We start from the raw sequence: 115,343 nt of genomic DNA, 5'->3' as shown, positions 1-115,343 counted from the left end.
GAAGAGATCGCCGTCCGTGAAGTGCTCGACCATGAATCCGTCGGGGTCGCGCCAGTAGTCGAAGATCTGGCTGCCCTGGATGTGTCGGCCGATGCCCCAGGACCGGCGGTAGCCCCGGTCGAGCAGGTATTCGCCTCCCGCGGCGAGGCCGTCGAGGTCGGCGACCTGATACGCCGAATGCACATAGCGGTTGGCCGGGCCGAGAACCATCGCGAGGGTGTGATGGTCGGTGGGCGTGGCGCCGCGGTCGCAGCGGATGAAGCTCATGATCGGACCCCCGGCCCGTTGCCCCGGGTAGTAGAGGAAGTCGCTGACGATCAGTCCGAGGTGCTCGAGGTACCAGTTGAGCGTTTCGAGGTACGTCGTCGTCTGGAGCACGACGTGCCCGAGTCGTTGCACGGTGGCCGGCGCGCGGGGCGGGCGCTGAGGGGCGTTCACCCGCCCGCCGTCGTGTCCGAAATTCAGGGGGAGCGGGGCCTGGTCGGACAACGCCGGCAACTCGAACGTGTCGGACACGACCCGCACTCCCAGAGCGCTGGGATCGGTGAGATCGACCGTGATCCCGCCCAGACTCTCGGGAAGGGGCACGACCGCACCCCCGACCGCGTCCGCCAGTCGCAGCACGTCGGTCGCGTCGGCCGCCCGGAAGGCGGGACCGACGAACCGCGACCGTGGACTTCGGCGGATGAGCACGCAGGGCGATCCGGGGTCCGTCCCGCGCAACTGCAGTTCGTGTGCGGTGCGAAGGGCCGTCGCAAAACCGAAGGCATGGGCGAACGCCTCCGCCCGATCGAGGTTGGGCTTTTCGAACTCCAGCCATGCGAGGTCATGGACCTTGATGATCGGCTCGGCGGCCCGCCCGCGGTGTTCGCCCGCCAGTGCGCCCTGCTGACTGTGCAGACCGGCATGCGGGTCGTGGTGGGCAGTCATTGACCACTCCCTTCAGATTATGAGGATATCGTCACTCACGCGGATATCGTCAGTCAAGAGATTTTGAGGAATTCGTCAATATTGATGACACGCGGTAGGGTGGGGCCAGCTCGGGCGGAGTAGGAGATGGGCACGCAGGCATGGCCGAGCGGATCACCGATGCACGAACCGCCTGGACCGGCGTAAGGCGCGTCCCCACGCCGCACTTGTATGCGCACTGTCGGTTACACCGTTCACGTCGACGCCGACTACTTCGACGACGCCAGGAGAATGGTGGACCGCATCCGAGTGGCGGACCGAGCGTGGCCCGCAGCCGCAGCCGCAGCCGCAGCCGCGCTCACCGCACGCCGGACCGTCAGGGGCGGGCGCGTTGTCGACGGGATACTAATGGCTGGAATGGGATTGGTGCAGCGGTTGCTCGGACAAGGCAGATTCGAACCGATTCGCGTGGTGACCGAAGTGACTGGCGCGGCCGGCGAGACGAATCGGGAAGAGATTCCCGTAGGGCAGGTTGTCGCGCTCCTGCGGGAGCGTGTGTACGGCGCGATGACGTGTTTGGCGACGCTCGCCGTCCTCGTCCCCTATACGGCTCCCGAGACGAGCCCCTGGGCTCGGGTCCTCGATGTCGCGGTGGCCACCGGCGGGCTCTGGGTAGCGAGCCTGCTGGCCGACTGGGTAGCACATCTCGGCGCGTTCCACAGTGCTCCGCGCGGACGGGCGGCGCTGCGGATGCTGCAGGCCTCCGGCCAGATTGTGGAGACCGCGGTCTTGCCCCTGCTGGTATTGGTCGCAGCCGCCGTCGGACTACTGAGCACATCCACAGCGATGTGGATCGCGATGTGGATCCTCGTTGTCGAACTCGGCGTCATTGCTCTGCTTGCCGTGCGAATGGCCCACTTACGGTGGTGGCAACAGCTGTTCACCATCACGGGTTTGGTCGGTGTGGGCGTACTTGTGGTCGGCATCAAGATCCTCGCCCATTAGGTCAGGCCGTGTGGCTGCTGCTTGCCGACTGGAGCAGCTGCCAAGTGTGAGGAATTCGTCAATATTGATGACACGCGGGTAGGGTAGGGCGAGGTCAGACGGATCAGGAGAAGGGCACCCAGGCATGACCGAGCAGATCACCGATGCACCGAACCGTCTGGAACGGCGCAAGGCGCGCACCCGCGCCGCACTCGTACGCGCAGCCCAGTCCTTCATGGCGGCGGGGAAACTGACCGCCCCGATTCTCGAGATCACCCAGGCCGCTGATGTCGGAATGGGGTCGTTCTACAACCACTTTCAGACGAAGGAGGAGCTCTTCCACGCCGCCGTGGAGGAGGCCCTCGACCGCCACGGCGCGATACTCGACGAACTGACCGCCGATCTGGACGACCCTGCCCAGGTCTTTGCGCAGAGCTTCCGACTGACCGGACGCCTGCATCGCCGAAATCCCGAACTGAGCAAAGTTCTGCTCCGCGACGGGCCGAGTCTGGTCAGCTCGGACAAAGGCCTGGCGCCGAGAGCTCGCCGCGACATCGAGGCCGCTGCCCGTGCGGGCCGGTTCAGCGTGCGCGACCCCGAACTGGCCCTGACAATCACGGCGGGGGCCGCACTGTGCCTCGGGCAACTGCTGCACGACCACCCCGAACGTGACGACGCGGAGGACACCGACCAAGTCACCGAGGACCTGTTGCGGATGTTCGGCCTCCCGGCCGACGAAGCCCACGAAATCTGCCGACGCCCCTTACCCGACGCCGACGATCAACCCCACGGCGCAACCGCCACATAGCGTGTCCGGATGTGGCACAGGTTTCGCCGAGGATCGGGCTCCATGAACCGACGGTGCCGGCGTGGTGGCGCGACGGTATGCGCATGATTGGGCGCTCTTCGTCGACTGGTGCGACGCCTGCGAGCACTGCGCGCTGCCCGCGCACCCGTCGGTGCTGGCGGAATTCCTCGCCGACCACCCCGCGGCGGACGGTACCCAACGTCGGCGCATCACCGCGATCAATGCCGTTCACACCGACGCCCAGTTCCTGGCGCCGGGCCGCGCCGAGATGGTCCGCCAACTCTCACTGTGGGGCCGAATATCCCAATCACGTTGTTCGACGTGACAGTCGTGGCGTTCGTGGTGGATGGCCTTGCCGCCGACTTTCAGGTGGGGTGGCGTGCGATCCGGTTCGTGCGGCTGCAGCCTTGTACACGAGCATCCCGGTGATCCCGTATTGTGCGGTCCCTGCCGAATCGTGTTGACATTCACGAACCTGGTCCTCCGGCGGCAGGTCTACGGTCGCCTGTGGCGATTACCTTGACAGGCGAGTGCTCGGGGCCGGCGTGGCCGGCCACCGCTGTCTGGCACCTTTTCCAGGGTTGAACCCTTTCTCGGCAATCAGCGCATTGGGTTCTCCAAAATCGTTGATCTGGTTCGTATTCGGGTGCCGAACCGGGGTTCTCCGTCGGGTGGTGGGGGCGGTCGGGATGCCACGCTGGACGCCCTCGTTATCGGGCGGAGCTCAGGTGCGGGGCGTCGGCGGTGGCCGGTGCCGGCTGCGGGGGCGCGAGGGGTCGTTGCGCGCCGCGGCGAGCTCGGTTGGTGTGTCTTTTGCGGTCGTTTTCGGTCATGCCGCCCCAGATTCCGTACTGTTCGCCCGCCGTCAGGGCGTACTCGCGGCACTGGGTGAGTACGGGGCAGTCCTGGCAGATCTGCCGGGCCCGTGATTCGCGGTGACCTCGGGCGGTACCGCGTTCGTTGTCGGGGGAGAAGAACATGGACGGTTCGAGACCGCGGCACGCGGCGCTGTCCCACCATCCTTCGGGTCCGCTGGTGACCTGGTGGGTCGGCGTGGGTGGGGTCCCTGCGCGGAGCAATGCGGTTCCTTTCGTTCCCGAACGCGGGGACCTGTGGGGCAGATCCGGACGCAGGAAACTGATTTCTGTGTTGTCGATGTGTCGGGGGTATCGGGTTGCGTCGGTCGAGTGTCCAATCCTCGGCGGTAACGGTGTCGGTGTGGCCTTCGATCGGGGTGATGCCCGTGTCATGGCTCCCGCCCCGGGGGCCTTGGCTCTTGTGCTGTACGTATGCGACATTCCCCTGCCGGCCACCCGGGAGGGATGGAGGATGATCACCCGATGGAAGCTGCTGTGCCCACCGTGAGGGTCGTGACGTTCGATCAGTTCGAGGACAGCTTTCCGGTGGTGGCCGCTTGCGGTGTCGGCAGGGATGACTTTCGCCGCTTCGGCGAGGTTGTCGCCAGGAATATTTGCGATCTGCCCTTCGCCGCCGCGGCGATTCGCCAGTACATCATCGATTGTACGGACCTGCCGCTCACCAAGGGCTTACGGGCGAGCAGCGGATTGTTCAGCGAGCTCGGTCCCCGTACGCGAGTCGAGCCGATCCTCGGGTGACTGGCAAGCTGTCCGCCGCTCGACCGGATGCTCGCGACCGAAACCCAGTCTGCGGCACGACCGAGCGCGTGGCCGCGATGGTTCGGACCGTATCGGCCGGCACTTGCCCCTCAGCGGTGATGTGTGGCCTCGGTCGGAATTCCTGCAATCCGCAGGTCAGAACCATTGCGGAGGGCGTATCGTAGTAGATGCGGATCAAGGAAAAAGATTGGTAATGATCACACCCTTGTGAAGCAGAGATTAGGCCGAGGGTGCGAAGTCACGCCCCCGGCCCGACCGCTGTTTCGGGGGTTTTACAGCGGCGCGAACGGGCGAGCACCCAGGAACACCCGGTGGCTGAGCGCCGGGCGGACTGGTCCACTGCGTGAGGAGCACGGCGGAGCGAAGCGATCTGCTCGGACGGGGGCTGCCGGCCCCCACCTCACGCACCGAAGTGAGCGCAGCCCCTGGTAGCGCCCGCCGTGTACCCAGAGGCGGGTGCCGATCAGCTCCGCTCGAGGGGATGCCGGTACAAGGTGGTGCGCCCGACACCGAGGATCTCGGCGATCTCGCCCAGTTGCATCCCGGTCTCGCGCATACGCAATGAAACTACAGGTGTGCTGTTCGATCGATACGCCATCCCGAAGCCGACGTGACCCGGGTCCCGGCGGCGTGACCTGCCGGGACCGTGTCCGGTGGAGAGGTCAGGTCGTGGTGGTCTGGTCGGGTGAGTCGCTGGGCTCGATGACCTTGGCTTCCTCACGTGCCCCGGGGGTGATTTCGATGCGGCGCGGCTTGGCCCTTTCTGCCACGGGGAGGGTGACCGTCAGCACCCCGTTCTCGTAGGTGGCGGCGATGTGGTCGGCGTCGATGTCCTGGCCGAGGGCCAGCTGACGCAGGTAGCTGCCGGTGAAGCGCTCGGAGGTCAGCCACTGCACGTCGTGTTCGGTGCGTTCGCTGCGTTGGGCTTTCACGGTGAGGATGCCGCCGTCGACGCTGACGTCGACCGAGCCGGGGTCCACGCCCGGGAGGTCGGCGTGGAGGACGTAGTGATCGCCGGAGCGGTAGAGGTCCATCGGCATGAACCGTGGGGCCCGGGCGGATCCGGCCGACGTGCCGAGCAGCTGCTCGGTGAGTCTGTCGATGTCACGGAATGGGTCGGGATGAAGCACAGCAACCACCTCCTACATGTTGGTGGCCGCACCTCGCCATCGCGACGGGTGTCGGCTGGCTGCGCTCCTTCTAGTTTTGCACTGCACCTGTGCGGGCGCCAGGTGCGCTCGACGCCCGGTTCCGGCGGATGCAAGGATTTCCGACCGAGGCCGCAAGTGTTTCGTGGACAGGTGCTGCCCGCTGCGTTCAGGCCACCGATAACCACGGCCCAGACCCCGCCGGGTGCGGGCCGGGAGGGCTGGGGTTTCGTCGTCCACCACCACTTTCCCCTGGTGCCAGCGAGAACAACCCGGCCGCGCCGGTCGGGTGATCGTGGCTCTGCGGCGGAGCAGACTTTCGCCGTGCTGCTCCGTGTGCGGGGTTGGATACACTACTGACATGCAGCGGGTTTCTCTCGAGGCCTTGGCTCGTCAGCAGCTGAAACAGGCGGCCACCGCGGGTGGTGGTCACACCGCCGACACCGTCTACGGCGGGCATGAGAAAGTGTTGCGGCAGACGGTGATCGGCATGATTGAGGGCGCGGTCCTCGGGGAGCATTCGAACCCGGGTGAGGCGACGGTGCAGGTCTTGTCCGGTCGGGTCAGGCTCTCGACCGGCGATCTGTCGTGGGAGGGGAGGGCGGGTGATCTGCTCATCGTTCCCGACGCACGGCACAGCCTCGAAGCGTTGGTGGACTCGGCGGTCCTGTTGACGGTCGCGAAGCTGTCGTGACCCCACCCCAGCAGCCCGGGTTGCAGGCCGGCCCCGGCGCATCGCTTCCGGTGCCGCCCGACGATGCGGGCCGCGACATCACCTCATGCGTCGAGAGCAGGCGCGATGCCGGGCAGGTGCTCGCCTCCGCCGCGGTTCCCAGCGCCGCACACCCTCGTCTGTGCTGGGATGTGCTCAGCCGGCGCAGTCCAGGCAGATCATCTGTCCACCGGCCGTGTCGACGAGGCGGCTGCGGTGATGGACGAGGAAACAACTGGTGCAGGTGAATTCGTCCGCCTTCTTGGGTATCACCCGGACCGTGAATTCCTCGCCGGACAGGTCGGCCCCGGGCAGCTCGAATGACTCCGCGGTGTCCGTCTCCTCGACGTCGGCGACGGCCGACTGCGATTCGTTCCTTCCGGCCTTCAGCTGGTCGAGCGAGTTCTCGGATGGCTCGTCGTCGGTGTTGGTCACTCTGGGTGCGTCGTAGTCGGTGGCCATGACCCTCCCTCTCGTCGGGCGTCTTCCCCGGAGCCGCCCCGCGATCGCGGAGGTCGATTGCATGTCAACGCTCCGCCGCCGTGTTTTGTGCCCGTAACCGGTCACATGGGGGCACATCGTCACATTCGGTCCTGGGCCGGGTCCGAATACTGCTCGCGATCGATGACGGAGCCGGACCCTGGGGTTCCGCATACACACGTCGGGCGGGCGCCCCTGACCCAAAGGGGGACCCGCCCGCGGGCACTGACCACTCGGTTACCAGGCGTGCATGGTTGCGCGGTGAAATGTGGCCTCGGCGTCAGGAGACATTTCCCGCCTGACGCAAGCCCACCGTGCTGAGCCCACTGTGGGGGCTTTGCTTTGCGTGGGTGCCTACAGCTCGTGCTGGGCGCCACAACCGAGAGGTGGAATCTTCTCTTCCGGTTCGACCTTGGTCTGTCGTGGATCCGTACCTCCGGTCTACGCCGCATCTCCAGTTAAAGCAACAGTAAAATACGGTCGGTCATCGCGCGACCTCGCGATTGAGCACATCACCGCCGACCTCACCCTGATCAAGCACCACTCCCAGGTAGATGCGGCCTACGTACTTCGACTCGGTCGCCGCCCTCGACAACAGGACGACGCTGCGCGACCACTGGGAGGCCGGACTCGGTCGCCGACGATTAGGTAGGAATACCGTCCTCGCTCACTCACGTCTCACCTGGACGTAACCTACGGTTGCGTAACCTGCGCTAGCGTAAATTCATGGCGATTTCGGATGTCACGGAGTACGCCCACCTGACCGGGGCGGATGTCGAGGCGCTGTGCGTCGAGTTCGACGCGATCCGGCGCGATATCGAAGCCTCGCGTGGCGAGCGTGATGCCCGGTACATCCGCACCGCGATCCGGCTGCAGCGGTCCCTCGAAATCGGCGGTCGCGCGGTCTTGTTCGCGAGCCTGTTCCCGCCGGCCTGGCTTGCCGGCACGACGATGCTCGGCACCGCCAAGATCGTCGAGAACATGGAGCTCGGCCACAACGTCCTGCACGGTCAGTGGGATTGGATGAACGATCCGGAGATCCACTCGTCGACGTGGGAGTGGGATCTCGCCGGCCTGTCGGCGCATTGGAAGCAGACCCACAACCACATCCATCACAAGTACACCAACGTGCTCGGGATGGACGACGACGTGGGCTACGGCCTGTTGCGGGTCGCCCGTGATCAGCGGTGGACGCCGTTGAGCGTCGGCAATCCGGTCTACAACCTGCTGTTGCAGCTGTTCTTCGAGTACGGGGTGGCCCTCCAGCACTTGGAGCTGGGCAGGGTGGCCAGGGGAGGTGTCGATCGTGTCGAGTTCGCGCGCCGATGCCGTGAGGTGGCCGGGAAGGTCGGTAAGCAGATCGCCAAGGACTATGTTCTCTACCCGGCGCTGACCGGCCCGGCGTTCCTGCCCACGTTGACCGCGAACCTGACGGCGAACATGATCCGCAACGTCTGGACCAACATGGTCATCTTCTGCGGGCATTTCCCCGACGGCGCGGAGAAGTTCACCGAGGCCGAGCTGGAGGACGAAACGCGGGGGCAGTGGTACCTGCGGCAGATGCTCGGCAGCGCGAATTTTCAGGCGGGGCCGGTGATGGAATTCATGAGCGGCAACCTCTGCTACCAGATCGAGCATCACCTGTTCCCCGATCTGCCGAGCAACCGGTTGCGCGAGATTTCCGTGCGCGTGCGTGCGCTGTGCAAGAGGTACGACCTGCCCTACACGACCGGCTCGCTGCCGGTGCAGTACCTGAAGTCGTGGCGCACCATCGCCAAGCTGGCGTTGCCGAACAAGTTCCTGCAGGCGACCGCCGACGACGCGCCCGAGACCGCGTCGGAACGCAGGTTCACCGATCCGAGGCCACAGTTCGACCCGGTCACGGGCAGACGCCGTGGGCTGTCGACAGCACTTCGCGATCGCGGGGGACTCTGACATCGCCCCCGGGCGGGACCCGAACACCGGCGCCTGCGCCGATCCGTTCGAGAATCTCGGCGCGGCAAGGCCCACCACGCTGTGCATCGGCCTGTGAGGGTGGCACGACCAGTCAGCAGTTGCGCGGAGCCGGCTCGCCGCGGGCGTCGAGACAGTTCGGTGCGGCCGGAACGTCGAGCACCGCGGTGGTCAGAGGATCCGGGTTTCGGGAACAAGTCCGGATCCTGGCGTGCTCATCTCCGTGGTCACCTTTTTTTGCGTATCTCACCTGCGATCCTCGCCAGAAGATCTTGCTGGAACGGCGGTAGCCTGCGCGGCTCTGAGCAACGGAGTATCCAACGAACCACCCGGCGAGGCGATCCGCCGCAGATGCGGCGTCAGCGGGAGTGCGCCTGGACGGCGACGCGGTGTGAGCGGCACCGGTGATCACGATGATCGGGGATTGCGGCGCCGTATAGTCGAAGTGTCGGAGATACTTCGTACGCGGGCAATCGGGTCGCGTCGTCGACTGGACAGTACCTGGCCGGTTCCCGGCCAAGGCGGGAGCGTCACATATGACGCACAGCAACCTTCGCACCATCACGAACCATCTCCCCATCCCCATCGGCATCGGCGTCGGCACGGCTCGGGCCGCCTCGCGTCGCGGGCCGCGGCGGCCGCACCGCGCCTCCCCGCCGCGCGACCGTATCGCGCACGAATCCGGCACAGGAGAAATCCGTTGACTGCGGGAGAGGGAACACGGCCGGAGCCGCGACAGCACGTTCTCGACCCCGTCAGGGGCGATGACAGGGCAGCCGCGGACGAAGCCGACGCCAAAATAACAGCGGCGCAGAGCGATCGGCGGCGCGAACACGATGCGGCCGAGCAGGAGGCGACGCGAGGAGCGGAGAAGGGCCGTCTCGCCGCTGAGGAACGCGCGCGTGCGCGCGTGCACGACGCCGAAAAGAAACGCCGTGTCGAGGACCTGCGCACGGCCGGGGACGTCGTCGACGCTCGAGACGACGACGCGCGCGCCCAGCAGAGGGCCCGAATGCTCGACGATGCCGCCGATACGGTGCGGTCGGAGGTCGAGAACGACCGTGGACGTCGCGCGGTGAACCTGTCCTCGCTCCGAACGGTACTGCGGGTGCAGTACGCCGTGGTCCGGCTGCCGCTCGCGGTGATCGACCGGCGAGTGGTGCAGCGGTGGGGCGCGCAGGCTCCGGTGCGGCGCGCCTACGAACGGGCGCTCGGCGGACTCGACGGCGTCGTCGGCGCGCTCCTCGGTGACCATGACCTGATCGCTCGCGGTCATCGGATTCGCCGGCACGCCGACATGCTGACTCGTGCGGCAGTGCTCGGCGACAGGGCCAAACGCATCCGGGCCGATGCCGCAGAGCAGCTCCCCGACCGGCTCGACGAGGCCGCCCGACACACGGCGGCGGTCCGGCACGCGACCGACGCGGCGGTGACGGAGGCCGAGAACACCGCGGTCGAGGAGACGATGCGGGCCGGTGACCGCGCCGGCGCGCAGCTGGCGCGGCGCAAGGACCGGGCCGATCGCACCGCGGACGCCCGAATCCGGGCCGCGGAGGCGGATCTGGACGCGATCCATCGCGAGAGCGACCGGACATAGGTCCGCCGCGTCCGAGTCATCGAGTCCAGGTTCGCTATCGCGGACGGGAGGACCTGGGTGCGCGATGGAAGGGTCCAACGGCGAGACTCGCACCCCTATCGGAGGTATTTCGTTCGCTGGCTGTCCATGGTCGCGTCGTCCCTGGTCTGACATATCCGGCCGATTTCGCGGCCGGGACAGGAGCGGCCGCCCATGCCGCAGCAGGCAGCATCCCGCGATCGTCCCCGACACCAGATATCAGATATCAGCCGAACACGCGCAGCGGCCGAGGGGTGAAACCGAAAGATCGGTGTGCCGGCTCTATCGACGGTGTCTGGTCGCCCCGCACCCGCACCCTCGGCGAGGAACTTCCGGAGTTACTGGCAGTGTTGACGGTTCGGCTCGGCCCCAACGGTCGGGCCGTCTACGACCCCGCGGGGCCGGGCCGCGGTGCCCGGGCGGTGGGTCGCCGCGGTGCCCGGGCGGTCGGTCGCCGCGGGGTACCCGGGTCCGGCTCGACGCCTGCCTCTCCGAGCTGTTCCACACGATGCATGTCCTCGGTGCCGACGGCAGCAGGATCGTCCTGCAGGTGACACCACCGGGCGTCGCTGTCGGCTCCGAGCAAGTCGGGTCTGACGGCGCCCGGGAGTGCACCGGACCGCTCGGCGAAATCCGTCGACCGATAGGTGCGTGGGTGGCGCGCTCGCTCGTGCGGGAGCACGGTCGCGATTCGTCCGCAGGCGCCACCGGGTGGGGTACCCCCTGCGCGTAGCATGAGGTTGTCGGAGGAATTTTCGCACACGACCGTCCACGATCGTGTCACCGCCGGTAATGACAGTGGCCGCCACGCGGGCACGGCGGGAGCGTCCTCATGACGCTACAACACGACCGAACCCTCCCCGAGCCACCGATGCACGTGATGATGCGGCAGCCGACTGAGCGGCGGCAGGAGCGTTGACGATGAAACACGAGACGAACCCCACCTACTCCGGGCGCGGCCTGGGCCTGTTCCACCCGACCTCCGACGGCGCGCAACCCTTCGACGAGCCCACCCGGACCCCGCGACTGCTGCTCCGCGCGCGCGAGGACCATTCGGCCGGCGTGGACGGGGCGTGGTGGCCACGAACCACCAACCTGACCACCGAACTTCACGACCTGATCAGTGTGCTCGCCGATCGGGTGGGCACCACCGAGCAAGTCAGCTTCGACTGGAACTCGATGAGCGTCTCGCAACGGGGCATCGACCGTCCCGACGGGGTGCGCGTGTCCGGGCCCCTGCCGGACCAGCCACCGGACATCATGTACGTCTTCGGTACCGACGGTCGGCGGTGGGAGCTGCTGGTCATCGCACCCATGACGGACGCCGACGGCGCCTTCGACACGATGCAGAAGGCGGTGGGCGTCGACCCGCGGTAGCCCCAACCGTATGCCGACCATCACGATGCAGGTGCGACGGCCAGGAGCCGAATTGCGTTGCCTCACACTGCCAGCCCAGCGCGAGGGTGAGTTCCAGCATCGGTCGTGGGTCGTCGAGACGCTCATCCGGTATCGGACGGTCGGATCGACCCCGCCAGATCAAACGAGAACCCACACAGCAGGCGAGGACGATGGCTCGGTGCTGGATCGACGGGTGGGGGCGGCTGGGGTTCGCCGACGGGGCGAGGCGGATGTACGTCACCGACCAGACCGATGATCGAGTATCACCGCTGAGGGGCAAGTGCCGGCCGACACGGCGCTGCACCTGTCTGCGAGACTTGTGGCCTCGGTCGGAAATCCTGCAATCCGCAGGTCAGAACCATTGCGGAGGGCACCGTCAACTTGAGTGATAGTCGCAGTGGTGCAGTCGGTTTGGGTTCGTCTTAACCCGGAAATTGTTGGCTGGGTGTGTTGTTCAGGCAGCGGTGGCGGTCGCGGTGATTTCGTTCCACACAGCAAAGCGGGCGGTCATCTCGCGTCGCCAGTCGGATGCCGACAACATGTGCCGCCGCAGCTGGAAGTGCCCCGTGATGCCGGAGAACGCGGATAGGAACCGTTGTGCCTGCCCAGGTGAGGCGAATCGCTTCATCCGGCGCTCCTGTTGTCGCGTGGGCTGATGTGAGTTCTCGGCCCGATTATTCAGATACTTCGACCGGCGATGCTCAACCGATGCCAGCATCTCGCGTTGCGCCACTTGGTAGCTGGCCAGCTTGTCGGTCACGAGCACCCTCGGCACGTATCGCAGACCCTTGAGCAGTTTGCGGAAGAACCGCTTGGCGGCCGTGGCGTTTCGACGCGACTGGACGAGAATGTCGAGCACCACGCCGTCCTGGTCGACCGCACGCCGCAAATACCTCTGCTCGCCGTTGATCGGGATGAACACTTCATCGAGGTGCCACTTGTCGCCAGGGCGGGGCCGGCGGCGGCGCAGCTCATTGGCATAGGACTGGCCGAACTTCGCGCACCACTGCCGGATCGTCTCGTGCGAGACCACGACGCCGCGTTCGAACATCAGTTCCTGCACGTCACGCAGACTCGACGTGAAGCGGTGATACAGCCACACGCTGTGGCTGATGATCTCCTTCGGGTAGCGGAAGCCCTTGTACGACGAATCTGCGCTGGTCACGGTCACCCATCCTCCCAGCGGTCACCCGCACAGCCAAGTTGACGATGCCCTCGGCGACGCCGCCCACCCCACCTCCCCCTACGCAGGGTACGGCGCCGGGATTGCCATCGAAGACGGCTACTTCCTCGGTAAGGCACTCGAAGGACGCGACCTGTCCGATCCCCAGTCCCTCCGCGAGGGACTCGCCGTCTACGACGACCAGCGCGTCGCCTACACCAACAAGGTCACGTCCTTCGCCCGCTTCCTTGGGCGAATGTTCCACAACGCACCCAAGCCCGTCCGCAAGGTGCGGGACTTCTTCCTCGACCACACCAAGATCCCGGACAAACAAATCAGCAAGGGATACACCGAAGACGCCCAGAAACTCCTGCGCGCCATCCTCGATGCCGACACCTCGGTCGCCAAGAACGCCGCCGTCACGCCGCTTCCCACGACACCCACACGGCGAACAACGACCTCCAAACCCTGAAGTCGTCGGGCACCACCTCGACAAGATGGACCTACTGCCACGGTCTGCTGGACCGGCGCTCGGCACCCGTCACGTGTCACCGGGGGGGCGACAACACCGCCACGATCGGCAGCTCAACAATGCCCGTCCTCGCCTCGAATTCATGAGACAGGGACGGGCTCTGCTGCCGTCGTGTTTGCCTCTTCAACGTCGGCCGAAACGGTCCGCCCTTGCGCCGGTCATCTCGGCTCACTGGACAACGATCGGCTTCAGCGCCGGCTTCGTCGTGTGCAGGGGCTCCCTCATCGATTCTCGTCCACGTAGGTCGATCGCCCTGCGGTGGCTTACAGGACTCAGCTGGAGGCGCAAACCCAACCATATCTGGTGACTTGCGCACTGAAATCGAACGAGTTCATCGCGGCCTATGACCGAGAATCCTGGAACTCGCGCGCTTTTGAAGGTCGGCGACAAAGTCAAGGTTCATGCCGAGGCGACCTCGGTGTTTACGATTGTGAGCATTGACGGCGACGACGCGCTGATCGAGTCGATTGCCAGTACGCCGGGGACGTACCCGTTCCACTGCAAGCTCGACCGCCTCGTGCCGGTCGAGTCCTGACAACAGCCCAAAATGCGCCCTGAACTGCTCAGGTGACACGTCCCCCTTTCGGGGACGATCCTCAGCGGTGCCGGGCGGTGACCGGACGCGGATCTGGACGCGCAGGCCACGGCGCGGGATCGATGTCGGCTCGACGCGAGGTCCTGCAGCAGCCGTCTCGAATACGGCACCGCGAATATCCCTACGGCGCTTGGGTGGTGACCTCGGTCTGTCCCTGGGCACCCGGTCGCCGGCGATCAGGACGCATTGCCTCTACGACGTTCATGATGGTTGGGTTGTGACGGCCGGGGCCGGCCTGCGTGGGTCGCCACGTCACCGCGGGTTGTGTCATGCTGGGGGCACAGAGTCGACGTCGGGGGACAACATGACTGTTCATGCATTGGTGCGATCCACAGGCAGACACGGCTGGACGTTGCGATGCGATCTGTGTGAGCACACCTTCGCTGCGGCCGTTGACGGTCGGCCCGAGGCGGTGGCCTTCGCCCGTACCAATGGGTGGATCGTCGGCGAGCGCACGTTGTGCCCGATGTGCGCGGTCACCGACACCGCCCGCCGCACCGCCTGACCCGCCGATCCACAGCCCCGACCCGGGACCGGTGGGCGGGTGCCCGGCTGTGAGGATGAACTCGAACAGTGTCGTCTTACCGAAGGGAAACAGGTGTGATGGGGGAGCTGGCCGGAGCGAGCAAGGTACACGTGATGGTGTCGTACTGGTGGAGCCGCGGCGACGGTCTCGCCAACCATCAACTCGGCCAGGTCCTCACCCGCGCAGCAGGTGTGGATGAGGTCGACATCACCGATCCACAGTCCATCGACCGCGCCTTGCGGATCGCGGTCGCCGATCCCACGGTGCTGGCCGAGCTGGACCAGTGGTGGCAGATGGTCGAAACCCGCCGGGCCGGCAACAACACGCGCAACCCGGGACTGGGTCTGGAGCAGTCGATTCGGTACCTCACCGACCGGCTCGACACCGGCACCGTCACACCGGAGGCGCTCGGCGAATGCCGCCGGCAGGTCGCCGCGGTCGATCAGACGATCACCAGCGCCAAGGACCTTCCCGAACTCGTCCACCCGGACGCTCAGATGCTCGATCTCCTCGCCCGCTACCTGGAGGCCCGCTCCCGCGTTCTGGCCCTGGCGTGACCCCACCCCGGGTGAGCGGGCGCCGACACCGGCCACCGGGGTGCGCGAACCTCGGCCGAAGGAGGACGCCGAAACCCGGTATTGCCGGTAATGCCGGTCATGCCTGCATTGTCGGCGGTGATGTCGGTTCGGTGATCGGCCGGGGACGTGTCGTTACCACTGGTCACAGCACATGGGGGGCGGTGGCTTTAGAGGTTCCAGAGTTGGAGCATCGCGGCCCGCAGGCTGGGGGAGGCGATGCGGTGATCGACTCGCAGCCGGGCACCCGGGTGCCCGGCATCGGCGAGGATCTGCTCGGCGACCGGCACCGGGATCGGGTCCAGGTCCGTGCGGCTGCGCAGGAGGTGCCCGATGGCACCGGGGGAGCGGGGGATCGCGATCGCCTCGGAATCGACCACTGCGGGGGGATAGAGCCACTGGTGGTCCGCGGTGACGAAGACCAGCACGTCACCGCGGCGCAGGCGGCTGTCGGTCTTGTCGTGGTGGAACCATTCGAGCTGGTACTTCGCTGCCGGCCCGGCAGGTGCGCGGCGGTGGCGAGCCTGGGCGGCCCAGGCGTGGTGTTCGGTCGGACCGGGTTGATATTCGATGATGTGCCGCAGAAACATTCGGGTGATCTGTGCGGGCAGGAAGCCGGGGTCGGCCTGTCCGCGGCCGCTCACCCCGGGGATCGGCACCGCCCGCCCGATCTGCCACTGCGCGACGGCGTTGTCGAGGAACACCTGATCGACCTCGGTGACCTCCTCGATGCCGTCGATGAACCCCCTGACCGAGGCAACAAGGTCCGGGTCGTCGGTGATGACCACACCCTCGACGGCGATGGTGGAGCTGTGTGAGGCATTGGCGGAGCCGATGACCGCCCACCGCTCGGTGGCGATGACATTGGCGTGCAGGTCCGGCGACGACAGCACCCGCACCCCCGCGTCCCGGTAATACGCGAGCGCCACCGGAGAGGTCAGGTGTGCGCGCACCGCGGCGCGGGAGGCGTTGACGACGAGGACGTCACCGCCGCGCAGCGGCAGCAGGGTGGGCGCGTCCTGGCCCAGGTGGGCGATCGCAGCGCGGCGGGACCCGCGGGTGCGGATGGCCCGGGTGATGTGCGGCCACGGGCTCGGCCCGTGGAAGGTGGTCCCCATATCCGAAAACGGTAGCGGGTGCGCACACCCGGCCGGGGTGGATCCGCCGATCGCGGCCGCACGGTCGACACCCCGGATCAGGCCGCTGCGCTGCGACGATGACACGTCCCCTTTCCCGCGCGCGACCGCACCGCGCAGTTCCGCTCCGGGTGCGAGGCCGGTGCCGTCACGGCCGACGGCCGTCGTGCGGCTTCGGCTCGGCCGCCCGGTACCACGCGTGCGCGCCGAGGCCGGCGACGAGAAACGCCCACATCGCCAACACCGGCGAATCGGTAGCGGTCGCCGCATGTGCGATCGATACCGCGGCGGTCGGCGACATGACGAGTTGCGTCTCTGGTGACAGCACTCGATCTTCTCCAGCGCACGGATACTCCCCCTTCGACCTCTTCTGGACATGTCGTCTTCGCAAACCCTGGCACCGGCGACAGGCCGGCACTACACACCCCACTTGCACAACACAATGTCACGTTGTAAAGGAAGTGTCACCGACAGCGAGGGGAGATGCACATGTCCAACACCGCAATCGTCGAGGGGGCCGCCGAACTGGACGCCGCGCGCGCTCGCTACCGCGCATCGATCGGAGGCGATTCGCACTCCGAATTCGTCGCCGCAAAGGTCGCCCTGGTCGAATTGGGAACCGGCCGCAAGGTCTCCGAGGAGGAGATCGACTACCTGTAACCCGGCAGCGTGCGAGGCCCCGTCATTTCACTTGATGGGGGCCTCCTTCGTGCGGCACTGCGGCCGCGGGAGTGTCGATGCCGCACGGGCGCGGTCGATCTCGATGGCTCGCGACGAACTCGTGCTCTTCCCGATTTGGAACATGACAATGCGCCATTGTCAGGTGATGATGGAAGTGAGAGTCCGACGAGGGGGCGCCGTGACGTACGACCCTACCGATGACCAAACCTGCCGGCCGCGCTGGAACAGATCGACAAGGCCAACACCCGACTGGCGCGCAACACCGGTCGAAGGCAGACCCTGATCGACTCCGTTCGCAACGGGACTGATAGGCGGCTGCGCCTGAAAAGGGCCCTCACACCGGGCGACGACTGCTCTTTTCGATGCAGATCCCGAGGGACAGGAGTTGCTCCACTCGACTGGGGTGTCCGATGAGCTGGATGCCGAGCGGCATGCGCTGCCCGTCGAGACGGCCGGGGACCGTCAGGGCTGGGAGGCCTAGTAGTTGCCACGGTCGGCTCAATATGGGTGACCCGGTGGCGGACAGACCCTCGGGTGCTGCGCCGGGGGCGGCGGGGCCGATGATGGCGTCGACGTCGGCGAGCAACGCAAGTACTTCAGCTTGTGCCCGTACGGAAATTGCGAGAGCGTCGCGATAGTCGTCGTCAGCGATGTTGCGGCCGAGCGCCAGGAGATCGTTGAGTGGTGCGCTCAGTTGTGTGGGGTGCTGGCCTTCGAGGGCCAGCGCTCGGGAGGCCTCGTATGCCATGACGGTGCCGTGTGCTTCCACTAGCAGTGGTGTGATTGCGGGCCAGTCGTAGTCGACGAGTTCGGCGCCCTCGGCGACGGCCGCATCGACTGTGCATCTCACTGCCGTCTGCATGTCGTCGGAGATGTCGGCGAGTTCTTTGCCGGACCAGACCGCGAGCCGGGGGCGCTCCAGGTTCCGTACCGGGTCGGCGGGCCTGTCCTGGCCGGTCAGTGCCAGGTAGGCGAGTCGGAGATCGGTCACGGTGCGGGTGAGAATCCCGGCCGCGTCGAGGGTGTGGGACAGGCCGGCGAACCCGGTGGTGTCGAGTGGTCCGCCGACCGGTGCGACGAGTCCCGCGATACCGCAGTAGGACGCGGGCCGGGTCAGCGAGCCGGCTGTTTGGCTGCCGAGGGCCAGCGGAACCATACCGGCTGCGACCGCGGCCGCGGACCCACTCGAGGAGCCGCCTGGTGTGTGCGAACGACGGTGCGGGTTCCGGGTGGGGCCTGGTGCGAAGTAGGCGAACTCGGTAGTGACCGTCTTGCCCAGCGGGATCGCTCCGAGTTCCCGGAGCCGGGCGACGAGGGGTGCGTCGTCGTCGGCCACTCGACCTCGCCGCAACGGTGAGCCGCACTCGGTGGGCAGGCCTTTGAGGTCGATGATGTCCTTGACTCCGAAGGGTATTCCGTGCAGTAGTCCGCGTCTCGGCGCGTGGTCGAGTGTGCGTGCTGCGTCGAGTGCTCCTTTTCGGTCGACGCGAACCCAAGCTTGGATGCTGGGCTCGGTGCGGTCGAGTCGTTCCAGTGCGTCGGCGACCGCCTCGCTGGGGAGTAGGTCACCGGCGTCCATCCGAGTCGCCAGGGTGGACAGACTCGACTCCACGTCTCGTTGCGGTCGTTCATCGGGGGTGGTCACAGTTCGAGTACCAATCGCGCGGTCGTGGCCCGTGACACGCAGGTGGCGATCTGGTCCCCGGCTTCCTTCTCTTTGCGGGTCAGGCAGTTGTCGCGGTGGTCGGGCGTACCGTCGAGGACGGTCAGTACGCAGGTGCCGCAGATGCCCTCCCGGCAGGACGTGTCGACGTCGATGCCGGCGTCGCCGAGCACGTCGACGATGCTTCGCCCTGGTGGCACGGAGAACACCTCCCCGGTGTCGAGTTCGACCTCGAACTCGCCGCCGTCGTGGGTGGTCGGTTCCAGAGCCTGGAAGTGCTCGATGTGGACCTGCTCCTCCGGCAGCGATTGCGTGGCAGTGTCGACGACACGCTGCATGAACTCCTTGGGGCCACACGCGTAGACGTGGGTCCCGGGGCTGATGTCGGTGAGGATGCGCGCGAGGACCGCGGGTTGCTCTCCGCGTTGGACGCCGAAATGGAATTCGACCGACGGCGCGAATGAGGCACCCTCGAGCAGGGGAACGAACGCCGCCCCCTCCCGGTTGGAGGCGAAGTAGTGCAGCCGAAACGGGGAACCGTCGGTGGCCAACCGGTAGGCCATGCTCAGCAGGGGGGTGATACCGATCCCCGCCGCAACAAGGACGTGCTCGTCGGCTGTCGGGTCGAGTGCGAAGAGGTTGCGCGGTTCGCTGATCGTGAGTTCGTCGCCCACGTCGACCTGGTCGTGCAGGGCCGCGGACCCGCCTCGGGAGCAGTCCTCCCGCTTGACCGCGATCTGGTAGCTGTCGGTCTGGTCGGGTGGGCTGCACAGTGAGTACTGGCGGGTGATTCCGCTCGGACCGGTGACGTCCACGTGCGCTCCCGCCGCATAGGGTGCGAACGGTGCGCCGTCGCTGCGGCGCAGCGAAAAGCTTTTCACTGCTTCGGTTTCGGTGACGATATTGTTGACGGTGACTGTGATCATGCAGATTTCCCTACAGCAGGAATCCGGACGCGTTGACGGCGTCCGTCGAGTTGATCAGCCGGACGATCTTCCGCTCGATGAGGGGCGCGGGGCCGGCGATCCGGATGTGGTGTGTCACGTCGGCGGCGAGGACGAACGTCGCCTCGCGGCGATAGCCCACGAGTACCTGTGCGGAGCTGAGTTCGACGGTTTCGTCGTCGAGGTGGTCTATGACGAAACGGGACAGGGTCCGTACGGTGCGCGCGGCGGCGGTTGCGGAGATCGAGTGGCCGGCGGTGAGCCGTTCGATCCTCATCCGGCGCATGCGGTCGTCGTCGTAGACCATGTTCAGTGATGCTTCGAAGTCGTCGGTGTCGGGGTCGATCGGGATCACGTACCGGCCGTCGGGTGCCCAGAGCAGGTCCCAGTCCTCGTACCGTTTGCGGTCGAGTAGTCGGGCTTCGCGCCAGATCAGTTCGATCGCCCGAGCGATCCGAGGATCGGAGAGTTGTGCGGTCTCAATGGTTTCAACGGACATCGGTCATCATTGCCTTCCACATCGTGTACGCCTCGCGCATGCCGGTTTCGTCGGTGGCGTGGGAGACGCGCCCTTTCGCGTCGTCCTGCTCCCGTGTCAGTCCGCGGTTCACCAGGATCGGGAGTCCGGGTCCGGCGGCGGCGCCGCGTTGGACGCGGTCCCAGGCCTCGGAGTCGTCGGGGCTGCCGAATCCGAACGGCCCCTGGAAGTGCTCGTGGATCCGGAGTCTCTCGCGGTTGACGACCTCGGGGCCTCCGTCGAGGCCGAGGGCGAGATGTCGGATCTCGGTCTCGGTCACGGAGATCGGGCGCAGGGCGCGGACGAATGACATCGACATCGCGACGTTCGGGAAGAGGTTGAGGTTGAATCCGGCGCCGTGCATCGAGCGGACGATGCGCCGGACCTGATCGGCGGGCATGGTCTTCGACAGCTCGTCGACGATGTGGCGGAACCGTTCCTGTAGGGGTTCGGATCCGTCGTCGTCGTCGAGGTCGACGTGTTCGGGCACCATGATCATCACACTGTGTCCGTTTCCGAGGGAATGGGTCACGGCGTGTTCGTCGGTCATGAACGACAGCATGTTCGCGGTCTCTTCGTCGACCGACGACATCCAGGATCGATGGACGATGGGGAAGTGGTAGCCGTCGGTGGTGTTCTCGAGCTGGATTTTCCAGTTGCCGTTGAATCGGAACTTGTGTTCGCCCTGCACCTTGATCGGGTAACCGGCGCCCTGCTTCATGAACAGGTCGATCCAGTGTTTCGCCGGTCCGAGGAAGTCGGCCAGCGGCTCGACGTCGGGGTTGGCGCTGGCGAAGATCATCCCGGCGTAGCTGTCCACCTGCAGGCGGTGCAGCGGGAAGTCCTTCTTTTCCAGGACGTCTTCGTAGCCGTCGGGGTAGGGGATCCCGCGGAGCTTCCCGTCCAGGGCGTAGGACCATGCGTGGTATGGGCAGGTGAAGCCGTTGGCGTTGCCGCGCGGGGTCTCGCAGACACTTGCACCGCGGTGGCGGCAGCGGTTGAGCAGCACGTTGATTCCGCCGCGGCGGTCGCGGGTCACGATCACCGGCTGCCTGCCTACCGTGGCGGTCCGGAAGTCTCCGGCGTTCGGGATCTCGCTCTCGTGCGCCACCCAGACCCAGGTCCGGTTGAAGATGCGGTCCATCTCCAGCTCGAACAGTTCCGGGTCGGTGTAGAGGGAGACGTCCACGCGGTCGGGGTGAACCAGATCGGTGATGTCGGGACCGGTGTGGTCCTTGTCGATGGAGGTGGTCATGATGTCGTTTCCTGTGGGTTGTCGGATATGGCTTGTTCGGACCAGGTGGCATGTGCGGTCCAGTAGTCGCTGCCGTCGGCCCTGATGCCGTGCTGCCATTCGGTGGTTCTGCGGAGGGCGGGTTCGACGGTGGCGCACGCGGCGTCCGCGCCGTCAGGGCCCTCCTCGACGGCACCCCAGTGGACCCAATTCACTTCTTTGCCGTCGCTGTCGTGCAGGAAGAGATCCACGTGGAGCCAGCCGTAGCGCCGGATGTCGCGGTAGCAGGTGAGGAGCATCGTGCGGCCGTCGCGCGCGGTCACCGCGAGATCCTTTCCGGCGTGGGGTCGTGGTCTCCGATCTCGCTCGGGGATTCGGTGTCGTCGATGTCCGTCGCGTTGGTCTCGGGTGCAGCGGCCACCGCGATCACGGTGATGAGACCCATGCCCACCATGAACAGTGAGATCGGCCATGACATCCCCGCCCAGGCGAACAGTGCGGTGGCGATGATGGGCGAGAAGCCACCGGCAACAACCGAGGCCAGTTCGTGTCCGAGGGCGACGCCGCTGTAGCGCACGCGGCTGTCGAACAGCTCGGTGAAGAAGGCGGGCTGGGTGCCGATCATGGCACCGTGGCAGATGACGACCGCGACGAACATGGCGAGGAACACCAAGACCGGTTCACGCGAGTCCAGCATTGCGAAGAAGGGGTAGGCCCAGGCGATCATCGCGATGGCACCCCCGAGATAGACCGGACGGCGTCCGATGCGGTCGGAGAGCGCTCCCCACAGCGGCATGGCGAAGGACTCGACGAGCATGCCCGTGACGACTGCAGTGATAACGAGTCCGGTCGACAAGCCGATCTTCGCCGCGTAGGCGAGGCTGAAGGTGAGAAAGATATACAGTGCGCCGTTCTCGGCGATCCGCGCCCCGAAGGTGATGAGAATGGACTTCGGTTGGGTGCGGATGACCTCGAGGACGGGAAGTTTCGCCTTCTTCGGGGAGGTGGCCTGTTGACGGGCGGCGGGTGTTTCCATGACCCGCAGCCGGATCAGCAATCCGACCGCGGTGAGGACGATGCCGGCGATGAACGGGATCCGCCACCCCCAGGCGAGGAACGATTCCGGTGTGGTGAATGCCTGCACGAGCGAGTACGCCGACGCGGAGAGCACGAATCCCAGGCCGACCCCCGTCTGAGACCACGCGGAGTAGAAGCCGCGGCGGTGCGCGGGTGCCTGTTCACTGACGATCAGCACACCGCCGCCCCACTCACCGCCGACCGCGATGCCCTGGATGATGCGCAGCCCGATCAGCAGCGCCGGCGCCCAAATACCGATCGCCGCGTAGGTGGGGAGGACACCGATCAAGAAGGTGGCCACACCCATGATCATCAGCGTGATCACGAGCATCGATTTGCGTCCCGCACGGTCACCGAAGTGGCCGAAGATCACACCGCCGAGGGGGCGGGCGAGGAAGCCGGCGGCGTTGGTGCCGAATGCGGCGATCGTTCCCACGAGAGGGTCGAAGTTCGGGAAGAAGAGCGTGTTGAACACCAGCGCGGCGGCCGTGCCGTAGAGGAAGAAGTCGTACCACTCCAGGGCACTGCCGACCAGGCTCGCGATCGCCGCTGTGCGCACCTCACTTCGGGTGCGCTTCGGTCCTGCCATTGTTGGTCCTCCATCGGCTGTTTTCGAGATCGACAACTGCTGTTCAGCTGCAGCGATTGTTCATGCCGGAGTCATCGAAGAAAATGCAATCGGACCGCTCTTCGGACCGAAAAGTCTGACATCATGATTTGTTTACACCGGCGAAATCTCGTGACAGGGCCCGCGCGGCCGCGGTGACGACCGGCGCCAGACGTGCGACGGGCACCCGGTCGATGGGCCCGACCACGGTCAACGTCGCCACCGCAATGTCGGCTGAGAACACCGGTGCCGCGACAGCCCCGTAGCCAACGACGAGTTCCTGGCGATCGACCGCGTATCCCTGCCGTCGTATCTGCTCGAGCTCCGCGTCCAGCACAGCAGGATCGGTGATGGTCCACCGCGTTCGTTGCCGCAGGGTGGACCCGAGAACGCGGTCGCGAATCGAGGGGTCCCCGAACGCGAGGAGAGCCTTGCCCGATGCACCACAGTGGAACGGCACCCGCCCCTCCACCTGGGTGAAGGTGACACCGCCACCGCGCTGGCTGAAGTACTTCTCGGCGAAGAGCACATTCCGGTCGCCGGGGAACCCCAGCACGACGGTCTCGCGGGTGGTGACCGCGAGATCCTCGAGATACCGCGCGGCGATCAGTCTCAGATCCCGGGTGCGAGGTACGCGCTGACCCAACTCGAAAAGTAACGGCCCCAGCTCATAACGACGGCCTTGCCGGTTGAGTAGGCCTACCTCGACCATCTCGCTGGCCACCCGGTGAACGCTGGTCTTGGCGAGGTCGGTGCGCCGTGCCAATTCGGACAGACCGAGGACGGGTGCCCCGGTGTCGAAGGCATCCAGGATCAATCGAACCTTGCGCAGCAAGGAGTCCCCGTCCGGCTCACCCCGCCGAGCCGTCATTGCCCGGTGGCCTCGTCCGGTTGCCCCACCGTGCCCCACCGGGCCCGCAGTCCCGCGACGTGTGCAGAGAATTCGTCGACCATCGACACCCGATCGGGCCGCACCAGCCACTGTTGCTGCAACCCGTCCACGACCGCGATGGTGGTGCGAACGAGCACCGAGACCGGCGCATCGGCACGCATCTCGCCGCGCGCCTGAGCAACGCGGACCGCGTCGGTCAGCCACGCCTCCATTCCGTCGTAGTGGTCTTGGACCCACTGGTGGGCGGGGTGATTCTCCTCGATTGCCTCCGCAGACAGACGCACGAACAACTCGACCAGATGGCGACGGGTCGAATTGCGGGCGACCAGGGCCTCGAGCGCGTCGAACGCATCCCACCCGAGCGGTGCCTCGCCGTCGCCGGTGGTGAGGAACTCCCCGTCCTCGGCGCCGCGTTGCTCCAACACGGCCGCCAGCAGTGCCGTCTTGGTCCGGAAGTGATGCAGCAGACCGGACTGGGACAGCCCGGTCTGCGCGGCCACTTTCGCGATGGAGGTTCCTCTGTATCCGGAGGTGGCGAACAGATCGGTCGCTGCCTGCACGGCCTTGGCCCGGGACGCCTCCCCGGCCAAGGCGCGCAACGATTTCGCGCGCTGCGAGTGATAGCTAGGCGGGAAGGACATCCTTGCTCCTTTGTCTTGTCGGCAGTGCCGGTCGTGTGAGCCTGACGTCGCCGAGGCCACGGGCGATCAACACCTCGCCGGTCAGAGGGAGGAGCTGCCAACCGTTCTCGTGCCACCGCCGGAGCACCCGTCGGTCGACGGGGACGTCAACGGTCACGGTGGCACCGGGAGCGACGTCGATCCCGGACCACCCGATCAGCCGGACCGGCTCACCCTCCGGCCGCCAGTACACCTGCACGACCTCACGGCTCGTGCGGGACCCCACGTTGGTCACCTCGACCCGCACGCAGCGGAGATGGTCGTCGACGATCACCTCGGCGTTGCCGTAGGCCCAGTCGCCGTAGCCGAGGCCGTGTCCGAACCAGAACAGCGGCTCGGTCGACCACCCGCGGTGTCCGACGGAAAGACCTTCCGCGTAGCGCACTTCCCCGCGGTCGGGAACCGGCGACCATGCCGGCCCCTCGCCGTCCCGCACCGGAAACGTGGTGACGAGCCGACCGGCCGGTTCGATTGCACCGGACAGCGCGGCGGCGACAGCGTCGCCGGCCTCCTGCCCGGGCAGTCCGGCCCACAGCACGGCGTCGACGCGGTCGAGCCACGGCATCAGAACGGGGGTGGCCGCGTTGACGACCACCACCGTCCGTTTCGCGGCCGCCGCCACCGCCGCGACCATCGCGTCCTGTTCCCCGGGGAGCGCGAGGGTGATCTTGTCGACCTCTTCGCTCTCCTGCTCCGGGGTCAGCCCGACCACCACCACCGCCACGTCCGCCTGCCGTGCGGCTTTCGTTGCCACACCGATCGCCACCGCGGGTGGTTTCGTGGCCACGCGCGCCGCGAGCCCGAGGATCGGCCGACCCGGTGCGGGAGTGGCCACCGCGGTGATGATCGCACCCGGCTCGAGATCGAGAGTCACTGTGCGGTAGGGCAACCGAAGTACCTCGCCGGCGTCGTCCACCCGATCGAGGCGGATCTGCTCGTAGTGGCCCGGTGTCGTGAACGTCCATTCGCCGCGGCCGCGCACACCCACCTGGACCCGCGTGGTTTCCGGGAGGACGATCTCGGCGCTGAGTTCGATGGTCGTCGCCGAGTCGAGCCAGGAGTCTTCGCGCAGCGAGACCTCACTCCAGTCGACGTGACGAGACTCGAGCACCTCGCCTCGCTCGTCACGGGTGGTGACCCGCATCCCGTACCGGTGCGTCTCGGGATCGCGCAACAGGTGCGGTGCCGCGGCGAGCGGGTCCGTGCGCACCTCGACCCCGTCGACCACGGACACGCGATCGGGACCGAATGCCTGGACGATGCCGTCCGCGATGCTGACCACGTGTGGCGGCCGTACCTGCGACGATCCAGCGCCCTGATCGGTCGTCTCCGTCGCGTGCCGGCCGATGACGGCGACCGTGCCGGTACCTGTCAGCGGCAGCGTCGCCCCCTTGTTGACGAGGACCGTCATACCGCCGGCGGCCAGACGACGCAGGGTGCTGCGCCGCTGGGGGCTGTCCGGTGCCGGCACACCGGACGTCCACTGCCGCTCCGCGCCGAACGCACCCACTCGGCCCGCCAGGCGCAGGAGACGGCGCACGTGGTCGTCGAGGATGGACTCGGCGACCGCACCGGCGCGCACCGCATCGACGAGGGCATCTCCCCAGGGGCCCGCGGGGCCCGGCATCGTCAAGTCCAGTCCGGCATTGGCACTCTCCGCGGTGGAGTACGTGGCGTACCAGTCGGACATGACCAGCCCGTCGTAACCCCACTCGCCCTTGAGGACGCCGTCGAGGAGGCGGGCATGCTCGGTGGCAGGGGTGCCGCCGATGGAGTTGTAGGCGGCCATGACCGCCCACGGGTTGGCCTCGGACACCGCGATCTCGAAGGGGAGCAGGTAGACCTCCCGCAGGGTCCGCTCGTCGACAATGGCATTGGCGGTCTTGCGATCGGTCTCCGATTCGTTGGCGACGAAGTGCTTGATGGTCGCGCCGATCCCGTTGTCCTGCAGACCCTTGATGTAGGCGGACGCCAGTACTCCGGTGAGGAGGGGATCCTCGCTGAACGACTCGAACAGGCGACCGGCGAGTGGAGTGCGGTGCAGGTTGACCGTCGGTCCCAGCACGACGTGTACCCGCTGAGCCTGCGCCTCCTCGGCGAGTAACGCGCCGACATCTGCCGCGACGCCGGTGTCCCAGTGCTGGGCCAATAGGGTCGCGTTGGGTAACAGGCAGGCGATGCGGCCGCCGGTGAAGCGGTCACCGCGCACCCCGGTGGGTCCATCGGAGAGCACGATCTCGGCCAGGTCGATGGACGGGTCCGGGTGGAGGGTGAAGTTGGACGCACCCGTCAGCAACCGAACCTTGGACTCGACGTCCATGGTTCCGATCGCCGTGTCGATTCGGGCGTCCAGGTCTGCCAGGGGGTGCACTTCTGCATCCTTTTCGTGTCGAGGGACGTCCTGCGCGGCCACTAGCGCACCTTCCTGATCGGGACGATGAGGAGCGCGCCCACCGCGCAGACGGCCGCGGCGACACTCAACAGGAGGTCGTAGTTGTGGCCGCCGACGCCGATGAGAAGCGCACCGATCCCCGGTGCGAGGGTTTGGGGCAGGACGTTGGCCATGTTGAGGACGCCGAGGTTCTTCGCCGAGTCGTCCTGTCCGGGGAGAACATCGATGACGAGCGCCAGGTCCACTCCCATGTAAATGCCGAACCCGAGCCCGAGCACCACCTCGGCGACGTAGAAGCCGCCCGCAGTGTGGGCCTGCGTCAGCATCACCAGTCCGATCGAGAAGATCACGCTGGCGGTGATGACGAACGGCTTCCGTGTGCCTACCTTGTCCGAGAGCCACCCCGCCGCCTGGCCGGCCAGCGCGAGCGTCACCGTGTACAGCAGCACCCCGGTGGCCATCACCGCGGTGGCGCGGGCGAGCGACAGGTCCAGTTCGTACTGCATGTACAGCAGGCGGTACGTCATGAACAGATACAGCGCCATGGTGATCATGAATCGGGATGCCCAGGCGTAGGCGAAGTCGGGATAACGACGCGGCGAGAGCCAGAAGGTCTTGAGAACCGCACGCAGACCTTCCCGTGGCGGACGCGCCTGGAGCGGTCGATCCGGGAGCAGGAGGAGGAACGGCAACAGGAACACGATGCCGATCACGGCAGGGACCAGGAACATCAGCAGCATGTTGGCGACGAGGAACTGCGCGACGTAGGCGGCACCGAGTTTGCTGCTCTGCTGCATGACGCCGATCAGTCCACTCACCCGGCCTCGCTGGGCCGGCGGGATCTGGTCGGCGATCGAGGCCATCAGCGCCGCCTGGGCGGCGTTGGCGAACGCCTGCGCCGCGAACCACGCGATCGCGATCCCGACGACATTGGGAACAAGAGCGAGCACGAGCTCGCTCACTGCGAGACCCACGATGCCGATGAGAAGCCACGGTCGGCGGCGACCGAATCGTCCGGTGGTCCGGTCGCTGATCCGGCCGAAGATCGGGTTCGCGAGAAAGGCGGCCAGCGCACCGATGCTGCTGACGGTGCCGAAGACGGCAATCACGTTGTCGGTGCCGACGAGGGACTGCACCTTGATCGTCAGGCTCGCCGTGACGGGTGTGAGCAGTGCGATCGACAGCCCGAACTGCGCGAGGGCCATCGCAGCCACCAGCTTCGCCGGTGCCTTTTCGGTCGGTGGGGAGAAAGCGGCATCGACGGGGACAGCCTCGTCTGTGGTGGTCATGGATCCTCCTTTGAGGGCCCGCGCGCTGCGCGGGCGGAGTGGTGCGAGCATACAGACCGAGTACTCGGTCTGTATGAGTGAGCGAGTCGAGCCGGACTGGAATAGGGCGTTGGTTCGCCCAGTGCTCTCGCGGAGAGGAGAAGAGGACCTCCGCGTGGTCGGGGCCACAAGACTGTGGCCGCAGGATGAACGGAAAGCAACGGCAATGGTCCGCCTAACGGACCGATGACACCCGGTCGAGCAACCTTTAACACGCCCGAAACCGAGGCGAGTGGAGATCGGCGCCGATCCGGGCGTGGGCGTCACGCCCACTCGCGAACATCGCCGCGGAGTGAGTACAGTACTTCCGTCACACGACTCAGATATTTCGCCTGATGGCACGCCTACCTCGAAAACGAAGCCACAGAGGGCTTCCGGCGGCGAACGGGCAGCGGGAGGAGAATCCATGGCGAATGACGCCACAATTGCTGCACTGATCGACCGCATCGAGGTGCTCGAAGCCGAAGCGGAGATTCGCCGGATACAAGCGCGCTACATGTTCCTCTGCGACACTCCTTGCCCCGAATTCGGCGTTGCCGATGATGCACACCGAATCGACCTCATTCTCGATCTCTACGCAGTGGACGCGGTCTGGGAAGGTGTCGGCGAGTATTACGACAACCAGTTCGGCAGGGCCGAGGGACACGCCGCGATCCGCGCGCACTTCGAAAGCTTTTGGGGTGACAAGCGTGACCCAGCACTGTTGCTCAATGCCCACTATCTGACGTCGGAGCAGATTCACGTCGACGGCCACGAGGCCACGGGGCAGTGGATCCACATGCAGCCCTGGCTGTTCTCCGACGGCCGGTCGCTGCTGCGGTCGAGCCGACTCAACAACGCCTTCCGCAACATCGACGGCATATGGAAGATCACGCGGACACGAACGGAGAACGTCTTCATTTCGTCGCTGCCACATAACTTCGCCGAGACGTACCCGACAACCTCGGTTCTGATGCGGCCCTAGGGAAGCCGCGCCTCTGTACACGCCGTGCGTCCGCCGACATACGCCGTGCCAAAGCAATGGATACGGAATCGGCTGGGAGACAGTCCTTCGCGGTGTCGGGGCACCACGAGGGCGATCATTCCGCGAGCCTGATGTGAGGGCAGGCGCGCCTGGCAGCGGACGAGCTGTAGGTGCCGTGCAGGTGCGCGATGATCTCTGCACCTACAGGAAAAACCCTGCCGACAAGACGAATTCACCGACCGCTTCGGTGCGGGGTTTGGCGCTTTGACGACCAGGCATCGGTGCGGCGGAGTAGAAGCGCGTGCGCGGTGCGAAAGAGGTCGGCGCGCACTCGCGGTGAGTACGACCGCCAGCTGTCCTGTGCGGCAGCGGCGACGCCCAGGGCGGTCAGTCCACTGTCCGCCACCTCGGCCAACGGTGAATGTGGTATCGGTGATGTGCCATGTGCCCAACCGGATGGAGCCCGTCGGGCACATGGTGTCCCATCGTGCGCGCGTGTGTGGACTTGTCGTGTGCGATTGCGGTCATGAGGTTCGTCCTTCGTTCGTGTGATGTGGCCGGACCGTGACTGCGAAGTTTCCGTCCGTCTGTGGCCACCCCGCTCATCGAGCGGTGTATCCGCCATCGACCGGCAGGATTCATTCCGGTCACCCCTTCGGATATGTCCGAGTGGGCTTCGGTGGTGCGTCTGGTCTTGGTCGTCTCCGGCGCCCAGGAAGCACGGGATGATGTCACGTATCACGTGTGTCGAAAGTCCTGCAGCGAGCAGGTCGCGGATCTGGAGGGCTCGCGTCACTGCATTCGTCAAAATCCCTGTATCCGTTGGTAAGTCGTGTCGGATGTAGTAGATCTTGTTCCTCGTAATAGCGCCGCAATCGCGTTGGGACACCTGTTCGCTGGGAGAGCGAGCTGATCTTTATCGAGTCCACCGTTCGTCCAACATTAACAGGCGTGTCATAGTTTACCGCCTTTCCGACGCGCGAACGCTGCTGGTCATCGAGAAATCGATAAGACCAGCGAACTGTTGCGGGCGACGCTCGAGGAGCATCGATCGTTTCGTCCTGTAGAAGTTGCGGTAAGGGAGTCATGGGCTGTCGTGCCACCTGGATGCGGACTGTTCGGCGTCGCTGCAGGTTCGTGAGAAGTCCCGGACCTCTGGACTAGTGAACGTACGTACGTTTAAAGTAGTGTTGGAGGCCACAGCAACACCTGTACGGCTAAGGAGAATTATGTTTACTCTCGTCGACGCTATTCGTCGCAACGAGCGGTTGGTGCCTCAACGCGAAGCGATCTTCGACGGTACGCGCCGGCTCTCGCATGGAGAACTCGCGGACCGGGCGTGGCGGATCGCCTCTGGCCTGCGCGCGCGGGGTGTTGAACCCGGCGACACCGTCGGCGTCCTGGCAGGAAACACCGTCTTCAGTATCGAGACCTTCCTGGGCATCGTCGCCGCCGGCGCCGCCTTTGTTCCTTACAACTGGCGATGGGCAACCGAGGAACTGGCCCACGGCATCAACGAGACCGGTGCCCGTGTCGTCCTCGTCGGCGACGGCTTCGACGCCGCCATCGCCGAGGTTCTGGCCGGTGACGACCTCAAAGCCCCGGTCGCCGTGGTGCACGAGGGCGACGAGTTCGATCATCTGCTGCGGTCGGAACCGATCGAGGGAGTTCAGCTCGGAGCATCGGACGCCGCCTGCATCTTGTTCACGGGCGGCACCACCGGGTTCTCCAAGGGTGTCGTGCTCTCGCACTCGGCGATCCTGACCAACGCCGTCAACGAGATCGCCGATTGCCGCATCGGCGGCCGTCCGAACGATCGCGGACTTGTCGTCACCCCGCTCTTTCACTCCGCCGCGCTGCTGTGCTGGTTCCTGCCCCTCTATGTCACGGGGAACAGCTCGGTCCTCGTCCACAAGTTCGTGGAAGAGGAGATCGCGGATATCGTTGCTCGCGAGTCGATCACCAACATGTTTCTCGTGCCCAACATGATCCGGCGCATGCTCAAGTCGGGCACGTTCGACACCGACGGGTTCCGCAACAATTTCAAGGCCCTCCACGCCGGTGCCGGGTTGCTGCGCATGCCGGACAAGCTGGCGGTGTCCGAGCTGATCCCGGATGTGGAGCTGTTCTTCCGCTACGGACTGACCGAAGCCGGACCTATGGTCACCCGGCTGCAGCCGCAGGACATGCTCCGGCCCGAGATCGACGGCTCGATCGGCACCGAATACCTCCTCACCGAGGTCGAGCTCCGCGATCTGTATGACGGCGCCCCCACTGCAGTCGGTGAGATCGGCGAGATCTGCGTCCGCGGCCCGAACCTGATGACCGGGTACTTCGGACGCCCGGAAGCCACCAAAGAGGTACTCGAGAACGGCTGGCTGCGCACCGGCGACCTGGCGGTCCGCGACGAAAATGGCTACCTGTACTTCCGCGACCGAGCCAAGGACATGATCAAGACCGGTGGCGAGAACGTGTACAGCTCGGAGATCGAGCAGCTGCTCCACACGCATCCGGCAGTCATGGAAGCCGCCGTCCTCGGCGTTCCGAGTGAAGAGTGGGACGAGGAGGTGCGAGCGGTGATCGCCGTTCGGCCGGGGCAGACCGTCACGGAGACGGAGATCTCGACGTTCCTGCGCAAGCACTTGGCTGGATACAAGGTCCCGAAGATGATCGCGCTCGTGGGCCCGAACGCCTTGCCGATGAATCCCAGTGGCAAGATCGTCAAAACCAACATCCGGGCGACGATGGGCTGGTAACAACCGCGTCACCAATCAGCGAGAATACCAATCCACTAACGTACGATTGTTCCTGAGACCGCTTGCCGGCCCCTTCGGGGACCGTCCAATTTACCTCGGAGGGGCACAGTGACTCGAGCAACTCGGGTGACGCGCGGCGGCGCGCGCACCAACGTCGCTATACGGGAGGCCGCGGCCAGCCTGTTCTACGAGCATGGCTACGAGGCCACTTCCCTGCGCACTGTGGCGAGTGAGGTCGGCATCCAGGTCGGCAGCCTCTACAACCACATCAGCGGCAAAGAAGAGCTGCTGACCGACATCATGGTGTCGGTCATAGACGAGCTCCTCGAAGCCGTAAACAAGGCGCTCGTCAGCGTCGACGGGAGTGCGCTGGACCGGTTCAAGGCGGCGGTCGACTGCCACATCCGCTATCACGCGGAGCACGCGCGAGAGACGTTCATCGGCAACACCGAACTCCGGGCACTGAGTAACGGAGACTTGGAACTGGTCCTCGCCAAGCGCGCCGAGTACGAGCGCCTGCTGCAGAAACTCATCAAGGCCGTGGCCAAGGAGACCGGCGCGGACATCCTCGATGCCAAACTGCAGACGTACTCGATACTTGCTCAGGGTGCGCACGTGTCCTCCTGGTACAAACCCAGCGGACCCAAATCGCTCGACAAGGTCGTCAACACCTATATCACGATGGCGCTGCGACAGCTTGGCGTCGAGAACGACAGTTGACCTGACCGTATCCCCGGCAATCCCCTACTGGGGCACCGGCCGGGGCTGGGGCCTTCCCGCGATCAGGGGTAGGTGCGCACCCGTAGCCGGTGGCTCTCGCCAGGGCATCGACGCTGCGCTGCCGGCCGACGGCAGCGCAGTGCGCGAGTGCGGGGCCGCCGCCGAGTCGGTGGTGCCCCTCCATCGGGCCGTCGGAACCAAGGCTTGATGGTGACGCTTCAGTCTCACCGTCGCCAGATACTTCATTGGCGCGGAATGCTTTTCCCGTGATTCTTGGGCTCTCCATCGGAGGCCCCGCCTGTGATATGCACTGCTCGGAGCGTCATCGGCGGCATCGCCACCTGGTTGACATTTGTTGTCGCTCAGATCACACTCTAACTAAACAAACGCACGTACGTTTTTACCCGTTGCTCCGCCGACATCGGCAGGGAAGTACATCGAGAGAATGGAAACGCAATGAGCCGCTTGGAGGGCAAGGTCGCCCTGATCACCGGGGCCGCACGCGGCCAGGGTCGTTCACACGCACTCGGACTGGCGAAAGAGGGCGCTGACATCATCGCCATCGACATCGCCGACCAGATCGGCAGTGTGCCTTACCCGATGGCGTCGCTCGACGACCTGAAGGAAACGGCGCGACTGGTCGAGGAACTGGGCCGCCGCGTCGTCATCGCCCAGGCCGACGTCCGCAACTTACAGCAGATGCAGGCCGCGGTCGCCGATGGCCTCGCCGAGCTCGGACGGATCGACATCGTCTGCGCCAACGCGGGCATCATCTCGGCCAACAAGGTTCTGGACCTGACCGAAGAGCAGTGGAACGACATGATCGACACCAACCTGACCGGTGTCTGGCACACCGTCAAGGCCGCTGTCCCGAACATGGTCGAGCGCGGTGAAGGCGGTTCGGTCATCTTCACCGGATCGACGTCGAGCCTGAACGGCTACCCGAACGTCGGCCACTACGTCACCGCGAAGCACGGCATCGTCGGACTGATGCACACCCTCGCAAACGAGCTGGGCCCCAAGGGTATCCGAGTAAACGCGGTCCACCCGACGAACGTCAACACCAAGCTCCTGCAGAACGAGACCTTCTACGGACTCTTCCGCCCCGACCTCGCGCACCCGACGCTCGAGGACTCCCGCGACGCCTTCGCAACCATGCACTCGCTCCCGAACATCCCGTGGGTCGAGCCCATCGACATCACCAACGCCGTGCTCTTCCTGGCGTCGGACGAATCGCGCTACATCACCGGAATCAACCTGCCCATCGACGCCGGCGCAAGTCAGAAGGTCGGCGGCTAGATCGACCGGGACCCGCGGCAAGCACGCCTGACCGCGGGGCCATCCCTCCGCAGTTCCTGGAGTCCTCGCAGGGCCGTGGAGCACGGACGATGCATCTCCGTACCGCCTCGCCCACACCGAGCGGCCGGAGATGACCATAGAGATGTACTGCCCGCACCCTGGCTGACACTCCGGGGGTGCGGGCAGTATTTCGTGCACTCACCAAGCGGTGGTTCGTTCTCCCACCGCGCTCTCCGAACCGGGGGACCCGGGCCCGACTGCCGGGCATGACGGATTTCGCTCGCTGCCGCTGATCAGCGGGATATCGTGCGCTTTTCGCCAGGTCGGCACGAGAGAAATCCCGGACCGTCGGTGACGGTCCGGGATTCAGCAGGAGAACGGTGGGAGGCGCTATCCCAGAGACATGCCGCCGTCGACCGGAAGCACCACACCGGTTGTCCAGTCGTCTTCGAGTGCGAAGCGGGCGATCCACCTGGCGGTGTCGATGGGATCGCCGACGCGGCGCAGCGGGATCGTGGCCGCACGCTCACGCAGCAGCATCGACTCCTGCTCGGCACTCATCCCCGCCGTCCGATAGATGGCGGTGGGCGTCGGGCCGGGGGCGACGGAATTGACTCGAACCCCGTCGGGGCCCAGTTCGAGCGCCCAGCACCGCGTCAGGTGCGCCACCGCCGCCTTGGAGGCTGCGTAATGCGCATTGCTGGCGGTGGGCTTGAGAGCGACCGAACTCGCCACATTCACGACTGCACCCTTGCTGCTCTTGAGCGCGGGCAGTAGCGCCTGCGTGACGATCGTGGTCCCGAGCACGTTCACGTCGAACAGGGAGCGCACCGATTCCACGTTCACCTCGGCCAACGGTCCCACCAGGAAGGCGCCCGCACAGTTCACCACGAAATCGATTCGATCCCACTGCTTCTGCGCTGCCGCCGCCGCCGCGGCGACCGCAGCAGCGTCGGTGATGTCGACGGTGCGGGCCGCGACATCCTTGCGTCCGGCAAGGTCTGCCAGCGCCTCGTCGCTCCGATCCCACGCGTCGACGCGGGCGCCGTGGTCGACCAGCACTTCGAGGCAGGCCCGACCGATCCCGGTGCCCGCACCAGTGACGACACCGGTGAGACCTTCCCGCCGCGGTGCGAGCACCGGCGTGCTCATACCGGGGTGACTCCGTTTCGGCGGGCCGGCGCGGTGCGGTCCCGCTTGCGGTACAGCGCCAGGCGCTGGGTGAGTTCGTTGCGCAGCTCGTTCGCGGGCACGACCGCTTCGACGGCGTTCTCGTTGGCGATCTTGAATACGTCGATGCCGGCGGCGTACTCGGCCTGCTTCTCGGCGATGAACGCGGCGCGCTCCTCCGGGTCCTCGATGGCCTGGATGCGGTTGTAGTGGATGCCGTTGACGGCGGCGTCCGGGCCCATCAGGGCGGGCTTGGCTGTCGGCAGCGCGATCAGGGCGTCCGGCTGCATCGGGGCACCGGACATCGCGAGGTACCCGCCGCCGTACGCCTTACGCAGCAGCACCGTGATGCGGGGGACGCGGGCCTCGGAGACGGCGAAGATCATCTTCGCGCCGTGCCGGATGATGCCCTGCCGCTCGACCTCGGAGCCGATCATGTAGCCGGCGATGTCGACCAGGAACAGGATCGGGATGTTGTAGGCGTTGCAGATCCAGATGAACCGGGCGGCCTTGTCGGAGGAGTCGGGGAAGATCACTCCACCCTTGACGGTGGGCTGGTTGGCGACGATGCCGACGCTCTGGCCGTTCAGGCGAGCGAACCCGGTGACCAGTTCCGGGGCGAAGAGGTCCTTGTACGGGAAGAAGCTGGCGTCGTCGACGAGGGAGTCGATCAGCTCGTGGATGTCGAAGATCTCGGATTCGACCTCGGGGACGATCTCCTTGATGGTCCGGGCACCGGACGGGTTCGCCGGTGCGGTGATCGGAGGCTCCTGCTGCCAGTTCGACGGCAGGAACGACAGCCACACCCGCACGGCGGCAATGGCTTCCGCGTCGTCCTCGACGAGGACGTCGGACAGTCCGGAGACGGTCGAGTGCATCTCCGCGCCACCCATTTCCTCGAGGGTGACGTCTTCACCGGTCACCATCTGCGCCAGGCGCGGGGAGCCGAGATAGGCGGTGGCGTGACCGCGGACCATGATCGTCAGATCGCACAGCGCGGGCACGTAGGCGGAGCCGGCGGGGGAGGGGCCGAACAGGGCGCAGACCTGGGGGACGCGACCGGAGATCTGGACCTGGTTGTAGAAGATGTTGCCCCAGGCACGGCGGCCGACGAAGCTCTCGAACTGTTCGTCGATGCGGGCGCCGGCGGAGTCGAAGAGGTACACGATCGGGGTGCCGGTGGAGTCGGCGAGTTCCTGGGCGCGGACGATCTTCTCGAAGGTCCGCTTGCCCCAGGTGCCGGCCTTGACGGTGTAGTCGTTGGCGATGACGACGATGTCGCGGCCGTCGACCTTGCCGACCGCGGTGACGACGGCGTCACCGGGCAGGCCCTCGTCGTAGCGGGCGAGCAGGCCGTCCTCGAAGGACCAGCCGTTGTCGAAGAGCAACTCGAGCCGGTCGCGGACCAGCATCTTGCCGGCATCGATCTGCTTCTGCCGCTGCTTTTCCGAGCCGCCGAGCCGAGCGGCGGTCAGGCGTGCCTCGAGCTCGTCGTGGGGGCTCCGCGCGGGTGCGGTCTGGGTGTCGTCCAGGATGTCAGTCATCGGAAACTCCAAATTGATTCGGTACGAGAAGGATTCGGTCAACTACTTGTAGCTGAACAGCAGGGAGGCGCCGCCGTCGATTACGGTGGTGGTGCCGTTGACCCCGCGTGAGGTGCGGCCGGCGAGGAAACCGATGACCGCGGCGACGTCGTCGGGATCGAGGATGCGTCCGGTCGGGGTCTTGGCCGCCATCCGCTCTGCCGCGGGGCGATCGAGCATCGGGGTGACCATCGCGCCGGGGGCGACCGCGTTCACGGTGACCGCGGTGCCCCAGAAGTCGAACATCAGGGAGCTGGTCAGGTTGATCAGTGCGGCCTTGGAGGCGGCGTAGGCGGGGTACTCGTAGCCGCGGGTGCCGGCGAAGGAGGCGCAGTTGATCACACGCCCGTACTCGGCGGCCTTCAGATCGACGGCGAAGGCCTGGGTGAGCAGGAACGGGGCGGTGACGTTGACGTCCATGACCTGCCGCCAGGAGTCGGCGGTGGTGTCGGCGAGATGGGTGCGGCGCAGGATGCCGGCGATGTTGACCAGATGGGAAACCTGGCCGAGGTCGGCGTGCACCGCGTCGACCAGCGAGCTCGCCGCCGACTCGGAGGTGATGTCCACACCGTAGGCGGCACTGGTGACCCCGTTGTTTCCCAGCTCGGTGGCGGTGCGCTTGGCAGCGACTTCGTCGATGTCGACACAGGCCACCGACAGGCCGAGTTCGCCGAGCACCGCCGCGGTGACGGCTCCGAGTCCGCCCCCAGCGCCGGTGACCACCGCGACCGGCTGCCCTACGGGTGGTGTCATCTCACTCACCTGCCGCCACGACGGTGGCCAGGGATGCTCCGGCCGCGACGACCTGCCCGACCTCGACGTGCAAGGCGTCGACGACACCGGTCACGGCGGCGCGGATCGGGTTCTGCATTTTCATCGCCTCCAGCACCATCAACACCTGCCCCGCCTCGACCTGGGCACCGACCTCGACGTCGATCTGCGCGACCGTGCCCTGCATCGGGCTCTTTGCCTCACCGCTCGCCGCGGCGCCGCCGCCCCGCTTCTTCCGTGGGCCACCGGTCGCGGCGCGACGCGCCTGCGGCTCGGCGACGGGCGCGGCAGCGGCCGGACCGGCGGGAGTGAAGAACGGAATGACGTAGCGACGGTCGCCGACCCACACCTCGTTGCGGGGCAGCATCTCCTCGGTGTCCTCGTCGTCGGCGTCGGCGTCGGACAGGTCCTCGACCGGCGGCAGCAGCGAGGCGAAGTCGATGTCGCGCTCGAGCCAGTTGGTATGCATGGCGATGTTACGGAAGTCCTTGTGCGCAATGATCTGTCGCGCGGCCGGGACGGTGGTGGGCACGCCATCGATGATCAGCTCGTCCAGAGCGAGGGTCAACCGGTCCAGGGCCCGGTCGCGGGTCGGTGCCCACACGATGAGCTTGCCGACCAGGCTGTCGTAGTACGGCTGGACCTCGTCACCGGATTCGTAGCCGCCGTCCCAGCGGACGCCGGCCCGCGTCGGTGCCTGCACGGTGGCGATCGGGCCGGGGCTGGGCATGAACAGGGCGCCGCGGGTGTCCTCGGCGTTGACGCGGACCTCGATCGCGTGCCCGCGCGGGGCGGCGCCGGACTCGGTGATCGACAGCGGCTCGCCGGCGGCGACGGCGAGTTGCTCGGCGACCAGATCCAGGCCCAGGGTCATCTCGGTGACCGGGTGCTCGACCTGGATGCGGGTGTTCATCTCCAGGAAGTAGAAGGCGTCCCGGTCGGCCTCGACGAGGAATTCGACGGTGCCGGCGCCGACGTAGCCGACCTTCTGGGCCAGGCGGACCGATGCCTCGCCCATGGCGCGGCGCAGCTCGTCGGACAGGCCGGGGGCGGGTGCTTCCTCGATCAGTTTCTGGTGCCGGCGCTGCACCGAGCAGTCGCGGTCGCCGATCCACACCGCGTTGCCGTGGGTGTCGGCGAAGACCTGGACCTCGACGTGGCGGGCGCTGGACAGGTACCGCTCGAGGTAGACGTCGTCGCGGCCGAATGCGGCGGCGGATTCTTGTTTGGCGGAGGCGAACGCGGATTCGGCGTCTGCGGCCGAGGCGACCATGCGCATGCCGCGGCCGCCGCCGCCGTAGGTGGCCTTGATCGCCACCGGGTAGCCGTGCTCGTCACCGAACGCGATCACGTCCGCCACGGACGCGATGGTGCTCTGTGAGCCGGGGACCTGCGGGACGTTGGCCTCCGCGGCGAGATCGCGGGCGGCGATCTTCGATCCCATCACCTCGATCGCCGAGGAGGGGGGCCCGATGAAGATCAATCCGGCGTCCTCCACGGCCTTGGCGAAGGCGGCGTTCTCGGCCAGGAAGCCGTAGCCGGGGTGCACGGCCTGCGCGCCGGTGCTCTTGGCGGCCTCGATGATCTTGTCGATCGCCAGGTACGACTCGGATGCCGAGGCAGCGCCGAGCAGGACCGCCTCGTCGGCCAGGCGCACGTGGAGCGCCTTCTCGTCGGCCTCCGAGTACACGGCGACGCTGGCGATGCCGGCCTCTGCGCAGGTGCGAATGATGCGGACCGCGATTTCGCCGCGGTTGGCGACGAGGACCTTGGACAACATGCCCGGACTCCTTGGGGTTTCGAAATACCTGTGCGATGGACGCCCCGGTGTGGGGTCGCCTTCGTAGGACCATGTCGCTTAGACAAACAATCGTACGTTCGCTTACGGTACCGTCAGATGTGGTAACGGTCAACGATGGTCCCCGCCGCTTCCGTGCGGTGGGGTCGACGACAGAGAGGACGCGGACGGTGATTGCCTCTGCCGAAGAACTCGAGTCGCTGGTCGACGCTCTGCGAGTGACCCCCGCCGGGGTGAACCGGTTCCATGGACCGACCGCGGCGCGCAAACTTCCCCGGCTCTTCGGCGGACAGGTTCTCGCCCAGGCCGTGATGGCGGCCGGTGCGACCGTGCCCGCGGACCGGTATCCGCATTCGCTGCACACCTTGTTCCTGCGGGGTGGGAACCCTGATGCGCCCGTCAGCTATCAGGTGACGATCCTGCGCGACGGCCGCTCCTACAGCGCCCGCGCCGTCACCGCCACCCAGGGCGATGACGTGCTGGCGACACTGCAGCTCTCGTTCGCCACCGAGCAGGACGGCCCTGAACACGAATGGTCCCCGCCCCTGACCGAGACGGCACCGAACGAACTGTTGCCGCTGCACGAGCAACTCGAGGGCGAGAGTGCGGTGCTGCCGGAGTGGTGGTCGCAACCCCACCCCTTCGATTTCCGCTTTCTCGAACACCCCGAGGCGCTGGCCGCGGCCGGCACCCGGAATCCCGAGCAGCGGTTCTGGGTACGCGCGGCCACCAGGATCCCGGACGAGCCGCTGCTGCACACTGCCCTGTTGGCATATGTCAGCGACCTGACCCTGCTCGACCCGGCGCTGATGCCGCACGGGCGCTCCTGGTACGGCAACCGGGTGATCGCCGGTGCCAGCATCGACCACGCGATGTGGTTTCACCGCCGGTTCTCGATGAACGACTGGATGCTGTGCCGGCAGGTCAGCCCGATCGCCACCGGTGGCCGATGCCTGTGCACCTGCGACTTCACCACCGAGGCGGGTGCGCGCATCGCGTCGGCCTCCCAGGAGGGCGTTCTGCGCGAACCCTGACCTCGACAGCACCGTTCAGACCGGCACGATCTCCGCCTCGGAGGCGAGAAACCAAGTGATGTCCCCGATGAATTCTTCCTCGTGCTCGCGCACCGCGTCCGCCTCCGGCGAGGAGAACGACTGGGCCACTGCGGAAACGGACGGGAACCACAGCTCCGCCATCCCGTCGTACGCCCATTCCGTGCGATGCTCGATCGCCGGATTCTGTACGTAGCGCTCGAGCTCCGGGAGCTTCCATACGTACCGGGGGTGCTCGACGTTCCAGTACCGGAGGAACTCGTCGCGAGAAAGCTCGGACTTCGCCGTGATCAGCGCAACGATCTTGACGGACATACATTTCTCCTTCAGGCGGGGTCGGCGACCGAGAAGTTCGGCGACCAATCGGGAATGCACGGCGGCGTTCGGCCGGAGATGACAACTTCCGGTCGAACGCCGCCGCGGGGATCAGTGCGCGAGGGTCTTCGTCTTGTCCAGACCTGCCCCGGTCAGGGCTCGCACTTGAAGTTCGTCGAAGGCGGCGTCATCTGCCGGCTCTCGACTGAGGTAGCTGCCCACGACGCACCCGAGGAATCCGGCGGGCACCGACAGCAGGATCGGGAAGGCCAACGGGAAGGGCGCTGTTGTCGACAACGAATCCGACAGCAGCGGAGCCAGACTCGGCCACACCAGCGGGCCGGTCAGAATCAGCGCCAGCGCCGTCAGTAGACCCGACAATGCGCCGACCACGGCCCCGAGGGTACGCATCCTCCGCCAGAGCAGCGTCATGATCAGGACGGGGAAGTTCGCGCTGGCCGCGGTGGAGGTGGCCAGCGTGGCCAGGAAGGTCACGTTCTGGGTGCCGCCGATGGCCAGGGTGGCGCCGACGGTGACGATCACCAACGCCACCGCCGCGATCCGGCCGACCGTCATCTCCTCCCGTTCGGGCCGGTGGAACGTCTTGGCCCACAGGTCGTGAGCGATCGTGCTCGACGCGCTGAGCACCAGGCCGGCCGACACCGCCAGCAGCGTGGCAATCGAGACCGCGACCACCAGCGCCAGCAGCAGGTCGGACGCGAAGCCGTCCCCGCCGCCGAGCCAGACGGTCAAGGCAGGCAGGGCGAGATTGCCACCCTTGCCGGCGATTGCCTCCCCGCCGGCGCCGAGGGCAGCGCGCGCGGAAATGCCGAGGAATGCGATCAGGACGTTGAAACCGCCGATCAGGCTGATCGCCCAGATCGCGGACTTGCGGGCCTCGATGGCGTCGGGGACGGTGAAGAACCGCATCAGCACGTGGGGCAGCCCCACCGCGGACAACGTCACGGCCACCGCCATGGAGATGATGTTCCAGGGTCCCTTGAAGGAGTTGCCGGTCGCCAGGTAGTGGTCGCCGAACTTACTCTGCGAGACCGCCTGCTCGATGATGTTGAGCGGGTTGGGATCGATCCGGACGAGAACGAGGATCACCAGCAGCGCGACGACGCTCATCAGGGCGACAGCCTTGATGATCTGCAGCCACGTGGTGGCGAGCATGCCGCCGAAGAGCACATAGGTCAGCATCAGGACCGCGGCGATCACCACACCCCAGGAGAAGTCGATCCCGGCGAGGGCCTCCATCAGCACGCCGCCCGCGACCATCTGGGCGAGCAGGTAGAAGACGCAGATGAACAGTGTCGAGATCGCCGAGACGATTCGCACCGGACCGGACCGCAGCCGGGTGGCGAGTGCGTCGGCGAACGTGAAACGCCCCAGGTTGCGGAGCTTTTCGGCGATCAGGAACATCACCATCAGGAAGATCCCGCACGCGAAGATCGCGTACACGATGCCGTCCATGCCGTAGAGGTAGGCCAGCCCGGCATAACCCAGCAGGGAGGCCGAGGACAGGAAGTCGCCGGCGATGGCGGTGCCGTTCTTGCGTCCGGTCATCGCGCCGCCGGCCGTCCAGAACTCCGCGGACGTCTTCGTGCGGCGCGAGGCGAAGTAGGTCGCGACGAAGGTCGTGGCCAGCAGCAAGATGGTGACGACGACGGCGGTGGTGTTGAATCCGTCAGACATTTTCCGTGACCTCCCGCTCCCGAGCGGCGATGGGAGTGCTGAGCGCCGCCGCGGCCAGGGTGTCCCAGTGGCGGGCGCGGCGCACGTACCAGGCGCCGAGGCTCATCACGGTCGCGACGTAGGCCAGGGACAGGATCAGCCCGATGCTCAGACCCGAGACGGGACGCTTGGCGATGATCTCCGGGGCGAAGGCGGCGAAGCCGACGAGCGCGCAGAATGCCACCGCGAAAACGCTCCAGGCGATGGTGAAGAAACTGCGGCGGTCACCTCGCAGGCGGAGCATTGCCGGATCCGACCAGAGTCGACTCCAGTCGACGGCGGTTTCGGTGGGAGGCATGGTCACCCTTTCTCGTGGTTGGTGCCGTCTTTCGCGCGTGTGCCGCGAGTTCACGACGAGTGAGGGCGGGGCCGGGTTGTGTTGTGGGACCGAACGGCCTGCACGCCCTCTGTAATGGGCATCACACACGTTATACGAACGTGTGTTTGTTTGTCCAGACGGAAGAAAGGGCCTTCTGGCACCTTGGAAAAACGTGCGTTCGTTTGTATCGTGGGATACGTGACCAGGTCACAGCACGGCGACCACACCCTTTGCGTCCCGAAGGGCGCGGCCACCCCGAGTCGGAGGAGTCCCATGATTGGAAGCGGCACCCTGCCGGACACCACGGAGCAAGCGGACCTGCGCGAGATGGTGCGCGAGATCATCGAACGATTTGCACCCCCGCAGCGGGTCAGGGAACTCGATGACGCCAACGCGTTCGACCTCGAGCTGTACCGCGCTCTCGGGGAAGCCGGGCTGATCGGACTCGACGCCCAGGCCGACGGCACCACCGGCGCCGACCCCCGACATCAGATCATCGTCCTCGAAGAGCTCGCCGCCGGCCCGACCTCGATGGCGGTGTGCCTGGTCGTGCAGTACATGGGCGTCGGACTGCTCACCGAGTACGGCAGCGACCAGCAGCGCAGCACCGTCCTGGCCCCGCTCCTCGACGGCCGCGAGCGGGTGGCCTTCGCACTGACCGAACCCGACGGCGGCACCGACGTCGCTCGCGTCATGCGCACCCGGGCGAAGCAGTCCGGCGACGGCCGGTGGGTACTCAACGGCGCCAAGACCTGGATCTCCGGCCCGCAGCACGCGAAGAATCTCATCGTCCTGGCCCGGACCTCGGCGCCGGAGTCTTCGCCGATCGACGGCATCACCATGTTCTTGGTCCCCACCGACACTCCCGGCATCACCGTGCGGGAACTCGACACCTTCGCCATCCACAGCCTCGACACCTGCGAGGTCACCTTCGACAACGTCGAGGTGGACGCCACCGCCGTGCTCGGGCACGTCGACCAAGGGTTCCGGCAGGTGCTGGGCACTCTCAACGGTGAACGACTCAATGCCGCCGCCGCCGCACTCGGGATCGCCCGAGGGGCTCTGGAAGCGGCCGTCGACTACGGCCGGCAGCGTCAGGTGTTCGGGCGTCCGGTCGGCAGTTTCCAGGCCGGTCAGCACCGCCTCGTCGACGGTGCCATCGCGATCGAGTCGGCCCGGGCCCTGATGCTGCAGGCCGCCGAGGCCACCGCCACCGGGAAACGCGCCGACATTCTCAGCGCCATGGCCAAGGTCGCCGCCTCCGATGCCGCGGTCGCCGTCACCGACGCCGGCATGCGACTGATGGGCGGCTCCGGGTTCAGCAAGGAGTACCCGATGGAGCGGTTGTTCCGCGATGCCCGCCTCTACACCTTCGCCCCACTGACCAACGAAATGCTCCGCAACCACATCGGTGAGAAGTACCTGGGATTGCCGCGGTCGTTCTGACTCACGCACCCGCACACCACAACACAGAAGGACACCATCATGCCCGCGATCACCCCCTTCGCCGACGAACTCAACGCACTTCCGCCGCTGGCCTCGCGCTACGTCGACGTCGACGCCCTGCCCTGGCGCCCCTCCGGGTACGAGGGCATCGATATCAAGGTGCTGCTCAAGGATGAGGAGAGCGGTCTGCTCACCGCCCTGTTCCGCTGGCAGCCCGGATCGGTCCTGCCGCTGCACGAGCACGTCCGGATCGAGCAGACCTGGGTGCTCGAAGGCAGCATCGTCGACGAGGAAGGCGAGACCACCGTCGGGAACTTCTCATGGCGCCCGCAGGGCAACCAGCACCGCGCCTCGGCGCCGAACGGGGCCCTCGTGCTGTGTTTCTTCCTGACCCCCAACAAGTTCCTCGAGGGGCCGAACGCCGGCTCCACGCTGGAATAGCCGCACCACCCGAGCTGAGGAGTTCGTGTTGTCTCAACCCACCATTCATCGCACGCGGCTGTTCTCGCCGCTGACCCTGCGCGGTGTGACCTTCCGGAACCGCCTCTGGGTGGCGCCGATGTGCCAGTTCTCCGCCGACGACGGCATACCCGACGACTGGCATCTGGTGCACCTCGGCTCGTTCGCCAAGGGGAAGGCCGGCCTGGTCCTCACCGAGGCGACCGGGGTCAGCCCGGAAGGGCGGATCAGCCCCAAGTGCACCGGGCTGTGGAACGACACGCAGCTCGACGCGTTTTCCCGCATCAACCGGTTCGTCACCGAGCACGGATCGATCCCCGGTATCCAACTCGCGCACGCCGGCCGCAAGGCCTCCGCGCAGGTTCCCTGGGAGGGCGACGGGACCGTCCCGATCAGCGAGGGCGGCTGGGAGACGGTCGGTCCGTCGGCGACGGCCTGGGGAGAGCAGGCCGTGCCGCGTGAGATGACCGTGGCCGACATCGCGAAGGTGGTCACCGACTTCGCCGACGCCGCCGCCCGTGCCCTGGCCGCGGGATTCCGGGTCGTCGAGATCCATGCCGCACACGGTTATCTGCTCCACCAGTTCCTGTCCCCGATCACCAACCGGCGCACCGACGACTACGGCGGAGACCCCGACCGCCGCGCCCGGCTGCTGCGGGAGATCATCGCCGCGGTCCGCGCGGTCTGGCCGGAGGAGTTGCCGCTGTTGCTCCGGATCTCCGCCACCGACTGGGCCGAGGACGGCTGGGACGTCGACGACAGCGTCGCGCTGATCCGCGCGCTCGAGGGCTCCGGGATCGACCTCGTCGACGTCTCCAGCGGCGGCCTGACCCCGGAGCAGAAGATCACCGTCGGACCGGGATACCAGGTGCCGTTCGCTCGCCGGATTCGCAACGAAACATCCCTTCCGGTCGCGGCCGTCGGGCTGATCACCGACTCCTCCCAGGCCGAGCAGGTCCTCGTCGACGGAGCCGCCGATGCTGTCTTCGTCGGACGGAACCTGCTGCGCGAGCCGATGTGGCCGCTCAAGGCGGCTAAGGAGCTCGGCGTCGAGGACACGCTCGACTGGCCGACCCCATACCAGTCGGCCCGCTACCGCGGCAACATCCCCTGATCTCCTGGTGGGCGCGATCGTTGACATGGACGGGTGCCCACCCGGTACCGTAAGAAAACAATCGTTCGTATGTGGTAAGCGTGCCGGGTGCAGAGACTTCCGCACGCACCGGGCGGCACCCACGGCCGCATCATCGCCGCCAGCGTTCGTGTGTTCGCCGAGCAGCTCTACCTGAAGGAGAAAAGATGTCCGAGACCAGCCCCAGCCGTCATCAACTGCTGATCGACGGTAAGTGGGTGGATCCGGTCGACGGCGGCACGGTCGACGTCTTCAACCCGTCGACCGGAGAAAAGCTCGCCGAGATCGCCGCAGGCGGCCCGCGCGACGTCGAACTGGCGGTGCAGGCCGCACGCCGTGCATTCGACGACGGCCCGTGGCGGCGGATGCCGGCCGAGGCCCGCGCCCGGATCCTGCACCGCTTCGCGGACCTCATCGAGGCCAACGCGGACGAGATCGCCCTCATCGACACCCAGGACTGCGGAAAGCCCTACGCGTTCATCCGCGACATCGACCTGCCGAACATGGCCGACCTGCTGCGCTACATGGCCGGATGGACCACCAAGCTCGAGGGACGCACCATCCCGCTGTCGCGGCAGAACCCCGGAGACTTCTTCTCCTACACCCGGCGGCAGCCGGTCGGCGTCGTCGCCCAGATCATCCCCTGGAACGGCGCCGCACTCGCCGCGGTCTGGAAGCTCGCCCCGGCGCTGGCCGCCGGATGCACCGTGGTGCTCAAACCCGCCGAACTCGCCTCCCTGGCCCCGCTGCGTCTGGCGGAATTGGCAGTCGAAGCCGGTGTGCCCGACGGAGTAGTCAACGTGATCACCGGAACGGGCGCCGACGCCGGAGCTCCACTGGCCGGTCACCCGCAGGTCGACAAGGTCGCGTTCACCGGCTCGGTCGAGACCGGCAAAAGGATCGTCGTCGCGGCCGCATCGAACCTCAGCAAGCTGACCCTCGAACTCGGCGGCAAATCCCCCAATGTCATCTACGACGACGCCGATCTCGACATCGCCGTCGACGGAGTGCTCGGTGCCGTCCTCTATGCACAGGGTGAGGCCTGCACGGCCGGATCGCGACTGTATGTGCAGCGCAACGTCTACGACGAGGTCCAGACCCGCATCGCCGCCAAGGTGCCGGACATCAAGATCGGCCCCAGTGCCGAGCGCGGCGTCCTGGTCGGACCGATGATCTCCGACCAGCACCGCTCCAAGGTCAAGAACTTCGTCGAGGGCGCGCTCAGTGACGGAGCCGAGATCATCGCCGGTGGTGCCCAGACCCGCGAGCCCGGTTACTACCTCGAGCCGACCGTGCTCGGCGGGGTCGACGACGACATGACCATCGCCCGGGAAGAGATCTTCGGCCCGGTGGTTTCGCTGATGCCATTCGACGACGAAGCCGAGGTATTGCGCCGCGCGAACGACACCACCTACGGTCTGGCGGCCGGAGTGTGGACGAGCAACGTCGGTCGCGCCCACCGCTTCGCCGAGGCGGTCAACGCCGGCGCGGTATGGGTCAACTGCTACAACGTCTTCGACGCCGCGCTGCCGTTCGGCGGATTCAAGCAGTCCGGTTGGGGCAAGGAGATGGGCGGCGAAGCCCTCGACGGCTACCTGCAGAGCAAGGCGGTCACCGTCTCGCTCGCCTGACACCTTTCGAAGCCCTCGCACACGCCCGGCTGGTGCACCAGCCGGGCGTGTGCGTGTTCTGTGGCCGAAGCCGCTTCGACCTCACTACTTGGACGCTGCGGGGTTTGTTCGGCACCGGCTCTCGTTGTGATCGTTGACACGGCAACCGAGACTGAACTAACATACGTACGTTCGTTTCTTGAGTTGTGGTCCCATCTTGCGCCACAGCCTGCACTGTTCCGACTGCAATTGACGGTCGAATCCTCCGCGTGCCGTGTGCACTTCGGTTCACCGCACCCACCCGAAGACGCCTCCTGCCTTGTCGGCGGAGAATCCAGATACCAGGAGCCACGTCATGACAACATCGACGCTCACCGGCGGGCGTGTGACCTACACGCGCGCGCCCCTCTACAGTTGGTGGGTCCTGCTGGTCAGCCTGCTGTGTTTCATGTGCTGCTTCATCGGCCTGAACACGGTCGCCGTGTTCGGCACGGTCATCCAGGACGACTGGGGAATCAACGCCACCCAACTGTCGTTGCTCACCACCGCATCGATGCTCACGTTCTGCGTGGTTCCGGTCTTCGCCGGCAAGTGGGCCGCCCGTATCGGAGTGAAGAAGATCGTCGTCATCGGCCTGCTCTGCAACGCCGTTTCGGCGCTATTGATCCCGGTGGTCGGCGAGTCTACACCGGCATGCTCGTCCTGCGTCTGCTCCTGGGCTGCTGCGGCGGCGTGATGAATGCGTCCCTGGCCAACCACGCATCCTTGTGGTTCCCGAAGAACCGTCGCGGTTTCGCGACCGGCCTGTTGATGGGCTTCCTCGGCGTCGGCTTCTCCATCACCTCGTTCGCCGGACCGCTGCTGACCGACAGCGGCATGTCGTGGGAGATCGCCTCGATGTGGCTGACCGTGGTCCCGAGCGTCGCCTGCGGTGCGTTGTTCGTGCTCACCGTCAAGGACTTCCACAAGGCCCACCCCGGTGTGCCCTCGAGGGACGCCCTCGTTGCCGAACCTGTCGGACTCCGGCGCCCGCACTCGACCCGTTTCGACGCGCTGCCCAAACCGGGATCGCTCGCCGAGGCGCTCCGCAGCTCCCGTGTGTGGTGGTCCTCGCTGTACGGGGCAGGCAGGCGATCACCCTCTACGGGCTTTCCTACGCCCTGCCTTTGTTCCTCGAACAAGACCGCGGCATGACGCTGCTCGAAGCCTCGGCGATCATCGGCGTCACCTTCATGTTCAAACTCGTCGCCGCCCCCATCGGCGGGCTGATGTCGGACCGGCTCTTCCGCGGCGAACGATTCCAGACGAACATGATCGGTGCCGGTCTGGCCGGTGTCATGGTGGTCGCTCTGCCCGGGATTCCCGCGAGCACTCTCGGCATATACCTGTGCATGATGTTCCTGGCAGCCTCGCTGTATGGTGGCACCTACTGGGCGTGGGCGGCGGAACTGTCTCAGCCGCAGGCGAACTACCAGACGAGTGGACTCATCGTCACCGTCAGCAATGTCGGCGCCGTGCTGGCCGCCCCGATGCTGGGACTGATCATCGACACCACCGGCAGCGCCACCTACGCCATGGTCACCATCGGAGCCCTCGGCCTGCTGAGCGTGGAGTGCGCCCGCCGCTCCCGGCTGTAGACCGGCACTCCACCCCTGATCGCCGACCCGCGCGGACGCCTACCAGCCGTAGCGCCATCCTCGTGGGTCGGCTCCCAAACGCTCTCCGGTTCCGGACGGTTCACACCACGGCGGCGCATCGGAGCCGGAGAGCACTCCCGCGCACTCCGCGGGGCCGCGCTCGAAACACCCGAGATGCCCTTCGCACGACGGGGACGAGCACCGGCGACATAAGGGGGCTCGGACCGCGATCCGGTCCGAGCCCCCTTATCGTCGAAGAAGCGTCAGCGGACGGTCCAGCCGCCGTCCGCGACGTAGACCGCGCCGTGCACGAAGCTCGCCTCGTCGCTGACCAGGAACAGCGCGACGTTCGCCAGCTCCTCGGGCTGCGAGTGCCGGCCCGACGGCGCACTACGCAGTGCCTCGACGACCGGAAGATCCTCGTTGCACAAGATGTCCTTGGACATCCCGGTTTCCACCGCACCAGGCGCGATCGCGTTCACCCGCACATTCTGGTGGGCGTAGTCGAACGACATCTGTCGGGTGAACCCAACGACACCATGCTTGGAACTGGTGTACGCGGTACCACCTCCACCGGCGATGAACGCGGCGACCGAGGCGGTGTTGACGATCGACCCGCCGTCAGCGGCAAGCATCGACGGCAACACCGCGCGGGTCACCAGGAACATGCCCTTGAGGTTGACGCCGACGGTGCGGTCCCACAGCGCCTCGTCGGTGTCAAGAATCGGGGCGTAATCGTCGAGCACACCGGCGTTGTTCATCAGCACCGTCACCTCTCCCACAACAGCCGCAGTCTCGGCGGCCGCTGCTGCCACCGCCGACGCGTCGGAGATATCGACCGCTACCCCGTGGGCCCGTCCGCCCTCCTGGCGGATCTCGGTGACCACGGCGTCGATCCCGACCGGATCGAGGTCCCATACGATAACCTCGGCACCCTCGGACGCGAATCGTAGAGCGCTCGCCCGGCCGATACCCGACGCGCCGCCGGTGATCACCGCCGTCCGATCGGCAAGACGAGTCCCGGTCCCGCTGGCAGTTTCGATCACAATTTCCTCCCCAGGGTATGTCTAGGAATTGAATACACAGCCACCTGTCGCACCGGCCGCCCATGCCGCCACGCACCGGATCGGTGCGGCCTCGGCTCTCCTCAGGTGTTCTTCGACCGCGGGTAATGCTCGGCTATCTCCCGCGCATCCTCTCGAGCACAGTCACCGTCGGCCATGATCTGCCAGAGTGCGGCGACGAACTGATCTCTTCTCTCAGTCCGAAGTGCACCAGTAGTTCATCGGCCGGAACGCCGCCGTAGGGCAGCCGTGCCAGCGCCACACGAACCATCGCGTGCGCATCGGGTTTCCTCCGAGGACGCGTCCTCCTACGTTCGCCGTCCCGCTTCTTGCGCCGCAGTCGCTTGTAACGCTCGACCTGAGCGTCGACATCAGTCGACGCTACTCTGCCGAATCGACTGGGCTGCATGGAGATAACTTTCGAATGCGCTGCACTGCGTGATCAGCCGCGACCGCGGCCGACAGCAAAGCGTAAGGCCCGCCGTCGACTGGATGGAAGGAGCGGACCGGTGGATAGGGTGGTGTGCCACATCCGTCGCGGATGTGCTGCGGGGCTACGGAGGTGACTCCGTAGCCCCGCACGGACCGCCCGGCCTCGCTCGGGAGAGCTGGAGCGGCCGAATGGGTGCCGCAGCCTCAGTCGCGGAAGGGCTGCTTGACCCAGCCCTGGTCCCAATTGGATACCTGGTGGGTGCGTCCACGCAGTTCCTGGAAATACCAGGTGCCGTCGCGCTTGACGAACTGATCGGTGTAGTTGATCGTCAGGATGACCGGGTCCTTCTTGGTGGCGTCCTGGCTGTTCTCGATGGTGCACAGGCACAGCAGGTAGAAGTATCCGGTTGCGCTCTGGCCGTCGTCGGCGAGCTCCACACGTGGGGCGATCATGTAGTGCAGAGCCCAGGTGATCTTGTCCGACAACGCCCGGAAGTGCGCCTTGATCTCCTCGTGGCCGGTCATGGATCCACCCTCGCCGTCCACGACCCACCGGCCGTCTTTGACGAACAGGCCGGCGATGCCCTCCGGGTCGTAGCCGTTGTCGCAGAAGCCGGCGTAGCGGTACTTGAGCTGTTCGATTGCGCGGACGTCTTCGAGCCGTGTCAGTCGCTCGGCGAGCTCGGCGACACTCACGTCCGCGGTAGTGGTGTTCATGGGTTCGAGTCCTCCTGTGAGGGTTGAGTTCTGGAAGGTTTGTCAGGAGATCTGTGCGAGGACCTTGGAGACCGTCTCGAGGTTGCGCATGCCCTCGCCCGGGTCATCTGCCGGATCGACCCACAGCACCGCCCGTTCGATCCCCAATTCTCGATAGCTCTCGAGTGCTGCAGGATCCGGCGGCGCCGAGGCCACCGCGATTCCAACCGATTCGGGATCACGACCGGACTCCTCGACGACCCTGCGGAACTCGGACACTGTCTTCGACAGAGTCGGATCCTCCGGTGGGGGCACGACGTACCAGGCGTCGGCCCACTCGGCGGCGTGCCGCATCGTGGTCGGACCGGCGCCGCCGAGGTAGGTGCGTGGACCATTCGGTTGCGCGGGTTTGGGCCACGCCCAGGAGGGGGCGAGGGACGCCCGCTGCCCGTCGTAACTCGCCTCCTCCTGGGTCCACAGGGCCTGCATGACCTTGAGCTTGTCGCGTACGGTCGAATAGCGCTGCTTCCACACGACGCCGTGTGCCTCGGCCTCCTCGACGTTCCACCCCATTCCGACGCCGCAGATGACGCGCCCACCGGAAAGGTGGTCGAGGGTGGCGATCTGCTTGGCTTTGGCGATCGGATCGTGCTGGGCGAGCAGGCAGATGCCGGTCCCGAGCATGATCGTCTGCGTGTGTGCGGCGATCATCGACATCGTGACGATCTGGTCATAGGTGCGCAGGTAGAACCCGGGCAGCTCGGGCCCGCCATAGGGGATCGGGTAGTCGGTTTTCCGGGACACCGGGAAATGCGTGTGTTCGGGCACGAACAGGGACTCGAATCCGTACCCTTCCGCGGCCTGCCCGAACTCGATGGGGTCCGGACCCTGATCGGTGAAGAAGTAAACTACGCCCACATCCATGACGGGCTCCTAACTGAAGTGTCTGCGTGTAAGGGACGCCGACGGATTCAGGCGTCGCCGACGACGACGTGGTCCTCGAGGACCACGACGTAGTGCTTGCCGATGAAGTTCTCGACATCTGCCAGGGCCGCCTGACCGGCCTCGGACGCCCAACCGGCTTCCATCGCCTCGGCGCTCTCGTAGTCGAGAACGGCCAGACCGTCGATCCCGAATCCGTTGTCGGGTTCGGTGGCACCTTCCTGCGGAACGACGTGCCGCTGCACGTAGCGGATCACACCGGGCACCTGCGCGGCGAGCGGGGCGTGCTTTTCCCGCCAGTACTCGTCGAACTGGGCGAACGACATACCCGGCTTGCGTCCGATCAGTGCGATCGTGCGGACCGGTCCACCATTAACTGTCATTTGAGTTTCCTTCTCTGTGGGGGTCTTTGGAGGGAAGTGAGGTGTCAGCCGGGGTACTTTGCGAGCATTCCGGCATCGACGGGAAGCGCGGTGCCGGTCACATACCGTGACTCGTCACTGGCCAGCCACAGGACGGCCTCGGAGATGTCGGCGGAGTCCACCCACGGCACCGGAAGCAGGTTGATCCGCCCGAGAACGTCGATCCCGTCGTCGAGGGTCGGGTTCTCGAGGTCCGGCCGGAAGATCTTCGCCGCCGTCGGGTTGTCGATCATGTCGGTGCGAGCGTTGGTCGGATGCACCGTGTTGACGCGGATGTTGTGCGGCGCCACCTCGTTCGCGACCGAGCCGACCAGTCCGACCAGGGCGTGCTTGGCGGCGCTGTAGTGCGCCACGTGCGGGACTCCGCGGATACCGGCGATGGAACTGATCGCGATGACCGAACCGCCGTGACCACCGGCGATGATGTGCGGCAACGCCGCCTTCATCGTCTGCCAGACACCGGTGAGGTTGATGTCGATCAGGGTGTCCCATTCGGCGCGAGTGAGCTCCCAGGAGGGTTTGGCTGCTCCGAGCACGCCGGCGTTGGCGACGACGATGTCGAGTCGTCCCAGCTCGGCGGCGGCGTCGGCGACCGCGTCGATCATCGACTCGTCGCGGACGTCGGCTTCGATCACCACGGCTCGACGGCCCCGTTCCTCGACCAGGCGCGCGGTCTCCTTCAGGTCGGCATGCTCGGGCATTGCGTAGCTGACCTGGTCGATCGGGCGTACCGAGTCGAGCAGGATGAGGTCCGCGCCTTCGCCCGCGAGGGTGAGGGCGTGCGACCGGCCTTGGCCGCGGGCGGCGCCGGTCACGAACGCCACCTTGCCGTTCAGTCGCTGACCGATGTTCGTCATGAATGTTCCTTTCCGGGAATCAGACGGTGGAGAATGTGGCGCAGGTCCAATTGCTGTGCTCCCACCGCGACGGCGATGACCACGGCCTGGACGAGGAACTGGGTGGAGGACGGTGCGCCGAGGGAGAGCACCAGCTGGGTGAGCTGGCTCAGGAACAGGGCCCCGACGGCCGTGCCGATGATGTTGCCGCGGCCACCGGTGAGGGCGGTGCCGCCGACGACGACCGCCGCGATGGCCGGCAAAAGGTAGCTGGTGCCGGCGTTGGTGTTCGGTGTGCTCACGTACCCGGCCAGCAATACCCCGGCACCGCTGTAGCACAGCGCGGCGGCGACGTATCCGCTGATCTTGATCCGCGCGGTGCGCACGCCCGCGGCGTGGGCGGTGCGCTCGTTCGACCCGACGGCGATCACCCGGCGTCCCCAGGCGGTGCGGCCGGTCGCGAAGACGGTCACGATCATCAGCGCGATCGCGAGCCACACCGTGTTGGAGACACCGATCGTCTTTTCCAGTGCGAAGTCGGACACGCTCTGTGGGGCGCGGGTCGGGGTTCCTCCGGAGTAGGCCAGGGCGGCGCCCATCAGGACGGCGTTGACTGCCAGGGTGGCCACCAGCGGGGTCACCGAGAAGGCCGAGACGACGATGCCGTTGACCAGGCCGACGACGACGGCGATGGCGGCGACGATGAGCAACGCGGTGAGGATGCTGCCGTGGTCCTGGGCGTACTGGCTGCTGACCAGGGCGGCCATCGTCATCATGCCAGGCAGTGACAGGTCGATGCCCTTGAGCATGACGACGATGGTCTGCCCGATCGCGGCGATCGCCAGGATCCCGGCGAAGGGGAGCAGCGAGTCGATCGCGCTGCCGGAGACGCTGCCGGGTGCGATGAGCCAGCTGAAACCGAACAGGGCCACGGTGATCGCGATGACCGAGCTGGTGCCGTTCCAGGTCGGCGTCCAGCGGCGAGAACCGGAGTTCTTCGGTTCGGTGTCCGGGAGTGCTTGTGGTGCGTGCATTGCGCTCACGGCGTCAGCTCCGCTCTGCGAGGGTTCGGGACTTGGAGTAGAAGGCGGCCGCGGCGATGGTCAGACCGCCGAGCAGCCACTGCTGCCAGTACAGCGGCAAGCCGATGAACTGGACGACCGTGTTGATCTGGATCACCAGCACCGCGCCGAGGCAGGCACCGATGAACGAGCCACGCCCACCGAAGATCGAGGCGCCACCGAGTACCGCGGCGCCGATGCTCGCGAGCGTGTAGCTGTCGCCGATGCTGGCATTTCCGGTACCGGCCTGCGCCATCAGCAGCACGGCCGCCGGGACGACGAGCACCGAGCAGCCTACGTACGCGATCAGAGTGATCCGCTTGGTGCGCACACCGATCCGATCTGCGGTTGCATGCGCGGATCCGGTGGCGCGCAGGCGGATACCGAACAGGGTCCGGTACATCGCGAACTCGAGCAGCACCGCGACGACGATCGCCAAGACGATCATGATCGGGATGAATCCGAGCTTGGTGGACGCGTACGACAGGAAGATCGGGTCGATCTTGCCCGCGGGCAACGGTCGCAGCAGGTATGCGATGCCCTGGATCGCGGTATAGGTCACCAGGGTGGCGATCAGGGGGTTGATCTTGACGACCACCGCCAAGGTCCAGTTGACCAGACCGACGACCGCGGCCACGAGTGCGAGCACGATCAGCCCGATGATCATCCCGATCGGCGTCTTGTACGCCGACAGGACGAACGAGCCGACCACTACCAGCAGGCCTGCCAGCGGCCCGACCGACAGGTCGATGCCCCCGACCATCATCACCACCTGCTGGGCCATCGCGAAGAACGCCAAGGTGGCCAGCAGCGGCAAGATCAGCCCGAAATTGCGTGAGGTGAGGTAGAACTCGCTCTGGCTGATCGCCACACCCGCGAGCAGGATGGTCGCGATCGCGAGAATAGCGGCGGGAGTGAGGTCGTTGCGGGCCAGCTTCCGACCGAGGGTGACTTTCCGCAGCGCGGTGCCGACGCGACTGCGACTGCCGGTGGCACTGAGTGCGGCCTGGGCGATGCCGTGCTCGGACAGGTCGTCTCCGACGAGTTCCTTCGCGGCCTTGCCACGGGAGAAGACGATGACCCGATCGCAGAGCTGCTCGAGTTCAGCAGCAGAGGAGGAGAGCACGATGATCGCCGCGCCGCGGGCCGCCGCCTCCCGCAGGATGGTGTAGATCTCCTCGCGGGCACCGATGTCGACACCCTGGGTGGGCTCGTCGGCCAGAATCAGCTTCGACTCGGTCATCAGAACTCGGCTGAGCACGACCTTCTGCTGGTTTCCGCCCGAGAGGGTGGCGATATCGACCTCGGCGGAGGGCGCCTTGACCCGCATCGACGCGAACGTTTCGGACGTGGCCTTGCGCTCGCGCAGGCGCGAGAGCACGCCGAGGCGGGACAAGCGCCCCAGCGACGACAGCGAGGCGTTCTCCCGCAGGCTCAGACCCGGCAGAATGCCCTCGTGGTGCCGGTCGTGCGGAAGGTAGGCGATGCCCCCGGCCAGTGCCGCGGTCGGACTGGACGTCTTGACCGCCCGACCGCCGAGTTCGATGGTGCCGCGCCCGGCGACCAGGCCGCCGAGCGCACGCAGGACCTCGCGCTGTCCCTGCCCCTCGACACCGGCGAACCCGACGATCTCGCCGGCCCGGACCGTCAGGTCCAGGTCGTCGAACCCGTCACCGGAGAATCCGGTGACCTCCAGCAAGGTGTCACCGAGTGCGGTCGTGCGGGTCTCGGCGCGGGTGTGCGCGCGGGTGAGCTCGCGGCCGACGACGAGGTTGACCACGTCCTGCTCGGTTACCTCGGCGCCGTCGAACGTCCCGACCAGCGCGCCGTCGCGCAGCACCGACACGGTGTGGGCGATCTGCTTGACCTCGTTGAGCCGATGCGAGATGTACACGACCGCGCCACCGGCGTCGATCAACTCCGACACCAGGCGGAACAACTCTGCCACCGCGGGCGGCAGCAGATGCTCGGTGGGTTCGTCGAGAACGATGACCTTGGGCTCTTCCGCCAGGGCCTTCGCAATCTCGACGACGAACCGCGCGTCGGGCTGCAACTCGCGCACCGGAGTGCGCGGATCGATCGAGGCCACACTGCTCCACCGCGAGAGGATGCCTTCCGCCCAGCCGACCTGTTCGCCGACCGAAGGGCGGCGGTCTTCGGGCATGCTCAGGCGCATGTTCTCGGCCACCGTCAGATCCGGAAGAAGCGCCGGCTCCTGGTAGACGATGGCGAGCCCCTGCTCCCGGCACCAGGCCGGGGACGGGTCGGTGGCGGCGACGCCACCGATCTCCACCGTCCCCGAATCTGCGGTGATCGAACCGGCCGCAATGCCGACGAGGGTGGACTTCCCAGCCCCGTTCTGGCCGACCAGCGCATGGATCTCGCCGCGCCGGACGGTGAGCGAGACACCCTTGATTGCGTGGACGCCCGGATACTTCTTGTCCACCGAGTCCAGCCGCAGGACGATGTCCTGATCGGCGATCTGGTGGACCGGATCTTCCTGAACCTGTACGTCACTCACGTACATCACATCCTCGACGATGTCTTGCTGAGTCATTGTTCACCACTCCTCGTCCCTCGTGTCCAGCCGTTACTTGAAGACGGCCGAGAGCTGCTCGGGCGAGAGCGCCGAGGACAGGTCGGCGTCCGGCGGCAGGTCCTCGCGGCAGGTCGGGAGCTTGCCGCCCAGGGTGTCGACGAATGTCGGCAGTTCGAAGTTCTCCGGCTCGTTGTCGGGCTGTCCGTTGAGCGCGGCCAATGCCTTGCGGGCGGCGATGCGCACGACGGTCGTGGTGCCGTCGAGGGTCAGCAACTGGAAATCCGGGTTGGCCTGGTGGTGCTGCAACCACATGCAGCCGAGTTCGTTATCGGTCGCCGACGTCGCCAGCGGCGGGATGGGCCGGCCGGCGTTGATGAAGGCGCGCAGTCCGCCCTTCGACGCGACACCGTAATCCGATGCCAGAGCGTCGATCTGGGGGTACTTGGTCAGCGCTCCGGCCATCGCGCGCTGCTCGTATGCCGCGTCCCAGCTCGACGGTTGCGGTTCGTTGGTCAGCGGGGTGAAGGGATCGCCGAGTTCCTTGGAGGTCTCGTTGATGCCGTCCCACAGGGCGACTGTCGAGGGGCTACCACCCGGCAGGCCGCCACTGAAGAGCATCTTGCTGCCCGGCTGGACCTGGCCGCCCAGCCACTTTGCCATCGTGTCACCCTCGACGTCGAAGTTGTACTGGACGTAGCCGTCGTAGTCGACACCGACCTCACCGCCGGGATCGGCGATGTAGGGCACGACGACGACACCGGAGTCGTGCGCGTTCTTCAGGGCGCTGAGCGCCTGGCTGCCGAAGTCGTCGTAGGTGACGATCGCATCGAAGCCCTGTGCGGTGTACGAGTTGATCGCGGTGATGTACTTCTGCAGGTCGTTGTCGGCCTGGGTGTATTCGAGGGTCACGTTCGGGCACGCGGAGAGCTCGTCGGTGAGTTCGGCCTGCGTGATCTTGCGCCAGGAGTTGGCGCCGAAGCCAGCGACGTGGGCGATCTTCAGCGGGCGATCGCCGCAGAGTTGTTCGACAGGCAGGGCCTGGCCGCCGTCGCTCGTCGAACCCCCGGAGGTACCGCTCGATTCGGCCGGGGCGCTGGCGGTGCACGCGGCAACGCTCAGGACTGCGCTGAAAGCAACTCCGGCAAGGGCCGCGCGACGACAAGACAGAGCTTTCATGGATTTTCCTTCTCGATACCAGACACGGACGAACGTTTGCTCGTTTCTTTATATTGTGGCGTAGAGCACATCATTCGTCAACGGGTGATCTACGGCATGCCGCTACCAGGGGAAATTGGCTACTTCGTAGCCGTCACACGTCAATGGGACTGTGCCCGCGCCCGGCCCACCCCATCGTCGACTCACCAACCCTGTTGCGTCGGTGAGTAACCGCTCGTGCGCCGTGCGGCCGTGGAATTCGCTGTCCGTGCGAACACCCGAAACCAACGTGCGCGATCTTGCAGCAGGGATCAAAGGACGCGCGGGGAGCACGGCCACTAGCCCTCACCGGTCCGTGAGGGACTGGGAGGGCTAGTGGCCGTGTCGTATTCGATTGTGGAGTGCCGAGTGGCTGTCAGCCGATCGCGACCGGAGCGGCAACGCGCACAGTGTTGTGCAGTGTGCCCAGGCCGGTGATCTCCGTGGTGAGCGCCTGGCCGTCGGACAGATGTGTTCCGGTCGGGTGGCCGACCCCGCCGGGGGTACCGGTCAAGAGCACGTCCCCGGCCTGCAGGGTGACGATGTGGGAGATGTACTCGATCAATCGGGCGGGGGTGAACACCAGGTCGCCGGTCGAGTCCGACTGGACGGTGGCGCCGTCGACGTGGGTGGTCAGTGGGGCGCCGAGTGAAAACTCGTCCGGGGTCACCAGCGTCGGACCGAGCGGGCAGGTTCCTTCGAAGGTCTTGCCCTGCAGCCACTGCGGCGTTCGATACTGGTAGTCGCGCATGGTGACATCGTTAGCGACCGCGAAGCCGGCGATGTACTCGCCGGCGTCGTCGGCCAGTACCGTTCTCGCCGTCTTGCCGATGACTACGGCGAGCTCCCCTTCCCAGTCGACCTGTTGATCGGCGTAGGCCGGGACGTGGATGTCGTCGTAGGCGCCGATGAGTGCTTCGGGAAACTTGGCGAACAAGGTCGGGTAGCGGGGGAGTTCGCGTCCCATCTCCTCGATGTGATTCGCATAGTTCAGGCCCACGCACACGATCTTCGTCGGGTGCGGAACCACGGGCGCGTACTCCACGGCACCGAGGTCGACGACCTGCCCGGCTGCCTCGGTGGCGATGCGCTGCCAGTGCGGGTCGCGCAGCAGATCCGAGAGGCTGGGATAGGGCTCGATCAGCACCGCAGTCTCGCCGTCGATCCGTGCGGCGGAGGTCGATCCGTTCAGGCGCAGCGTGGCCAGCCTCATGAGACAGCGACCTCGGCGGGCTTCTTGAGCATCAGGCCGGACCGCTGCACGCGGCAAACCAACTTGTCCTTCTGGTTGAAGCCGCGATGCTCGAACCGGACGATGCCGGTGTCGGGGCGCGACTTCGACTCACGTCGAGACAGGATCTGGGTCTCGACCCGAAGGGTGTCACCGATCAGCACCGGTGCCGGGAAGGCGATCTCCTCGAATCCGAGATTGCCCAGGGTGGTTCCGAGGGTGGTTTCCTGCACCGGGATGCCGACCACGACGCCGAGGGTGAAGACGCTATTGACGATACGCTCGCCGTACATGCTGTTCTTGGCGAACTCGGCGTCGAGATGCAGGGGCTGGACGTTCAAGGTGAGCGTCGTGAACAGCAGATTGTCGGTCTCGGTGACAGTTCGGGTCACCGCGTGCTTGATGACGAGCTCGGGCTCGAGTTCTTCGAAGTACAGTCCACTCATTGTCGGTTCCTTACGAGGTTGTTGCGGTTAATGCGAACTGATGGATTCGGCGAGGGCGACCACGCCGCGGGCGGTCTTGACGTGCGCGATATCAACGTGTTCGCCCTCGAAGAGGGCGGCGGCCTGGCCCTTCGCCTGGGCCTGTTCGAAAGCCTCGATCATGCGCCGGAAGCGGTCGACGACCTTCGGGTCCGGGGCGTAGACGTCGTTGACTGTCTCGATGTGCGAGGGGTGGATGAGGACCTGGCCGGTAAAGCCGAGCCGACGGTTGCCCTCGGCGAATCGGCGCAAACCGTCCAGATCGGCGATCTCCTGCCACAGCCCCACGATGGGGTGGGCCAATCCGGCGGCACGGCAGGCGAGCACCGCCTTGCTGCGGTAATGCAGGGTCTCGAGGCCATCAGCGGTCCACTCGAAACCGACCTCGCGCGAGACGTCGGCATCGCGGGCGGCGGCCACCATCAGCGACGCGACCCGCGGATGCGCGGCGGCGATCGCCTCGCAGTTCACCAGCGACTTCGCGGTCTCGAGGGTGGGGATCACCTCGACGCTGCCACGGATCAGGGCGGCCTCGATCTCGAAGTGCTCGAGCAATGCCGCGAAGTCGAGGACCTCACGGGCTCCGTACACCTTCGGCAACAGCAACCCGTCGAGTCCCGCGCGCACCACGGCCGCGAGATCTCGGCCGAAATGGTCCGTGTCGAGTGGGTTCGGGCGCACCAGCACCGTCACCTCGGGGTGCTCGCGTCGCAGGGTGTCGATCGTCTCGGCTGCCAGCGCACGGGCATCGGCTTTGCTCGGCTCGGGAACCGAATCCTCGAGATCGAGGATCACGGCGTCGGCGCCGGCCCGCACTGCCTTCTGCGCCCAGCCCTCACGATGAGCTGGCACGAACTGGAGGGAACGTAGGGGTCGCATTACTTCCTCACTCGATAGGGCACCGCCGGTGCGGGGACGTCACTGATTCCCCGCACGGTCCCGGGTGATACCGCCGATCGCCGGACCGGCCATCCGGAGAAAGCCGCGCCCACCGCGAAGGAGGCGCGGGACCTTGTGGTGTGCGGCATCTCGTCACATCCAGGCATCGTGGTGCAGGCTTTGACCAAATGATTGACCAGCGGGTTGGCGGCCCGTACTGTTAAACGAACAATCGCTTGTACGTTAACACGGCCGGCGGCGCCGGCGCTATGAGGAGTTTCGATGACAATCAACGACGTCAGCACTGCCGCCCGAGTGATCGGGCAGCCTGATCGCTGGTGGGAGGACCTCGACCTGGGGGACGTGCTCCGTGGCCCCGGTATGACTGTCACCGATGCGCACCTGGTGCAGTGGGCGGGGCTGACCTGCGACATCGTCTCGCTGCACCTCGACGAGGAGTATGCAGCCGGCACCCAGTTCGGGCAGCGGATCGCGCACGGGCCGTTCACGCTCTCGCTCGCCTTGGGGCTGACAACCCAGACCGGCTACTTCAACAACGTCGTCGCCTGGCTCGGCCTCGACGAGGTGCGCGCTGTGCGCCCGGTGCTCATCGGCGACACCCTGCATCCCGAAGCTGAGCTCATTGCCGCCCGCCCGACGAAGAAGCCTGACCAGGGCATCTGGTCCTTCGCCTACAGCGCTCTCAATCAGCGAGGCGAAGCCGTGATGACCTTCCGGAGCAGCTTCATCATCGGCCGACGCCCCGAACCGCTTCACTGACGCATGCAGCTCTCGGATTGCGATCGTCGCGCACTCTTGTGTGATCAAGGCGTGCACTCGTACGCTAATCACAAGCAAACGTTTGTTCGTGAAAGGAATCGAGCATGGCTGAGCACGACAAGCCGGTAGTCACTCGTAAGGGAGAGGAAGCGCAGAACACGGGCCAGTCCGGTGGCGCCGTGCGTGTCTCCGGGGTCAGTATCCAGCACACGCCGGCGACGAAGATCTGGTTCGGGAAGGTCTTCAACGAGCCCGGATATCGGTCACTGCCACATCATCACGGTGAGGCCGAAACCGGCGGGTACGTTCTCACCGGCAAGGCGCGAATCTATTTCGGCGAGAACTTCAGTGAGTACATCGACATGTCCGAAGGGGACTTCGTCTTCGTCCCACCGTTCATGCCGCACGTCGAAGCCAACATGAGCACCACCGAGGAACTCATCTGGCTCACCACCCGCACGCCCGAGAACATCGTCGTCAATCTGCCCGAGGTCGACGACAGCACCCTCGCCGGATACGTCCGTGTCGGCATCCACGCCGAGGCGCACTGACTTTCCCGCCACCGCTTCATCCGCGGGCAATTCCTTCGCTGCGGCTCAATATCTCCACCCACGGAAATCCTCCGGCCGAGTCACGGCCGGAGGACTTCGGTGCGTCGGGCCGCGAAACGCATATCGACTGTGCGATGTACCGAGGCGGGCGAACCGGGGGAGAGGCGTCAGCGCGCGCGGATGCCGGTTGTCATCTTCGCCACCGCTGCGGTGCGATTGTTCACCGACATTTTGCGCAGAATATTGCTGACGTGAAACCGGACCGTGTTTGTCGAAATATGCAGGGCGCGACCGATTTCGACGTTCGACGCACCATCGGCGATCATTTCCAGTATCTCGTGCTCGCGACCAGTCAACGACTCGTCGTGACCGGAACGGCGCGCGATATCGGCGCGGACCGGGAGACCGGTGTGAACACACGAATCGGCGTGGACGCCGGAGAGTAGGACCCCCTCCAACGCCGCTGCGGCACGAAGGCGTGCCGCCCGGTCGGCCACGTGCTGAGAATGAAGCAAGTCGAGGATTCGGTTCAGTTCGGCGTACATCGTCATCGATTCCACAACCTCCGGGTCCAACCGAGCCATGGACGCTCCGACACGGAATTCGAGGCCTGGCGAAGCGCGGCCTGAAAAGGTTGTTCGACAAGAGGATCCTTGCCATGTGCCATGGAGAAACGTAAGCTCAAAAAAACAAACACTCGTAAGTTTAGATGGGTGTCGGGTCTCGAATCAACTCCACTGAAAGAAGCGGTTCCATGTCGCTTGCCATTGGGGATCGAACAGCACATCTCCCGCTCGAGCTGACCAGCTTTGTCGGGAGGCGCGCCGAACTCGCGGAGGCCAAACGTCTCCTCGGTGCACACCGATTGGTCACCGTGACCGGAATAGGGGGAGTCGGGAAAACACGTCTGGCGTTGCGCGTGGCGGCAGACATCGCGCACACGTTCACAGGCGGTGTCCGGCTCATCGAACTCGGCGAAATACACAGCGCCGGGAAACTGACCGCCACCATCGCCGAGTCACTGGCACCCCGGATCGCAACTCCCTCGCTCGACGATCTGATTGAACTCCTGGCGACACAACGCCCACTGCTCGTGTTCGACAACTGCGAACACCTGGTCGACGACGTTGCGGTAGCGGTCGGCAAACTGCTTCGGGTCTGCCCGGATCTACGCATTCTGGCGACCAGTCGGGAATGCCTGGGCATCGGCGGCGAAGCCACACTGGCGCTGCGACCGTTGGCGACCCCCGACTGCCACCTCCGGAGTTCGCTGAGCGGACTCCCCAGCTACGATGCGATCGCCCTGTTCGCCGACCGGGCCAGCGCCGCCGTGCCCGGCTTCGGGATCACCGAGGACAATCAGTTCGCCGTCGTGAAGATCTGCCAGCGGCTCGAGGGACTTCCGCTTCCCATCGAGCTGGCCGCCAGGCGGCTGCGGGCCCTGTCCACACAGCAGATCCTCGAACACCTAGACGATCTGTGCCGCTTCCTCACCCTCGGCAGCCGTGGAGCGCCCGCGCGCCAGCAGAGCCTGCGCTCGAGCCTGGACTGGAGTTACGACCTGTGCTCCGCGGCTGAGCGATGCCTGTGGGAGGTGCTGTCGATATTCGAGCGCGGATTCGAGCTCGACGCCGCCGAAGTAGCATGCGCCGGTTACGCTACCGCGGACGAGCTACTCGACGTGGTTACCTCGCTGATCAATAAGTCGATCATCATCGCCGAAGAGACTCGCGGTCTGGTGCGGTATCGCATGCTCGCGACGGTGCGCGACTACGGCCTCGACAAGCTACGGGCAACCGACCGCCACACTCCCGTCCTACACAGGTATCGAGACTGGTTCGTCAAACTCGCCCTCCACGCGGACGCCTGTTGGCTCGGCCCTCGGCAGATCGACCTCATCGATCGCCTCGACCGAGAACGGGCCAACCTCTATGCCGTGATGTCGGCCTGCCTCGACGACCCGCGCGACGCGCCGTGTGGACTTCGCATGGGTATCGCGCTCCGGCGATTATGGATGAACCGCGGTCTTCTGGACGAGGGTCGGCACTGGCTGAGTCAAGGCCGGGCCCAACAAATCTCGAGCTCTTCCACCGCACACGTTGCTGCGCTGTGCGCCGAAAGCACACTGGCCGGCCTCCAGGGAAGACCTCACGAGGCCTTCGATCTGCTCGCCGCAGCGCGCCGATCCGCGACCCTGAGCGCGGATCCGGGCGCCGGGCAACTCGTTCTACCTGCGGAAGCCGAGGTGTCGCTCGCGACTGACGATGCCACGACCGCGGCCGCGCTCTTTGAAATCACGCTCGAGGCGATTGGTGAGTCCGGGGATGCCACCGCACGCTTGGAAGCACTGACCGGACTCGGTCGCGCTCTCGGTCGCAACGGCGACTACGAGAATGCAGCCACCTGCTTCGACGAAGCCCTCGCAATCTCCGACGCACACGGTGAATCGGTGAACCGGGCCGTTGCCCACACGGCCCTCGCTGCTATCTCCGAGACTGATGCACCCACACGGACAGCCCATCACCTCGAACTTGCGCTACATCTGACGCGACAGCTGCGAAACCCTATCCTTGCAGCCGATCTCCTCCGTATCGCCGCAGTCCTCGCCTCTGACTGCCACACCGAACGCGCCGCTGTGTTGTTCGAAGCAGCAGAAGCCTGGCAACACCGTGTCGGCCGAACTAACACCCGCGCAACCGAGGATCCCGGCGATGCCCGCGCACGGATCACGCTGAGGCTCGGCGAGCGGGAGTACTCCCAAGCGCAGCAGCGAGGGCGTCGCTTCAGTCTCGACCAGGCCGTGGCGTATGCACTCGGTGAACCACCCGACCGAGATGAGCGCTGCACCCGCTCCGTTGACGTATTGACCCCACGTGAGTGGCAGGTCGCCCAGCTGATCAGGCAGGGGTTGACCAACAAGGCGATCGCCGAGACGCTGGTCATCTCGCAGCGCACAGCTCAAGGCCACGTCGAGCGGATACTCAACAAGCTCGGATTCACCTCCCGCGTCCACGTTGCCGCCTGGCTGACAGAGCGAGACGCCGTCGAAGCCGGCACCGCCTTGGAAGTCGGCCGACGCGGACGGTGACCCAACCAGGTGGCGCAAACGGCGCAGCGTCGTGCCGTGGCTGAAGGGCTTGTGCAGTCGTTGAATCGCGCACACCGACAGGCAAATCGAACGCGCCTTCTCCAGCAACGCTGATCGGCGGCCCAACATGCCCGCTGACCGAATACGCAGGCCACCTATTGCTACGCCAACCCTTCACGGCACAATGCCGGGCCGGAAGAACTCCGGCCCGGCATTGTGTGCCAGTGTCAGCTGACGGCGCTGTCCGACCACTCAGGGTAGTCGATGTAACCCTTGTCTCCACCCGAGTAGAAGGTGTCGAGATCGGGCATCGTCAGCTCGAGGCCATCGCGCAGGCGACGCACCAGGTCCGGATTGGAGATGAAGTACCGACCGAATGCGATCAGGTCGCCGCCGCGCGCCAACCACCGATCGGCATTGGTCTTGTCGACGAAGTCTGAACTTCCGACGATTGCAGGGTTCACGATCAGCGGACCAGTCCAGATTTCCCGAATCCGGTCGTTGATATCGTCCGATGCAGTCTCGAGGATGTGAAGGTACGCCAATCCCAGTGGATTCAGGGCGTTGAGCAGCGTGGTGTAGAGGCCCTCGGGATCGCTTTCGTTCATGTCGTGGAACTTTCCGCCGGGAGAGAACCTGATCCCCACCCGGTCGGCGCCGATGGCAGCGCTGACGGCGGTAGCGACCTCGACCGCGAAGCGTGCCCGGTTCTCGTGCGAGCCGCCGTACTGGTCCGTGCGCTGATTGCTGTTGTCCGACAGGAACTGCTGGATCAGGTAGCCGTTGGCGCCGTGGATCTCGACGCCGTCGAAGCCGGCAGCGATCGCGCGCTCGGCCGCCGCGACAAACACGTTGATCTGCTCTTGAATCTGCTCGGCGGTCATCTCGACGGGGGTGACGAACGCGAGCCGACCACCGGAGTTGAAGATCGTGCCCTGGGCGGCGATGGGCGAGGCTCCGAGCGGCTGCATTCCGTTGATCTCCGGGTGCCCCACGCGACCACCGTGCATAAGCTGGGCGAAGATCCGGCCGCCGGCATCGTGAACAGCCTGGGTGATCGGGCGCCAGGCGGCCTCCTGCTCATCGTTGTAGAGACCGGGAATATTCGGCTCGGACTGTCCCTGCTTCGACGGCGAGATGCCCTCGCTCACGATGAGCCCCGCGCTGGCGCGTTGCGCGTAGTAGAGCGCTGCACTCTCGGACGGCAGTCCCGTCTCGGAGGCGCGAACCCGCGTCATGGGTGCCATGACGACTCGGTTCGACAGCTCGAGTGAACCCAATTTGTATGTCTCGAACAACATGACCTGAGATCTCCTTACTGTGGGAATGTTTGTCCGCCCGAACATCGCCTGGCTTGATCGGTACTAAGGCGATGCCGTTTGCGCGGTTGGTTTTCGACCGCGCTTTCGGTGTCTGGTGCGCGTGAGTTTGGTGGTGCAGTCGTCGATCGAGCTCAAGAGCGCAGTCTCATTGGCGCAGCGAGGACAGAGGTTGCAACTAAGTGCCCCCCCGGGCGTCATCGAACAATGCCGTAGGACGACTCGTCGGATTCCGGTAATGCTCAGGTGGGGTTGCTGTCTCGCATGACGTTTTCGCTGACCCAGTGTGAGATCGATGATTGGTCGAAGTGCCTCTCCCGCGCAACAAACGTACGTACGTTCATAAGTATTAGTGGGATCGGTCGATGTGTCAACCCTCACAGGTTGCCGCATGGCCGAGCATGTGTCACAGGCTGTGACGATCGGACGGGATGTGGCTGTTCTGGTGTGGGGAGTTGTTCATCTCGAACGGCCGTACTCGCGGTGAGGGGGCGGAATGTCCGGCAGCGGAACGGTGCCGGCGGGTGCTTGTTCGGTGTCCGCAGTCTCTTGCGTCCACGTGAACTATGATCTACGTTACATCCAGCGAACGAGCGTTTGTAGGCGTTATCACGTCGTTGCATCTACTTGTCGTTCTTGACGCGCCGTTCGAATCGTCCGCCGACCTTCTGGCTGTGCGACGTATCCGCAGCAAAACACGGACGGCTCGCGGCAGATCCAGCTAAGCGCTCCCATTGGACCGGATAGGTATCCCTAGGCGAGGAGGATCCGTGATCGTTTCAGAGTCATCATTTGCGGACACGCGAGACGTGAAGAGTCACTATGTTCCAGGCCCTATCGACAAGTTGTGCGCCATCGAGGAGATCAGCCAGCTGAAGTGACGACACTTCCAGGTCGTCGACGAGAAGGACTGGGCAGGCATCGAGGCGCTCTTCACCCCGGACGCACGCGTCGATTTCGGTGGTGAAGGTCAACATCACATCGGACATCACGGGGTTACTGCAGCCGACATCAACCCTGACGATTGGATCGTCAGCGGCGGCGAAGCGACTGCGCGGGTCATCGCGGGTGCGGTCTCCGAGGTCATCTCGGTTCATCAAGGACACGACCCACAAATTGAGCTGATCAGCCCGAATCGCGCTGTGGGGCGCTGGTCGATGTACGACCGTCTGGAGTACGGCGACGAGGTCATGCACGGCTACGGTCACTACCACGAGAAGTATGAGCGCGTGGACGGGGAATGGAAGTTCTCCGCGCTTACCCTGACCCGGCTTCGAGTCGTCTGGTCCGACAAATCGGCACGGTACTTCGGCGCCCTGTCTGACCGGGTGACGATGATCCTCACGCGGACAATCGAGGCCCGCTTCCCCGTGGCGATCCTCTCATACTGGCGGCCAGATATTGCCGCAACATCCAACATCACGATCTGCTCGAAGTCCGATCCTTCACGCACATCGCAGCGTCCCCCAGGCCGCAGCTCGGCGGGATCGCCTACCCACCCCACCCATCCCACCGGCAGTGCCCCCGGCAAGTCCCCAAACAGGAGTCAACATGTCGAAATTCCCACCTCGCGCAGACCGTCAGCGCAAACGGGCCTACCTCACCGCCGTCGCCGGTTGCACAGCCGCCACACTCCTGCTCACCGCGTGCGGCAACGCTCAAAGCAGCACGTCATCGGCGCCCGACGGCATGCCCTCATCCGGGAGGTGATGTTCTTCGGTCAGTCCCGCGAGAATCCGCACTTCGGACAGAACGAGGTCGGCGCATGTGAAGTTGCAGGTCGTACGGCTGGGATGTCTCCTATGTCGAGGCGTCGACGCAGGAAGAACAGGACTCTGCAATCCAGCAGATGCTGGCTCAGGGCGACAAGCCCGTCGGCGTTGTGCTGAACCCCATTTCCGCAGAAGCGGCAGTAGCGTCCGAACAAGCCATCAAAGCAGCAGGAATTCCGCTCGTCATTCTCAACCAGGTTCCCACCGAGGAGCAGGACTCCTTGTTCGACGCGTACGCCGGCGTCAACGACTACGGCAGCGGTCGAACAGCAGCGCAGTTGCTCATCGCTGGCGCCCAGAAGGCCGGCGTCCCCCTCGGCGACGGTTTGATCGTCAACACGGTTGCCGGCCACACGGCCGCCCAGCAGCGAGTCGCCGGATTCACCGACGAGTTGAAGCAGAGCTCTCCCTCGTCAGCGGTTCTCAGCGATGTCACATCCGGCGGATTCCTCGAAGCCGAGGGCTACAGCTCCCAGGTCATCCCGGCCAACAAGGGAAAATTCACCTGGGTGTACGGAGTCAACGATGCCCTGGCGCTCGGCGCCATCCGCGCAGCCAAAGAGAACGGCATCCTTCCCGGCAAGGACGCTCTCTTCGTTGGAGGCACCTGCATGAACGCCAACACCAATGCTGCGGTAATAAATGGTGAACTCGTCGGCTCGGCGATCCAATCTCCGCTCGTCGAGGGACAGTCCGCGATCTACGCGCTGGCGGCCTACCTGAACAACGGCTCGGTCCTCGACGGCGATGCAGACCTTGGCCAAGCGTGTTGGATGGTTTACGGTGCGCCCGATGTACATAACATCTTCGCTGAGCAGGTTTGTCGGCGAGTCCATATGAAGGAGACAGGCACCGAACTTCAACATGTCATGTGGTGGGTTCACATTGCGTCGTCTTCGCAGGGATTGCCGTGCTGGCCGGCTGCTGGAGCCGGTTGCAGTGACGATTCAGATCCTTTGGGGCGCGTCGGCAGTCGCCAGGTCCGCGAGGAATGTGGCCGGGACTTGCGCCCAGTCTCTGCGCCACGTCCCGGCGACCTGGTCCTCCCGCAGCGCCGCGATGAGCGAGACGATGTGTGGTCCACCATCTGGAAGGTGACGCATCATGCCCAGCTCGGCGCATTGTGCTGCGATCGAGGTGAGCAGTTCCTTGGCTTCGTCGATGCGACCCGAGGCAGACAGACAGGCTATGAGCAACCTTCTGGCCTGCATCAACAATCGGTCTGCACCGCGGCCCTCGAGTCGGTTCGTCCACTCCTTTGCCCATGTGCACGCGAGCTCGGCCTGGTCCGGTGAATGCTCGTCGAGCAGCAGTCTGATGGCTGTTGCCTCTTCGATCTGTGCCGTCAGTGCCTCGATGCCCTCAACCGGTCGTCGACGAGAGGAATATTCTGCGGGCGGCGAGACCGGGATGTCGGAGCTCAGGGGAAGCCCCAGCCTGATCCGTTCGTTCTCAACGTTGGCGCGCAACCGCGGAAGGGACAGTGTCACAGCGATCCTCGCGCCCTCATCCAGTCGCTGCGCTGCCGCTATTCGGTCGCCCCGCAGGGCCTTGATACGCGCCCCGAGGACATACCGAGGGATCTTGAATTCCACGAGACCGCCCTCGCCCCCAATCTCGTAGCCTTCGTCGAGCAACTGTTCGGCCTGGTCGATCTCGCCGCGTTCGTACAACAACGCGCCGAGGAGAGAATCGGCCAGGCGCGCGGCCTCCGAGTGCTTACCACCCATCTTCCTTGCCACACGCACGCCCGCCCGGAAGCTGCTTTCTGCCGCGGCGACATCGAGTTGTTCGTAGGCGGCAAGGCCGGCGAAACAATGCCCGTGCATCACCAGGTACGGACCGTTGGTTCGCGCATGAAATGCGGAGGCCCATCCCTGCAGTCGGCGCGCTTCGTCGAAATCGAACTGGTATGTCGCGCGATAGGTTGCCATGTTCGCGGCACTCGACACAACCCACGGCCGCAACGTGTCCAGCCGCGGCAGGCATGCCTCGACCAACTCGTCCGCGCCGTCGATTCGGTCCGCGCGGAACCGAATAACGCCCCGCATCACGGCGGCCTCTACTCTAAGATCGGCGACCTCGTCGGTGGAGGGGACACGATCGAGCGTTGATTCGACGAGGTCGAGTGCTCTCTGTGCGGGCGCGGCCCGGTGCAGCATGATGTTGGCCCAGGCTACGGCGAGTTGCAACCACGGGCGTGACTCCGTCAGCGCGGGAGGGAGTTTCGCAACCATACCGAGGAGGGTCGTCATGTGCGAGTACTCGATCAGGTGCATCCCATCGCGCTCGACGAGCTCGACCGCCCGGACCTGATCCCCAGCCATGAGCGCGTGATCGACGGCCTCGCCGAGTAGCTCGTGATCGGCGAACCATGTCGATGCCGTGCGGTGAAGTTCGTCGATCCGCTCGGGCTGATCACGCTCGAGTCGTCGTTGCAGGAATTCCGCGAACACGTGGTTGTACCGGAACCACACTCCGTCCTCGTCCACCCGTCGCAGGAACAGATCCCGCTCCTCGACTACTTCGAGTAGCGCCTGCCCGCGCGACACGTGCGCCAACGCGCCAGCGAGGCTGCCACTGATCCGTTCTGTGACCGACGTCGCCAGCAGAAAATCGAGGATCTCCGGTTCCAACGTGTCGAGCACGTTCTCGGCGAGGAATTCGCCAATGGCGTGATGCCGACCCGACATGTGCCCGATCAGCTCGGTGGGGTCGTCGCGTCCACGCAGTGACAGGTACGCCAACTGCAACGCCGCCACCCACCCGTCGGTCGAGTCCCGCAGGTCCGCGACATCCTCCTGCTCCAGCTCCAGTCCGCCCAGGTCGACCAGGAAGGATCGTGCCTCATTGTCATCGAAACGTAATGCTGTGTAATCGATTTCGACAAGCTCATCACGCACGCGCATTCTACTCATCGGAAGGCCGGCCCGGGTGCGGCTTGCCACGACGACCTGGATGTGGTGGCAGCCGTTGTCGAGCAGGAATCCCATGGCCGCGCGGGTCCCGGCGTCGGTGACCCGGTGCCAGTCGTCGATCACGATCGCCACCCGCTCACCGCGGGCGTGGATCTCGTTGATCAGCGACGACAGGACGTACTGCTCGGCCTCGTCGCCGTGCTCGTCGAGCGCCTGCCCCAGGTCGCGCGCCAGGGCCGGACGGACCCGCCGGATTGCCTCGACCAGATGCGAGAGAAACCACACCATGTTGTTGTCATCGTGATCGACCGTCAGCCACGCGACCGCCACACCCTCCTCGGTCAGCACTTCACCCCATTGGGCGGCGAGGGTGCTCTTGCCGAATCCGGCAGGAGCGTGAATGACCGTCAACCGGCGCCGCTCTCCGGCGCGTAGGGAGTCGATCAGATGTCTACGTTCGACCAGTTGCCGGGTCGGCGTGGGCGGGCGGAATCGGGTGGAGGGGGCGGGTGGCGTCCCTGGCGTCGCTGCATCGTTCCGGCCGCCCGTCGTCATTGGGCCGGACCTGCCCGACACAGTCCTGGTCGAGGCGCCGCGGCGGTGTTCATCGGGGGTCTGCGTGCCGAGGTCGGTGGGTAGGGCCATCTCGTCGGCGGGCAGTCCGTTCCGGAGTTGGGCTTCGCGCAATTCGTCCCCGAACTCGACCGCAGACGACGCACGATCGTCCGGCTCCCGGGACATCGCCCTCTCGATCGCGGCACAGACGTCGCGGGGGATGTCCTCCCCGCGCAGTTCCGGCACCGGCTGGGAGGTGATCCGCAGGAATTGGGCCATCACCTGCTCGCCGCTGCGGCGCTCGAACGCGGCGTGACCGGTGATCGTGCAGAACAGCGTCGCCCCGAGGCCGTACACATCCGATGCAGGGGTGGGGGGCTGGCCTTTGAGCACCTCGGGTGCGGTGAACGCCGGTGAGCCGACCACTGCGCGCGTCGAGGTCTCGAAGCCACCCGCGATGCGGGCGATGCCGAAATCGGTCAACTGCGGCTCACCGTAGTCCGTGAGCAGGATGTTCGCGGGCTTGACGTCCCGATGCACGGTGCCGACCCGGTGCGCAGTCTCGAGCGCGCCCGCGACCTTTACTCCGAGCCGAACCGCCTCCTCCCAGCCCATCGGCCCCGAGCGGTGGATCCGGGAAGCCAGAGAACCGTGCGCGTGGTAGTGCATCACAATGTACGGCTGCCCGCTGGCCGTGGCACCGACCTGCAAAATGTTGGCGATGTTCGGATGCCCGGACAGCCGGCCCATGGCCCGTTGCTCACGAATGAACCGCTCGAGATTGTCCGGATCCAGATCGGCGGTGAGGACCTTGACCGCGACGATGCGGTCGAGGGATGGCTGTAGGCAGCGGTAGACGACTCCGAAGCCACCCCGCCCGATCTCCTGGGCATCGTCGAACCCCGCCGCGGCCAACTCCGTGGCGATACCCGAGGTCAAATCACGCTGCGTCGCCAGTGGATCGTATTCGGCCACGGCCGACCTCGATCTCGTGCCTCGGTGTCCACAATCCCTGTATCATGCAAATCACCTCTCGAGCATCAATGCGAGCATAACCCCAATCCGAACGCTCGAATCGTCGGTAGGTAATCAGTTCGAGCGGCTCGCGTGATCAGCTGAGGTCGTGGTCGACGGTCGGTCGTCCGTCGGGTCAAGATCGATAGCGCTCCCAGTTCCCGGATATCTGGTGAGTGCGCCAGCCCAGACGACTCACCTGTGGCACGGCAGCACGACGAGCAACTGATTGCGGGCGAGTGCCACTCTCAACCGTGCGGCCCTCGACTGAAATTTGCCCGTATCCGCAGTGCAGCAAAGCTTCCGGCCCGCGCGGAACGACCGTCTCGTTCTCGTCGACACAGTTCCTCGCCGGAAGACACTACCTCGTCGGTCCCGCGGACCGCGGTGACGCCGCCACCCTCGGTGACGCCGACCAGGACGGCCGAGCTATTCCCGACCGGACCGCGAGACTCGGGAGTTGTTGTGCCCAATCGCGTTCGGTTGACACTATTGGCGGCATCGCGGGAATCGTATCGTGTAGACCTCCAGCACTGCTGGCGGATTTCCAGCATATTGGCTGTTCGTGCAACGGTATTCGCATCAATTGCCTGCATCAAGTGCGTCGAATGAGGGATCGGATGTATCTAGTCGGGCACTCCGATCCTGGGCGTGGGCAAAGGTTAGACGGACTCGGGCTTGTGGCCACTACAGTAGGATCTGTTCGGGACGCAAAGCTGACGAATCATTTCGACAAGGTAAAGATCGACATGGTCCAATCTTGCGCGCACTTCGAGAAGCAACTGTTTGCGAGATGGAGTGGCTTCTCGCAGCTGCCACCGAAGTCCGATCTCGGGTGCGCTTCCACCGGACCGCGTACGCGAATATCCCTGTCCAGCGGGCCGTCCATCGCGGCAACCCGCGGAACTGCGTCGAACAGCCCAGGCGGCAGCCCTCGCGCGTGCGGCTACGGTGCCGTCACGGGGTTCCAGAGGCTGGCGATGAGCTCGTACGAGCGCATTCGTGCTGCTTGGTCGTAGGTCTCCGACATGAAGATGAGCTCGCGGGCGCCCGTCCGAGCCACGAGCGCTTCGAGTCGGGGACGGACGGTCTCAGGCGTACCGATGTAGGACTGGCTCAGCTGCTCTGCCACTGCTGTGGCTTCGTCCCGGGTCCACAGTCGATGTATGTCGTCCACCGGTGGAGCCAGCGGCTGCATCCGGCCGCGCACCGTTGCGAGGAACCGCTGTTGGACGGAGGTGAACAGCCGGGCCGCCTCTCGGTCATCATTGGCGAGGACCGCGTTCACGGAGACCATCGCATACGGCTCGGAAAGAGTCTGTGAAGGGCGGAAGGTGGAGTGGTAGAGATCAGTTGCTTCCTGCAGCCGAGTCGGGGCGAAATGTGCGGCAAAGACGAATGGCAGCCCGAGACGCGCTGCGATGGCCGCGCTGTAGACACCGGAGCCGAGCAGGTAGATGGGTACGTGGGCGCCTTCTCCCGGGATGGCCCGCACCCTGGGTCGTGTGCCGTGGAGGTAGGCGAGGAGTTCGGCGAATTGCGCAGTGAACTCCTGATCCGCCGGTCGTCCGCGACGGATTTCGGCCGCTGTCCACGGGTCCGTTCCCGGTGCGCGCCCCAGCCCGAGATCGAAGCGGCCGGGATGCAGGGCTGTCAGCGTGCCGACCTGCTCGGCCACGACGAGCGGCGCGTAGTTGGACAGATTGAGACTGCCGGTGCCGACCCGGATGGTTCGGGTCCCGGCGGCGACGGCGCCGGCCAGGACGATGTTGGCCGAGCTCGCCATCGGCGCCATGTTGTGGTGCTCGGCAAGCCAGTACCGGTGGAAGCCCAGGAGCTCGGCATGGGAGGCGAGTTCGACGGTGCGGTGCAATGCGTCACCGACAGTGTGGCCGTGACGGATCGGTGCGAGATCGAGAAGCGAGAGTGCCGGACGATCCTGAGGAGCGGAAAGGGTATCCATCGCATGTGCCGTTTTCTTATCTATGAGTGGGTAGTGAGTGCGTCAGGGGTGCCGGCGAACCCGGGCCGCCATGTGGAGGGCGAGAGCGGCCGCCCCTGCTCACCCGAGAGTCGGCTCCAGCGGTGTGCCCGGACCCGGGGGAAAGAAGCCTGGGATGCGGTGCGGCGGCCGCAGTCCCGGCCGGTGTTGCCACGGCCTCCTACGGCGGGCCGAGGATGCGCTGGCGGGTGCCGTGACGGCTACACCCGCCGTCGAGCCGGGCGACGGGGCGGTCTACCGTTCCGTCGCGGTGATCCAGCCGGGTATGTATTCGAAACGCGAGATCTTCCAGGTGTCGTCTTCGCGGCGGAGATCCAACTGATAGTGGGCTCCGTAGAGATCCTGCCCATTCGGTGTAGCCGGCCGCTGAGGGATGATGCGGCCGACCACAAGGTGAGCGGTATTGCGAGCTTCGTCGACCGTGATCTGCAGCGGACGGCCGAAATGTTGCATCCACGGCCACAGGCGACGGAAGGACTTCATCTGTCCGATGACTTCATGGCGTCCCTGAAGGTCACCCATCGGGGGGAACGCCCCGAAGACATCCTCGGTGAAGCAGCCATGCAGGAGCGTGATGTCCCCTTGGTCAATGGCCCACGAATAGCGCGAGTAGAAGTCGGCGACCTGCCGCACGGCATCGTGGGGGTCGAGATCGGGGATTCCGCGGGCCCAGGGCGAGTCCAATTCGCTCACGATGCTGGGCGTCGCGTCGCCGATCTTCCATCCTTCGGGGGAGGGGATGCTCCATTTCGCGAACCGAGCCTCGTCCCCGTCGATCCATGGGATGGACAGCCGCAGGACCTCGAATTGCCAACCGGACTCAGTCCGGACGAGGTCGGCCACGAGTGTCGCGCCGAACGTCGACGGCGCCGGTTCTGATTGCGGCGTGAAACCGTACAGGTAGGAGGTAAGCACTGCCCGCTCGTCGTCGCCGCCGACGAAGTGGTTCGTGGTGACTATGTCCAGGGGCATGACAGGATCGAAATCGGCGCTGAACAGAGCCGTGATGTCCCTGGCTCCGCGGGCCCTCGCCATGCGCACTGGAGTGCAGGACGCTCGAGTCGGCGAAGACGGTAGTCAGGGTGTCCTGGTCGCTGCAGGCCCAACCTGCCACGAAGATGTCCAACGCCGCGAGTGCCCCCTCGGCCGTCGGGGTCATCGGCCTTTGTCCTGATGCTTGGTCGAGGCGGCCTCGCTCCGATTTGATCAATCCATTGTTGCGGGTCATGTCGTCGACGCTAATCAATGACATTGATGTCAAGGTCAAGCGAATCCGGAGTGAAGCACGTCACCACCCGCACGCAGCGCATACGCGCAGAACGGAATACGACCGAACTCGGAACCCTAAAATCCAGACCTTTCTGCAGGTAGCCATCCCTCTCGCTTCTCAGGCGGCCGGGCTGGCGACCGCCAGGTAGGCGCGGATGGCGTCCCGATTGCGCGTCAGGGTGTCGATGCGCCGCTCGATCTCGCCGAGTTCGCGGGCGAGATTGGCGGCCAACTCCGCGTCGACCATCGGGCGCAAGCCGGCGCCGGCGCCGAGGAAGCACGGCACGATCTCACGAATGACCCCAGTGCTCAGCCCCGCCTGGAGCAGATCGCGAATTTGTTGGACGCGCTGCACTGCGCTCTCGGGGTAATCCCGGTAACCATTGGCGAGGCGGTCGGGGTGCAGCAAGTCCTGCTGTTCGTAGTAGCGCAGGAGTCGAGTGGCGACTCCGGTGCGATGGGAGAGTTCACCGATCTTCATGGTGATGTGCTTCACTCCGTTTCGGCTTGACCTTGACATCAATGTATAAGTTTAGCGTCAGGGGCATGACCGACGTAATGAACGACTCCTCCAGAACAAAACGGGGCGGCCTCGGCGTCCTGTTCGTGGCCGCCTTCATGACCATCACCACCGAGACCCTGCCCATGGGTCTGCTGCCGCAGATGGGCCAAGGCCTCGGGGCATCAGAGTCGCAGGTCGGACTGTTGGTCGCGATCTACGCCCTCGTGGTCATGCTCGTGACCTTGCCGGTCACTGCGTGGACCGCCAACTGGCCACGCCGTCGACTCTTCCTGGTGATCATGGCGGCCTTCGCCGTGAGCAACCTGTTGATGGCCCTCGCCCCCACCTTTCCCGTGGCCATTCTCGGCCGGCTCATCGCAGCGCTGGTGCACGGTGTGCTCTGGTCGATGATGGCTGCCTACGCCACCCAGATGGTCGCTCCCGGCCGCGCCGGCCGCGCCGTCGCCACGGTCTACGCCGGCAACAGCGCAGCCCTGTCCCTGGGCGTCCCCCTGGGTACGGCACTGGGTAACGCCCTGAGCTGGCGAGCGGCCTTCGTCGTCCTGGCTGGGGTGGCGGTCCTCGTCATGGCCGCGGCTCCCGCCCTGCTGCCTCAGGCTCCCGGCACGCCCGCCGCCGACTCGTCGGCCGCCAAGGCATTCAGGATCCCCGGAGTACTGGCCATCGCCGTCACGACCACCGTGGTCATGCTGGGTCACTTCACGCTCTACACCTATGTCGCCCCCTACCTGCACGATGCCGGCATCTCCGAGAAAGCGGTCAGCCCTGTCCTTTTCGCCTTCGGTGTCGCGGGCATCGCCGGGGTGTGGTGCGCCGGAATGCTGGTGGACCGGCGCCCGCGGGGCGCCCTGCTGAGCGCCGTGGGCATCGTGGTTCTGGCCCTGACCGGATTGGGGGCAGTCGGCTGGTTCACTCCCGCGACCATCACACTGATCGTGCTGTGGGGACTGGCCTACGCGGCACTACCGACCTTCCTGCAGTCCGCCGCACTCAAAGCAGCGCCGGCCGCGCAGGCCGCCGCCTCCGCGCTGTTCATAATCGGCTTCAACCTCGGCATCGGCGGCGGTTCCTTGGTCGGCGGTCAGGTCCTCGATCACATCGGCGTAACCGCCGTGCCCGGTGCGGCCGCTGCACTCACCGCGGTCGCCTTGCTCATCGCCCTCTTCGCGCGCACGTCCGCCTTCCCCCGGCGCCCGACGTCAGCGTCGGCCGTCACCGCCCGGTCCAGCAACAAGGACGAGCCCACCCTTGCTCACCAACTCGCCGAGCTCGGTCAGCACCACTGACCTGCACCACCGTCACCCGCACATGTCCAGGCGTGATCACGCATCTGCGCCGATCAAGCCATGCATTCCCCGAAGCACGCGAAAGGCAATCTCGCACAGTCATGAACCACCTCCGCGATATCCCGCTCTCCCTTCTCAACCTCGCCCCCATCCGGCACGGCGGCACCGCCACCGAGGCGCTGCACGAGACCATCGAACTTGCCCGCAAGGCAGAGGCGTTCGGCTACCACCGCTACTGGATCGCCGAGCACCACAACATGGCCGCGGTGGCTTCCGCGGCGACCTCCGTCCTGATCGGACAGGTGGCCGCCGCCACCGAGCGGATCAAGGTCGGCTCCGGCGGCATCATGCTCCCCAACCACGCCCCATACGTCGTCGCCGAACAATTCGGCACCCTCGCCGCCCTCTACCCAGGACGCATCGACCTCGGTCTGGGACGCGCACCGGGCACCGACCCGTGGACCACCCAGGCACTGCGCCGCGGTGACGCCACCGCCGAGGACTTTCCGGCCCAGGTGGCGGAGGTTCGCCGCTACCTCGCGCCGGGTAAACCCACCCGCCGGGTCCGCGCCATCCCCGGCGAGGGCACCAACGTCCCGCTGTACATCCTCGGTTCCTCCACCTTCGGCGCTGCCCTGGCCGCGAAGGAAGGCCTGCCGTTCGTCTTCGCCTCACACTTCGCTCCCAACCAGCTGTCCGCTGCCCTGGACATCTACCGTGCGAACTTCCGCCCCTCCGGAAACCTGGATAAGCCGCACGCCGTCGTCGGTGTGAACGTCATCGCCGCCGACACCGACCGCAGCGCCGAGCACATCTTCACGACCCTCCAGCGCAAGTTCCTCACCCTGATCCGCGGCGAACTGCAGAACCTGCCACCCGTCGACGACATCGACCAGCTGTGGTCCCCGCAAGAAGCCTCGGCAGTCGGGGGCATGCTGCGCGCGTCCTGCGTCGGCTCGCCCGCCACGGTCCGTGACGGCCTCAACGAGCTGGTCAAGCACACGCAAGCCGACGAACTCATCGTTCTCACCGAGACCTGGGAGTTCAAGGACCGCGTCCGCAGCTACGAACTCCTCGCCGAGCTGAAGACCGCATGACATCCGGCCCCCTCTCGGCGCCCGGCACCGTGAACTCCCCGCTTTTTGACAGCGCAACAGTGGGCGCCCTTACCGTGCCTAATCGCATCGTGATGGCTCCGATGACTCGATCCCGTGCCGCCTCGGATGGCACGCCGAGCGCGTTGATGAGCACCTACTACGCACAGCGCGCCAGCGCCGGACTGATCATCGCCGAGGGCACCCACCCCACCGCGGCCGGCCGACTCGGACCCGGCGTGCCAGGCCTGCACAGTGACGCCCACCGGCGCGGCTGGTCTCGTGTAGCTGATGCGGTGCACGATGCCGGGGGCCGGATCTTCGTGCAGCTGATGCATGCGGGACGCCTCGCTCACCCAACCTTCCTGCCCGATGGGTTGCATCCCGTGGCGCCCTCAGCCATCGCCGCCCGAACGGAGGTGTACACCGCAGACGGCAGGAGACCGGCCGTCCGCCCGCAGCCGCTCACCGGCGCTCAGACCCTGGCCATCGTCGATGACTTCGCTCGCTCAGCCGAGCGGGCGATGGCAGCGGGACTGGACGGTGTTGAGATCCACGCCGCCAATGGCTATCTCCTGCAACAGTTCCTCGCCGAGAACACCAATCTGCGCACTGACGACTGGGGCGGTACCACCGAGGGCCACATCCGGCTGACGGTCGAGGTCGTACGAGCGGTAGCCGCGGCCATCGGCCCGCATCGAGTAGGGCTGCGGATCTCCCCCGGAAACCGATTCGGTGACGTCAGCGAGCCGACCCGCACATCACCTACACATCGCTGGTCCAGGAGCTGGCACAGGAGGAGCTGGCCTACCTGCACCTCGTCGAGGCAGGCAGCGCCGTCCTCGACGACCGCATCCGGGACCTGTGGCCAAGCGCTCTCGTGGTGACGCCGACACGCAGCCAGCCTGACGATGTCACGAAGATCGGTGCGGCAGATGCCTGGCTCCGACGTGGCGCCGACCTGGTCGCCTTCGGGCGCGGCTTCCTCGCCAACCCGGATTTTGTGGAGCGTGTCCGCCGAGGCGCTCCACTCAATGCCCCGGAACCCATCGGGGTCTACGGCGGCGACCACCGCGGGTACACGGACTACCCGACCCTGGAACAGGCACACCCGGTTCGTACGTGACGGGGCGATGAACGCACTTGCGGTGCTCTGCGACTCAGAGCCTGACCGCGCTGGGCGCAGGTGACGATGTCGGAGATGTTGTCACGTCGCTCACCCGGTCTTCCGTGGTCGCGTTGTCGCAGGCAGGGCGGTTGCAGCTTGCGCAGTCGCTGATTTGCGACCGTCACCGAGGCTGAACACGCCACGCCGCGGGCGAGTGTGCGCCGGTCGGTTCTCGCCGCCGCCGTCGAGGTGGTCGACTCGATGGAGGCGGCGCCGATCTTGGCGCCGATGAGTGAGCCGATCCGCAGCGTCGCGCAATAACCGCGCAGGGCGTGGGAGTTGGTCGGGTTGCCGATCGGCTGGTGACCGGACTACCGATACCTGGTGTTCCAATCGACCGGAGTCGGCACGAGATTCACGATTTGGTCCGGTATGCGAACCGGCGACTCGAAGTTGCGGATGATCCGTACGGTGCGGCGAGTTGGTGGCTGACCGCGACCGAGAATCCTCGGCGGCCGTACCCCGCTCGAGGACTTCGAGGCCGGGGAGCTGACCGAGATCGCGATCGACAGGGTCTTCGACACGGCCCGCCCGGGCATGTGTGCGGGTGCGCACCGAGGACATGGTCACCGACTACTACGCACCCGGAAAGACCGATCTCGACGAGCTGGCCGAGGACTCGGCCGACGAGCTGAAGGCCCCGAAAGAACCGGTCGCAATCGTCCGTCGTCGATGTCGAGGAGGCGGATACCGCGGAGCCCTTCGAGCTGGCCGTCGCCGACTTGTCCGGTAAGAGTTCACGGTCCGCGTGATCTCGACGCTGAGCTGGGATGGCAGGTGGAACACCCGCAACAGCCGCGACTATTGTGCCGTGGTCGTCGGTGGTTGCTGCTGACGGCGCGAATCCCGCGGCACCGGTGCCAGCTGCGGCCACGATCGCCGTCATGTCTCAGCGGCGTCGATATCTCTCGCCGCGCCGGTACCAGCGGCGATCGCGGTACCGAACTCAACGATCAGGATTTGTGGCCTCCGTCAGCGATGGATCCCACTCGCTGGCGGACAGACGGGCAGCTCGGGTGCCCGCCCGGATTACTTCACATTGGCTCCTGCGTCGACCGGCAGGGAGACCCCGGTGATGTATCTGGCTTCGTCGCTGGCGAGGAAGAGCAGCGCATTGCTGACATCGATGGGGTCAACCCACGGAACCGGCTGGAGGTTCAGTGCGGTCATCGGTTCGACGACGTCATCTTTTGACGGTCTCTCCAAGTCCGGTCGGAATAGCTGGAATGCCCAGTCGTTATCGAGCATTGGGGTTTCGACTTGTGTTGGATGCAATGCATTGACTCGGATTCCGAATGGGGCTAGCTCCGCAGCCATTACTCTTGCTACTCCCACGACGCCGTGCTTCGCCGCCGAGTAGTGGCCGATGTTCTGCCATGTTCGGAGCGACGCCATTGAGCTAGTGACGACGATCGATCCGCCGCCTGCCGAGATTAGATGCGGTACGGTCGCTTTGCATGTGTGCCAGACGCCGGTGAGATTGACGTCGATCACGTCCTGCCACTTCTGTTCCGGCAGTTCATGCAGCTTTCCGGTTGAAGTGATTCCTGCGTTCGCTGCCACGATATCGATCTTCCCCAGTTCGGTTACCCCACGGCACGCAGCCTCATTTAGGGCTTCGTAGTCACGCACGTCGCATTCGAATGCGACGACCCTGCGGCCCTGCTTTTCGACAAGCTCGGCTGTCTCCTGCAGGTCCGAAGGTGTCGCCATCGGGAAAGGCACTGAATCAATCTGGCCGCAGATATCAACGGCCACAATGTCTGCGCCCTCCTCGGCGAGGCGCACTGCGTGACTGCGGCCCTGGCCGCGAGCCGCTCCGGTGATGAAAGCGACCTTGCCCTCAACTCTTCCCATTTCACTCCTGTCTTGGTGATGGACTACTTAGGCGGCACCGTTGGCGTTTTGGCCGGCCGCAACGGAGAGGGTCTCGCCGGTCATGTGTTTCGCACCGTCGGAGACCAGGAACATCAGTGCGTCCGTGATTGCCTGAGGGGGAATCCATGGAACTCCCTGGGGCTGATATCGGCGGAATTCCTCGGCGACGTCGTCGATTGTCGGGGAGTCGAGGTCGGGTCGGAACAGTCCGTACATGACGTTGTTGTGGATGATGGGAGTGTCCACGCAACAGGGGCAGATGACGTTCACGGTGGTCCCGGTGGTCGCCACCTCGAGGGCGACGGTCTTTGCCAGCCCGATGACCGCCCACTTTGAGGCGGAGTAGTGACTGAATTGTGGGTACCCGCCTTTGCCCGCCATTGACGATGTGATGATCACCCGTCCCCAGGTCTGATTCAGCAGATGCGGAAGGCCGGCGTGCAGCACGTTGAAGACGCCGTTGAGGTTGATGTCGATGACCACGTCCCAGTCGGCGGGATCCATGTGGCGAAATTCGCTGATCGCCATGACGCCATGATTGATCGCGAGAATATCGAGCGATCCAAAGGTGTCGACGACCTGCTCGACTGCATCGCTGATGGCCTCCCGGTCTCGCACGTCTGCCTTGAGGGCAAGTGCGTTTCCGTCAGCCTCGTTGATGAGCCGCATGGTTTCGTCCATGTCCGCCTGCGAGGAGAGTGGGTAGGAGACATTCTTGATGTCTTCGCAGACGTCGAGGATGGCGACTGAAGCGCCGGCTTCGGCGAGGGCGAGGGCGTGCGAACGGCCCTGTCCTCGCGCTCCACCGGTTACGAGGGCAGTCTTGCCTGTTAGATCGACCATTTCCGTTCCTTTTTCTCGTGGGTAGGTTGGGGACGATTCGGCGGTACAGAGCTGGGCGTGCGGCGAGCTATGACCGCGACTTACTGCGCCTGATCTGCGCTATGGACACTGCGGCCAAGAGCACGGCGCCGTTGAACAGGCTGCTTGTCCAGATCGGCACGCCGAGCAGTTGAAGCCCCTTGGCTCCGGTTGCCAGCATCGCGATCGCGATCAGCGTCCCCGCCACATTCGCTCGGCCGGGATGAACCTGGGTCGATCCCAGGAAGATCGCGGCAAACGCGGGAAGGAGGTAGGGGGCGCCGGCGGTCAGGGATGCGCTTCCGATCTTGGCGGCGAAGATCACACCGGCGAGTGAGGCGAGGATTGATGAAGCTACGAGCGCGCCGAAGATGTACCGCGCTGTGCGAATGCCATTGAGACGCGATGCCTCCACGTTGCTGCCGACAGCGTGAAGTCGGCGTCCAACTGGCATCTGTTCGGTGACGTACCAGACGATTACGGCCACCACGGCCATGTAGATGACCACGACGGGAACCCCGAAGTACTGGGCCTGACCGAGCGAGAGGAATCCCTGCGGTATTCCGCCGACGATCTGGTTGCCCCCGGAGACGCCGTAGATGACGGCCTCGAGTATCGATGCCATCGCCAGGGTGGCGATGAAGGAGTTCACCTTGAGTATCGCGATGGCGATCCCGTTCGCGGCTCCGACGAGGGCCCCGACAGTCACAGTGAGCAGGGTAGCCATCGGGACGGATAGCCCGTGCGATGACTGCAGCCAGGAGACAAGAATGACGGCCAGGCCGAGGCCTTGCGCGACTGAGAGGTCGAAGGCACCCGCGCGGTACGCGACGAGCAGGCCTAGAGAGAGGATCGTCGTGATCGCCTGGTCGGCGATGAGTGTGCGGAACGTCCGGATCGTGGGGAACGTTTCCGGTAGCAGGACGGAGAACAACACGATCAGCGCGGCGAGCAGGACGAGGCCCGAGTAGCGCTGCAGAACAACGCCGAGCAGCGGTTTCTTGTCCCCTTGAAGCTGGGGATGTGCTGCTGGTTTGGATTCAACGCTCGTCATGCCAGTACCTCGTCCTTCTCCGTGTTTTCGTGCAACCCCAGCAACTCTTGCTCCACGACCGCGGTGGTCAGTGACGAGCCGCTGAGTGAACGCGTGCACACCCCGTCCGCGAGAACAAGAACGCGATCGCAGAGCTCGACCGCTTCTTGACCGTCCGTTGTGCACACGACGACGGCGATCCCGTCTCGGGCAGCCGCGCTCAGCAACGCGTAGAACTGTGTCTTCGTTCCCACATCGATACCCTGGGTGGGTTCATCGAGAATCAGCATCTTGGGCTTGGTTCGGAGCCATCGCGCAAGAAGGACCTTTTGCTGATTACCGCCGCTCAGGTTGATGACGAGGTTCTCCGGGTCTGATGGGCGGACGTGCATTTTCCCGATCCAGTCACCCGCGACACGGCTCTCTGCACGCCTGCTGATACGGCCGCCCAGCCGGGTGAAGTCGTCGAGCATGGGCAAAGTCAGGTTCTCGCGCACCGTTGCGTCTGGGATGACCGCACTGCGCCGCCGGTCCGTCGGCAGGAAGGCTATCCCCGCCTGAGATGCGGTGTGGGGGTTCAATCCCGAGTATGTGCTCCCAGCTACCGTGACAGACCCGTCGATCGGCTCGATCGCGCCCACGATGAGGCTGGCCACCTCTTCCCGGCCCGAGCCCGTCACACCGACCAGCCCGAGGACTTCGCCTGGGTAGACGTCGAAGTCCAGCGGTTTCAATCTCGTGCCGGTCAGCCGCCGAACCGTGACAGATGGCTCCTGGCTGTTGACCGAGAGACTTGTCGGCTTGTGCGGCACGAGTGGCCGGCCGAGGATGTCCCGGATGAGACTCTCCCGTGTCATGGTGGACGTCTGAGCAGTGGATACGCGGCGACCGCTGCGAAGCACCGTCACTCGATCGCAGGCGGTGAGCAGTTCGTCGAGCCGGTGAGAGACGAACAACGTGGTCACTCCGCGCTCGCTCAATCTCTGTAGGACCGCAAAGAGGCGCTGCACCTCCGTCGGTGGCAGCGCCGCGGTCGGCTCATCGAGAACGAGCAGCCGGAGAGCTGCGCTCGAGTCGTTGATCAGGGCGCGCGATATCGCAACACCGACGCGCTCTGAGGGACTCAGTTTGCTCACATCGGTGTGCGGGTCCAGCTCGTATCCCAGCGCGTGGGTGGCCTCCCTGGTAGCAGCTATTTGCCGCCGCCATCGGATGTTCCCGAATGGGCCGGTTGCGTACCCGGACCCCAATGCGAGGTTCTCCACAACCGAAAGGCCGTCCACCAGCCCGAGATCCTGGTGCACGAAGTGAATTCCGACTCGGTGCGGTGCGGAAGGGTCACCAAAGGGGAGTGGTGCTCCGAGAAAGGTGCCCTCCGCTCCCGGGTCTGGGGAATGGTAACCCGACAGGATCTTGATCAACGTGGACTTCCCGCACCCGTTCTGTCCCACCAGACCGTGTATCTCACCCACCGTCAGGCTCAGATCCGCGCCGTCGAGCGCGCGGCCGCTGTCGAAAGTCATCGACAGGCTGGAGAGCTCTAACAAATCGTTCACTGGCTTCCCGTTCTGAAAAGGCTGAGACCGCGAATGTTCGTGGTTGGTCAGGTAACCGGTAGGTTCCACATCGTCAGGAAGAGCTCCCTGTAGTTGCGCGGGGTGATCCAGGGATCCTCGGTCGGGGCGGTGTCCTTCGTGAGGATCTGGATCCACGGCCATGCCGCTGCGGTCGTATCGTCCGAGCTATCGGCGACCGGCGAGGGGATTGCATCGCCCTTCAGCGCGCGCACCGCGGCATCGACGTAACGCCAGCCCAGTACCTGGTTGGAGACGCCCAGCCATGCCTCATTCTGGTCTCCAGCAGTCAAGCCCGCGATGTTGTCGGCGATCGGGCTGTTGCCAATGAGTTTGACGTCGGTGAACCCTGCCGCGCGAACTGCGGGCAGTACACCCAGCGAGAAATCACCCGCCGTGAAGACGATGTAGTTGGTGTCGGGGTGCTGCTGCAGTGCGCTGACGACCTTGGATGGAATGGCCGTCCCGATGTCATTGGCCGTACCATTGATGTTGGTATTCGAGCACGTATCCGGACACAGCTCCGCGAGCCGATCCTCGTATCCGACCTGTGGAGGGACGACAATCGGGAAATCCGGAACGTTGACAAAGATGCTGTTCACATTGCCGCCGGACTGCGTGATCGCCCAATCTGCGAGCAACTGGCCCATGTAGCGCACCATGCTGGCCGGCTCGAAGAGGACCGTCGGCGGAGCCGGGTCGTTGTCTACGGTGCCGGCCGCCGTCTTGGGGTCGGGTTCGTAGATCGCAGAGTTGTCGATGAACGGAATGCCGAGTCGTTTCATCTCCTCACGTTGCTTGACAGTGGCGGACGGCGGGGTGCCCGTGCTGAAAATCGCATCCGGATGTAGCTGCACCGCGTTGTCGAAGGCCGACTGGATACTCTCCGGGGTGCCCTGGTAGGTCAGGGTGGTCACCGTCGCCCCGATGGCGTCGGCTGCAGCGGTCATGCCATCGCGGAACGTCGCGCACGTCGGCAGTGCGCAGCCTACGTAGGCGAACCGGAGTCCCTGACGCGGTGCGCCACTGGTAGGTTCGGTGACTCCGACGTTCGTCGCGTCCGCCAGGTGCGTGTCGACTTCTGCTTGCGCAATCTGCACGGCGTGGGTATTGACCGAGCCGTCTCCCGCCGCGGAGGAGGATGTGGAGTCGCACGCTGTGAGTGTGAGCGCAACTCCTAGAATGACTGTGGCACATAGGACCTTCAATGTCGCCTCACTCTGAATCGAATTGGGTTCTGTTGACGAACGGGGTCTGGGCGTAACCTGGATCACAGTGCAATGCTTCGGCCGATCGAGCAGGTGCGCCCGATGAATCTGTAGATTTCGCGCCAATATGATTGGGGCGCAGTGCAGGGAGCCGGGATCGACTGGTGTGCGCTCCGGCGCGCTGTCGCGGCGTTTCGGTCGTCGTCTCCGGTGTTGCCGATCGGGTTTCTGACGGTTCCTTGCATTCGTCTGGTCCTCGCGTGCTGCGCGGATGTCGCGCGAGCGGAGTCCTCCGAGAGCCTTCTGCGTCGGACCTGCAGACGCAGTGAATGGTCCTTCCGTTGCCGGTTATCTGAGACTGTCGGGGCGGTGGTGTGCTCGCACTGACAGGCAACCCAGACGGCGGAGGACGGCGCGGATCGTGCTGTGCGGCCGATGAAGCCCGTCGATCGCACGACTGTATTCGTCCTCCGCGGTCTGGGGTAGCCCGATTACAATGCGCGGCTCGGCACGTGGAGATCCTGCGTCGATCAACACCTGATCTGCCGGCAGCAGGTGAACGGGCACGTCCTCTCGGCCGGATACCTCACCCACGGCCACAACGAGATAGTTGTGGCCCCGGTCGGTGAATGATTCGAGGGATGTTCTTCCGCCGGGGAGGTCCACCGACACGTGGAGGCAGGGCAGTGGTGGCTTCTCGGAGTCGAGGTCACGGAGCCCGACGACAGGAAGTTGGTGGGTGCGGGCGAACTCGTGCAGGTCGTTGCCTGAGGCGATGTCTGTCGGGTGGGTAGTGCCGACGACGGTGGTGAGCACCGCGGCGGGTGGGAAACCGGCTGCCGCTACCAGATGTACTGCAGCTTCGGGATGCCCGAAGTCCGACGTGGGCAGCGCCGCGTCCGCGCGCAGGGGCACCACATGGCCTGGACGGCTGAAGGACGCGGGTGACGCGTCCGGGGACGCCAAGAGCCGGATCGTTGTTGCACGGTCCGCGGCAGAGATGCCGGTGGTGATACCGGTGGCCGCGTCGACGGTGACGCACTGTGCGGTTCCTGGAGCGGCACCCTGTTGAGTCGGCAGCAATAGGGCGTCGCATCGGTCCGATGATAGGGCGACTTGCAGGAACCCTGAGGAGTGACGGATAGCGAAGGCGGCATCAGTCGTGCTGATCCGGACCGCAGGAAAGACGATCTCACCGCTGGTCGGCGAGTCGATCCCATCGGTGAGGATGATGGCCTCCCCGCGGGACAGCTGACTGATCGCAGCCACCACTCGTTCTTCCGCGTGGATCTCAGCGAGCGTTGGTACGAGGGCGATGCGCTGCGCGAGCGGACTTTCGTCGGTGACAGTCATGGTGAGATCGTCTTCCTGGTGGTCAGGCCGGGAACTGCCCTGTCTCTCGAGCTGCTGCAGACGGCTGGTCACAGCTCGTGAGAATGGAGTGTTAGTTGACCGCTACCGGCTGATGCTGTGCCGCGTATTTCTCGGTAGCAGCGTTGATGGCCGCCATGGTCTCGGCCTTCCACTCGTTACCCCGCACCCACGCATTGTGCTCGCGGATGGGCTTGAGCTGCCCCCGGAATTCAGGAATCACGTGCTCGGCCCAGAGCGTGACGGCATTTCGCTGGCGCTCGTAGTCGGTGAAGTCGGTGAGCGTCATGATGAAACTTCCGAATCCACCGGTCTGGTCGGCAAGTTGCCGGATCTTCTTGATTGCGGTGTCAGGGGTTCCGATCAGCACCGACCCAGACTCGATGGCCTCGTCGATCATTCCCTCGACGTCGGGCTTCTCGGATGCCGGCAGCGGCGAGATATGCGCCAGATAGTTCCAGATCTCCTCGAACCCGTGGGTGCAGTCCTTGCGCGCCTGCTCCTCTGTCTCTGCGATGTGAGTGATCGCCGAGAGCCGCCAGTTCCGGCGAGACACCGTCCGCCCGGCCTTCGCTGCCTCGTCCTCGGCGATCTTCCAATGGCCGCGAAGGGCGCCGAAGGCGGCAGGGCTGGTGGCAGCAAGATTGATCATCCCCACACCCAGCCTCCCGGCGGTGACAGGCCCGGACGGTGAGGTGACGGCTGCGACAACTACATCCAGCTCCGGCAGACTGTAGGGGCGTACCTGTAGTTTGGCCTCGCGAAGATCGAACCACTCCGTCTTCTCCGTCACCGTCTCACCCCGGAGGAGCCGAACAATGACCTCCGCAGCCTCGAGCATCATCTCGCGCTGCTTCGTCGGGTCGATACCCAGCATGTAGGCGTCGGAAAGGAGCTGTCCGGGACCGAATCCCATGATCGCGCGACCGCGAGATAGGTGATCGAGGGTGACCAGGCGCTCCGCGAGGAGGAACGGGTTGTGGTAGGGCAGCGAGTTGACAGCCGTCCCCAGTTTGATGGTTCTGGTGCGCTGCGCGGCCGCTGCGAGCAGCATTTCGGGCGCGCCGATCGGTTCGTGACCACCGGAGTGGTGCTCGCCGAGCCACGCCTCCTGGAACCCGAGGCTGTCGGCGAGCTCGATGATCTGCAGGTCCCGCTCATAGAGAACTGTGGGGCTCACTCCGATCTTGTGGAAGGGGGCCATGAAGACGCCGAACGCGGTCGGGTAGTTGGATTCGGACATGCAACACCTCGGTTTCTCGGTCTAGCTCGATTTTGTGGTAGCCCAGCGAGCACATACGTCGCTGATGGGCGTTAGGCACTTTCGGTATGGGCCGATCTGGCGCTTTCGATGGTCGCGGGCTCCACTCGGCCGCCGAGAGCGATAACCAGGGGAATCGGGTCGTAGAATTCGCAGAAGTGCGTGATCTTCCCGTCTCGGATGGTGAAACGCGTGACGTACTCGTTCTTCAGCTCGACCGGGATGACCATCTTCATGTCGCTCTTGTACTCGGCGATGACCTCGCCGGGATCGGAGTGATACGTCTCGAGCCTGAAGTCGTACAGCCCCTCGGTCTCGATGATGGAGGGAATGGTCTCCAGGAAGGCCATCACTTCCTCGATGCCCTCCATCCGCCGATTGAATCCAGGAGGGGCGTAACGCATCTCGAAGACGATGTCCTCCGCGAGAAGCTCACGCTTGACATTGAAGTCCCAGGTGTTGATGGCCTCTAGATACCTACGGGCGATGTCGATATTCGACACTCGCAACTCCTCGACAGTCGGCACACGCTCTCCTTTGGCAAACTGAACTCATTTCATGCGAAGGTTAGGCTGTGATCCACGTCTCGTCAATAGGCTTTGATGCTGGAAGTTGCGCACCCGAAACGGTTCTGGTGCGCGGTCGTCTACGGTAACCTGAAATGAACCTAATTCAGTTCGTTCCGAGTGGCGGGGTGTCAATGTCAGAAATTCAGGCAGCAGGGTCCGATGACGAATTCGTCGGCGGCGACGATCTGTCACCGCACGTCCTTCGTGGCGCGTACGGCCGCTTTCCATCAGGCGTCGCGGCAGTGTGCGCAGTGATCGACGGCGAGCCGACCGGTATCGCAGCCAGCTCCTTCGTGTCGGTGTCGCTCGAACCAGCACTGGTGTCCGTGTGCGTCGCCCTCACGTCAACAACATGGCCTCTGCTCCGACGAGCCCAATCTCTGGGTGTCAGTGTGCTGGCCGACGCCCACGCGTCGACCGCTCGGGCACTCGCGTCGCAAGTGCCCGATCGATTCGCGGGAATAGAGTGGGTTCGCGACAGCTCCGGGGCCGTCTTCATTGCCGGCGCAGCCCTTTGGTTGAACTGTTCAATCTACGAGCAGGTTCGAGCGGGCGATCACGAAATCGCAGTGCTTGCCGTCAACCGCATCAAGATGCACAGTTCCGTATCACCCATCGTGTTCCACGACAGCCAATTCCATCGGATGGCGCGCTCCGGGCCCTACCCGTCGAGCTAGGAAGGAAGACAATGTACATCGAGGTCACGTCTGACAGTGTTGCAACTCGTCACCTCCTGGATCTCAAGACGTTTCACGTACACATGAGCTCCGATCGCGAGAAGGCCCACGAAACTCTGGTCAGCGCAAATATCGGCTACATCGACAACGACGCGGTCTTCATTCGATCAGCCTGGCTCCGCAACCAAGGACCACACACCCGTGAGTGGCTTGAGAACTTCGGAGCCATGCTGTCTTACGCAGAGGCCCGCGGGTGGTATGACGGGGAATTCATCGAAGCGCACATAGAGCCCAACGAATAGACCAGATCTTGCTTCGAGCGCGCGCGTCACCACGCCCGCGGCCTGGCCGGGCATAGGGTAGGCGTCGTCTCCAACGCGCACGCTGGGCTCGTTGCCGCAATCGGAGCCACCCTGCCCGGGCGCCCGTGGTCGGCGCAATGCGTCCATCCGCGATGGCCACCGCCGCTCACGTCAAAGGGCATCGACCAAATGGCCCGGATTCCGAATCGCGCGTTTTCGTGTGAATGGACTCTGCGCCGCCCGAGGTGGGGCGAACAACCACACGTGGAGGAATCCGTCGTGTCGAGTGCGCCGGCCGGAATCTATCAGCGGTTGGAAAGCCTCGACATGGGGCGTTCGGCGCACGCGTCGACCCAGATTCTGTCGAGCAGGCACTTCTCCGGATCGGTCAACCGGGCGGATAGATACCGTCGGTACTCTGCGACATCGCAGAAATCGAACCGCTCGATCACGCGGTCCGTACCGACCTCAGCCGTCCAGCGGCGCGCGCCGAGACGGCGGCGGGCGCGTGCGAGGTCGCGCCGAAGCGCCCGAAACGACGCGTCCCCACCGGGCCGCAAACGATAGGTCACAGTCACCCGGACCGGTGCCGACTCCTCCACCACCGGTGCCAGCGGAATCGCGGTCCACGTACCCGCGGCGTCGAGAGTGGGGGCGATCGTCTCCGCCGGCACGATCCCATGGACAAGCGCGCCGATGCCCGCGCCAACCATCACTACCGACGCCGTACCAAATGCGAGCTCGAGGGAGAAGAGATCGGCGAGCGCCCCCCAGACGATTGAGCCGACCGCCTGGCAGCCCTGGAAGACCAACAGCATCAAGGCAATCACACGGGCCCGGATCCACGTCGGCAGAGCGCCGTGGGCAGCCATCATCCAGGAGCTCTGCACACCGACCCACGAGGCGCCGACGACCACCATGAGCACGGCGACGACCACAACATTCGACACCGTGGCGACCGCGGCGAGAACGGCAGCATAGGCGAGTGATCCGGCGCAGATGAACGCGTTCTGCCTCATCCGGCGGCGAATAGGCATCACCGCCACGGTCCCTACGACGGCACCGAACCCGACGAGCCCGAACATCAGACCGAACTGACTCGAGGACAGGCCCAACCGCTCGTATGCGATCACGGGCAGCAGAGCCCACAGACAACTCGAGGGCAACCCGAAGACCGAGAGGCGGTACAAAAGTCGCCGGGTCCAAGCGGAATTCCAGACGAACCGCGTCGACACCGCCAGTGCGGGCAGCATCCGTTCGGATGAGCGCGGCATTGCCGAGCCCACGCGCCTCCGCGAGCGCAGCGGCACGACCAGCACGGCGAAGACGACGCCCAACGCCAGAAAGAGGGCCTCGGACGTCGTCGCGGTCAACAGTGCACCACCGATGATCGGGCCGATTGCACGGGCGCCGTTGTAGGAGGCGCCATCGAGGATGGCCGCGGTACCCGCGAGGGGTCGGCCCACAATGTGCGGCATGAGCGATTGCCAAGCGATCGTGATAGTCGACAGCCCGGCGCCGACCGCGACGACCGTCGCGAGCATCAGCCATGGGGGCACGTCGCCGATACTTGCGAGCACGGCCGCGGCCGCCGCCGCACCCGCAAGGACGAGTAGCGCTCCGCGCATCAAGACCGGCCCCGCCCCGCGCTCACCCCAGACGCCCATCGGAAGTGCGAACAGGAGGAAGGGAATTGCTAGCGCTGTCTGAACGGAGGCGATGACCGTCGAGGATTCCCCGGACACGGTCAGTGTCCACTGGACCGCAACGACGAAAACCCAGACGCACACATTGGTGACGCATTGGACGGCAACGAGGACTGTGAAGTCCGCGTTGCGGAGCGGATCTCGGAGCGAGGAGGTAGCCGCAACCGGGCTGCATCAGTGATTTCTCCCTTCCAATCAGCTGCCGGCGCTCCTGATGGATCCTGCGCCATGCACCGGTCGGAGCGAAGTCGACGGCCTCACGCGGTGACGACCGCACGATCGGCTGCAGCTCGGTCCGCCGCGGCGAGGCCGAACACCCGAGCCGGTGCGATGCCGCCGGTGTAGGCGTGGTCGTAGAGTCCGCCGGTGTCGGATCCCGCAGCGAACAGACCCTCGATCGTTCCGCCCGCAGCGGCGAGGACGCAGCCGTTCTCGTCGATGCGAACGCCGTGGAACGGGAACGTCAGCGCTGGGCACGCCTCGATCACGTAATACGGGCCCCTGTCCAAGGGCTCGGCGTCGTAGGCGCGCGGCGGTCGCACCGCACGTCCTGCCGCATTGATCTTGCCGATCTCCTCGGCGATGGCGGCACCGTCATAACCCCATTCCTCGGGCAAGTAGGCGAAATCGTCGAGACTCTCGGCGAACCCGCACCTGCCGCCGCGGCGTTGTGCGAGGTCGAACTTGTCGATGGCAACAGCACCCTCCACGTAGCTGCCGGTGATCCAGTCGCGGTAGACCCGCTCGTCGGCCACCAGAAGTCCGCGGGACTCGGGCTGTTCGAGCAGGGCCATCGTGGTCAAGTGATCGCCGGCGGTCTCGTCGATGAACCGGCGGTTGTCGAGATTGAACAGCAACGCGTGCTCGCTGTAGTACAGCGACAGTGCCACGAAGTCGGACAGCTCACGGAAGCTCACCCCGGTGGGAATGAGGTGTCCATAGAAGCCGGAGCGAGCCTTCCCTGTCGCGGCACCAACGGCCTCGGCCAGCCGTAATCCATCACCAGCGCTGGTCGGGTTGGAACGCAACTGCATCGCGCTCGCAGCTGGATGGATATGTTCGCCCACCGCCGCGGGATTCGCCTGGAATCCCCCGGTCGCGAGGATCGTTGCATGGGCGCGGATCTCCCGTTCGGTGCCGTCCGCTAGCCGCATCCGCGCCCCGACCACGGAACCGTCCTCGGTGAGAAGCCCGAGAGTGCCAGTGCCGTTGAGTAGTTCGCCGCGGGTCCGGATTCGCTTGCGGCACTCGCCGATGTACTGGTTGGTATCGAACTGGTGGCCTGTGCCGTACCGCAGGACCGTCACGGCGTCCGCGCACTCGACCCCGAGCGAGCGAATCCACTCGATACCTCGAGCGAATCCGTCGACGAGCGCGCGCCGCAATGCGGGGTCGCCGTTGGGGTTGACTTCGTCGATCACCTCGTGCGACGGCGCCGTCCATGCATACCCGGCGAACTGGGCAGACCCGCCGACCGTGGCGGACTTCTCGACGACGATGACCGAGCTACCCCGGCTGAGGGAGCGGGCGGCCGCGGTCAGTCCTGCCATGCCCGCGCCGATGACGAGTACGTCGGTGCCGATTCCTGGCATATCGTGCCCCTCCGTTGTGCTGCTGTAGTGTCTGCGGTCACCTTAGTTCCCTAATTGAAGTCAGTTCAAGTTTGGTGCAGGGTGGATCGACTGCCGCGCCAGTAACGGATCGCAGCGGAGCCTGGTTCCGCTCGCGGAGGGATCGTCGGGCAGCGCGACGGCTTGAAAATGCTCGACAACGCCTACGATCCCCGACGCATGGCGCACCATCCAAGGTGTGTGGCAACCGGGTGCAGCGGCGGGGCTACTACCGACTATTTATAGGCGCGGGTTCGGGAAAACCGTGTGAAACCGCTACTGAGAGTGCAAAATTTCAACGTTTCGAGTGACGGAATCTGTGGTCGGAGCCCGGGCATCGGAGGGCTCACCGATGACCCGCCCCGCGAGTTCCGAGAGCAGCGAGGGCCCGGAGTGGGACTTTGTCACAGTGCTCGCCGACTACGACGAACACGACACCCTCGCCCTGGCGGAGATCGAGCAGTGGTCGCCCCACACCCGAAGGATCGACGAACGGGACTTCAGGTCTCGGCTGCTGCCAAGGGGTAGGTGTCGGGTCGGCCCAAGGTTGAAAGCCCCTGTGCGCTCGGCGGGCGTGAAGGTTCGAAGGACCGCGCGCGTGTCCCGTATCCGTTCGGCCGCATTGTCCTGGTCGGTGTTCATCGACGTCGCGGCGACTGTTCCTGCGCGTTTCCGACGGCCGACATGAGGTCGCGGCCCAGGCGCTGATAGGTGCGTAGCCAGGTTGCGTCGACCGGTTCGTGTTGGAGGTGCGCCATCAGCGTTTCGCTGTTGTTGTCCGTGTCCAGCCATCGGCGCATCTCGGTGGTGCGGTCTTGCACGGCGTGCAGCAACTGCTCTGGAACGGTCGAGTTCGTCATCGGGTGCCGTCCTCCCATGCTCTCGCGCCGCTTTTGTTGCTCATCGTGGGTGGGTGCGTTGGCTGTCAGGCGTTTCACCGTCGGTGGCCGGCACCGTCAGGCGTATTCGAGTGAGTCGGCCTTGTCGAGCGAGTCCCAGGCGATCTCGTAGCGCTTGCGGGTCATGTCGTCGGCGTCGGTGAGGAGCGCCTCGAACAGTGACCTCGGGTCGGCGTGCCATGACCTGGCCAGGGCCTCGATCTCACGCGGGGAGAAGAGGCCGGACCGGGTGGCGGCGAGAACCCAGTCGTCGAATTCGCGCTCTCGGATCCGTTCGACCGCGTCGAAATCGACGTTCCCGTTGTCGAGGTCGAACGAGAACATTGCCGCGACGACGTCTCGGGGCGACTGGCTGGCGATGTCGCCGGCGGCCCGGCCCGCGAAGACGGGGTTGCGGACCAGCTGTTCTGTGGTCATGGCGACCGCACCTCCTCGAGTGGCGCAGGTTCCGACTCACTCTGTGTGTCGATTCGTGGGGAAGCCTTTAGGTGGCGTGTTTCTCAGCAGGGTAAGGCATCTCCTCAACCTTAGCTGTGGTCTGCATCACATTACCGGGTGGTAGTGATCGAACCCACAGGATGAGCCACTCGGATGCGGCAATGGTCGCACGGTTCGAGTGCGGCCGGATGGCATGCGACCCAGCGGAACTGGACGATTGACCTAATAGCGTTTGCGCTCAACATATTCCACACTGTCACCGGAGCCGACTCGGTTCCGGGATGCTCCGGTAGTGGTGTCGGCACGAATATTTGGGCCGCGGAGATTAGGGCAGGAGCGGCAGAATGCGGACACATCGACAGATGAGGCGGGCGGCCGCGGCAGTGGGTGTCGGGTTGGGCGCGAGCATTCTTTGGGCGCCGGTCGCGGCGGCGGAGGAGGTTCCGGACCTGCCCGGGGTGAGCTCGGTGTGGCAGGTCCCGGACCGGATCGGCCCCGCGCAGGGCGCGCATCCTGACGCCGCCCGGTATGCGCGGCAGCATCCGGGTTCGGTTCCGGCCGGTGTCAACGATTTCTCCTGCACCCCTACCTCCGTGCATCCGAGGCCGGTGGTGTTGGTGCACGGCACGGACTCGAACGCGTACTCGGACTGGGCGGCGCTCGGTCCGCGACTGGCCGGGGCGGGGTACTGCGTGTTCGCGCTGAACTACGGCGGCGAGCCCGGGGGTGACAACTACGGAACCGAGGACATGACGGTCAGTGCCGGCCAGCTGGCGCAGTTTGTGGCCGAGGTCCGCGGCGCGACCGCGGCCTCTGAGGTCGACATCGTCGGCTACTCGCAGGGAGCGACGGTGGCCCGGTATTACGTCAACCGGCTCGGTGGTGCGGCGGTGGTCGATCAGTGGGTGGGCCTGGCCTCACCCACCTATGGGGGCACCCTGTTCGGTCTCGTTCCGGTCCTCGAGCAGACTCCCGGCGGCGTGCAGTGGGCGAGAAGGGCGATTCCCCCGGAATTGGTGTCGCCCGCGTTGGAGCAGCAGGCCCAGGGCTCACCGTTCCTCGACGACCTCAACGGCGGTGCAGACACCGTCGCGGGGATGCGGTACACGACGATCGGCTCGTGGCTCGACGAGGTCATTCAGCCGGCGACCAATATCGCGTTGCGCGACGGGTCGGCGATGAACCTGATGATTCAGGACCTGTGCCCGAGCGATCAGTCCGGGCATTTCCGGATGCCCTACGACGAGTACACCCTGCAACTGGTGATGGGTGTGCTCGATCCCGCACAGACGGTGACACCGCCGTGCACCGTAGTCCCGGCGGGCGCGGGGGTACTGGACATGATCCTCACCGAGAACTTCTGAAAGTTGTGGCAACGGAATCACAAGGCGCCGTGTCGCGAACTGGCGGTGAGGAAATGTGATGCCATGACGATCCGCGAAACGAACTGTCCACGCTGATCTGCATCAGCCGATGAACGCTGAAACAGGCAGATCGCCGACGGTGGAAGGTAGCTCTACTCGACGCCTCCGGTCCGCGCAGCTTCCGCGCGTGATTGTGTCGGCGCCGGGCAGTTCGAAGGACTCTGCGGTGTCGGTGTCCTCGACGTCCACGACGGGGGATTGGGTGTCTTTCCTGCTGGCCGTCAGCTGTTCGAGGGACATGTCCGTCGACTCGTCGGATTTGGTGACTCGCGGTGCGTGTCGTAGTCGGTGACCATGACTGTTCTTTCCTCATGCTCTGCGTGTTCTGACCCGCCAGGTTCGAGGGCCGATGCCGCGACACACGACCGGGGTGATGGGGTGCTGTGGCCGCACGATCCGCGGGCGTGGGGTCGTTGTCCGGCGGGTCCGGTTTTCGTGTCTGCCGGGAGACTCATTGTCATTTTCTACCAGGGGAATTGGACAGATCCCGGGAAGGGGGCGGGTGGCGCCCCGGTGACCTTGAGCGGCGGCGCCACCGTGACTCTCTCACCTCACCCGCAGCTCCTACAGATAAAACCTCCTTGTCACGCGCGTTTACGAGCGCGTAACCCACGGCATGGTTTCCTACCATTATCTTCAGTTTCATCACATGGTGATCGAGGGTCGATCGTGCAATCCCATCCTCAGGAGGACCCCAATGACCGTTGCCGATTCGAGTGCGATCGGACAGGCCGTCGCACCGTTCCGCGTCACTGCGGATTTCTGGAAGTCTCTGCCGCAGATGCCGGTTGCGGAATACCCGGGCACCGAAGGCTTCATCGACGACGTGTACGCAAACCCGGACGGGTCCGAGATGTCGGCCGGCTACTTCGAACTCCGGCGCACCGACGATCCCCTCGACTACCTCTACGAGTACGACGAAATGAAGGTTGTGCTCGAGGGCGAGTTCGTTCTCGAGAATCTCGACACCGGACAGAAGGAGGTCGCCAAGGCGAAGGACGCGATTTTCTTCCCGAAGGGATCGCGGATCCGATTCAGTACCCCTGAGGGTGCGTTGGCGTTCTATGTCGGTCAGCGCTCCTTCGCACCGTAATCAGCGATGGCAGTGAGCATGGCCACCACCGGCGCTCGGGGTCGGCGTGATCGACAGTGAGCTGGGTGCATCAGCCTCGATGGCGACAGCGGATTCACTCAGCGGACACGTCAGGTGTTCTGCGCGCACTGCCACACCGTCACGACGACCGCCGCCGCGATCGACAGCGAACTCCGTTGTGGCGGTTGCCGAGCAACGCTGACCGTCTACCACCACTTCTCCCGCCGTCACCATGCCTATCTTGGCTATCGAGCAGATTCGGAGGACCTGACGTGACCGAAGTAGTCGAGGCCGCGACAACCAACGCCGCGGTAGGGAGCGACCTTTCCGTCGTCGTTGCCGACACCACGATGCTGTGCGAGGACATCCGTCAGGTTGTCCTGGCACCAGTCGGTGGCGGAACGTTGCCGTCCTTCACCCCGGGCAGTCACATCGCGGTCACCTGGAAGCCGGGGACACGCAATTCCTACTCCCTGACCGGCCCGGCGATCGAACCGGACCACTACTCGATCTCTGTTCGACTGGACCGGGCCGGCGCCGGCGGGTCGCGGTGGGTGCACAACCTCGCCGTCGGCGACCAGGTGACCGCGTCCCGCCCGCGCAGTGCGTTCGCTCCGATTCCGAACGCACGCCACCACGTCCTCGTCGCCGGCGGCATCGGGGTCACCCCGATCCTGTCGCACGTGCGTGCGGCAGTGCAGTGGCGTCGCTCGTTCGAGGTGATCTATTCCTTCCGCTCCGGCTTCGGCGCACACGTCGACGACCTGATGGAACTGTGCGGGGACCGGTTGACGATGGTGGACACTCCGGAACAGTTCTGGGACCACGTGACACCAACTTTGACCCGCCAGCCGATCGGCACCCACCTCTACACCTGCGGACCGACGCCAATGATCGACGCCGTCACCGAAGCCGCGCTCGCCCAGGGATGGCCACTGCAGCGTGTGCACTCGGAGCCGTTCTCCTCCGGCATCTCCGCCGGGGGCGAACCCTTCACTGCGACCCTGGGCCGCAGCGGTACCGCCGTGACGGTCGGACCCGACACCAGCCTGCTCGACGCGCTGCTGGACAACGGCTTCGATGTGCCGAACCTGTGCCGGCAGGGCGTGTGCGGGGAATGCAAGCTCCCGGTGCGCGGCGGACAGATCGAGCACCGCGACCTCTATCTCACCGATCAGGAGAAGTCCACCGGTGACGTGATGATGCCGTGTGTGTCCCGGGCCGCCGGCGCGGATCTGGAGCTGGACCTATGACCTCCGCGGCATCAGACACCAGAGGGAATGTCATGACAAGCATCGACGAGTCCGACATCGCCGCCGCGCAGGTCGGCATCACCGCGGCCAGCATGGACCTATCCGGCCGCCAGTACCTCCTGATCGCGATCGGTGATGCCCCCAGCACCACCGCCAAGGTCGCAAAGTGGGCGCGGGATCTCGCCTCCGCGCACCGGGCAGTGGCGTTGTACAGCCTCCCCGACGGTGCGGATATCGCCGACCTGATCGACACCAGCACCGTCGGGGTCCGCATCATGATCGCCGGGGCGGAGTACGAGGTGATGCAGGCCGTTGCGGTAGCGCGTGCCGCGGGAATTCTGCCGTGCGAGTTGTTCATCCACATCTCACACGTGGACGTGATCAGCGTGTTCTGCCCGCACTGCGACACCGCCACCCGGGCACTCGCGCGCCCCGACCACACCATCGAGTGCTCGGGCTGCGCCCGCGACCTCGTCGTGCGACCGCACACCTCCTCGCATCGTGCGATGTATCTGGCATCGGTTGCCTGACGACCGACCAGAGATCACCCTTGCACCGCTATTCCGTCCCGACTCTGGAGCGAAGTACCGTGACCGAACTGCTCACAAGCGACCTGACCTGTTTGCCCTGGCCTTTCCCGGTAGGGGACGAAACCTTCCGCTACGCGGTCAATGTCGAGCCCGCACCCCGCTATACCCCCACCCTCGCCGGGGGCTGGGGTCGACACGTCGTCGACCTCGGCCTCGAATACGTGCCGATGATGCGGCTCAAACGGGAGATCCTGGCGAAAGACCCAGGTCGAGTGCAGATTTTGCCGCACATGATGCCCGCCTGTTGGGACGTCATGCTCTACCTCATGCGGCAGATGGCCGACTCCTACCCGGAGACCATGCAGCTGACCGGCCAGGGCAATCGCTACCACTGGCGCAACACGTTGCTCGACATCGACCAACACTTCGAAATGGGTGATCTGGTCACGCTGCCGGAGGACCCGCTGACCTTCATCGGCTGCCAGGTGCCTGACGACATCCTCCTGCTCACCGAGCGCCACGACCAACTTTGGTTCGACGCGGCCATCGTCACCTTCGCAGCCGACTGGTCGATCAAGTTCGACGTCGGTATGAACTTCAATGAAATTCACCGCCCAGTGCCTGGGCTGACCAGCGGCGGCATCACCAGCCGTGCGCAGCAGTTCATGCGCCATCTCACCACCGACCGCATCTTCCGCCGCGCCAACTGGACCTTCTCCGCCGTCGGCTCACCGCACCGCGACACCAGCCTCGAAACCCGGCCCGAATGGGAAGACGACATTCCGAAGCTCATCGCCGACGGGGACTACGGACGCGTGCAACTGCGGATCGAACTCGAACACCTCATCCGCCTGCCCCTCACCGGAGCACTCGTCTTCAACATTCACACCTACATGGCGCCACTGTCGGACATCGCCACCATTCCCGCGTGGGCCGAGCAACTCGCCGACATCATCACCGAACTTCCCGCCGACATCGCCGCCTATAAGGGCATCGACAGTTACCGCCACCACGCCGCCCACTGGCTGCGTACACAGTCATCGGCCTCCTCCATCTGACACGACCGAGTTGCCGGAAACCGCGGGATCGTCGACCGGGTTGATCATCGACGAACCCGACGAGATAAAACAATCCATCGAATCGCGGGGAGGCCGGCGCGAGAAGGATACGAGCCGGAACCGCCTCCGGAGAGGCACTTCCAGCGCCCGGCCGAAGCTAGACACCACAAGCTATCCCCGCGGTGGAGACCCAGGTCAACTGACGCCTCGTCCGGACCGGTGCTCGGCAATCGCCGCGATGAGCGGGGGTGCTGCGGTTGGGTAGGGACTGTCAGAACATCGGTGGATCCAGTTCTGGCGCATGAATCTAGATCACGGTTGGGGTGATTCGGCCTTCGAATGTGATAGCAAACGCATTGAGGGCCGGCTTCCACCTCGTCACCCATCGTGCTCTTCCCTTACCCGTGGGGTCCAGCGACCGGGTGGCGAGGTAGAGGCACTTGAGCGCGGCCTGCTCGCTGGGGAAGTGGCCCCTCGCCCGCACCGCCCGCCGGTAGCGCGCGTTGAGGGACTCGATCGCATTCGTCGAGCAAATGACCCGTCGGATCTCGGGGTCGTAATCGAGGAACGGCACTAACTCGCTCCATGCGCTTTCCCACAGCCGGACTATCGCCGGATACCTCGGCCCCCACTTGCCGGCGAACTCGGTGAACTGCTCCTTGGCCGCGGCCTCGTTGACGGCGGTGTAGATCGGCCGCAGGTCCCGCGACATCTCATCCCAGTACTGACGTGACGCATAACGAAAGGTGTTACGCAAGAGGTGAATCAGGCAGGTCTGCACCACCGTCAGTGGCCACACGGTAGTAATCGCGTCGGGCAGCCCCTTGAGCCCATCGCAGACAGCGATGCACACGTCTGCAACCCCTCGGTTGCGGATTTCCGTCAGCGCGGCGAGCCAGAACTTGGCCCCCTCCCCGCCGTCACCTGCCCACAATCCCAGGATCTCGCGTTCCCCGGCGGTTGTGACGCCGACGGCGACATAGACGGGCCGGTTGGCGACCTGACCGTCGCGGACCTTGACGTGGATAGCATCGATGAACATCACCGGATACACCGAGTCGAGGGGACGGACGGACCATTCCGTCATCTCCGTGAGGACCTTGTCGGTGATCTTGCTGATCGTCTCCTTCGAGACCGATGCGCCGTATACGTCATCGAAGTGCGCCGCGATTTCGCCTGTGGTCAGGCCTTTCGCCGAGAGGGACAGAATGATTTCGTCGACCCCGGTCAGGCGTCGCTGCCGTTTCTTGACGATCTGCGGATCGAACGAGGCATCGGTGTCTCGTGGCACCTGGATCTGTACCGGTCCGATTTCGGTGAGCACGGTCTTCGTCCGCCTCCCGTTCCGGGAGTTTTCTCCGTTTCGTCCACTGACGTGGTGTTTCTCGTATCCGAGGTGCTCGTCCATCTCGGCTTCGAGTGCGGTTTCGAGGACGTTCGCGGTGAGCTGGTTGAGCAGTCCGTTCGGGCCGACCAACTCGACGCCCTCGGCTTTGGCCTGGGCCAACAGTTGTTGGGCCAGCTTCTGGTGGTCAATCTTCGACTGATCCATGGGATCCAGTGTTTCGGTCATCGTCTTGCCTTCTCGCCAAGAGAACTCGGCGTGTCGGCCAGATCCAGTTCAACCGTTATCCCGACAGTCCCGGAGGCGATCTCAAGACATGCAGTCGTCGGGTCGTCAGCGTCTACTCCGACGGGGAAAGGCTCAATCATACATTTTGTCAGGGCATGCCATCTATGAGGTTGAACGTCTGGCGTCCGTAGCGGGTGCCATTAACCTGCAGTTCCAGTGTGTGTTCACCGGGATAGTAACGGCGAGTTGTGATCGGTGTGAACGCTTGGCGGCGAGTCGCGGTGTACGTTTGTCCGGCCGCAAGTGTTTTGGTTGTAAGTTTGTGCACTCGCGGAGCGAGCGAGCCGTTAGCCTTGCGGTAGTGGATGACGTAGTCGACGGCAATTTTGACGCTGTCGGGACCGGTATTGACGATGGAGAAGTCGAAGTGCAGAGCGTGCCCCATGGTCACGGTCAGGTCATGCGGATGAGGACCCTCGACTCGTAGGTCTGCTACTGGTCCGAACCCCAGCAGTTCGAGCGCGCCGGGGTCGGCTTGTTTGATCAGCGTGCGCATGGCGTGGCGGGTGAGGGCAGATACCCCGCCGTCGGTAGCAACCCAGCGCCGGGCAGTAGACACGGCTAGGTCCGCGTCGATTCGGCTGATGTCGTTGAGGTGGTTAGCCACCGACCGCCGGACATATTCAGAGTGATCATGGTGCAGTGCATCGAGGATTGGCAGGGTCATTGTCGGTCGATGGAACAGTTCCGGCACCGTTTTGGCCCACGGGAGCCGCGGACGTGTGCCTTCGCTGGCCAGTCGCCGCACCTGCTCATCATCCGATGCGACCCAGGTCTGCACCACTGACAGGGTGCGGTCAAGGTCGGAATTGAGGAAGCTGCGGATCGCGAACTCACCGGTCAATCGGGTGGTCAGCATCGCTAGCATCGCCAAGCCCGCCTCGAATGCGTCACTCTCATCGGAGGCAAGCGCGCGGGCGGCTACAGCTTCGGTGACCGGCCATATCATCCAGCCACTAAAGCTTGAGTCCCTCAATGCACGGGAGATGATCTTCTCGCTGTTGCGGTAGTCGGTCGGCAGGTCGGCCAGAAGCGCATCGCGGACAACCCGGGCGCGGCCGCTGAGTCCAAGCATGGACAAACTGCCCGCGACGCTCCTGGTGGCCTGCCAGGAGCGTCGGGGCGCGGCCGCCGCCATGCACTCACCCAACGCCTCGATACTGGCCACGCTGATCAGCTCGTCGGCGAACGGCATGCTGTCTCCTCCTAGTGTTTGCTCTCTGTCAGGCATTGGTGGGCCGTCGCCGTAGAGCCCGACAATAGACAGTGCATGGCTGGCGTCGCGGAGTGATATCACATCACTATGACTCCGGGGCAAAGCGTCGGTCCGTGGACACACCCTGCCAATCGAGGAGTGCCTGCTTCAGGCGAAGCCGCATTCGAGCCCCGTACCGAGCAGAGCGTTCGATGTATGCCGGCGCTGAACCGTTCGCGGTCTCTGGCCGAAGCGGCCGCAGTGGAACAAACCCAGGCGGCTGTGACCATAGGTCAGTACGGGGAGGGCTGGTTGAAGATTACGGTCAGGCTGACGATCTTGCCGTCGCGGACTGTGAAATAATTGGACATCACCAGTTCTTCGGGCAAGTCTGTCTTGTCGTAGGTGCCGTCAAACTTGGAGCGGACGATAATCTCGCCGTAGTGGTCGATTACCTCGCGGGGTTCCATGGTGACCTGGTCGCCGACGAATTCTTTAGCGAAGAATGCTCGGATGGCATCAATGCCCCAGATCTCGCGCCTGTTGTCGTTGACATAGGCGTCTGGGGCGAAGGTCGCGACGATGGCCTCGGTGTCGAAGGCGTTGACTGCGGCGATGTGCTCGGCGACAACGGGCGGCAATTCGGTAATCACGCTGGACATAGCAGGTGAATCCTTTCATCGGTCGGGTTGTGGAACGGCTGGCCAGGGATTCGCTCAGCCGAGATCTACAGTGACTGATTCGGTCGTGGGAGGGTCAAGACCCGCAGTTGGGTTGACTCTCCCCCAATGGGAGGGATGACATTGGGGATATGGGTTCCACACTGGCAATCGGCGACTTCTCCCGGGCGACGCACCTCAGTGTTAAGAAGTTGCGCCACTATCACCAGATCGGTCTGCTCGAGCCTGCTGACGTTGACCCAGAGACCGGCTACCGCCATTATGCGACCGAGCAGATCTCAGCAGCCCAGGTCATTCGCCGATTCCGCGAATTGGACATGCCACTCGACGAGATCCATGCAGTGCTCAGCGCACCAGATCCCCAGACTCGAAACGCACTGATCGCGGACCACCTAGCCCGTATGGAGGCCGGCTTGACCCGTACCCAAGCCGCCATCGCCGCACTAAGGGATCTGCTCGAACATCCCAATACTGCCGCGCCGATTGAGCACCGCCGGGTCGAGGCCGCCGCCGCCGCCGCGATTACTGAAGTCATCGACATCGCCGACGCCTTGCTTTGGTATCAGGGCGCGCTCGGCGAGCTCCATGCATTGCTGGCCGCTCAAGACATTCGACCCGATGGTCCTCCCGGTGCCACCTACTCATCCGAGTTGTTTGCAGACGAACGTGGAAGCGCCACAATTTTCGTACCATGCCAGGGCCAGGTGCGCCCTATGGGCCGTGTCGTGCCGTTGGTCGTGCCCGCCGTCGAACTGGCCACCATCACCCACACTGGTCCCCACAATGGCATCGACCGCGCCTACGGCGCGCTGGCAACCTATGTTAGCGATCACGCGCTGGCCGTCGACGGACCGATTCGCGAGTACTACCTCGTCGGGCCCGGCGATACACCCGAGGAGACCGCGTGGCGAACCCAGATCGGGTGGCCCGTCTTCGCCACTAGCGCCACAACGTAGTCCCGCGGCAACACCAGGCACCGGCCACCCACCCGCGATCTCGTAAATGGCATCGGACCATGAGAAGTTTGCATGAACTGGGCGACGGGGATGTTGCCGCCGAATTCAGCCCAGCAAGTCCGGACCACAGACGAGTGAGATGCCACCGACAATCCAGCGACAGGAGCGAATCGTACTACGTCACATCCGCCAAATAGATTGCCTTAGAGGCTATTTTCGGGTCTTGAGGGACTATCGGGATAACGGCGCCTCTCTGTGTCAAGGGGATGGTCGCGAGTGCAGTTGTAGGGTGGTTGTGGTGGGTCCGGGACGCGACTGATCCGAAGTGTTGGTGTCCGGGGTGTCAGCCAGCCACGCAGGACTCGAGCGTCCGGTGGTTCGGTGGCGGTGTACTGCCCCTGGTACACCGACGAGCTCCCGGTCTGATACAAGCGCTGCTCCCCCGCCCCGGTTCGGTGCTGGGGGCGCCTGTGGTTCGTGCCCGAAAGGTGGGGTTGTGGAGTGCTTGCTCTGTCGAGAAGTCGGTACCGCCCGTGGCGGCGGCGGAATGACATGATCGCGGGCAGTAGGACCATCCACTTCGGCGCCCCTACTCCCGACCTGCGAGCACTGCTGGCTCGCTGCAAGGCCAGCGGCGACGGCGGAATAGAAGCACGTCGCATCCTCAAACGCAGACTCTCGGACCTCGTCTTCACAGCGATGGCCGCAGATCTCTCACCAATGGTCATCGCGGTGACCGTCCCGACCAGAGGCCAGGCAGGCTATGGCAGGCTGTTTTGCAAGACAACAAGGCTCCGACACCGACGTCGGGTTCTGTCGGGAATGCCTGACCAGGAGGGGAGCGGTGCAGTGGCTCGTGGGCCTTGCAGGTCTAGGGTATTGCGGTCCATCCGCGTTCCATATCCTGCAGGAGTTGCTGGCGCCGATCGAGGTCGTGGGTCCAGCCTGCTGGTCTGGCCGAAATCTTCATTTCCCCGGGTAGAAGGTAACTGAGTGAGCCTGGCCACCGGTCGACAAGTTCGGCAACGCGTGCGGGGCCGATCGTAGTCGCGATGTCTTCTCCGAGTAGTTGTGCTGCTCCCCGGTCGGGATCTACGTCGAGCAGCATCAAGACCTCTTGTCCGTGGTCGGTCGCGTACAACCGGTCTGTTATCGCTTCGGAGTTCATGTACCAGTACAGAGTCGTTGCTATGTCCGTGGCGTCTTTGTACTCCCCGCGCGCGCACCGATCCAGCCAGGCTGCCAACTTCAGTGCGGCGTATCCGGGCACCGTCGGGACGCGGATCGTTCCAGCGGTGGGAAGGGAAAGATCCATGGCGCCGTCAAACACCTCCTGGAATGCCCACACACTCATTTCCTCTTTCCGCGGAGCGGGAATGATCACTCCAGTCGGATCCTCGACAGGACCGAACGGCACCAGGTCAGCGGGCACTTCGGCCACGCGATACCGGATGCCGGTTCCACCGACACGAGGTAGACCATCGACTACGTCGCGATACGACGCCCAATCCGCGATCGCTAACGCGATATCCACATCCTGGGTGGCCCGCAGATCGAATCCGTGGCCCAACGCGTCTTGGAGAATGTCGCGACAGTTCGCACCGACAACCATGATGTCGGAAGCGTGTAGGTGGGCGGATTTGGCGAGCAGCTCAGCACAGACGTTGTCGACGAGTTGAAGTTGTGCGGGGTTACAACCCACTAGATTCAACACAGTGGTCCCTCCAGGTCTTCGCGACCTCTGCCAGGCGCGCATCCTCAAAGGCGAGAAGATCGGCATATACCAAGGGCCAGGGTGCGTTACGCTGTCCTGCCGGAGTGTTCTCGTCGACCGGTAGTCGAGTGTTGTCCCATACTGAGGGAGCGGGATCCGTCCAGAACTTCTGTCGGACTATGATGTTCGGTGCACGGTCCGGGAGAGGGCGCCACCTGTTGATCACCGCCATTCGCTTATCGAACGTGTCCACGTAGAGGGTGAACGTCGTGGGTCGGACGACATCGACTCCCTGAGCGGATTCGCCGCTGAAGTAGATCGCCTGGTTCGGATCCAGCGGGCGGATAGTTTCCGGTGACTCAGCGTAGAAGGTACCGAGGGTGATCTTTCTGCCAAGCCCACTCGGGTACGCCGTAGTCCAGTAGTCCAGCAGTTCAGGGAATCGGTGAAGACGTGGTGGGGTTCCACGGAGGAAACCTGCGTGCTCGAGCATGGAGAGCGCATCATGTGCCTGCCCGGTGGAAACACCAGCGACCCTCGCCATATCCCGAATCTTCGCTTTCGCCAGTCGCGGCCACGCAAGCAAGGCCAGCGCGACCTGAGACCGGCGAGGACTGAACAGATTGCTACTGGTGCGAGGTGGAGGTGCCTTCTCTTGAAGGCTGCTGTGGGTCAGCTTTGCCCGCGTGTGTTCTGGTCGTGAGTCCAGCGTCGACGGCGTGCGCCCGCGAACCTCCACGAACACGCCGCTGAACTTGACGTAGGCATTTCCGAGCGCATCAACATACTGAATATCGGCCTCGCGGAAGGCTGCCGCGCTGCGTTCGGAGATCCTGCTACCGACCACCAGCAATGGGTATGGAATCGCGCTAGCTGGGAGGTGCGCTATCGATGTCAGAGTCATCGCGGTCTTGGCGACAAGTGCGTAGCGAGCGCTAGCGCCCTGCGCAGTCAGGGTCGCCACCGCATCGATTCCTACGTCGCCCGTGGCGCCGGTATGCCAGGTGAGGTTCCGCGACTCGCCTGCATCGACCTCCAGTGCGATACCGAACTCGCTGAGGCGCTCTTGGGCGGCATCCAGGAGAGGCGTTGATCTTGGATCCACGGTCCACCCCTGACTTGTTCGGTCTTTGATTGGGTTCAGTCTAACTGAACGCGTCCAAAAACTGAACAAAGTTGCTTGAGCAGGAGTTTTGTCGACGATTCTATGCTGAACGCTGTTTGGAGTTCCTGGTTGGCGGTGTAGATGCGGATGAAAGGCTAGCCGTCCCCCGATGTGGGCGGCCACTATCCCGGCCGCCGAGACGGACGAGCAGTCGGGATCGGCCAGTGTCCGCAAAACGGACCATAGCCCCGTATTGCAGGGGCGGGGCTGGTCCGCCCGGCAGACGAAACAGAAAGACGTCTCAGGAGGAGGAGTGTCCAAACCGCGGGCTTCTCGGCGCAGCGTGACCAGTCGGTCGTTTAGAAGTGGTAGCGGTCTCGAGGCATCCCTAACAAGATGCCGACGCCGTTTTGACGAGCTACTTGAAGGGCCGAAACCGCGGTCGTTCAGCCAGTCGTAGTAGCCGCGCATGATCGGACTGATGGCGGCGTAGTTCTTACGGACTTTCGCGATGGCGTACGGTTCGGGGTCGTCGCCGAAGTCGCCGAGGAGTCGGGCACTGAGCAGCGGTGCCATCTCCGGCTGCGGAGAATTTTGCACGGCGGCATACATACGGGCTTGGGGTACATGTCATTCGCGTGAATGACACTGAGGTGCAGGCTGACTGACTCATCATCGTGGTCCAGGGGTGTCTTGGCCGCGGTGTCGTATCGATCGGTGATACTGGGCTTTCTGGATGGGTGGGGAGGGGGCGGTCGTGTCCGCGAGTGATGGTGAGCCGGTCGGCGTGTTGGAGTGGTCGGAGTCGGTGGCGTTGGCGGCGATGCAGGTGGCGTTGATGCAGTCGGATATCGGCGCGACGAAGTCCGACAAGTCATTGGCCGTCAAGGCGGCGGTGCTCGATGATGCGGTGGCGGGCTTCCGTCGGGTGGCGGCCGAGGATCGGCTGGACCGCCCGGACTGGCTGACACCACTGTTGGTGGACACGGACACCCAGGACACCGTCGCGGACGCCATCGCCACGCAGGGCCGGCGCCTTCCGCGGTGCTTCGGCTCGCGGGAGCGGTCGTTGCTGGTGCTGGTCGACCTGATCTTGTTCGACCCGTGGCCGGCGAAAGCATCGTGGCATGCCGCCACCCGCCGCACCGCTCTCGAGGCATTGGTGGACGACTTCCCGCACCTCGACCGGGCCGATCTGGATCGGATGCGGGACGAGCACACGCTGCTGCTCCGGCAGTTGCGGCGTAAGAGTGTGCACTGGGGGAAGGTGGCCGTCATCGGTGCGGCCGGACTGGCGGCAGGGGTGGCGACCGGAGGTTGGGCGGCACCGGTGATCGGCGCCGCGATCGGCAGTGCCGCCGGGTTGACCGGGGCGGCAGCGACGTCGGCCGGGTTGGCCACCCTCGGTGGCGGCGCGCTCGCCGCCGGCGGTTTCGGCATTGCCGGCGGCACCGCCCTGGTGACCGGGCTCGGTGGCATCGCCGGAGCGGGCGTCGCCGCGGCCGGGGCCCGCTGGACACCGTGGACGACCGGTCAGGTGGTGGCGGACGCGATGCGCCTGGATCTGATCGCACGGTGTGTGCTGATCGAGGCGGAGAACCGGGACGAGAAGCAACGCCACGTCGTGCAGAGCCTGCAGGAGCGGCTCGAGAAGGTCGTCGCCGACGGGGAGCGACTCCTGGACCGGATCCGGGAACTCTCGCGTGAGAACGCGCGCTTGACCGCGGAGAACAAGGAATTGCGTGAGGAACTGCGCAGGCAGCACACGGACGCGAAACGGGCCGAGGGGGCGCTCGAGGTCATCCTGGAGCGTCTCCCGGAACCCGCACAGTGAGCGGGATGGACGACAGTGTCGATCAGAACCTCGACACCCTCAGCCGCCGGCTCGCCGAGCTGGAATCGGCCACCGGCACCGCCCTGGCCGGCGGGATCCCGGACCCGCTCCCGGAGAACGACACCGCCGCACTCACCTCGTACGCGGAGTTGACCGCCGCCAATGACCGGATCCGCGCCCGGCGCGGCTGGACCGACGTCGACCTCGACGCCGCACTCACACCGGATCAGCGGGCCGGGTTCGACCGGTGGCGTGACCGGCAGCGCATCCCGTGGGACCGCGACGACGTCCTCGCGGTCGGGTTCGCGGCCGTGCTGGGGGTGGCGGCCCTCTGGTACGACACCGCCATCGACGGAGCCGTCGCGAAGGGGCTCGGTGTCACCAGGAAGACCGGGTGGATGCGTGGGTGGGAGCGTGCCGGCAAGAGGTTGCCGATCGACTACACCGGTCCCGGGTTCGGTGGCCGCGCCCATCGGGTCCGTTCCCCGGGCCATGATCTGGCCCGCCCGTTCGAGGCGCTGCGGCAGATCCGTGCGGGCGAGTTCCGCGGCGTCCGCTGGGATTACGGCGACAAACACGAGGTCTCCGTCGGGGGCCGGTTCCGGGAGGTCGACTCCCTCCCGGAGGCACTCGTCCTGTGGGCCCAGCACCTGGCGGCGGATGTGGTGACCCCGATGAGCCTGCCGATGCCCGGCTCCTCATCGTTGTACGAGCTCGACAACCGGGCACTGCGTACGTTCGCGCACGAGGTGTACCTGGGTACCTCGGCGGGCAACGGGCTGAACGTGCGATCCGGGCTCCTCACCCCCTCGCTGAGCGTGATCACCACCGAGGTCATTGTCCGCACCCATGTGCATGCCCGGGCGTACGCGGCCACCGGAAGCGCCCGCCTCGACGAGAGGGAGCAGGCACGGCGTAATGAGTTGCTCCTCGCGGCCCATTCGCTGGTTGGGCTCGCGTCGGCGGGGAAGACGTTGGCGCGGATGATCGTGCTCGATGACCGGAAGGGCATGGCGCTGCACCATATGAACGTCCCGGTGCTGCTCCGCATGGGATGCCTGGCAGTCGAGGTCGCTCACGATCGGCGGACACGAGGTCGTGCGGTGGCTCGGGACTGGGACGAACTGGCCGCGGCGCTGCTGCAGTAAGTCATGGAGGAGGGTCCGATGGTTCCTCGATCTGCCGAGATCCCGTGGCGCCGTGAACAGACCGTGGGTTTTCATCTGCAATTCAATTTCTCTGTCCATTCATCCGGTGGCATCGCCTAAGCCCTTGCAACTTTCTCAGAATTCCGACCCAACACTGGAGGCAGATGTGTCTTCCCCACCGAACTACACGCCGCTGCTGGCAGGCATCGGCTTCGCCGGATACCGGTCGTTTGCCGCATGGCAGAACTTCAGTTTCCCGACGAAGGTGACCGTCCTCGCCGGGATCAACAACAGTGGGAAGTCGAATGTTCTCCGGTTTCTGCAGGAGGTCATGCCGGTGCTGCGTACCGGTGCGCATGGTGGTCGCGCCCCGAAGAAGCCGGAACTCGGTGTACTCGATAGTCCGCGTGGGTTCGACGGCGTGGTTCCGCTCGAGGTCGGGGTGGCGATCCCACTCGGTTCGCGTGGTGACCGGCAGAATGTGCACCGCACCACCGGTACCGCTGCCGGATCGCCTAGACCGAACAATCTTGAGGGCTTCCAGGAATACCTGATGGCTCTATTGGCCGTGGACGACCTGTATTGGTCCCGATTCACGCTGGTGGACCAGATTTTCGAGCCGACGCCCGACCAGGTTGAGAAGGCCGTTGCGCTCTGGCCGCTTTGGAAGGAGCGACATGCTCAACATGCGCACCGGGCTCTTGGGAGCGGCAGTACTGATCCGTTGCTTGGGATGCGGCGTCTGGCGGAGTCGATCGGTGGCTTCGAGGCGATGGCACTGCCGAAGGTTGTGACCATCAGCGGCGCCCGCCGGGTCGAGGACTCCGGCGACGACAACCATGACCGACTCTCCGGCCGCGGGATCATCCAGGAACTTGCAGCCCTGCAGAACCCGCAACACGAGCAGTGGGAGGATTCCAGATCGAAATGGGCGGCCATCAACCGCTTTGTACAGACGGTGCTGGGCGATCCCGAGGCCTCCCTGAACATTCCGCACGACCGGTCGACAATCCAGGTGGCAACGCCGCAGCGCGTGCTCCCCTTGACCAGTCTCGGCAGCGGAGTCGAACAGGTCATCGTTCTGGCCGCGGCGGCCACTGCCACCACCAAGTCGTTGGTGTGCGTCGAGGAACCCGAAACAAACCTGCACCCACTCCTACAGAAGAAGCTCGTCCGCTACAGGGTCGAGGAGACCAACAACCAATACGTCATTGCAACCCACTCATCCCACCTGCTTGATGACAGCCGGGCGACCGCATACCACGTACGACTAACGACTGGCGGCACGGTCGCACGTTTGGCCCGCAGACCCCATGAGCTCATCCAAATCTGCAACGACCTTGGGTACCGACCCTCGGACTTGCTTCAGGCCAATTGCGTCGTCTGGGTCGAGGGGCCGTCCGACCGCATTTACGTGCGTCGATGGATCGAACTCATTGATCCGAGCCTGGCCGAAGGTATCGAGTACTCGATCATGTTCTACGGCGGCAAGCTGCTCTCACACCTCGGTACCAGTGAGGAAGCACTCGACGAGTTCATCAGCCTGCGCCGTTTGAACCGGGCGAGCGCCGTCGTCATCGACTCCGACAAGACGAGTGCCGACGCACCGATCAACACAACCAAACAACGGATTCAGGCGGAGTTCGAAGCGGACGACCCCGCACCGGGGTTTGCCTGGGTGACGGACTGCTACACGGTGGAGAACTACCTCGCACCCGTGGTCCTGAAAGACGCGGTCGATAAACAGCACCCCGGCACTTCGTACACGTCGGTGGGGCGGTGGAAGAATCCACTGCCCAGCTCGAAGGATAAGACGAAGTTCGACAAGATCGCGATAGCGCGAACGGCATCGGCCATGATCACCGTCCAACATCTCGACAGATTCGATCTGGCAGAACGAGTTTCGAGACTCGTTGAGTTCATACGATCAGCTAACGGGCACTCCGTCGCGCCGGAGCCCACCAGTAGCGCAGCCGACCTGCGATGAAGGATGATCACGAACAAGCGACAGGGGCTTGGGTGACTGGGTGCTATATGGGGCGATCCACTGAGCTTGTGCTTGTCGGTCCGCGACCGACGCCCGTGAGGACCGCCACCCTCGACAGATTCGATCTCACCGAGGCGAGGACGGGTGGGGATATGGCATGACTGGACCCACGTCACCAGCGTCATGACCTGCCGCAATTAGAGTGGCACAATGGACCTCAGCTTTGGATCGATGCGCGCCCTTCGATGGCTTGCAGACACTCCCCAAGCGGCTACTCTTCCCGAGAATGTCGTTCCTCGCGACGAAGCTCGTAGCGTCTACGACGAGCTGCGCAGCCAGGGAATCGTTGCGGACACCTTGACCATGAATGGCACCCCCGAAGGCGACTTCGACTTCATCGTCACGGCTCAGGGGAGCGTCGAGGCGCGGCTAGTCCGGCGGATCTATCGGGCAGAACTCGCCCAGCGCCGGGTCCTTGAGTGGCTACGGTCAAGCACGTCGCTCAACGGTCTCGCTACGAGCGCCGCAGCTGCGGACTTCACCGGACCTCTCACCCACGAAGAAATCTCAGAGGCGGCCCACGAGCTTCATGACCGCCAACTACTCGATGGACGCACGCAAGCAAACGGCGAGTTCGTCTACCTCGAGATCAAGTCAGCTGGCCGCGCGGCCCTGCGCAGCCCCCGCCCCATCAGCAACCTAGACGGCCAACGAGCATCCATCACCACCATCTCGGCCAACAACTACGGTTCCACGACCATCGGAAACCAGGTAGTCGGTGGGCAGAGCCATGCCATCACAGCGAACATGGCCTCGGGCCTCTCCCTGTCCGAAGCACTCGAAGCCATCGAGCAACTTCGTGCCAGGGTCGCGTCGGCTCCCGTCGACAAAGACGATCTTGACGACGTGCTCGAGGACATCGATGGCGTGCTGGCGAAAGGTGCTAAGAGAGGCCTCGCCTGGCTGAGGGACGCACTTCAACCGGTCGCGACCCAGATTGCATCAGTGTGCGGACAAGAGCTGGCCGATCGCGTACGCGAGATCGGGTCATCGATCGTGTAACCGACCGGTGCGCTGGATGAGAGCATTCTGGATGCATACATGCACAGCTGAGCACTCGAAGGGAACTCCGCAGCGTCCGTACCCGCATTGGATGAGACGGCGGTACGTCCATTAATCGTGCAGTTGGGTTGGCAGCCCAACCGGCTGCTGCAGACCCGGGACTCGAACGGCAGCGGCCCAACGCGATCGGGCGAGCAATGGCTTGCTCTCCACGTGCGTCGCTCGGGCGGCGTGGCCTCATCACTCCCCACCGCGGCGATTAATGGGAGAGGTCTCGTTTGATCGGAACTGATCTGAGGCCGCCGCCCAGTCGTCGGGATGGGAGATCGGCAGAAGTCGGAATTGCTGGGCGTGGGTGCTGTCGTAGGGCGTGACCGCTTCGATCTTCATGCGACTGTGATCGCGGATTAGAAGCATCTCGACCACTTGGGCCGCTGTCTGTAGTTCAGCGGCCGTCGTCCCGGCCTCGATCTGGGTGGGAGAGACCACTGCGCCGGCGCCGTCTCGATCAACGTAGAAGCCGCGCTGCTTGGCGAGATTCGCTTCGATCGCGGCGGCCTCGGCCTCCTCCTGTCGATTCTGACAGGCGTCCACCTCAGGATCACCCTCGGATTCGTACTCGGATAAGGAGCTGTATTCTCCCCAGAACGCTGCGAGCTGGTCGCCGAACACGATGGCTTCCAAGTACTTCTTCGTGTGGCTGCGCCCGTACTGGCCAGTGCATCGACAGTGCGTGGAGTCTCGTCTCCGTGACTCCACGCGTTCTCGAATGTGTCGTACACCCATAACGCCTTTCCCAGTTCTTCCTGCGCGAGACAGTCAGCGACCTGGAACGCCCGTATGATCCTGCAGCGAGCAACACATGGGCATCGGCAATCAGGGAGGACGCGTTATCCATCAATGCCTTCCAAAACACCCGGGCTTCGTCCGGAGCTATCTTCACCATGCGCCAAGTCTCCCCGGCGGCACCGACACTGTCGCGGCATGGCAGAACCTCCGTGTGACGTGACCGATACTAGTGGTGTCTCTCGCAATAATTATCGATCTAATCGATAGAATCCGTACATGAGGAATCCGGTACCCGCTTTGGAGATTTCCGATGGGCAGCGCGTTTTGCTCGAGTCGTTGGCGCGGTCGCAGACGGGTGCACACCGGGAGGTGGTGCGGGCCAAGGCGCTCTTGATGGCGTCCGAGGGCGTGGCCAACACGGC

At 65.1% G+C, this 115,343-nt stretch carries 105 protein-coding genes and 5 pseudogenes (1 of these 110 running past the window's edge); 48 read left to right on the top strand and 62 right to left on the bottom strand.

Features of this window, described 5'->3' with window-relative positions:
* Positions 1–930, bottom strand: partial view of a VOC family protein gene (locus tag JWS14_RS00530; RefSeq protein ID WP_206012248.1) — the 5' portion only. It extends 204 nt beyond the left edge of the window; only the first 930 of its 1,134 coding nucleotides appear in the window; it begins with the start codon at positions 928–930; its stop codon lies off the left edge, out of view.
* A 396-nt stretch (positions 931–1,326) separates the two neighbouring features.
* Here JWS14_RS00530 and JWS14_RS00525 point away from each other — a divergent pair, with 396 nt between their 5' ends.
* From JWS14_RS00525 to JWS14_RS00515, 3 genes are all read left to right on the top strand, one after another.
* Positions 1,327–1,914: a hypothetical protein gene (locus JWS14_RS00525; protein WP_206015884.1), complete on the top strand. Its 588-nt coding sequence runs from the start codon at positions 1,327–1,329 to the stop codon at positions 1,912–1,914.
* 124 nt (positions 1,915–2,038) lie between these two features.
* On the top strand, positions 2,039–2,701 hold the full coding sequence (locus JWS14_RS00520; protein ID WP_095864240.1) for a TetR/AcrR family transcriptional regulator: 663 nt from the start codon (positions 2,039–2,041) through the stop codon (positions 2,699–2,701).
* A gap of 61 nt (positions 2,702–2,762) precedes the next feature.
* The gene (locus JWS14_RS00515; protein ID WP_306454257.1) at positions 2,763–3,026 is read left to right on the top strand and encodes a hypothetical protein; all 264 of its coding nucleotides are present in this window, start codon (positions 2,763–2,765) and stop codon (positions 3,024–3,026) included.
* A 385-nt stretch (positions 3,027–3,411) separates the two neighbouring features.
* Here the strand turns inward: JWS14_RS00515 and JWS14_RS00510 are convergent, their stop codons facing one another.
* Positions 3,412–3,780: a WhiB family transcriptional regulator gene (locus JWS14_RS00510; protein ID WP_095864241.1), complete on the bottom strand. Its 369-nt coding sequence runs from the start codon at positions 3,778–3,780 to the stop codon at positions 3,412–3,414.
* A gap of 291 nt (positions 3,781–4,071) precedes the next feature.
* On the opposite strand from JWS14_RS00510, the gene JWS14_RS00505 reads away from it, so the two are divergent.
* The gene (locus tag JWS14_RS00505; RefSeq protein ID WP_206012247.1) at positions 4,072–4,317 is read left to right on the top strand and encodes a DUF1931 family protein; all 246 of its coding nucleotides are present in this window, start codon (positions 4,072–4,074) and stop codon (positions 4,315–4,317) included.
* Between the two features lie 484 nt (positions 4,318–4,801).
* Here the strand turns inward: JWS14_RS00505 and JWS14_RS00500 are convergent, their stop codons facing one another.
* Entirely contained in the window at positions 4,802–4,894 is a 93-nt protein-coding gene (locus JWS14_RS00500) for a helix-turn-helix domain-containing protein (protein ID WP_072947431.1), read from the bottom strand.
* Between the two features lie 106 nt (positions 4,895–5,000).
* Positions 5,001–5,468: an Hsp20/alpha crystallin family protein gene (locus JWS14_RS00495; RefSeq protein ID WP_206012246.1), complete on the bottom strand. Its 468-nt coding sequence runs from the start codon at positions 5,466–5,468 to the stop codon at positions 5,001–5,003.
* 379 nt (positions 5,469–5,847) lie between these two features.
* Between JWS14_RS00495 and JWS14_RS00490 the strand changes: the two genes are divergently transcribed.
* Positions 5,848–6,180, top strand: coding sequence for a cupin domain-containing protein (locus JWS14_RS00490; RefSeq protein WP_072947429.1), 333 nt, complete (start codon positions 5,848–5,850; stop codon positions 6,178–6,180).
* A gap of 174 nt (positions 6,181–6,354) precedes the next feature.
* On the opposite strand, the gene JWS14_RS00485 is transcribed toward JWS14_RS00490, so the two are convergent.
* A complete protein-coding gene (locus JWS14_RS00485) occupies positions 6,355–6,660 on the bottom strand; it encodes a DUF4193 domain-containing protein (protein ID WP_072947428.1) in 306 nt (101 codons plus the stop codon).
* 744 nt (positions 6,661–7,404) lie between these two features.
* Between JWS14_RS00485 and JWS14_RS00480 the strand changes: the two genes are divergently transcribed.
* The 4 genes from JWS14_RS00480 (at position 7,405) to JWS14_RS00470 (ending at position 11,623) form a co-directional block, all read left to right on the top strand.
* Positions 7,405–8,613 (top strand): fatty acid desaturase family protein, encoded by a 1,209-nt coding sequence (locus JWS14_RS00480; protein ID WP_206012245.1) that lies wholly within the window; start codon positions 7,405–7,407, stop codon positions 8,611–8,613.
* Positions 8,614–9,331: 718 nt separating this feature from the next.
* Positions 9,332–10,228: a coiled-coil domain-containing protein gene (locus JWS14_RS00475; RefSeq protein ID WP_206012244.1), complete on the top strand. Its 897-nt coding sequence runs from the start codon at positions 9,332–9,334 to the stop codon at positions 10,226–10,228.
* 272 nt (positions 10,229–10,500) lie between these two features.
* Complete coding sequence (locus JWS14_RS49810) at positions 10,501–10,800, top strand: DUF5994 family protein (protein ID WP_241031197.1); 300 nt, start codon at positions 10,501–10,503, stop codon at positions 10,798–10,800.
* Positions 10,801–11,167: 367 nt separating this feature from the next.
* Positions 11,168–11,623 carry a DUF5994 family protein gene (locus JWS14_RS00470; RefSeq protein ID WP_206012243.1) on the top strand — a complete coding sequence of 152 codons (456 nt, stop codon included), beginning with the start codon at positions 11,168–11,170 and terminating at the stop codon, positions 11,621–11,623.
* A gap of 475 nt (positions 11,624–12,098) precedes the next feature.
* Here JWS14_RS00470 and JWS14_RS00465 read toward each other — a convergent pair whose 3' ends face one another.
* Positions 12,099–12,809, bottom strand: coding sequence for an IS6 family transposase (locus tag JWS14_RS00465; protein WP_206012242.1), 711 nt, complete (start codon positions 12,807–12,809; stop codon positions 12,099–12,101).
* Between JWS14_RS00465 and JWS14_RS00460 the strand changes: the two genes are divergently transcribed.
* From JWS14_RS00460 to JWS14_RS00450, 3 genes are all read left to right on the top strand, one after another.
* Positions 12,784–13,278: an FAD-dependent oxidoreductase gene (locus JWS14_RS00460; protein ID WP_206012241.1), complete on the top strand. Its 495-nt coding sequence runs from the start codon at positions 12,784–12,786 to the stop codon at positions 13,276–13,278. The two genes, JWS14_RS00465 and JWS14_RS00460, sit on opposite strands and share 26 nt — an antisense overlap.
* Positions 13,279–13,681: 403 nt before the next feature.
* Entirely contained in the window at positions 13,682–13,873 is a 192-nt protein-coding gene (locus tag JWS14_RS00455; protein WP_206012240.1) for a hypothetical protein, read from the top strand.
* 663 nt (positions 13,874–14,536) lie between these two features.
* Positions 14,537–15,016, top strand: coding sequence for a hypothetical protein (locus JWS14_RS00450; RefSeq protein WP_206015883.1), 480 nt, complete (start codon positions 14,537–14,539; stop codon positions 15,014–15,016).
* Positions 15,017–15,204: 188 nt separating this feature from the next.
* Here the strand turns inward: JWS14_RS00450 and JWS14_RS00445 are convergent, their stop codons facing one another.
* Together JWS14_RS00445 and JWS14_RS00440 are read right to left on the bottom strand one after the other, a co-directional pair.
* Positions 15,205–16,152, bottom strand: coding sequence for a phospholipase D-like domain-containing protein (locus tag JWS14_RS00445; protein WP_206012239.1), 948 nt, complete (start codon positions 16,150–16,152; stop codon positions 15,205–15,207).
* A 166-nt stretch (positions 16,153–16,318) separates the two neighbouring features.
* Positions 16,319–16,498, bottom strand: a complete 180-nt coding sequence (locus JWS14_RS00440; protein WP_206012238.1) for a hypothetical protein — start codon at positions 16,496–16,498, stop codon at positions 16,319–16,321.
* A 161-nt stretch (positions 16,499–16,659) separates the two neighbouring features.
* Between JWS14_RS00440 and JWS14_RS00435 the strand changes: the two genes are divergently transcribed.
* Positions 16,660–16,830: a hypothetical protein gene (locus tag JWS14_RS00435; RefSeq protein ID WP_206012237.1), complete on the top strand. Its 171-nt coding sequence runs from the start codon at positions 16,660–16,662 to the stop codon at positions 16,828–16,830.
* A 355-nt stretch (positions 16,831–17,185) separates the two neighbouring features.
* Here the strand turns inward: JWS14_RS00435 and JWS14_RS00430 are convergent, their stop codons facing one another.
* The 10 genes from JWS14_RS00430 to JWS14_RS00385 all read right to left on the bottom strand — a co-directional run bounded on the left by JWS14_RS00430 (position 17,186) and on the right by JWS14_RS00385 (position 28,146).
* Positions 17,186–18,496 (bottom strand): amidase, encoded by a 1,311-nt coding sequence (locus JWS14_RS00430; RefSeq protein ID WP_241031196.1) that lies wholly within the window; start codon positions 18,494–18,496, stop codon positions 17,186–17,188.
* The gene (locus tag JWS14_RS00425) at positions 18,493–19,446 is read right to left on the bottom strand and encodes a PDR/VanB family oxidoreductase (RefSeq protein WP_206015881.1); all 954 of its coding nucleotides are present in this window, start codon (positions 19,444–19,446) and stop codon (positions 18,493–18,495) included. The genes JWS14_RS00430 and JWS14_RS00425 overlap by 4 nt, the downstream gene beginning before the upstream one ends.
* 4 nt (positions 19,447–19,450) lie before the next feature.
* A complete protein-coding gene (locus JWS14_RS00420; RefSeq protein ID WP_206012236.1) occupies positions 19,451–19,957 on the bottom strand; it encodes an aromatic-ring-hydroxylating dioxygenase subunit beta in 507 nt (168 codons plus the stop codon).
* A complete protein-coding gene (locus JWS14_RS00415; protein WP_206012235.1) occupies positions 19,947–21,230 on the bottom strand; it encodes an aromatic ring-hydroxylating oxygenase subunit alpha in 1,284 nt (427 codons plus the stop codon). Before JWS14_RS00415 ends, JWS14_RS00420 begins: the two co-directional genes overlap by 11 nt.
* The gene (locus JWS14_RS00410) at positions 21,227–21,508 is read right to left on the bottom strand and encodes a hypothetical protein (RefSeq protein ID WP_206015880.1); all 282 of its coding nucleotides are present in this window, start codon (positions 21,506–21,508) and stop codon (positions 21,227–21,229) included. Before JWS14_RS00410 ends, JWS14_RS00415 begins: the two co-directional genes overlap by 4 nt.
* 20 nt (positions 21,509–21,528) lie before the next feature.
* A complete protein-coding gene (locus JWS14_RS00405; protein ID WP_206012234.1) occupies positions 21,529–22,875 on the bottom strand; it encodes an MFS transporter in 1,347 nt (448 codons plus the stop codon).
* Between the two features lie 121 nt (positions 22,876–22,996).
* Entirely contained in the window at positions 22,997–23,764 is a 768-nt protein-coding gene (locus JWS14_RS00400) for an IclR family transcriptional regulator (RefSeq protein WP_206012233.1), read from the bottom strand.
* Positions 23,761–24,426 carry a TetR/AcrR family transcriptional regulator gene (locus JWS14_RS00395; protein WP_206012232.1) on the bottom strand — a complete coding sequence of 222 codons (666 nt, stop codon included), beginning with the start codon at positions 24,424–24,426 and terminating at the stop codon, positions 23,761–23,763. The genes JWS14_RS00400 and JWS14_RS00395 overlap by 4 nt, the downstream gene beginning before the upstream one ends.
* Positions 24,410–26,836 carry a glycoside hydrolase family 3 protein gene (locus JWS14_RS00390; protein ID WP_241031195.1) on the bottom strand — a complete coding sequence of 809 codons (2,427 nt, stop codon included), beginning with the start codon at positions 26,834–26,836 and terminating at the stop codon, positions 24,410–24,412. The genes JWS14_RS00395 and JWS14_RS00390 overlap by 17 nt, the downstream gene beginning before the upstream one ends.
* A 41-nt stretch (positions 26,837–26,877) precedes the next feature.
* Positions 26,878–28,146 carry an MFS transporter gene (locus JWS14_RS00385; protein WP_241031194.1) on the bottom strand — a complete coding sequence of 423 codons (1,269 nt, stop codon included), beginning with the start codon at positions 28,144–28,146 and terminating at the stop codon, positions 26,878–26,880.
* A 445-nt stretch (positions 28,147–28,591) separates the two neighbouring features.
* Between JWS14_RS00385 and JWS14_RS00380 the strand changes: the two genes are divergently transcribed.
* A complete protein-coding gene (locus tag JWS14_RS00380; protein WP_206015878.1) occupies positions 28,592–29,149 on the top strand; it encodes a nuclear transport factor 2 family protein in 558 nt (185 codons plus the stop codon).
* A 731-nt stretch (positions 29,150–29,880) separates the two neighbouring features.
* Here JWS14_RS00380 and JWS14_RS49805 read toward each other — a convergent pair.
* Positions 29,881–30,237: a MerR family DNA-binding transcriptional regulator gene (locus JWS14_RS49805; RefSeq protein ID WP_241031193.1), complete on the bottom strand. Its 357-nt coding sequence runs from the start codon at positions 30,235–30,237 to the stop codon at positions 29,881–29,883.
* 141 nt (positions 30,238–30,378) lie between these two features.
* Between JWS14_RS49805 and JWS14_RS00370 the strand changes: the two genes are divergently transcribed.
* The 3 genes from JWS14_RS00370 to JWS14_RS00360 all read left to right on the top strand — a co-directional run bounded on the left by JWS14_RS00370 (position 30,379) and on the right by JWS14_RS00360 (position 33,924).
* On the top strand, positions 30,379–31,905 hold the full coding sequence (locus JWS14_RS00370; protein WP_206012230.1) for a class I adenylate-forming enzyme family protein: 1,527 nt from the start codon (positions 30,379–30,381) through the stop codon (positions 31,903–31,905).
* Positions 31,906–32,013: 108 nt separating this feature from the next.
* The gene (locus JWS14_RS00365) at positions 32,014–32,625 is read left to right on the top strand and encodes a TetR/AcrR family transcriptional regulator (protein ID WP_241031192.1); all 612 of its coding nucleotides are present in this window, start codon (positions 32,014–32,016) and stop codon (positions 32,623–32,625) included.
* 456 nt (positions 32,626–33,081) lie between these two features.
* Entirely contained in the window at positions 33,082–33,924 is an 843-nt protein-coding gene (locus tag JWS14_RS00360; protein WP_206012229.1) for a mycofactocin-coupled SDR family oxidoreductase, read from the top strand.
* Positions 33,925–34,314: 390 nt separating this feature from the next.
* On the opposite strand, the gene JWS14_RS00355 is transcribed toward JWS14_RS00360, so the two are convergent.
* From JWS14_RS00355 to JWS14_RS00340, 4 genes are read right to left on the bottom strand one after another with little or no spacing between them, the layout of a single operon-like run.
* Positions 34,315–35,076, bottom strand: a complete 762-nt coding sequence (locus tag JWS14_RS00355) for an SDR family NAD(P)-dependent oxidoreductase (protein ID WP_206012228.1) — start codon at positions 35,074–35,076, stop codon at positions 34,315–34,317.
* Positions 35,073–36,638, bottom strand: coding sequence for an acyl-CoA carboxylase subunit beta (locus JWS14_RS00350; protein WP_206012227.1), 1,566 nt, complete (start codon positions 36,636–36,638; stop codon positions 35,073–35,075). Before JWS14_RS00350 ends, JWS14_RS00355 begins: the two co-directional genes overlap by 4 nt.
* A 42-nt stretch (positions 36,639–36,680) precedes the next feature.
* Positions 36,681–37,430, bottom strand: coding sequence for an SDR family NAD(P)-dependent oxidoreductase (locus JWS14_RS00345; protein WP_206012226.1), 750 nt, complete (start codon positions 37,428–37,430; stop codon positions 36,681–36,683).
* 1 nt (position 37,431) lies between these two features.
* Positions 37,432–39,228 carry an acetyl/propionyl/methylcrotonyl-CoA carboxylase subunit alpha gene (locus tag JWS14_RS00340; protein ID WP_206012225.1) on the bottom strand — a complete coding sequence of 599 codons (1,797 nt, stop codon included), beginning with the start codon at positions 39,226–39,228 and terminating at the stop codon, positions 37,432–37,434.
* A 188-nt stretch (positions 39,229–39,416) separates the two neighbouring features.
* Here JWS14_RS00340 and JWS14_RS00335 point away from each other — a divergent pair, with 188 nt between their 5' ends.
* Entirely contained in the window at positions 39,417–40,280 is an 864-nt protein-coding gene (locus JWS14_RS00335) for an acyl-CoA thioesterase (RefSeq protein WP_206012224.1), read from the top strand.
* 15 nt (positions 40,281–40,295) lie between these two features.
* On the opposite strand, the gene JWS14_RS00330 is transcribed toward JWS14_RS00335, so the two are convergent.
* The 3 genes from JWS14_RS00330 to JWS14_RS00320 form a co-directional block, all read right to left on the bottom strand.
* On the bottom strand, positions 40,296–40,613 hold the full coding sequence (locus JWS14_RS00330) for an EthD family reductase (protein ID WP_206012223.1): 318 nt from the start codon (positions 40,611–40,613) through the stop codon (positions 40,296–40,298).
* 111 nt (positions 40,614–40,724) lie between these two features.
* A complete protein-coding gene (locus JWS14_RS00325) occupies positions 40,725–42,311 on the bottom strand; it encodes a solute symporter family protein (protein WP_095865997.1) in 1,587 nt (528 codons plus the stop codon).
* Positions 42,304–42,648 (bottom strand): DUF485 domain-containing protein, encoded by a 345-nt coding sequence (locus JWS14_RS00320; protein WP_206012222.1) that lies wholly within the window; start codon positions 42,646–42,648, stop codon positions 42,304–42,306. Before JWS14_RS00320 ends, JWS14_RS00325 begins: the two co-directional genes overlap by 8 nt.
* A gap of 294 nt (positions 42,649–42,942) precedes the next feature.
* On the opposite strand from JWS14_RS00320, the gene JWS14_RS00315 reads away from it, so the two are divergent.
* The 7 genes from JWS14_RS00315 (at position 42,943) to JWS14_RS51110 (ending at position 48,953) form a co-directional block, all read left to right on the top strand.
* A complete protein-coding gene (locus JWS14_RS00315; protein WP_206012221.1) occupies positions 42,943–44,115 on the top strand; it encodes an acyl-CoA dehydrogenase family protein in 1,173 nt (390 codons plus the stop codon).
* 39 nt (positions 44,116–44,154) lie between these two features.
* Complete coding sequence (locus JWS14_RS00310; protein ID WP_005250650.1) at positions 44,155–44,556, top strand: cupin domain-containing protein; 402 nt, start codon at positions 44,155–44,157, stop codon at positions 44,554–44,556.
* Between the two features lie 28 nt (positions 44,557–44,584).
* Positions 44,585–45,688 carry an NADH:flavin oxidoreductase/NADH oxidase gene (locus JWS14_RS00305; RefSeq protein WP_206012220.1) on the top strand — a complete coding sequence of 368 codons (1,104 nt, stop codon included), beginning with the start codon at positions 44,585–44,587 and terminating at the stop codon, positions 45,686–45,688.
* Between the two features lie 185 nt (positions 45,689–45,873).
* On the top strand, positions 45,874–47,337 hold the full coding sequence (locus JWS14_RS00300) for an aldehyde dehydrogenase family protein (protein WP_206012219.1): 1,464 nt from the start codon (positions 45,874–45,876) through the stop codon (positions 47,335–47,337).
* 334 nt (positions 47,338–47,671) lie between these two features.
* A complete protein-coding gene (locus tag JWS14_RS51120) occupies positions 47,672–48,052 on the top strand; it encodes an MFS transporter (protein ID WP_259375707.1) in 381 nt (126 codons plus the stop codon).
* Entirely contained in the window at positions 48,010–48,510 is a 501-nt protein-coding gene (locus tag JWS14_RS51115; protein WP_259375706.1) for an MFS transporter, read from the top strand. The genes JWS14_RS51120 and JWS14_RS51115 overlap by 43 nt, the downstream gene beginning before the upstream one ends.
* A complete protein-coding gene (locus JWS14_RS51110) occupies positions 48,507–48,953 on the top strand; it encodes an MFS transporter (protein ID WP_259375705.1) in 447 nt (148 codons plus the stop codon). The genes JWS14_RS51115 and JWS14_RS51110 overlap by 4 nt, the downstream gene beginning before the upstream one ends.
* A 263-nt stretch (positions 48,954–49,216) precedes the next feature.
* Here JWS14_RS51110 and JWS14_RS00290 read toward each other — a convergent pair whose 3' ends face one another.
* From JWS14_RS00290 to JWS14_RS00240, 11 genes are all read right to left on the bottom strand, one after another.
* Positions 49,217–49,999, bottom strand: coding sequence for an SDR family NAD(P)-dependent oxidoreductase (locus tag JWS14_RS00290; protein ID WP_206012218.1), 783 nt, complete (start codon positions 49,997–49,999; stop codon positions 49,217–49,219).
* A gap of 654 nt (positions 50,000–50,653) precedes the next feature.
* Positions 50,654–51,166 (bottom strand): nuclear transport factor 2 family protein, encoded by a 513-nt coding sequence (locus tag JWS14_RS00285; RefSeq protein ID WP_206012217.1) that lies wholly within the window; start codon positions 51,164–51,166, stop codon positions 50,654–50,656.
* A 42-nt stretch (positions 51,167–51,208) separates the two neighbouring features.
* Positions 51,209–52,069 carry an LLM class F420-dependent oxidoreductase gene (locus JWS14_RS00280; protein WP_206012216.1) on the bottom strand — a complete coding sequence of 287 codons (861 nt, stop codon included), beginning with the start codon at positions 52,067–52,069 and terminating at the stop codon, positions 51,209–51,211.
* A gap of 47 nt (positions 52,070–52,116) precedes the next feature.
* Positions 52,117–52,470, bottom strand: a complete 354-nt coding sequence (locus JWS14_RS00275) for an EthD family reductase (RefSeq protein WP_095865991.1) — start codon at positions 52,468–52,470, stop codon at positions 52,117–52,119.
* Positions 52,471–52,514: 44 nt separating this feature from the next.
* The gene (locus JWS14_RS00270; RefSeq protein ID WP_206012215.1) at positions 52,515–53,366 is read right to left on the bottom strand and encodes a mycofactocin-coupled SDR family oxidoreductase; all 852 of its coding nucleotides are present in this window, start codon (positions 53,364–53,366) and stop codon (positions 52,515–52,517) included.
* A complete protein-coding gene (locus JWS14_RS00265) occupies positions 53,363–54,379 on the bottom strand; it encodes an ABC transporter permease (RefSeq protein ID WP_206015876.1) in 1,017 nt (338 codons plus the stop codon). Before JWS14_RS00265 ends, JWS14_RS00270 begins: the two co-directional genes overlap by 4 nt.
* A 13-nt stretch (positions 54,380–54,392) precedes the next feature.
* Positions 54,393–56,933: an ATP-binding cassette domain-containing protein gene (locus tag JWS14_RS00260; RefSeq protein ID WP_206015875.1), complete on the bottom strand. Its 2,541-nt coding sequence runs from the start codon at positions 56,931–56,933 to the stop codon at positions 54,393–54,395.
* Positions 56,934–56,996: 63 nt separating this feature from the next.
* Positions 56,997–58,121, bottom strand: coding sequence for a substrate-binding domain-containing protein (locus JWS14_RS00255; RefSeq protein ID WP_206012214.1), 1,125 nt, complete (start codon positions 58,119–58,121; stop codon positions 56,997–56,999).
* A gap of 394 nt (positions 58,122–58,515) precedes the next feature.
* Positions 58,516–59,352: a fumarylacetoacetate hydrolase family protein gene (locus JWS14_RS00250; protein ID WP_206012213.1), complete on the bottom strand. Its 837-nt coding sequence runs from the start codon at positions 59,350–59,352 to the stop codon at positions 58,516–58,518.
* Entirely contained in the window at positions 59,349–59,816 is a 468-nt protein-coding gene (locus JWS14_RS00245; protein WP_005250675.1) for a MaoC family dehydratase, read from the bottom strand. The genes JWS14_RS00250 and JWS14_RS00245 overlap by 4 nt, the downstream gene beginning before the upstream one ends.
* Before the next feature lie 27 nt (positions 59,817–59,843).
* Positions 59,844–60,734, bottom strand: a complete 891-nt coding sequence (locus JWS14_RS00240) for an HpcH/HpaI aldolase/citrate lyase family protein (RefSeq protein WP_206012212.1) — start codon at positions 60,732–60,734, stop codon at positions 59,844–59,846.
* Between the two features lie 282 nt (positions 60,735–61,016).
* On the opposite strand from JWS14_RS00240, the gene JWS14_RS00235 reads away from it, so the two are divergent.
* Both JWS14_RS00235 and JWS14_RS00230 read left to right on the top strand, forming a co-directional pair.
* Entirely contained in the window at positions 61,017–61,514 is a 498-nt protein-coding gene (locus JWS14_RS00235) for a MaoC/PaaZ C-terminal domain-containing protein (RefSeq protein ID WP_206012211.1), read from the top strand.
* Positions 61,515–61,618: 104 nt separating this feature from the next.
* Entirely contained in the window at positions 61,619–62,065 is a 447-nt protein-coding gene (locus tag JWS14_RS00230; protein ID WP_206012210.1) for a cupin domain-containing protein, read from the top strand.
* A gap of 167 nt (positions 62,066–62,232) precedes the next feature.
* Here the strand turns inward: JWS14_RS00230 and JWS14_RS51395 are convergent, their stop codons facing one another.
* Entirely contained in the window at positions 62,233–62,616 is a 384-nt protein-coding gene (locus JWS14_RS51395) for a helix-turn-helix domain-containing protein (protein ID WP_275957891.1), read from the bottom strand.
* A 203-nt stretch (positions 62,617–62,819) separates the two neighbouring features.
* Here JWS14_RS51395 and JWS14_RS00220 point away from each other — a divergent pair, with 203 nt between their 5' ends.
* Entirely contained in the window at positions 62,820–65,153 is a 2,334-nt protein-coding gene (locus JWS14_RS00220; protein WP_206012208.1) for an ATP-binding protein, read from the top strand.
* Positions 65,154–65,380: 227 nt separating this feature from the next.
* On the opposite strand, the gene JWS14_RS00215 is transcribed toward JWS14_RS00220, so the two are convergent.
* Entirely contained in the window at positions 65,381–66,454 is a 1,074-nt protein-coding gene (locus JWS14_RS00215; protein WP_206012207.1) for an alkene reductase, read from the bottom strand.
* Positions 66,455–67,392: 938 nt separating this feature from the next.
* Here JWS14_RS00215 and JWS14_RS49795 point away from each other — a divergent pair.
* Positions 67,393–68,361, top strand: a complete 969-nt coding sequence (locus JWS14_RS49795) for a nuclear transport factor 2 family protein (protein ID WP_241031638.1) — start codon at positions 67,393–67,395, stop codon at positions 68,359–68,361.
* Positions 68,307–68,912: pseudogene (locus JWS14_RS00205) on the top strand (substrate-binding domain-containing protein); the annotation flags it as partial. The gene JWS14_RS49795 and the pseudogene JWS14_RS00205, both read left to right, overlap by 55 nt.
* Before the next feature lie 279 nt (positions 68,913–69,191).
* On the opposite strand, the gene JWS14_RS00200 reads toward JWS14_RS00205, so the two are convergent.
* The 4 genes from JWS14_RS00200 to JWS14_RS00185 form a co-directional block, all read right to left on the bottom strand.
* On the bottom strand, positions 69,192–72,692 hold the full coding sequence (locus JWS14_RS00200) for a serine/threonine-protein kinase (RefSeq protein WP_206012206.1): 3,501 nt from the start codon (positions 72,690–72,692) through the stop codon (positions 69,192–69,194).
* Positions 72,693–73,677: 985 nt separating this feature from the next.
* Entirely contained in the window at positions 73,678–74,694 is a 1,017-nt protein-coding gene (locus JWS14_RS00195; RefSeq protein ID WP_206012205.1) for an LLM class flavin-dependent oxidoreductase, read from the bottom strand.
* Positions 74,695–74,967: 273 nt separating this feature from the next.
* Positions 74,968–75,705 carry a nuclear transport factor 2 family protein gene (locus JWS14_RS00190; RefSeq protein ID WP_241031190.1) on the bottom strand — a complete coding sequence of 246 codons (738 nt, stop codon included), beginning with the start codon at positions 75,703–75,705 and terminating at the stop codon, positions 74,968–74,970.
* Positions 75,706–76,120: 415 nt separating this feature from the next.
* A complete protein-coding gene (locus JWS14_RS00185) occupies positions 76,121–76,498 on the bottom strand; it encodes a MerR family transcriptional regulator (protein WP_420855103.1) in 378 nt (125 codons plus the stop codon).
* Positions 76,499–76,548: 50 nt separating this feature from the next.
* On the opposite strand from JWS14_RS00185, the gene JWS14_RS00180 reads away from it, so the two are divergent.
* The 3 genes from JWS14_RS00180 (at position 76,549) to JWS14_RS00170 (ending at position 79,792) form a co-directional block, all read left to right on the top strand.
* The gene (locus tag JWS14_RS00180; protein ID WP_241031189.1) at positions 76,549–77,811 is read left to right on the top strand and encodes an MFS transporter; all 1,263 of its coding nucleotides are present in this window, start codon (positions 76,549–76,551) and stop codon (positions 77,809–77,811) included.
* Between the two features lie 101 nt (positions 77,812–77,912).
* Positions 77,913–78,908 carry an LLM class flavin-dependent oxidoreductase gene (locus tag JWS14_RS00175; RefSeq protein ID WP_206012204.1) on the top strand — a complete coding sequence of 332 codons (996 nt, stop codon included), beginning with the start codon at positions 77,913–77,915 and terminating at the stop codon, positions 78,906–78,908.
* 101 nt (positions 78,909–79,009) lie between these two features.
* Positions 79,010–79,792 (top strand): oxidoreductase, encoded by a 783-nt coding sequence (locus JWS14_RS00170; RefSeq protein WP_241031188.1) that lies wholly within the window; start codon positions 79,010–79,012, stop codon positions 79,790–79,792.
* A 1,310-nt stretch (positions 79,793–81,102) separates the two neighbouring features.
* Here the strand turns inward: JWS14_RS00170 and JWS14_RS00165 are convergent.
* From JWS14_RS00165 to JWS14_RS00130, 8 genes are all read right to left on the bottom strand, one after another.
* Positions 81,103–81,930, bottom strand: a complete 828-nt coding sequence (locus JWS14_RS00165; RefSeq protein ID WP_206012203.1) for a mycofactocin-coupled SDR family oxidoreductase — start codon at positions 81,928–81,930, stop codon at positions 81,103–81,105.
* 27 nt (positions 81,931–81,957) lie between these two features.
* On the bottom strand, positions 81,958–82,794 hold the full coding sequence (locus JWS14_RS00160; RefSeq protein ID WP_206012202.1) for a mycofactocin-coupled SDR family oxidoreductase: 837 nt from the start codon (positions 82,792–82,794) through the stop codon (positions 81,958–81,960).
* A 67-nt stretch (positions 82,795–82,861) separates the two neighbouring features.
* Complete coding sequence (locus JWS14_RS00155; protein WP_206012201.1) at positions 82,862–83,866, bottom strand: ABC transporter permease; 1,005 nt, start codon at positions 83,864–83,866, stop codon at positions 82,862–82,864.
* A complete protein-coding gene (locus JWS14_RS00150) occupies positions 83,863–85,563 on the bottom strand; it encodes a sugar ABC transporter ATP-binding protein (RefSeq protein WP_241031187.1) in 1,701 nt (566 codons plus the stop codon). The genes JWS14_RS00155 and JWS14_RS00150 overlap by 4 nt, the downstream gene beginning before the upstream one ends.
* On the bottom strand, positions 85,449–86,519 hold the full coding sequence (locus tag JWS14_RS00145; protein WP_241031186.1) for a sugar ABC transporter substrate-binding protein: 1,071 nt from the start codon (positions 86,517–86,519) through the stop codon (positions 85,449–85,451). The genes JWS14_RS00150 and JWS14_RS00145 overlap by 115 nt, the downstream gene beginning before the upstream one ends.
* Positions 86,520–86,975: 456 nt before the next feature.
* The gene (locus JWS14_RS00140) at positions 86,976–87,980 is read right to left on the bottom strand and encodes a 3,4-dihydroxy-2-butanone-4-phosphate synthase (RefSeq protein ID WP_206012200.1); all 1,005 of its coding nucleotides are present in this window, start codon (positions 87,978–87,980) and stop codon (positions 86,976–86,978) included.
* Between the two features lie 91 nt (positions 87,981–88,071).
* Entirely contained in the window at positions 88,072–89,241 is a 1,170-nt protein-coding gene (locus tag JWS14_RS00135; RefSeq protein ID WP_206012199.1) for an LLM class flavin-dependent oxidoreductase, read from the bottom strand.
* A 71-nt stretch (positions 89,242–89,312) separates the two neighbouring features.
* On the bottom strand, positions 89,313–89,786 hold the full coding sequence (locus tag JWS14_RS00130; protein WP_206012198.1) for a nuclear transport factor 2 family protein: 474 nt from the start codon (positions 89,784–89,786) through the stop codon (positions 89,313–89,315).
* Between the two features lie 173 nt (positions 89,787–89,959).
* On the opposite strand from JWS14_RS00130, the gene JWS14_RS00125 reads away from it, so the two are divergent.
* From JWS14_RS00125 to JWS14_RS49785, 3 genes and pseudogenes are all read left to right on the top strand, one after another.
* Entirely contained in the window at positions 89,960–90,505 is a 546-nt protein-coding gene (locus JWS14_RS00125; protein WP_206015870.1) for a flavin reductase family protein, read from the top strand.
* 11 nt (positions 90,506–90,516) lie between these two features.
* On the top strand, positions 90,517–90,807 hold the full coding sequence (locus JWS14_RS00120) for a hypothetical protein (RefSeq protein WP_206012197.1): 291 nt from the start codon (positions 90,517–90,519) through the stop codon (positions 90,805–90,807).
* Positions 90,808–90,840: 33 nt separating this feature from the next.
* Positions 90,841–90,954, top strand: a pseudogene (locus JWS14_RS49785) (hypothetical protein); the annotation flags it as partial.
* A gap of 158 nt (positions 90,955–91,112) precedes the next feature.
* Here the strand turns inward: JWS14_RS49785 and JWS14_RS00115 are convergent.
* From JWS14_RS00115 to JWS14_RS00100, 4 genes and pseudogenes are all read right to left on the bottom strand, one after another.
* A pseudogene (locus JWS14_RS00115) lies at positions 91,113–92,642 on the bottom strand (MFS transporter); the annotation flags it as partial.
* A gap of 128 nt (positions 92,643–92,770) precedes the next feature.
* Positions 92,771–94,105 carry an FAD-dependent oxidoreductase gene (locus JWS14_RS00110; RefSeq protein WP_206012196.1) on the bottom strand — a complete coding sequence of 445 codons (1,335 nt, stop codon included), beginning with the start codon at positions 94,103–94,105 and terminating at the stop codon, positions 92,771–92,773.
* 656 nt (positions 94,106–94,761) lie between these two features.
* Positions 94,762–94,983, bottom strand: coding sequence for a hypothetical protein (locus JWS14_RS00105; protein ID WP_206012195.1), 222 nt, complete (start codon positions 94,981–94,983; stop codon positions 94,762–94,764).
* A 96-nt stretch (positions 94,984–95,079) separates the two neighbouring features.
* Positions 95,080–95,439 (bottom strand): hypothetical protein, encoded by a 360-nt coding sequence (locus JWS14_RS00100; RefSeq protein WP_206012194.1) that lies wholly within the window; start codon positions 95,437–95,439, stop codon positions 95,080–95,082.
* Between the two features lie 365 nt (positions 95,440–95,804).
* On the opposite strand from JWS14_RS00100, the gene JWS14_RS00095 reads away from it, so the two are divergent.
* A complete protein-coding gene (locus tag JWS14_RS00095; protein WP_206012193.1) occupies positions 95,805–96,824 on the top strand; it encodes an esterase/lipase family protein in 1,020 nt (339 codons plus the stop codon).
* Between the two features lie 195 nt (positions 96,825–97,019).
* On the opposite strand, the pseudogene JWS14_RS49780 reads toward JWS14_RS00095, so the two are convergent.
* A pseudogene (locus tag JWS14_RS49780) lies at positions 97,020–97,180 on the bottom strand (DUF4193 family protein); the annotation flags it as partial.
* A gap of 401 nt (positions 97,181–97,581) precedes the next feature.
* Between JWS14_RS49780 and JWS14_RS00085 the strand changes: the two are divergent.
* The 5 genes from JWS14_RS00085 (at position 97,582) to JWS14_RS00070 (ending at position 100,818) form a co-directional block, all read left to right on the top strand.
* Entirely contained in the window at positions 97,582–97,977 is a 396-nt protein-coding gene (locus tag JWS14_RS00085) for a cupin domain-containing protein (protein ID WP_206012192.1), read from the top strand.
* 69 nt (positions 97,978–98,046) lie between these two features.
* The gene (locus JWS14_RS51390; protein WP_275957904.1) at positions 98,047–98,253 is read left to right on the top strand and encodes a dimethylamine monooxygenase subunit DmmA family protein; all 207 of its coding nucleotides are present in this window, start codon (positions 98,047–98,049) and stop codon (positions 98,251–98,253) included.
* On the top strand, positions 98,250–99,230 hold the full coding sequence (locus JWS14_RS00080) for a PDR/VanB family oxidoreductase (protein WP_206012191.1): 981 nt from the start codon (positions 98,250–98,252) through the stop codon (positions 99,228–99,230). The genes JWS14_RS51390 and JWS14_RS00080 overlap by 4 nt, the downstream gene beginning before the upstream one ends.
* A gap of 32 nt (positions 99,231–99,262) precedes the next feature.
* Positions 99,263–99,760: a dimethylamine monooxygenase subunit DmmA family protein gene (locus tag JWS14_RS00075; protein ID WP_206012190.1), complete on the top strand. Its 498-nt coding sequence runs from the start codon at positions 99,263–99,265 to the stop codon at positions 99,758–99,760.
* Positions 99,761–99,819: 59 nt separating this feature from the next.
* Positions 99,820–100,818, top strand: a complete 999-nt coding sequence (locus tag JWS14_RS00070; RefSeq protein ID WP_206012189.1) for a heme-dependent oxidative N-demethylase family protein — start codon at positions 99,820–99,822, stop codon at positions 100,816–100,818.
* A gap of 307 nt (positions 100,819–101,125) precedes the next feature.
* On the opposite strand, the gene JWS14_RS00065 is transcribed toward JWS14_RS00070, so the two are convergent.
* The 3 genes from JWS14_RS00065 to JWS14_RS00055 form a co-directional block, all read right to left on the bottom strand.
* The gene (locus JWS14_RS00065) at positions 101,126–102,391 is read right to left on the bottom strand and encodes an IS256 family transposase (protein WP_206012188.1); all 1,266 of its coding nucleotides are present in this window, start codon (positions 102,389–102,391) and stop codon (positions 101,126–101,128) included.
* 148 nt (positions 102,392–102,539) lie between these two features.
* Positions 102,540–103,646, bottom strand: a complete 1,107-nt coding sequence (locus JWS14_RS00060) for a DNA alkylation repair protein (RefSeq protein ID WP_206012187.1) — start codon at positions 103,644–103,646, stop codon at positions 102,540–102,542.
* 293 nt (positions 103,647–103,939) lie between these two features.
* The gene (locus tag JWS14_RS00055) at positions 103,940–104,308 is read right to left on the bottom strand and encodes a nuclear transport factor 2 family protein (protein ID WP_206012186.1); all 369 of its coding nucleotides are present in this window, start codon (positions 104,306–104,308) and stop codon (positions 103,940–103,942) included.
* A 149-nt stretch (positions 104,309–104,457) separates the two neighbouring features.
* Between JWS14_RS00055 and JWS14_RS00050 the strand changes: the two genes are divergently transcribed.
* The gene (locus JWS14_RS00050) at positions 104,458–105,282 is read left to right on the top strand and encodes a MerR family transcriptional regulator (RefSeq protein ID WP_206012185.1); all 825 of its coding nucleotides are present in this window, start codon (positions 104,458–104,460) and stop codon (positions 105,280–105,282) included.
* A gap of 871 nt (positions 105,283–106,153) precedes the next feature.
* Here the strand turns inward: JWS14_RS00050 and JWS14_RS00045 are convergent.
* Together JWS14_RS00045 and JWS14_RS00040 are read right to left on the bottom strand one after the other, a co-directional pair.
* Entirely contained in the window at positions 106,154–106,996 is an 843-nt protein-coding gene (locus JWS14_RS00045) for a hypothetical protein (protein WP_206012184.1), read from the bottom strand.
* The gene (locus JWS14_RS00040; protein WP_206012183.1) at positions 106,974–108,101 is read right to left on the bottom strand and encodes a type IV toxin-antitoxin system AbiEi family antitoxin; all 1,128 of its coding nucleotides are present in this window, start codon (positions 108,099–108,101) and stop codon (positions 106,974–106,976) included. The genes JWS14_RS00045 and JWS14_RS00040 overlap by 23 nt, the downstream gene beginning before the upstream one ends.
* A gap of 757 nt (positions 108,102–108,858) precedes the next feature.
* Between JWS14_RS00040 and JWS14_RS00035 the strand changes: the two genes are divergently transcribed.
* The 4 genes from JWS14_RS00035 (at position 108,859) to JWS14_RS00020 (ending at position 114,132) form a co-directional block, all read left to right on the top strand.
* Complete coding sequence (locus tag JWS14_RS00035) at positions 108,859–109,935, top strand: hypothetical protein (RefSeq protein ID WP_206012182.1); 1,077 nt, start codon at positions 108,859–108,861, stop codon at positions 109,933–109,935.
* A 5-nt stretch (positions 109,936–109,940) separates the two neighbouring features.
* Positions 109,941–111,083 (top strand): hypothetical protein, encoded by a 1,143-nt coding sequence (locus JWS14_RS00030; RefSeq protein WP_206012181.1) that lies wholly within the window; start codon positions 109,941–109,943, stop codon positions 111,081–111,083.
* 166 nt (positions 111,084–111,249) lie between these two features.
* A complete protein-coding gene (locus JWS14_RS00025; protein WP_206012180.1) occupies positions 111,250–113,070 on the top strand; it encodes an AAA family ATPase in 1,821 nt (606 codons plus the stop codon).
* A 210-nt stretch (positions 113,071–113,280) separates the two neighbouring features.
* A complete protein-coding gene (locus tag JWS14_RS00020; RefSeq protein ID WP_206012179.1) occupies positions 113,281–114,132 on the top strand; it encodes a hypothetical protein in 852 nt (283 codons plus the stop codon).
* A 240-nt stretch (positions 114,133–114,372) separates the two neighbouring features.
* On the opposite strand, the gene JWS14_RS00015 is transcribed toward JWS14_RS00020, so the two are convergent.
* Complete coding sequence (locus JWS14_RS00015) at positions 114,373–114,918, bottom strand: AbiV family abortive infection protein (RefSeq protein WP_259375701.1); 546 nt, start codon at positions 114,916–114,918, stop codon at positions 114,373–114,375.
* 279 nt (positions 114,919–115,197) lie between these two features.
* Between JWS14_RS00015 and JWS14_RS00005 the strand changes: the two are divergent.
* Positions 115,198–115,343: pseudogene (locus JWS14_RS00005) on the top strand (IS630 family transposase); the annotation flags it as partial.

The organism is Rhodococcus koreensis, from assembly GCF_017068375.1.
Taxonomy (GTDB): Bacteria; Actinomycetota; Actinomycetes; order Mycobacteriales; family Mycobacteriaceae; genus Rhodococcus_F; species Rhodococcus_F koreensis.
The sequence above is the reverse complement of the archived record's forward strand: the minus strand, read 5'-3'. Positions and strand labels throughout refer to the sequence as shown.

Excerpts from the sequence above, each read along its gene's own strand:
- JWS14_RS00525 (WP_206015884.1), top strand. The coding sequence starts at position 1,327 with ATGGGATTGGTGCAGCGGTTGCTCGGACAAGGCAGATTCGAACCGATT.
- JWS14_RS00520 (WP_095864240.1), top strand. The coding sequence starts at position 2,039 with ATGACCGAGCAGATCACCGATGCACCGAACCGTCTGGAACGGCGCAAG.
- JWS14_RS00500 (WP_072947431.1), bottom strand. The coding sequence starts at position 4,894 with ATGCGCGAGACCGGGATGCAACTGGGCGAGATCGCCGAGATCCTCGGT.
- JWS14_RS00490 (WP_072947429.1), top strand. The coding sequence starts at position 5,848 with ATGCAGCGGGTTTCTCTCGAGGCCTTGGCTCGTCAGCAGCTGAAACAG.
- JWS14_RS00485 (WP_072947428.1), bottom strand. The coding sequence starts at position 6,660 with ATGGCCACCGACTACGACGCACCCAGAGTGACCAACACCGACGACGAG.
- JWS14_RS00480 (WP_206012245.1), top strand. The coding sequence starts at position 7,405 with ATGGCGATTTCGGATGTCACGGAGTACGCCCACCTGACCGGGGCGGAT.
- JWS14_RS00470 (WP_206012243.1), top strand. The coding sequence starts at position 11,168 with ATGAAACACGAGACGAACCCCACCTACTCCGGGCGCGGCCTGGGCCTG.
- JWS14_RS00455 (WP_206012240.1), top strand. The coding sequence starts at position 13,682 with ATGACCGAGAATCCTGGAACTCGCGCGCTTTTGAAGGTCGGCGACAAA.
- JWS14_RS00450 (WP_206015883.1), top strand. The coding sequence starts at position 14,537 with ATGGGGGAGCTGGCCGGAGCGAGCAAGGTACACGTGATGGTGTCGTAC.
- JWS14_RS00445 (WP_206012239.1), bottom strand. The coding sequence starts at position 16,152 with ATGGGGACCACCTTCCACGGGCCGAGCCCGTGGCCGCACATCACCCGG.
- JWS14_RS00435 (WP_206012237.1), top strand. The coding sequence starts at position 16,660 with ATGTCCAACACCGCAATCGTCGAGGGGGCCGCCGAACTGGACGCCGCG.
- JWS14_RS00420 (WP_206012236.1), bottom strand. The coding sequence starts at position 19,957 with ATGTCCGTTGAAACCATTGAGACCGCACAACTCTCCGATCCTCGGATC.
- JWS14_RS00415 (WP_206012235.1), bottom strand. The coding sequence starts at position 21,230 with ATGACCACCTCCATCGACAAGGACCACACCGGTCCCGACATCACCGAT.
- JWS14_RS00410 (WP_206015880.1), bottom strand. The coding sequence starts at position 21,508 with ATGCTCCTCACCTGCTACCGCGACATCCGGCGCTACGGCTGGCTCCAC.
- JWS14_RS00405 (WP_206012234.1), bottom strand. The coding sequence starts at position 22,875 with ATGGCAGGACCGAAGCGCACCCGAAGTGAGGTGCGCACAGCGGCGATC.
- JWS14_RS00400 (WP_206012233.1), bottom strand. The coding sequence starts at position 23,764 with ATGACGGCTCGGCGGGGTGAGCCGGACGGGGACTCCTTGCTGCGCAAG.
- JWS14_RS00395 (WP_206012232.1), bottom strand. The coding sequence starts at position 24,426 with ATGTCCTTCCCGCCTAGCTATCACTCGCAGCGCGCGAAATCGTTGCGC.
- JWS14_RS00385 (WP_241031194.1), bottom strand. The coding sequence starts at position 28,146 with ATGACCACCACAGACGAGGCTGTCCCCGTCGATGCCGCTTTCTCCCCA.
- JWS14_RS00380 (WP_206015878.1), top strand. The coding sequence starts at position 28,592 with ATGGCGAATGACGCCACAATTGCTGCACTGATCGACCGCATCGAGGTG.
- JWS14_RS49805 (WP_241031193.1), bottom strand. The coding sequence starts at position 30,237 with ATGACTCCCTTACCGCAACTTCTACAGGACGAAACGATCGATGCTCCT.
- JWS14_RS00370 (WP_206012230.1), top strand. The coding sequence starts at position 30,379 with ATGTTTACTCTCGTCGACGCTATTCGTCGCAACGAGCGGTTGGTGCCT.
- JWS14_RS00360 (WP_206012229.1), top strand. The coding sequence starts at position 33,082 with ATGAGCCGCTTGGAGGGCAAGGTCGCCCTGATCACCGGGGCCGCACGC.
- JWS14_RS00355 (WP_206012228.1), bottom strand. The coding sequence starts at position 35,076 with ATGAGCACGCCGGTGCTCGCACCGCGGCGGGAAGGTCTCACCGGTGTC.
- JWS14_RS00350 (WP_206012227.1), bottom strand. The coding sequence starts at position 36,638 with ATGACTGACATCCTGGACGACACCCAGACCGCACCCGCGCGGAGCCCC.
- JWS14_RS00345 (WP_206012226.1), bottom strand. The coding sequence starts at position 37,430 with ATGACACCACCCGTAGGGCAGCCGGTCGCGGTGGTCACCGGCGCTGGG.
- JWS14_RS00340 (WP_206012225.1), bottom strand. The coding sequence starts at position 39,228 with ATGTTGTCCAAGGTCCTCGTCGCCAACCGCGGCGAAATCGCGGTCCGC.
- JWS14_RS00330 (WP_206012223.1), bottom strand. The coding sequence starts at position 40,613 with ATGTCCGTCAAGATCGTTGCGCTGATCACGGCGAAGTCCGAGCTTTCT.
- JWS14_RS00325 (WP_095865997.1), bottom strand. The coding sequence starts at position 42,311 with ATGTCTGACGGATTCAACACCACCGCCGTCGTCGTCACCATCTTGCTG.
- JWS14_RS00320 (WP_206012222.1), bottom strand. The coding sequence starts at position 42,648 with ATGCCTCCCACCGAAACCGCCGTCGACTGGAGTCGACTCTGGTCGGAT.
- JWS14_RS00315 (WP_206012221.1), top strand. The coding sequence starts at position 42,943 with ATGATTGGAAGCGGCACCCTGCCGGACACCACGGAGCAAGCGGACCTG.
- JWS14_RS00310 (WP_005250650.1), top strand. The coding sequence starts at position 44,155 with ATGCCCGCGATCACCCCCTTCGCCGACGAACTCAACGCACTTCCGCCG.
- JWS14_RS00300 (WP_206012219.1), top strand. The coding sequence starts at position 45,874 with ATGTCCGAGACCAGCCCCAGCCGTCATCAACTGCTGATCGACGGTAAG.
- JWS14_RS51120 (WP_259375707.1), top strand. The coding sequence starts at position 47,672 with ATGACAACATCGACGCTCACCGGCGGGCGTGTGACCTACACGCGCGCG.
- JWS14_RS51115 (WP_259375706.1), top strand. The coding sequence starts at position 48,010 with ATGCTCGTCCTGCGTCTGCTCCTGGGCTGCTGCGGCGGCGTGATGAAT.
- JWS14_RS51110 (WP_259375705.1), top strand. The coding sequence starts at position 48,507 with ATGACGCTGCTCGAAGCCTCGGCGATCATCGGCGTCACCTTCATGTTC.
- JWS14_RS00285 (WP_206012217.1), bottom strand. The coding sequence starts at position 51,166 with ATGAACACCACTACCGCGGACGTGAGTGTCGCCGAGCTCGCCGAGCGA.
- JWS14_RS00280 (WP_206012216.1), bottom strand. The coding sequence starts at position 52,069 with ATGGATGTGGGCGTAGTTTACTTCTTCACCGATCAGGGTCCGGACCCC.
- JWS14_RS00275 (WP_095865991.1), bottom strand. The coding sequence starts at position 52,470 with ATGACAGTTAATGGTGGACCGGTCCGCACGATCGCACTGATCGGACGC.
- JWS14_RS00270 (WP_206012215.1), bottom strand. The coding sequence starts at position 53,366 with ATGACGAACATCGGTCAGCGACTGAACGGCAAGGTGGCGTTCGTGACC.
- JWS14_RS00265 (WP_206015876.1), bottom strand. The coding sequence starts at position 54,379 with ATGCACGCACCACAAGCACTCCCGGACACCGAACCGAAGAACTCCGGT.
- JWS14_RS00260 (WP_206015875.1), bottom strand. The coding sequence starts at position 56,933 with ATGTACGTGAGTGACGTACAGGTTCAGGAAGATCCGGTCCACCAGATC.
- JWS14_RS00255 (WP_206012214.1), bottom strand. The coding sequence starts at position 58,121 with ATGAAAGCTCTGTCTTGTCGTCGCGCGGCCCTTGCCGGAGTTGCTTTC.
- JWS14_RS00250 (WP_206012213.1), bottom strand. The coding sequence starts at position 59,352 with ATGAGGCTGGCCACGCTGCGCCTGAACGGATCGACCTCCGCCGCACGG.
- JWS14_RS00245 (WP_005250675.1), bottom strand. The coding sequence starts at position 59,816 with ATGAGTGGACTGTACTTCGAAGAACTCGAGCCCGAGCTCGTCATCAAG.
- JWS14_RS00240 (WP_206012212.1), bottom strand. The coding sequence starts at position 60,734 with ATGCGACCCCTACGTTCCCTCCAGTTCGTGCCAGCTCATCGTGAGGGC.
- JWS14_RS00235 (WP_206012211.1), top strand. The coding sequence starts at position 61,017 with ATGACAATCAACGACGTCAGCACTGCCGCCCGAGTGATCGGGCAGCCT.
- JWS14_RS00230 (WP_206012210.1), top strand. The coding sequence starts at position 61,619 with ATGGCTGAGCACGACAAGCCGGTAGTCACTCGTAAGGGAGAGGAAGCG.
- JWS14_RS51395 (WP_275957891.1), bottom strand. The coding sequence starts at position 62,616 with ATGACGATGTACGCCGAACTGAACCGAATCCTCGACTTGCTTCATTCT.
- JWS14_RS00220 (WP_206012208.1), top strand. The coding sequence starts at position 62,820 with ATGTCGCTTGCCATTGGGGATCGAACAGCACATCTCCCGCTCGAGCTG.
- JWS14_RS00215 (WP_206012207.1), bottom strand. The coding sequence starts at position 66,454 with ATGTTGTTCGAGACATACAAATTGGGTTCACTCGAGCTGTCGAACCGA.
- JWS14_RS00195 (WP_206012205.1), bottom strand. The coding sequence starts at position 74,694 with ATGGATACCCTTTCCGCTCCTCAGGATCGTCCGGCACTCTCGCTTCTC.
- JWS14_RS00190 (WP_241031190.1), bottom strand. The coding sequence starts at position 75,705 with ATGCCCCTGGACATAGTCACCACGAACCACTTCGTCGGCGGCGACGAC.
- JWS14_RS00180 (WP_241031189.1), top strand. The coding sequence starts at position 76,549 with ATGACCGACGTAATGAACGACTCCTCCAGAACAAAACGGGGCGGCCTC.
- JWS14_RS00175 (WP_206012204.1), top strand. The coding sequence starts at position 77,913 with ATGAACCACCTCCGCGATATCCCGCTCTCCCTTCTCAACCTCGCCCCC.
- JWS14_RS00170 (WP_241031188.1), top strand. The coding sequence starts at position 79,010 with ATGACTCGATCCCGTGCCGCCTCGGATGGCACGCCGAGCGCGTTGATG.
- JWS14_RS00165 (WP_206012203.1), bottom strand. The coding sequence starts at position 81,930 with ATGGGAAGAGTTGAGGGCAAGGTCGCTTTCATCACCGGAGCGGCTCGC.
- JWS14_RS00160 (WP_206012202.1), bottom strand. The coding sequence starts at position 82,794 with ATGGTCGATCTAACAGGCAAGACTGCCCTCGTAACCGGTGGAGCGCGA.
- JWS14_RS00155 (WP_206012201.1), bottom strand. The coding sequence starts at position 83,866 with ATGACGAGCGTTGAATCCAAACCAGCAGCACATCCCCAGCTTCAAGGG.
- JWS14_RS00150 (WP_241031187.1), bottom strand. The coding sequence starts at position 85,563 with ATGGCCGTGGATCCAGATCCTCACGAAGGACACCGCCCCGACCGAGGA.
- JWS14_RS00140 (WP_206012200.1), bottom strand. The coding sequence starts at position 87,980 with ATGACTGTCACCGACGAAAGTCCGCTCGCGCAGCGCATCGCCCTCGTA.
- JWS14_RS00135 (WP_206012199.1), bottom strand. The coding sequence starts at position 89,241 with ATGTCCGAATCCAACTACCCGACCGCGTTCGGCGTCTTCATGGCCCCC.
- JWS14_RS00125 (WP_206015870.1), top strand. The coding sequence starts at position 89,960 with ATGTCAGAAATTCAGGCAGCAGGGTCCGATGACGAATTCGTCGGCGGC.
- JWS14_RS00120 (WP_206012197.1), top strand. The coding sequence starts at position 90,517 with ATGTACATCGAGGTCACGTCTGACAGTGTTGCAACTCGTCACCTCCTG.
- JWS14_RS00110 (WP_206012196.1), bottom strand. The coding sequence starts at position 94,105 with ATGCCAGGAATCGGCACCGACGTACTCGTCATCGGCGCGGGCATGGCA.
- JWS14_RS00105 (WP_206012195.1), bottom strand. The coding sequence starts at position 94,983 with ATGACGAACTCGACCGTTCCAGAGCAGTTGCTGCACGCCGTGCAAGAC.
- JWS14_RS00100 (WP_206012194.1), bottom strand. The coding sequence starts at position 95,439 with ATGACCACAGAACAGCTGGTCCGCAACCCCGTCTTCGCGGGCCGGGCC.
- JWS14_RS00095 (WP_206012193.1), top strand. The coding sequence starts at position 95,805 with ATGCGGACACATCGACAGATGAGGCGGGCGGCCGCGGCAGTGGGTGTC.
- JWS14_RS00085 (WP_206012192.1), top strand. The coding sequence starts at position 97,582 with ATGACCGTTGCCGATTCGAGTGCGATCGGACAGGCCGTCGCACCGTTC.
- JWS14_RS00075 (WP_206012190.1), top strand. The coding sequence starts at position 99,263 with ATGACAAGCATCGACGAGTCCGACATCGCCGCCGCGCAGGTCGGCATC.
- JWS14_RS00065 (WP_206012188.1), bottom strand. The coding sequence starts at position 102,391 with ATGACCGAAACACTGGATCCCATGGATCAGTCGAAGATTGACCACCAG.
- JWS14_RS00060 (WP_206012187.1), bottom strand. The coding sequence starts at position 103,646 with ATGCCGTTCGCCGACGAGCTGATCAGCGTGGCCAGTATCGAGGCGTTG.
- JWS14_RS00055 (WP_206012186.1), bottom strand. The coding sequence starts at position 104,308 with ATGTCCAGCGTGATTACCGAATTGCCGCCCGTTGTCGCCGAGCACATC.
- JWS14_RS00050 (WP_206012185.1), top strand. The coding sequence starts at position 104,458 with ATGGGTTCCACACTGGCAATCGGCGACTTCTCCCGGGCGACGCACCTC.
- JWS14_RS00030 (WP_206012181.1), top strand. The coding sequence starts at position 109,941 with ATGGACGACAGTGTCGATCAGAACCTCGACACCCTCAGCCGCCGGCTC.
- JWS14_RS00020 (WP_206012179.1), top strand. The coding sequence starts at position 113,281 with ATGGACCTCAGCTTTGGATCGATGCGCGCCCTTCGATGGCTTGCAGAC.
- JWS14_RS00015 (WP_259375701.1), bottom strand. The coding sequence starts at position 114,918 with ATGGGTGTACGACACATTCGAGAACGCGTGGAGTCACGGAGACGAGAC.